Genomic DNA, 115,343 nt, shown 5'->3' with positions numbered 1-115,343 from the left:
GCTGGTCAGAGAAGGACGGCCTGAAAAGCTGGCTTTCCCCGGCTGATTATCAGAATGGCCATACCGTTGACGCAGAGGGGAGAGTGATCGCCGCCTCCCACGGAAAACGCGCCGTTGTGCGCCGTGAGCATGACGGTAGCTGGACAACCCTGATAGATTCATGGCAGGGAAAACGCTTTCACAGCCCGAACGACGTCGCCGTGGCGCCGGATGGCGCAATCTGGTTCACCGATCCTAAATTCGGCATTCTGAGTAAGGAAGAGAGCGACGGAACAGGGAAGCCGGAGATAGAAGGGGAATTTGTCTATCGCTATGATCCGGTAGCGAAAAAGCTGTCTAAGATGAACACGCCTGAACTCTATACCCCTAACGGGCTGGCGTTTTCGCCGGACGGTAAGCTGCTTTACGTGTCGGATGCGCAGCTGGGGCACGATGTTAACAACACGTCGCTGCAACACCGCATTATGGTTTATCCGGTCAACGCGCAGCAGACCGAAGCAGGTCGGGTATTTGCTGAGATCTCACCGGGCGTTCCCGATGGCATAAAGGTCGATACCAAAGGCAATGTCTGGACCAGCAGCGAGGACGGCGTTCAGGTATTCTCACCGGCAGGGAAGCGTCTGGGGAAAATACTTATCCCCGCGAAGGCGACCGCGAATCTGGCGCTGTGCACCGATGCGCAGAACAGGCACTGGATGTACGTGACCGCGACCGACCGGGTGCTGCGTATCCCGGTGCGGGTGAAAGGGGCGGATACGCTACATAAATAGTCCCTCAGTTAAGCCGTCAGGACGGTGCGAAAAAAATGACGCCGTCCTGACCGTGCAGCAGGCAGACGTTTACACGTTGAAGCGCTCCACCATCCCGCGTAGCGCATGCGCCTGTGCAGAAAGAGACTGTGAAGCAGAGGATGACTCCTCCACCAGCGTGGCATTATTCTGCGTCACGCCGTCCATCTGACTGACCGCCAGGCTCACCTGGGAAATGCCCTGTAGCTGTTCTGAAGAGGAAAGGGCTATCTCATCCATCGCGGTGGCCAGCTCGCCGACCCTGGCGACGATGTTCACAATACTTTGCCCGGTACCTTGGGCGAGCGTCGCGCCGTTTTCCACCTGCGCGACGGTTCGTTCAATCAGTTCTTTGATCTCTTTTGCTGCCAACGCACTGCGCTGTGCCAGCGTCCTCACCTCACCGGCGACCACCGCAAATCCTCGCCCCTGTTCGCCTGCGCGTGCCGCTTCGACGGCGGCGTTCAACGCCAGAATATTGGTCTGGAAGGCGATCCCCTCGATAACGCTGATGATATCGCTCACCCTGACGGCGCTCAGAGAGATGTCACTCATGGTTTGAGTCATAAGCCGTACTTCAGCCTCGCCGCCACGCGCCGCCTTAGCGGTCTCACGGGCCGATTGCGCCGTTTGCTGGGCCCCGGCGGCGTTGCTTTTCACGGTGGCCGTTAGCTGTTCCATACTGGCTGCGGTTTCCTGTAACGCCGCCGCCTGCTGCTCGGTTCGTGACGACAGCTCCGTATTCCCAGAGGCGATTTCGTCGGAGGCTAGCGCAACGGAAGCCGAGGCTTCCTTAACCTGAGACACCAGACTGCGCAGGCGCTCTTGCATCACGTCCAGCGAGGCAAGCAGGCTGCTGCCGTCATGACGGCGTAATACGATCGATGTGGTGAGATCGCCACTGGCAATAGCGGCAGCCAGCTGCTGCGCCTGTCGTGGCTCGCCGCCTAACTGGCGCGTCAACACCCGCACAGTGAACAGACAGATACACACCGCTGTCACCACGGAGAGTAAAATCAGTGCGCTAAGGAGTAATAAAATGTGCTGAGCGGCATCGCTGTCTGCCTGCGCTTTGTCTTCAGCCGCTTTGGTTTGCAGGCTTGTCAGGCTGTTCAGGCTGGCGACCAAAATCTGTTGAGGGGGTCTGACCACCTGGGTCAGATAGTCAGCGAACCCTTCTAGCTGATGCTGTTGCCCCATGCGGGCGGCATTTTCCAGCGCCGACAGGGCGGCCTTTTCGTTATCGCTCACCCGACCCAGTAATTCCAGTTCTTCTGGCGAGGTATGCGCCCGGATCATAGCGGCAAGCGCGTCGCGCTTTTGCAGGTAAACCGACTTCTGCTGCTGAAAACGCTGCCCTTCTGACGCTATCGCCTGGGGATCGGAGAAAAGCGCCATATTTCTGACTTCGACCAGCATGTTTCGCAAGGCGGTGCCCATTTCATTTGCCAGCACCATTTTTTTCATTTGATGATTGACCACCTCATCCATGCCGTGACGGGCCTTATTCAGGCCGTTCCAGGCGATGGCAGAACAGAGCACAAAGATGAAAATTAGCAGGGCATAGCCTGCTATCAGACGGGTCGATATTTTCATTCGTTTATCCAGATCTTCTGTGTGAAAAAAAGACTATCGGCACTTTATGACCAGGAAACAGGGGGGAAGAGAAAGTTATTTCAGACGACAGGGCGGCAAGCGGTCTTTCAAACAGGGTGCCGTGGTTGACGATTGCCATGGCAACCATTTTTCGCCATAACCCGGTGGTCGACTTCTGTCCGTGCCACTCATGCACTAAGCTTTAGGTTTACTGACCTGCAAGTGAGCCTGCCTTATGCCGTATCGCCGTTTTGAAAGGATCATCGATATCTTCAAGGATGCCCCGGCCGACACGCCGCCTGACCGCATCTGGGCGTTTTATCTGTTCTATCTGCGCCAGGTATGGCCGAGCTTCGCGCTGCTGCTGGCGATCGGACTTATTGCCTCATTAATCGAAGTGGCGCTGTTCCGCTACCTTAGCCGGATTATTGACCTGGTGAATGTCGGTCCTGCCGTGACCTTTTTTAGCGATCACGGCGGTGAACTGCTGTGGATGGCGGCGGTGGCGCTGCTGCTGCGGCCGCTGTTTATCGGCCTGCACGATCTGCTGGTTCACCAGACGATTAACCCCGGTATGACCAGCATGATCCGCTGGCAACATCATAATTACGTGCTGCGTCAGAGCCAGAACTTCTTCCAGAACGACTTTGCCGGGCGTATCGCCCAGCGCATTATGCAAACCGGCAACGCGCTGCGCGACTCGGCGGTGCAGGCGGTGGATGCCCTGTGGCACGTGCTGATCTACGCCATCACCACCCTGGTGCTGTTCGCCGAGGCCGACTGGCGCCTGACCATCCCGCTGATTATCTGGATCGTTGGCTATATTCTCTGTCTGCGCTACTTTGTGCCGCGCGTCAAAGCGCGTTCGGTGGCCTCTTCCGATTCCCGCTCGCGCCTGATGGGCTTCATTGTTGACGGCTACACCAATATCGCCACCCTGAAGCTGTTCGCCCACAGCGACCTGGAGCGCCAGAACGCGCGTGAGGCGATTGGCGATCAGACGATCAAAACGCGCAACCAGGGACGGATGGTCACCGGCATGGACGTGGTGGTCACCACGCTGAACGGCCTGCTGATTGTCAGTACGACCGGGCTGGCGCTGTGGCTGTGGACACAGTCGCTGCTGAGCGTGGGGGCCATTGCGCTGGCCACTGGGCTGGTGATCCGCATCGTCAATATGTCCGGCTGGATTATGTGGGTGGTGAACGGCATTTTCGAGAATATCGGCATGGTGCAGGACGGCCTGAAAACCATTGCCCAACCGGTTAACGTCAGTGATAAAGATCAGGCCCCGGCGCTGCGGGTGGAGAAGGGCGAGATCCATTTTGACGCCGTTGACTTCAACTACGGCGGCGAGCGTACGGTGATCGACAACCTACAGCTGACCATCCGGCCCGGCGAAAAAATTGGGCTGATTGGCCCTTCCGGCGCCGGGAAATCGACGCTGGTTAATCTGCTGCTGCGGCTTTATGACCTGAACGGCGGGCGTATTACCATCGACGGGCAGAACATTGCCGACGTCAGCCAGGAGAGCCTGCGTGCGCAGATTGGCATGATCACTCAGGATACCTCGCTGTTGCACCGCTCAATTCGTGACAACCTGCTGTATGGCCGCCCGAACGCCAGCGAAGACGAGTTACAGCAGGCGATCCACCGGGCGAAAGCGGATGAGTTTATTCCGCTGCTGTCCGACCCGCAGGGGCGTACCGGGCTGGACGCCCATGTGGGTGAGCGCGGGGTGAAGCTCTCCGGCGGGCAGCGCCAGCGTATCGCCATTGCGCGCGTGCTGCTGAAAGATGCCCCGATTCTGATCATGGATGAGGCCACGTCGGCGCTGGATTCTGAAGTGGAGGCGGCGATCCAGGAGAGCCTGGAAAACCTGATGGGCGACAAAACGGTGATCGCCATTGCCCACCGCCTCTCCACTATCGCCCGCATGGACAGGCTGGTGGTGCTGGAGCAGGGCCGGATTGCCGAAATCGGCACCCACAGTGAACTGCTGGCGCACGGCGGGCTGTATGCGCGCCTGTGGCGGCACCAAACCGGGGGATTTGTCGGCGAGGCGTTATGACCCGGCCCGGCTGGCTGGGCATGGCTTGATTTTATGGTGTTGAGAGACGATAGGGCAGCGCTTCACGCGCCTCAACGGCCCAGGCACGGATGCCGTCGCGCTCCTGGTGCAGAAAGCGGGCGACCGCGTCGTGCAGGCCCGGATGGCGCAGCAGATGCCAGGATTCGGTCAGAACCGGCTCGAAGCCACGGATCAGCTTATGTTCACCCTGTGCTCCGGCATCGAAACGCGCCAGTCCGTGCGCTATGGCATATTCCATACCCTGGTAAAAACAGGTCTCAAAATGCAGGCGGTTGTACTCTTCCAGGCATCCCCAGTAGCGGCCATAGAAGGTCTCGCCGTCTACCAGGCTGAAAGCCATCGCCAGCGTATGGCCCTGTCGGCTGGCGATAACCACGCGGATGGCGGCGGGCATCCGCTCTGCCAGTAAACTGAAGAACAGCCGGGTGAGATAGGGCTGGCGGCCGCGCACACGGTAGGTATTGGCGTAGCAGGTATAGATAAAGTCCCACTGCGCTTCGCTCAGTTCCGCGCCCTGATACCAGATAAACTCCACGCCCTGGCCCGCTACCAGCTGGCGCTCTTTGCGTAGCTGCTTGCGCTTGCGCGAGGTGAGGGTATCAAGAAAGTCCTGAAAGTCGCGGTAGCCGGGGTTGTGCCAGTGGTACTGGCAGCCAAGACGCAGCAGCCAGCGTTGATCCTGCTGCAACAGCGGGTGCATGCGCCGATCGCTGAAGTTTATATGCGCACTGTGCAGCTGCCCTGCATCCAGAAAGCCGGGCAGCGCCCGCAACAGCCGTGCGGCGGCGGCATCATCGCCCAGCAGCCGTGCGCCGCTCACCGGACTGAAAGGAACCGCCGACAGCCATTTCGGATAATAAGGCAGTCCGGCGCGCTGGCAGGCTTCCGCCCAGCCCTGATCGAACACGTACTCGCCCATCGAATGGCTTTTCGCGTAGCCGGGCAGCGCCGCGCGCGGAGCGCCATCTTCAATCCACAGCAGGTGCTGCGGCAGCCAGCCGCTGGCGCGGCTCACCGAGCCGCTCTCCTCCAGCGCATTAAGAAAAGCATGACGCAGGAAGGGCTGCTCGTTGGGGGTCAGAGCATCCCACTGGCTGGCCGGAATATCGGCCAACCGGGTCAGGAGAGTCAGGGACATCGGTGTGCTCCGCATCGATTACAGTGAAACGCTACGTTGAACGTTTTTAGCCCGGCGATCAATCGGTTCTGCACCGCACGTGGGTAAAGAGACCTCATTCTCATTCTCATTATCATTTGGCTTTGCTATTCTTTGCCCCTTCAGGCGCGTGGTACGACGTGCGGGGTTTCCAGGTTTATAAGGCGGAATGATGGCAGATGTTCAGGAGTATCGCTTATTCAACGTAGTGCTGGCGCGTAAGCAGGTACTTTCTCCTTCGATGCTGTGCTGTGTGTTCAGCGGTGATGACGTGCGCCAGATGAAGATGGAGGCACCAGACCAGCGTATCAAGCTGCTGTTCCCATCGCGCAACGGCACGCCTTCGGCGCTGTGTGGCATAAAATCCTGGTGGGAAACCGTCTGTGCCATGCCGACAGAACTCCGCCCGATTGCGCGAACCTACACCCTGCGCCACGTCAATGCGCAGGCCGGCGAGTTTGAAGTGGAGTTCGTCATGCACGGAACGGATGGGCCGGCGTCTGCGTGGGCGCTGGCGGCGCAGCCGGGCGATCCTTTACAGATTATCGCGCCAAACGGTGCCTGTACCACCGACAGCGGCGGCTACGAGTGGAACCCGCACCGCGACGTTGAGCGGGCGCTGGTGGTGGCTGATGAAACCGCATTTCCGGCGGCAAAGGCCATCCTCGAACAGCTGGCGCAATGGCGCAATCCGCCGCCGCTGCAAATGTTTCTTGAGCTGCCGAAACGCGCTGACTGTATCGATCTGAGTCAATATCGCTTTGCCGATATTCACTGGCTGCCGCGCGACGAGAGCGGCGCGGCGCACGGTGAAGCGATGCTGAATGCGGTCAGGCAGCATGTGGTACTGCCAGCGGCGGCGATGGAGCGTCAGGAGCTGTCAGAGGGCGATGAGGGCGACCTGCTGTGGGATCGTGCTGCCGGGGCCGATACCTGTTTTCACGGCTGGGTGGCCGCCGAGTCCAGCGCGGTGAAACAGGTACGGCGCTATCTGATTGGCGAGCGCGGCCTGTCTTCTGAATGTATTAGCTTTATGGCTTACTGGAGCCGCGGCCCCCGGCGCAAATGCTAACTAAGGTTCCATCAATAGCGGGCAGGCGTTTTTCAACGTGTTGTAGAACCAGGTTTTGGCGGTGATATCGCCAATTTCAGGGTGGCCGTAGAGATAAACCTCAAGATTGGGCAGTTCGAAGGGCAGTTCGACGATGCGGCCATTGCCGCGCGCGGCGTAGACCTTCGCCGCGCTGAAAGGCAGCAACACCAGCAGTTCGCTGCTGGCTATCAGTTCGCCCAGCGCCGCAAAGTGCGGCACTTCCAGGGCAATACGGCGTTCGAAGCCGTACTCTTTAATCCGCTCTTCCACCATATAATGCCCGCTGCTGGCAGACACCATAATGTGCTGCTCATTCAGCCAGGCGGGCAGCGTCAGGGTGTCGCCAATACGCGGATGCTGGTTGTTCAGCAGGCAGACGTAGCGCTCATCCATAATGCGATCGCGCTGTGCCAGCGAAATGCGCTCGTTGCGGCTACATAGCGCGGCATCGATATGGCCTGTCAGCAGCCATTCATCCATTTTGTGCATTTCTACCGGGATCACTTCCAGACGCACGTTGGGGGCTACGGTGCGCAGGTGCTTCACCAGCCGGGGCAACAGCAAAAGCTCGCCGAGATCGGAAAGGGCGAGGCGAAATCTGTGAAAGGATGTTTCCGGGGAAAAGCTACGCGTGTCCGCGACCGCTTTTTCAATCCCGCTAATTGATTTCTTAAAGACTTCATACAGCTGGTTGGCGGTCGGAGTGGGCAGCATCCCTTTACGACTGCGTTTAAACAGTTCGTTATCTGTCTCAACCCGCAGCCGGGCTAAGGCGTAGCTGGCGGAAGGCTGGGTGATAAACAGTCGTGCGGCGGCCCCGCTGACGCTGCGGGTTTCGTAAATCGCGATAAACACCCGTACCAGATTGAGATCCATCATTACTGACATATAGTTCCAGTCTATTAGAGGAGATTAATATTATCTATTTGAACTATTTTAAACACTCTAATAACATCCATTCCACGTTTTATTGATATCTTATGGCTTTCTTTTAACTCAAAACTTAATTCAATAAAATCAACATAATAAAGCACATTTTTACATTTAAATCAGGGAAAGGATGGGGAATACCCATATCGCGGAGCAGTAAAATGAAAAACGAAATTGTTGATGTCATCGTCGACTGGATCGAATGCCATATCGAAGAAGGGCTGAATATTGAAGCGGTTGCGGCAAAATCGGGCTATTCGAAATGGCATTTGCAGCGTGCTTTTAAGGCGCAAAAGGGGATCACGCTGGCGACCTTTATTCGTGGACGCCGTCTTGAGCAGGCCGCGCAAAGCCTGGTGAATTCAACCAAAAGTATTATGGCTATCTCAACCGAGCTCGGCTTCTCTTCCCAGCAGTGTTTCCAGCGCGTCTTCAAAAAACACTTCCACATTACGCCGCGCGATTACCGCATCCGGCATCGCCAATATCACTGAGTTGAATGGCAAAAACAGTGCCAGACGGGGGAAAGCCACATCAGGTACGTTTATTCCCCAACCAGTGTTATCACTCTGTCTGCCGAGGCTATTGTCGTTTCACGGTGAGCGATGATAATCCGCGTAATGCTGAGGCTTTTGATGGCCTGATTCACTGCATCCTCACTTTCCTTGTCCAGCGCGCTGGTTGCCTCATCCAGAAACAGGATCCCAGGTTTTTTGTAAAGTGCCCGTGCAATGAACAGGCGTTGCTTCTGGCCGCCGGATAAGCCTTCCCCCAGTTCACCGATAAACGTTTCATATCCCATTGGCATGTGCATGATGACCTCATGCAGGTAGCTGATCCTGGCACACTCCTGCATCCACTCTTCATCCATCTCATCCGTAAAACCGCATATATTATCCCGCACAGAACCGGAGAATAGCCTGTCGTCCTGCATCACACAGGCGATCATCTTGTGATAGTTATTGATACCCAATTGCTGAATATCAGTACCGTTTACCTTGATTTCGCCGCCATCTGGCGTAAATAACCCACACAATACCTTCATTAGTGTGGTTTTCCCCACCCCGGACGGCCCGACGATAGCCACGTTTTCACCCGGTGCAATGGCGGTGTTCAGATCGCTGAAAACGGCGGGCGACTGGCTGTCATAACGGAACATCAGCGCGCGCGTAGTCAGCGAAGCCGGCTTCAGTTCGGCCTTGTAGGGAAGGTCGGGTTTGCGCATCTCCGGCGGATGCAGGGCGATATCGGCAATACGTTCGTTGTGCAGGCTCATCATGCGCAACCGCAGCAAAAACTCTGTCAGTGAACCGATCCGGTCAGAGAACTGCCCACGGAAAGCGCCAAATGCGACGAACATACCCATAGTCATCTGATTGTCGATCACCAGGCTGATGCCGAGCCACAGGATCACCACCTGATCACAGGCTGCGAAAAAAGTGTTGATACCACCAAACAGCATATCCATTTTGTTGACCCGGATATCGGTATTAACACTGTCGATTTCAAGATTAAGCCAGTGCGTACTTCGGCGTTCCGCCATGCCCTGCATCTTGATCGTGGCGATGCCGTACAGTGTTTCCATAAAATACGAACTGGCCCGGGCACTCCTCACCAGCGACTCCTCGGACAGTTGCCGATAATAACTGTAGGTCAGCAGGCGCAACAGCACGTACAGGGCGGTAAAGGCGACCACTATTCCGCTCAGCCAGCCTCCATAGAGAACCATCATTACCAGCACGCCGATAACCATGATGCTGTCCATGATGGCGCCGACGATGCTGTTGGTGAACGTACTGCGAAGCGCATCCAACGAACCGAAGCGCGACTGGATGTCACCCAGCTTTCGCCGTTCAAAATAGGCCAGCGGCAGACGTAGCAGGTGGTTAAACAGTCCCGACTGCCACTGAACTTTGATCAATGTCGACATCACCAGAGAAGACCAGGCGCGCACCATGCTGACAGCCACCCGCAGCAGGATGAACATCATTAATCCGGCACAGATCAGGGTCAGCAGGCCGCGATCGCCGGAAGGCAGCGCATGATCCATCACCAGTTGTGTGCCGATCGGCATCACCAGATTAATGGCTTCGATCACCAGTGACAGACAAAATATTTTGCCGAGCACACCTTTCAGGCCGTGCACACTGCCAATCAGCGTACGCAGGCTTAAGCGGCTACGCAGGGTGTCGGCGGTGAAATCGCTGCCTGGCCATGACTCGAGCGCCACGCCAGTAAAGCTTTGCGACAGTTCGGCTTGACTCACAATCCGACGCCCGCGAGCCGGGTCGTGCAGTACCACCCCGTTGCGCCTGATGCTTACCAGCACCACAAAATGGTTGAAGTTCCAGTGCAGTATGCAGGGAAGTTTAAGTGCGCCGAGATCGCCGAGATCCAGTGACAGCGGGCGCGTGACCAGACCCATCCGATCGGCGATACCGATTAGGCCGGACAGCGTAGTGCCACGCGTCGACAGACAAAACTGTCGACGTAATGCGATCAGATCGACGTTTTTGCCAAAGTGTCCGCAGATCATCGCGAGGCAGGCCAGTCCGCACTCCGAAGATTCGGTTTGATGGATCAACGGGACGCGGCGACGTAAGCGCATGTCCAGTTGGTCAATCAATGTTTTTAAGCGGAGCTTACTCATTCACCAGCCCCTGCGCGCTGTGTTTCATATCGTAGAACGGCGACAACATCCATTGATAGATTTTCCTTTTTTCAAGAAACAGGGTGCTATGCGCCTTCATGCCATTTTCCAGGCTCAGGTGCTTACCGCCGTACGCAACGCTCTGCTTTTCCGGCCTGACGATCACCTTGTAGTAGGGGATGGCAGCCGTCGGTGCGTCCCTGGGCGCGCCCTGCCAGGTCATCATCTCCTGCGGTGAGGCTGGCGTTTTTGATATGACGGATACGGTACCGGCGAACTGGCCGAATTTCTCTGCCGGGAAAGCTTCATAGCGAATATTGACCCGATCGCCCGCGTTGATGTAGGGGATGGCGTCATTAGGTACCCAGAGGATCAGGGAGTAATGGTCCACGTTGTGCGGGGTGAGCTGCAGCAGGCTGTCGCCCGCATTGACCATTTGCCCGACCGTGACGCTGAGTGAATCGATGCGGCCATCGGTCAGCACACGCACGATGATCGCGCCGTCTGCATCGATGTTAAGCAGCTCTTTCTGTCGTTCGTAACGCTGCAGCTCCATCTGGTAAATTTGATTGTCATAGTCGGCTGCCTTGATGTGGATCTGGCTTTCCAGCGCGGTGATCTGTCGTGCATTTTGCTCGTTTTGTCCGGACAGACCCAGTAGGCTATTTTGCTGCTGGTAATACAGCGCCACCTGATTGGTCAGCTGATCCTTATTGATAAGTCCTTTCGCCTGATATTGTCGATAGTTCTCCATATTCTCCATATTCTCCTTTATGATGCGGACCCCCTCCTGGGCACGGTGGATAATGTCGTTAGAATGCTGAAATGCTCGGGTGTACTGCACCTTCTGCTTTTCCAGCATCTCGAGGGTGTCTTTCTTGCTGCTTTCCAGTCGGCTGATCATCTGAGTGATACGCGCCAGCTGGTTATTAATATCCCTGTACTGGTTGTCACTGACCACGCCGCTGCGGGTGCTTTTACTGACGTCGATTTGGTAGACAGGGGAGCCAGCTCTGATGAGCTCCCCTTCATTGACGAATTGTTTGACCACAACCCCACGGACAGCAGAATAGACGTTAGCTGCACGGGGGTAGGTGGATATCTCACCTGTAACATTCACCCGCCTGTTATAGCTGCCGACGATAACAAAGGTCAGGAAAGCAATAATGAAGAAGAGAGACAATCCCGCCATAATCCAGAAAGGAATACCGGGGAGAAGGAGCGCCCTACCGCGCCATTTCATTTTCTGGTTATCAAGCGCTTCCTGGCGAAACAACGTATATTCTCCTGAAGGATTTATTTTACTGGCACATAAAAATGTGACTTTTAAATCTACTTTATCAAATTCATTTTTTTCATCCGGATTAACAAATTAACTACTATTTTAAAAAGAAATCACAATGCAAGGAATGATGAAAATCGATAGGAAAACGCCAGTGAATGGTCTTTTCTCCATGTGTCTTTATGGGAAGCAGGGGTATGGTTATAAGAAAGCCAAATAATAGAGAGGTCTTTTTTAACAGAACGCCGTCCACCATCAGTCATTTCTATATAAAGTGATTAAGTTTACGCGTGATAGTATTCTGTTACGATATCAAAATATATTATTTAGTCATGGAGATAGCTTTAACAGAAGTGTTAGCTTCACACGTCCTTGTCAGATTAAGAACGCTGACTACGTATTGGTCAAGCCATCTCATCAGCCAGGATTTCTCTCCGAATCATGAATTACGCTGACATTCAACCAACAGCTCTGGTCAGAGCGAGATCCTCAACCACCAGATAATCTATAGTATTTTATAAAGCCTGCTAGAAACAAACTTGATAACCACGCTCAATGTGGCAAACGCGCGGGGGCAGTGGTGCTGGCATGGAACCGATAGCGACACCTAAGCCCCCAAGAAGAGCGCCAGCTACCACTCCGTAAGGGCCGCCAGGAATACCAGCAATGGCCCCTATAATCGCCATTTCACCAGCAGCATTTGCTACCGTCGCTGGCGCGCCACCATCACCACCTGAGACGACACTTATCTCTCCAAAATTCAATATTTCCATTTTTATCTCCGGTCAATTATTCACTATGGGTGAAGTTATCGAGTACCTTTGAGAGAACCATTTTGACCAAACTGCGAAAGCCAAAAAAGCTCACCAAAATAAGGATAATGTCGGGAAAGTTTTCATTCTCAATCAAACGAATGCTTGATGTATAAGCCAGGAGCATTGTTAGTGCTAAGCTGATTAGGTTAAAAGCCGCTGATTTCATGTGTTCGCCAGTCAATGAATATCCAGTGCAGAATAAAATAGAATAGAGAAGAGTGAAACGTAGGTAAAGCATTCGGTGAGGCATATTTTAAATATTGAGAGATTACTCACATGTTTTGTGTATTCACTCTCACATGATGATATTTGTTCTGCTTTGAGATCCACTCGTTTTATATTATAGGTTAGAGTATAAAATTCGGATTCACCCTCCCTTTTAATTGAACGTTTTTAATTGAATACAGTGAATATATGGAATGTTTTTTCTTCGGGTAAGCGTGCTAATCCTGGCGGATAAATAAATATGAACGCTGTTTTTTCTAAAAAAACCAGACACTATGCCTCTGACCAGATTCAGCTCTGTTTAACTTATTGGCAAAAGCCGCTGCCTGAGGATCCTCTTAGGTAACAAATGCGGATAAGACGCTATCGTCTGCGGTATCACCACCTGAAATTACGTAATTCCGACGACTAACGAAGAGCCGATTGAAAAAGTTCATCGACCTCCGGGTATACTGTGCGCTCTGTTGAATTGTAAAGTGGATGGTATGGAACGTTTTGTTGAAAACCTTATTTATGCCTCGCGCTGGGTATTAAGTTTTTCAGGAGGTGTTTCATCTGCTGCCGCATGTGCTGAGCATGGCGGAAAACGATATGGTGCTGCTGTCGATGATCGATCTGACGCCAGTCGTTGACCTGCTGGTGATGGTGATGCTTTCTGGCTATGAGAACTTTGTTTCAAAGCTGGATCTCGCCGAGCATAAAGAGAAACGTAACTGGCTGGGCAAGATGGATTCCGGCTCGTTGAAGAATAAAGTTGCGGCGTCGATCGTTGCCATCTCTTCCATTCACCTGCTGCGGGTGTTTATGGACGTGCGCAATATTGCCGATGGCTAGCGGAATATGGAATACCTGATAGCGGCCACTATGATGTGGCTGAATACATGCAGGGAGAACAGGGAAAGCATGAAACTGATATTTTTTTCTTACGAAAACACGGAACCTGAGAGCTTTTCACGCATCATCAGCCCGGCAAACGCACGCAGTGAACTTGACCGCAGCTATCTGTTCGGTGGTGCTGCACAGATGTCGATTTGCAGCCGCTATAACATCATGCGCAAAAGGCAGTCGGGTAGGGATATTCCGGGTTTTGCAGAGGAACCCGGCGTCAAGAGGCACGTCTTCGATGAAATCAATCACGGCAGCCTGCTGGCGATTGATGAAGTTTTCGCCGTTTGGTCGCCGCTGAAGCACCCGTTTTACATTGATGAAAAGGGAAAGTTACAACGTTATCCAGGAAGCTATCTTCCTGCGATGTACCCGGTATCGCGTATCATCGGACGCTACGAAGAAATGGTCAGCCGTTACGCCAGACGCCCCAGACCAACCCCGCTTCCCTCTCGGCAGAATTTAGCGAAGGAATCTCCATTACGGCAGGCGATAGCCACGGTAGCAGCCACCGTGGTGGCGACAGTGGACAGCATGCGCCCGATGACCAAGGCGGAGCGGTGGCAGGAGCGGAAATACCTGATCGATCGGGGAAGCCGCAGCCTTTATCCGGATGCGATGATCGCCGCACGGAGACTGGCAGAGAACAATATTGCCGTTGAAAAAGCGAAGCTGGCCCAGAATATCTACGGTGTTAAGGATAATCCCATAAACGCCCTGAAATCGATGCCGAACGTTCCTGAGGGCTGGACTGATATCAGCAATGATAACAATGCCTTATCATTGATCGGATTAACCCCTAAGATGCTTTACGACCGGTCAGAAAACCCGGACTTTTTTGCGCGGATCTATTCTCCGGATAAATCGATATTTGGCTCAGAGATGAACCCTACGCTGGTATTCAGGGGGTCGAGAGCTCCGGAGCTCTCGGCTGGCGTTGGATATGTCGCAAAGAAAGTGCTATTTGAAGGGGATTACTCTGGAATTAAAAATATCAATGACTGGGCTAATAATATTAACCAGGGGGCGGATTTGATTCCGATTATTATAGGAAGGCTGTAAAAATAGGGATGAAATTATCTAAGTCACCAAATGGAATAGATATATCAGGTCACTCGCTTGGTGGCGGTATGGCTTCTGCTGCTTCTATTGCCAGTGGAAAACCGGCATGGACATTTAATGCCGCAGGGGTGAATGCAGGCACGGTGGAGAAATACGGTGGCACCCTTGTTGGCGGTGCCAGAAACATACAGGCTTATCGGGTAGAGGGCGAGCTGCTGACGAAATTGCAGGAAATCAATTTGTTAGAAGATTACAAGAGTGTCAATGGTAACCTCCATTTACTGTCTGCAAAAGAGGGGTTGTCGTCAGTCATCCCGGATGCCGTGGGGATAAAACACACTCTGCCGGGAGGAAAGGGGTCATTGCTCGACAGGCACGGGATTGATCAGGCGATTGATTGTATTGAAGGTCAGAAAGACGAGGATATTGCCATAATCAGGGGCCGCATATGAAAAAAATATTAATCGTCATCACGATATTACTTTCAGCACTGATGGTACAGGGGTGTAAAAAAGGTATGGATCTGAAAGCGCAGGATTATTTCGAAGGAAAGCAGTTGGCTCTGGCAAAGGGAATTGAAAAAGGAGACCGTGATGAAATAAGAAAAATTTTGCCTGAAATGAGCGCAGAAGAGCTAAACCAGCCGGGGAAAGCATCGATGACCCTGCTGTTCTGGGCAATAAGCAGCTCACTGTACGATCAGGCCACGCCGGAGAGACTGCAGATAATAACCGAACTGGTTAAAGCAGGCGCAGATCCCTTACAGCCACAGCCCAATATGCCCGGCAGTCCGGCAGAGTCCATGATGCAGGCGGATAAAGGGATTTGGATAAAAGCGCTTCTTGATGGAGGGTTATCGCCAAATGCCAGGGATAAAGTTCACAACCAACCCATTATATTTGAAAGCATTTGGGCTAAGAACACTCAAACCTTAAATGAAATGATAAATCACGGTGCCGATATCAATATAAGAAACTCGTTGGGGGACACGTTACTTATAGATGCGCTAGATTCTGCTTCCTATGCACACGTTATTCTGTTGTTAGATAAAAATGCGAGGAGTGACATAAAGGGAAATTCAGGATGGACTATGGCTCATCAGCTGCAACGTTTAATTAAAATGAATGGTGAGGGAAGCGAGGAAAGGAGAGTACTTGAAGAAATAAAAGGGAAGCTAATTGCTAATGGAGGGGAATGGCCTCCTGCTCCTGTGCGAAAAGAGTAGATGTAGACATTTGTACAGGCAACGAATGCCGCTATATATCCTATGAAACAGAGACTTAGTTACCATCGTTTCATTGGTTTTTGGGGCCAGTCTGGCTACCCTGTCGGCGCTGCAAAAGCAGGGCCAGCCGCTTCAGAACTGACGGCTGGCGATAAGTCATTTTATTATTGGGTTCGACGATCGTCAGCGCGTCCAATCGCACCATCAAGACGAGACTGCTGATGTCATCATCGTGTAAAAATCATCCGATCCCACGCTTTAACCTTCGTCAGATTGAAAAAGTTCACCGACCTTCGGGTATACTGTGCGCTCTGTTGAATTGTGAAGTGGATGGTATGGAACGTTTTGTTGAAAACCTGATTTATGCCTCGCGCTGGCTGCTGGCCCCGATCTATCTTGGCCTGTCGCTGGGACTGCTGGCGCTGGGCATTAAGTTTTTTCAGGAGGTGTTTCATCTGCTGCCGCATGTGCTGAGCATGGCGGAAAACGATATGGTACTGGTGCTGCTGTCGATGATCGATCTGACGCTGGTCGGTGGCCTGCTGGTGATGGTGATGCTTTCTGGCTATGAGAACTTTGTTTCCAAGCTGGATCTCGCCGAGCATAAAGAGAAACTTAACTGGCTGGGCAAGATGGATTCCGGCTCGTTAAAGAATAAAGTTGCGGCGTCGATCGTTGCCATCTCCTCCATTCACCTGCTGCGGGTGTTTATGGACGCGCGCAACATTGCCGATAACAAACTGCTGTGGTACGTGATTATTCACCTGACGTTTGTGCTGTCGGCATTTGTGATGGGCTATCTGGACCGCATGTCACGCAAAGATAAGCTGTAACCGCACGCGGCCTGGTGCTGCCAGGCCGTTGTGACACTCTGGCTGTGCGGGTGATTTATTCGTTTTGAACCGCATGTGATGCCTGCTGCGTTTTTCTTCGCGCCGATATTCCCCCTGGCCCACGTTTTCCCAATCCACGAAGCGATGAAGGCGTCAATAATCTTCCCTCAGGTGATGAAATAAGTGTGACGGAAGTGGCATTTTTAGGCGCGTATGCTTACTATCTCGCCACTGGGCCAGGCTTCTTTTATTGCTCAGCACTCCCTTACTGCTCCCTGCTGAGATACTGGACATGTACCGTGATTAGTCGCCGTCGGTTATTATTGGGAACCGGGGCGTTTATATTTGCCATGAATACCGACAACCTGTACGCACGTCAGGACTTTTTCCCGCTGTGGCCGGATAAGCCGCCGGAAGGCGGCGGGCCAAAGGGCGCGCTGCGTATTTCTGCCAACGGCTCCTGGTCCAATATCGTGACGCCTTGCATTCAGCGTTTTGTTCCGGAAAAACCAAACGGTAAAGCGGTGCTGATTGCTGCCGGTGGGGGATATCGCTGGATCGGTATGGGGCGTGAAGGGTGGCCTGTGGCGCGCTGGCTTAACGACAAAGGCTTCACCGCCTATGTGCTTAGCTATCGTCTGCCCGGCGAAAATTGGCAGGATGGCAATCATGTGTCTTTGCAGGATGCGCAGCGCGCAATCCGCCTGGTGCTTTCCATGGAGCAAAACGTCCATCTGCTCGGCTTTTCGGCCGGTGGTCATCTGCTGGGCATGGCCGCCGCACGGCCCGATTTTGCCTCATATCCGCCCCAGGATGCTATCGATCGGCTGGTGCCGAAAGCCAACAGCGTGGGGCTGATCTACCCGGTGATCACGCTTGAACCCCCCTACACCCATACCAATACCCATTTATCGCTGGTGGGCCATCACCCGGCCCCGGCAGACGAGGCGTACTGGTCGGTGCAAAACTATATCACCCGTACCTTCCCTCCGCTGTTTATTGCTCAGGCGGAGGATGACCCCACCTCTAACCCGCAAAACAGCGTCATCATGCACGATACCTGCCGCCGCCACGGGGTGCCGGTACAAATGATCCGTATTTCGCAGGGCGGTCACGGATTCGGCCTGGGTAAGGTGGGATCGCCAGCCGCTATCTGGGATGAAGCCTACGCGGTGTGGCTGGCGGCACGTCACTGATCTGCCGCCGTGCGCATCAGCATGGCCTGGTGCTATCTCTGTTCCCCCGCGAGATCCTCCAGTACCCGGCTCAAGTGCTGGATCACCACCTGGGCGGCGCGTGACAGCTGGCGTTTGGGTGCCACGCACAGCGCAAGCGTGAGTGGGCGTACCGCCTGCCCATGCAGCGGCACAAACGCCAGCGTACCGCTCGCCACCTCCTGCCTGACATCCAGCAGGCTCAGAACCGACAGACCGGCTCCGGCGCAGACCAGCGATTTGATTAAACGAATATCGTTACAGCTGATGGTGGCCTGCGGCGTCATCCCGTGCCGTCCGTACAGCATCGCGGTGCGCTCATGCACCATGAGCGGTGCCGTAGGCATGATATGGCGGCTTTCGCTGATTTGGCCGAAGGAGAGCGAAGGCTGCTGCGCCAGCGGATGGTCGGCAGGCATCACCACGCCGATCGGCAGTTCGCAAAATGCCCGCACCTCCAGCCCGCCGTGCGCTATCGGATCCAGCAGCAGGCCGAAATCGATCTCGGCGCTGGCCACCCTGCCAACGATAGTCTGGCTGTTGTGCACCGCCAGATCGAAGGTCAGCCACGGATAAAGTTCGGCAATGTCGGCCAGTGCATTCACCACCACGCCTTCATTTAGCGCGGCAATCAGCGCCAGGCTGACGTGCCCGCGCTTCAGCCCCTGTAGTTCATCAAAGCGCTGCCGGGTGCGGCAGAATTCGCGCTCCCAGCGCCGAATATCATCATACAGCAGCTCTCCGGCCGTGGTCAGCTTAAGCCCGGCGGGCAGTCGTTCAAACAGCCGGGTGCCCATCATCTCCTCCGCCAGCAGAATTTGTCGGTTGATCGCCGAGGCGGAAACATGCAGCTGCTCCGCCGCCTTACGCAGGCTGCCGCTGGTGGCCACGGCGGCGAAGTAGTGGGAAAAACGTGAAAAAGGATCCACGGGCAGCTCCTGTACGAATTTTTGCAGAGGATGAGTGAATTATCTCTGATGGACTGCAACACCTTCGAGTATCCACAATGTCCGTAACGATAACAACCGTCCGTTAACCCAGGTGACTACCATGACAGCCAAAATAACGCCGCCGCCGCACTGCACTTTTGAACCGGATGACTGGGAACGCCTGGCGCGTCACTGGCATCCGGTGGCGCTGGCCGCTGATATCGGCCAGGCCCCGATAAAGGCGGTTTTGCTGGATGAACAGCTGGTGATTTACCGTGTTAATGGCGAGGTGGTGGTGGCGCGCGACGTTTGTCCGCACCGCGGCGTGCCTCTGACGCTGGGCTTCCATGATCAGGCGGGGATTATCTGCCCCTATCACGGTTTGCGCTTTGGATAAGGTGGCCGCTGTAATCGCATCCCGTCCAGCCCCGACCAGCCCATCCCGGCGAAGCTGCATCTGCTGACTTATCCTACCGAGGAGCGCTATGGGCTGATCTGGACCTGTCTGGCACCGGACGAAGGGGCCGAGCCAACGCTGCCGGTGATGCCGCACTGGGAAGATGCCGGTTTCCAGCAGATTGTCTGCCCGCATTTTGACGTGGCCGGGTTTGCCGGCCGTCAGGTGGAGGGCTTTCTTGATGTGGCGCATTTTGCGTGGATCCATACGGAAACCTTTGCTGACCCGGAAAATCAGGCGGTTCCGCCGTATAACCCGGTAGAAACGTCCTACGGTTTTAGCGTCGATTACTGGAGTTCCGTCAGTAACTACTCTGCCGACTCCGATCGTCAGGCGCCGGAGGGGTTCCAGTGGCTGCGCCATTTTGAGATGCACCTGCCGTTTACCGCGACCCTGACTATTCACTTTCCGCAGCAGGAGAAGCTGGTGATTATGAATGCGGCTTCTCCGGTTTCAGCGCGTAAAACCCGGCTTTTTGCGCCGATTGCCCGCAATTTTGACCTGCATATCCCGGTCGCGGAGGTCCATGCCTTCAATCATCGGGTATTTGAAGAAGACAGGCTGATGGTGGAAACCCAACGCCCGGAGCGGCTGCCGCTCGATTTAACGCTGGAAGCCCATATTCCTGCTGACCGCAGCTCTATAGCCTATCGTCGTGGCCTGAAAAAACAGGGCTTTGGCGACTTTTTCCTCGTGTAGGGGGCATTATGCAGACCATTGAGGTGGTGGTAGATGCGCTGGCACGCCAGGGCAACAACAATCTGTCGCTAACGCTGGTGAGCGCGGACGGCAGTACGCTGCCCGCCTGGCAGGCCGGGGCGCATATCGATCTGCACCTTGCCGCCGGGCTGATCCGTCAGTATTCGCTGACCGGAGATCCGCAGCAGCGCGACAGCTGGCTGCTGTGCGTCAAGCGTGAAGAGGCCTCGCGCGGAGGATCGCGCCTGGTGCACGAGAAGCTGCGGCCCGGTCAGCGGCTGACGGCCTCTTTGCCGCGCTCGCTGTTTGCGCTGCGGCCCGCCCGGCACACGGTGTTGATCGCTGGCGGAATTGGCATTACCCCGCTGCTGGCGATGGCCGAACAGCTGGACGCCAGCGGACAGAGTTTTGAGCTGCACTACTATGTCCGGCAGCGGGGTGATATCGCCTTTCGCCACCGTTGGCAGCAGGGTTTTCGCCACGGCAGCGTGAAGCTGTGGTGCGGCTGTGAAGGGCACAGCCCGCGCCGCGCATTGCCGCCGGCGTTACAGCATCCCGATGGCCAGCGCCTGTATCTGTGCGGCCCGCAGGGGCTGATGGCCCACGTTCAGCAGCAGGCGCTGCACCACGGCTGGTCGCCGGAGCAGGTTCACAGCGAAGCCTTTGCCGCCGTCACCGCGTTGGACGGCCAGGATGCAGGGGAAGGCTTTACGCTTATCTTGCAGGCCAGCGGGCGGTCGTTCTACGTACCGCCGGAGAAGACGATCGCCGTGGTGCTGCTGGAGAATGACATTGCCATCCCCCTTTCCTGCGAAATGGGCATTTGCGGTGCCTGCCTGACGCCGGTGGTCTCCGGGCTTGCCGATCACCGGGATACCGTGCAATCGGTAGCGGAAAAAACCTGCACCTCCCAGCAAATCGCCCTGTGCTGTTCGCGCAGCCGCACGTCGCAATTGGTGATTGATTTGTAACGAACACAAGACTTGCCGTATGCCTGAACCTGACGGCGCAAAAGCGCCTGAGTCCCGGATGTAGCCTACAGAATCCCCATTGAGAAGCTAACAGCGTCACCCCGCGGGTCTTGTCGTTAATAGATGGACAGTCTTGCCACGGCGCGCCCGCGCGATCACCGCCCCGGCGGTCAACTGCAATAACGCGGTAACCGTGCCAGGTGCGCTATTTCTTGCCACTAAGTGCCGACTCATGTGATGAATTAAGTCGCAGATTGGCGCTTTGTCGTGTCAAATACCTTGATTAGGTTTAAACTCTACGCATTGCCTGGTTGAGGACGACCTCAACGTTTTCAGATATATGACGGGACGACCCGCTTTCTAAACTTATGGAGTTAATGATGGCGTGGTTAATCCTTTTCATTGCCGGTATTTTTGAAATCGTCTGGTCATTCGCCATGAAAGAATCACATGGTTTCTCAAAATTGGCGCCTTCGTTGGTCACCATTGTTGGCATGCTGGTCAGTTTCGGCTGTCTGGCATGGGCAATGCGCGTACTGCCGTTGGGCACCGCCTACACTGTCTGGACCGGTATCGGCGCCGTTGGGGCCTTTCTGATGGGAATTTTTTTCCTTGGCGAGCCGGCCAGCGCCATGCGAATCATCGCCGCGACGCTGATCGTTTCGGGCCTTATCCTGATGAAAGTTTCTTCGTAGGTCATTGACCACCGCAACCGGACAGTACAAATTTGACGTCAAAATGCGTGCCGTGTCGTTTCGAGGCGGTATATTTAATATGTGCGTCACCATATCGCGCATTGTTATTAACATAACTCGTTCGTTTTATATGATGGCAATGCGTCTGGATACCAACGCGATATTTTTGACGGGCTATTTGACTTAAGTAATTGCAATATTAAAGCTAACAATTGAAAGGAATAATAAGGCCAGATGCCAACATTATCTTATCGAGTCATGACTAAAACTGACCGTTACGAAATTCTCGCTTTACTACGAGAAGCGATGAAAAAAAGTGGTAGCGTTGAGCTGGAGCTTCAGGAGAGGACGCTAAGCTGCCAGTTCCTGCATATTGATTTACAGAGTTTTAGCATTGCCTTCATGGAGGAGCTGTGCGACGTTGCGACTCCTCTGGAATTTGTGATTAAAGGCAGTAATGAAAGAATCGGCTTTACCACCTCCAGGCTGGCTGAACAAAACGTTCCTGGGGGGCTGGCATTTCAGTTTCCAGCAGAAATCACTCTTGCCCAGCGTCGTAGTGAGATCAGGATCACCATCGCTGAACACCACAATTTCTTTTGTGAAGGGCGGTTCCGCGATGGTTTTAGCCATAAACTGCGGGTTAAAGACCTGTCACGCAACGGTATCGGGCTGATTTACGACAGGCCACTGCCCGAACTCACTCGTCCAGGCATGCTGCTTAAAAATATGTTGCTGATGTTGGGCGATCTTGACTCATTCACGGTGGATTTAACCGTGCTGAGCATTAAGGAAATTACGTCACTGGACGAAATGAACAAAGAGTGTACGCATCACATTTTTTCCTGTCAGTTCCACAAGCCGTCTCCTGATTTTTCGCGAAAAATGGAGGAAACGGTAATGGGTATTGTTCTGGAAGATAAGCGGATGAAGCGTCTGCGCTAATGTTTTATCAGTCAGCATTCGGAGGTGACGTCAGCGGCAGAGGTTGTTTGATATTTAATCAAAATCAGCAAAATCTAGCCTGGCCGCAGGTTTTTTTTATTTTTTTTCCCTAACAAACAAAATTTTTTTGCTGTTTTTATGTAAAGATTTCGATAAGAATCTTCTTAAGATCAATAAATTGTATTGTTTGATTGTTTTTCTCTATTAATAAATGCACCTGGCGCAATTTTACTCATCAATCAGTGAGTGACTCCAGGATATATTCCTGACGGGTAGTTATTTCTCGACAGCCTTCTGCGGTATCTGGTTACAAAACAGAATGAAAAGGGATGGCCGGGTCGGGACACTTACATTCGCTTAAATATTGATGCATTTGTCATTCACGGAGAAGAAAATGAAAAAAATCTTGTTAACTTTTGCTGCCGCAGCACTGACTCTGATGGCCGCTAATGCGCAGGCCGCCAACGGCACGGTTAAATTTACTGGCTCTATCGTTAAATCTGCCTGTGATGTTACGTCGGGCGATGCCAGCAAAGAAGTATTTATCGGTAAATACCCAACCAGCGCATTTAAAAAAGTGGGTGATGTCACCGCTTCTAAAGCTTTCACCATTAACCTGGCCAACTGTGAAACCGGTAATTACACGCTGCGTTTTGATGGCCCTACCGTTTCTGGTAACCCGAACTTACTGGCAGTCAACGGCGCCGCCGGTGTGGGTATCGAAATTCTGGATAACAACGAAAAAACGCTCCCTATCAACCAGAGCTCCGATGCCAACTCACCGTGGGTCGCTATTGCCAGCACCGATAGCCAGAGCGCTAACGGCAGCGCCGCGTTTAACCTGAAAGCGCGTTACAAGTCCTATAACACCGCAGTGACTGCTGGTGATGCTAATGCCAGCTCAAGCTTCACCATCGAGTACAAATAAACGGTAATTTTTGTGCCTGCCATGGATGGCACACTTTAAAAGGGTAGATAAATGATTAAGTTATTCGCTGCCACACTGTGTTTTTTCTCCCTGAGTGCTGCCGCCGGCATTCAGGTCGACCAAACCCGTGTCATTTATAATGGCAATGCGAAGTCGGCGTCACTGGATATTCATAACGATCAGCCTGATACCTATATGGTGCAAACCTGGCTGGATGAGGGTGATAAAAGTAAAATCCCGCAGAATATTCCTATGCAGGTGATCCCGCCGATACTTAAGCTGGCCGGCAAAAAAGAGGCCGTTCTGCGCTTTGTCTACTCTGGTAATGGACTACCACAGGATCGCGAATCCCTTTTCTGGATCAATATACAAGAGATCCCGCCAGCGCCTAAGAATGAGAACGTATTGCAGATAGCGGTACGTACCCGCATCAAACTGTTCTACCGCCCAACGGGGCTGAACACCACCTTGCCGCAGCAGATTGCCGCGCTGAAATGGCAGCGTCAGGGGAATCAGCTGATCGTTGAAAATAATGGGCCGCTGAATATTACGCTGGGTGTGATCAGCCTGGCAGGGGGCGCCGGTAACAAACGGGAGATCAATGCCGATATGATAAAAGCATTCGATCGCATCAGCATCCCGCTTCCTGCCGGGGCAGAAAATGCTAAACGGCTGAGCTTTACCTATATCAACGATTTTGGCGGGAATACCCGGGTAGAAGATATCAGTCTGTAATGTGACGGTTTGAACAGCGCTATGGATGATGTTGGACAGAGATATGTTATGTGGTTCGCAGTGAAAAATGATGTAGCCGCAGGCAGAAGAAGCATGAGATCGCGCCTGCTTCAGGCGTCTGTCTCAATGTTGTTGCTACTCGGTATTTCATCGGCTTCGGCGGAAGAAACCTTCAACACGTCTTTTATTCACGGCGATCCCTCCGCCGTCAGTACGCTGGCTAATGGCGATGATATTCTTCCCGGTAGTTACCCCTTTGATATTTATCTCAACGGGCAACGGGTTGATCATAAAGCCGTCGACTTTCGTAAAATCTCGCCGGAAAAACCGATACAGGTCTGTATCAGCGCCCGTGACTATCTCGCGTATGGTGTCCAGCTCGATGAGAGCGAAGGAACAGCATCAGACTGTTACGATCTTGCCCGTCATCTTGATGGCGCTAAGCTGTCCTATGATGCCAGCGTGCAGAAAGTGGATATCCTGGTGCCGCAAATTTATCTGGTGCCGGTGGCTCAGGGCTCGCTTTCACCGCGTTTATACGACCACGGGATCAATGCCGGGTTTATTAACTATAATTTCAGTGGCTCCAATAACCGTTCGCGCACGTCAGGCCTCAACAGCAATAGTAATTATTATTTTTTGTCGACTAACAGCGGCTTAAATCTGGGTCAGTGGCGGTTACGTAACAATGCCAACTGGCAGCAGCAGTCCGGCAAAAGCCGCTGGCGACCTATCGCCAGCTGGGCAGAAACGGACATTATTCCATGGCGTTCGCGTTTCCAGCTGGGCCAGCGCAGCACCAGTAACGCCGTGTTTGATAGCTTCCAGTTTCGCGGCGTGCAGCTTTCGAGCGTCACCGACCTGCTGCCTGACAGCCTGCGAGGCTACGCCCCGGTGATACGCGGCATCGCCCGCACCAGCGCCCGTATCGAAGTCCGTCAAAACGGTTACACGGTGTACAGCACCAACGTGGCCCCAGGACCTTTTGTCCTCAACGATATTTACCCTACGACGTCAAGCGGCGACCTGCAGGTGACGGTTTTTGAAGCCGACGGCGCGAAACAGAACTTCAGCGTGCCCTTTTCCTCCGTCACACACATGCTGCGTGAGGGCATCTGGGACTATGCGTTGACGGCGGGTAAATATCAGGACGGAACGACGAACTACCAGCCGCGTTTTATTCAGGGCACGCTTTCACGAGGGCTGAGCCATGACTTGACGCCCTATGGTGGCCTGCTGGTCGCCGAGCACTACCGTTCTGGCGTGCTGGGCGTGGGGAAAAGTTTAGGTGTGCTAGGCGCGGCCTCTTTTGATACCGCCTGGTCGGACACCGAATTATTCAATGGCGATCGCCAGCAGGGAGCCAGCTTCCGTTTCCTCTATTCAAAGTCGTTGAATGCGCTCGGTACGCAATTACAGGTTGCCGGCTATCGCTATTCAACGTCAGGTTATTACGATTTTAGTGACATGGTCAGTGAACGATCGAGCTATGAAAATGGCCGCTATCGCAATGAATACAGTGATAATACGCAGCCGGCTCAAGGGGTGCCCGGATGGGCGGAAGATCGTCGCAAGGTTTATTACACCGATCGCTATAACAATAAGCGGCAGCGACTTGAGCTGACGCTCAACCAGCATATCGGCCCCGTTTCGTTGTACTCCAGCGTGACCAATCAGACCTATTGGGGCAGCGGCAATCGCGACCAAACTTTCCAGGTGGGGATGAACAGCGTGGTTAAAGAGATAAGTTATGGCCTCTTTTTACAGGATACGCGCAGTAACTATGGTCAAAAAGACCGCAATATCACCTTTACGCTATCCATGCCCTTTACGGTGTTCAGCGACAGACAGATCACGGCAAATATGAACCTGTCACACAGCAAACAAAGTGGCGACAGCTATAACACCGGCGTGAGCGGCACGCTGCTTGACGACAACCGTCTGAATTATTATCTGCAAACCGGCCATTCGCGCAGCGGCGGGCAGACCAGCACGGGCGATGTGGGGTACATGGGCAGCATGGGAAATGCCGAGGTGGGCTATACCCAGAGTGAAACTTACCAGCAGGGCACGCTGAATCTGTCGGGAGGGGCGTTAGCCCACGGCGGCGGCATCACTCTGTCCCAGCCTTTGCAAAATACGATTGTCCTGGTCGAAGCGAAAAATGCCCGTGGCGTGCGTCTGGAAAACCAGCCGGGCGTGGCTATCGATCGTGCCGGCTATGCGGTAATGACTTCTGCCATGGCCTACCGCCACAACCGGGTTGCGCTGCGCACCGAGGACATTGGTGCCGGGCTGGATGTGCCGCTGGCAGCGAAAGACGTGGTGCCGACCTATGGTGCGATCAGCAAAGTCGCTTTCGAAACGCGCAGCGGGCAAAGTTTACTCATTCATCTGCAGGGAACGGAAGAGCGCTCGCCGGCGATTGGTGCGGCGGTCTTCAACGTGACCGGCAGCAATGTCGGCACCGTCGGCACCAACGGAAGTACTTTTGTTTCCGGCGTTAACAGCGATGAACGTCTTCAGATTAAATGGGGCGAAAGCGCCGCAGAAACCTGCTGGGTAACGTTACCGGCCATCGAGATCCGCCAGACGGTGGGCTATCAGGAACTTAATCTTCCCTGCAGGACTCAATAAAAAGGATGCTCTCTATGGTTGCGCAGTTTATTCGCGGTTTGACCTACTCCGGCTTCGCATTGATGATGGCGGTATTTAGCCTGTTTTCCCCCCATGCTCTGGCCCTTTCCTGCACGGAGGCATCAACCGGATCGCTTGCTCAGACCATCGCACTGGATCAGGCGATCAGCGTTTCAACGGCAAATTTAACGCCGGGAACGGTCCTGTGGCGCTCACCAACCTACACCTCAACTTTCAAGTGCCGGGATAGCGAAAATTATCCACAGGGTGAGAACGCCTATCTCTATTGGGACCCGTCCAGCCAGATGCAGGCCATTCACCCGTCAATAGAAGTGGGCGTCACCTGGCGAAGCATTGATATTAAACCCACTTCCGGCAGCAGGTCTGACGTAGGTCGGGGAACCGAATGTCGTCGGGCGTGGGGATTTTGGGGCTGGGGATGTCGAGCGCCGGCGCAGTCATTAACCGTGAACGTCACCTATTCTGTTTACATTAAAGCGACCGGCAGCCCTCCCCCGGCTAACGGCCGCATCAACAATACTGGCCAATACGCTATTTTTCAGGTTGACGGTTTCTATGGTCTGAACAGTACGCCCAACAGTAATTTTCGTGCTTACGTTACCGGGCTGGGAAACATTCGTTTTATTTCCTGCACGCCGCAGGTCAGCGTCGTGGCGAATAATGGCAATACGGTGAATTTCGGCACCATTCCGGCACGCCGGGCGGTGGCGGGCACCGTTGAAAAGCAGATGCCTTTCTCGGTGGCGGCCAACTTGACCAATGCCGGGCAGGATTGTCAGGGGCAGGTGCTGGTTGCCAGCTTCAGCACCACGTCGCCAGTGAGCGGCACGGATATTATTTTGCCCAGTACCAACAGCGGCTTTGGTATCTCGATCTCGACGGCCAGCGCTCCGGGTAATTTCATTCCTTTCAATACCAGCGTGCCGTTAGGCTCAGTGAATGGCAGCGTGGTGCAGAATGATTTCATTGCCAGCCTGCGCTGGCTGAGTGATTCCCCTCAAACGGGAACATTCAACGCCTCGGCGAATGTCGATGTCACCTTTAAATAAGGCAATGACATTTTATGAGCAGAGATCCCATCGTCTGGCGATCCTGCCGACGGGCGAAAATAGTGCGCTAAAAGGAGGTTTCGATAATGCAAATATCACCGTCTGCCGTGCCGCCCGTCACTCGATATGTGTTTCATCCCATGTACAATGGCGCTGGCAGAACGATCGCCTTTGAGTGTCTGACGCGCTTTCCCCATCTGGCCAATCAAGGCAGTGACTGTGTTGAACATTTCTTTTTACATGCCAGTGCGCAACAGCGCCGTGCGATTTTTCTCTCCCAGCTTGCCTTTATCGAAGTTCACCAGACATGGTTCCGGCAGCGTGGTGTCATCGTCACATTAAACGTTGATGACGACACGCTGAGCCTGTTGGCGCAGAGCGAAATGATTCGCCGGGTAAAAAAGATGGGCTTCATTCATTTTGAAGTGCACGAGAATGCTTCCCGCCTGTTCTGGCAGCAGCAGCTGCACAGTCTGCTCACTCGCCATTATTCTCTCTGGCTGGATGATTTTGGTAACGGAATCGCCCGCATGCAGATGTTGCCCGGCTGTGCATTTCGCTTTATTAAGATAGATAAACAGGTTTTCTGGAATTACTGGCGGCATCCAACGGGAAAGCGCCAGCTGGCTTCTTTGCTGACCGAACTGCAACGTGGCAATTTCTGTGTGGTGATTGAAGGCATTGAGACCGGCGCGCAACGCCAGTGGCTGGGTAATATGCCGTTTTACGCCCTACAGGGGAAACTGTGGTCTGAAATGAGTATGGAAGAGTTAAAAGAAACGCCCTCGATGCTCTATACCGACCCTCACTAGTTTGCCCCTGTCATTTATCGTCGCATGGATCGCTGGCGACTCCCCAGATTGTTTCCTAAGTTATAGATCACAGCGGTAACCATTATCCTATCTCAAATAAGTATATGATCACTCCGTAAACCTACTCTAGCCTATCAATCCATGCTAATTAATAGATTTAAACAGCAGACATAAACCTATTTATATGCATTACGCGTCCGCTTTCTGTGTATGCTTAATAAGGCAAGCGTGATGCAGCCGTTGTGCTTCAGGCGCGCAGGACCTCCGAAGTCTCGGGGGATTTTCGTGAACTGTCTGGCTGGTGTGAAAGCTGTGTGGATAACCGGAACGAAGAGCGGATGATGAAACGGTCAGTTCGTTCCCGGTGGCATTGGTGGGCAGAGATAGGGTGGGGGTAGGCTTATGTATGGGAACAGTTATTTGAACTGGCGCAAAGGCATTCTGTTATCAGGAATGATGATGGCAGTTATGCAGGGCGACGCATTAGCCAGCGAGCAGCGGGCGGTGGTTGCCAGCGGTCAGGTTCACTTCAGCGGTCAAATTTACGAGCCTGCCTGCCAGATCCAGGTTGAAACGAGCAACGTTTCCAGCGACTGCTTTAATCAGGGGAAAATGGCACGCCAGCCTATCGATGTTTCAACCAGCGATGTACAGACATTCAATCAGAACCGCACCCGATCGCAATTGAACTGGCTTGACAGCGCACAACGTCAGGGCCTGCTGACCATCAGCTACCGGTAATTTCCCGCTATTTTTCTGACGAGATACGCGCCGCTTTACCCTGGTTTACGGGTTGCGAGCGCCCTGGCCATGCAGCCGCGAGGTATGGAAATATGGAAGTGGGCTGGAGAGCCAACCCACCGTGCAACGTTAAGCGCGAGACTATCGCATGGTGACAAACTCTTCCGACCCGGTTGGGTGGATCGCTACCGTGTTATCGAAATCTTTTTTCGTTGCGCCCATCTTCAGCGCTACCGCAAAGCCCTGCAGCATCTCGTCCATCCCGTAACCAATGCCGTGAATGCCGACGATCTTCTCATCATTACCCATGCACACCAGTTTCATCCGGCACGGCTGGCGATGTTGCGTGACGGCGGTGTACATCGCGGTGAACGATGATTGATACACTTTCACCTGGTCGTCGCCGAACTTCTCACGCGCTTCCGGCTCGCTCAGGCCCACGGTGCCGATTGGCGGATGGCTGAATACCACGGTCGGTACATTGCTGAAGTCCAGATGCTCGTCCGGCTTGTTGTTAAACAGGCGCTCGGAGAGGCGGCGTCCGGCAGCTACTGCCACCGGGGTCAGCTCTACCGCTCCGGTGTTATCGCCGACCGCATAGATGCCCTTCACGTTGGTATTCTGGAACTTATCAACGCTGATGTAACCCTTTTCGTTCAGCTGCACGCCGGTCACGTCCAGATTCAGGTTATCGGTCATCGGTTCACGACCAATCGCCCAGACCAGACAGTCCACGGTCTGCTCTTTTCCATTCTCCAACTTCAGGGTCAGGCTGCCGTCGGCATTTTTCACTACCGCTTCGGGCGTTGATTCGGTATGCAGCGTTGGGCCCTCGCTGTTCATCACTTCGACCAGCGTGTCGACAATCAGCGGATCGAAACTGCGCAGCGGCGCGTGTTTACGCACGTACAGATGAGTTTCGGAACCCAGCGCGTTCAGCACCCCCGCGATCTCAACGGCGATATAGCCTGCACCCACTACGGCAGTCCGTTTTGGCAGCGCTGCCAGCTCGAAGAAACCATCGGAGTTAATACCGTGCTCGGCCCCTGGGATGGCAGGCAGGCTTGGGCGGCCGCCGGTGGCGATCAGAATATGATCGGCGGTAATTTTCTCGCCGTTCACCTCAACGGTATGCGCATCGACAAAGCGCGCAAAGCCTTTGATCACGTCGACCTTATTTTTGCCCAGCACGTTGTCGTACGAGGTATGGATGCGGTCGATATAGGCGCTACGATTTTTTACCAGCACGTCCCAGTTAAACTGATTGACGGTGGTATCAAAGCCGTAGTCCGGGCCGTAGTTATGGATAGCCTCGGCGATCTGCGCCGCATGCCACATCACCTTCTTCGGTACACAGCCCACGTTAACGCAGGTGCCGCCGAGATCCTTCGCTTCGATCAGTGCACATTTCTGTCCGTACATGGCCGCACGGTTAATGGAGGCGATACCGCCGCTGCCGCCGCCGATGGCAAGATAGTCATAGTGTTTGGTCATCGCGTGTTCCAGTTCCATAAGTGAGTAAATTCAGCTACCCGAGAGTGTAACGCCTGTTGGGTAAAACCCGCAAAGTTTGCGTCTATGATTGTGATAGGAGCGAGGCGCAGAGCGAGCGCTGTGCCAGACTCGCAGCCATACAGCCCCCGCCCTTTACTGACGACGTTAACAGGCTTTAAGCCAGAAAACGTCGAAAATGGTATAGGATAATCAACCTGCCTGGCATACTGGCAAGTAAGATTATACTTAACGGTCGGTGACTCGATAGACGTAGCCCCGGCCGGTTAACATTTGCATAGCGTTTAAAAGCGGCTTTGGTGACCCAGTGTCAGGCCGCTTTCTACAGGACAAAAAATGGATCACAGCGTACACAACAAACTGATTTCTTTTATCTGGAACATCGCCGACGACTGCCTGCGTGATGTGTATGTTCGGGGTAAATACCGTGACGTTATTCTGCCAATGGTGGTACTGCGCCGCCTTGATACCCTGTTAGAGCCGGGCAAAGAAGCCGTACTGGCCGAAGTCAGGTTCCAGAAAGAAGAATTACAGGCAACCGAACTGGATGATGCGCCGCTCATGGCGGCCAGTGGCTATGTGTTTTACAACACCTCAAAGTGGACGTTAAATTCGCTGTTTAAGACGGCGACCAACAGTCAGCAGATCCTGTTGGCGAACTTTGAAGAGTACCTGCTGGGCTTCAGCGACAACGTCAAAGAGATCGTGGCCTGCTTTAACCTGCAGGCACAAATCCGCCATATGGCGGCGAAGCAGGTGCTGCTGGATGTAGTGGAAAAGTTTGTCTCGCCTTATATCAACCTGACGCATAAAGCCGTAGACGATCCTGATGGCTACAGCATGCCAGCCCTGTCAAATTTGGGCATGGGCTACGTCTTTGAAGAGTTGATTCGTAAATTTAACGAAGAAAACAATGAAGAGGCCGGCGAGCACTTCACGCCAAGGGAAGTGATTGACCTGATGACGCACCTGGTATTCGACCCGGTAAAAGACAAATTGCCGCTGACAATGACGGTATACGATCCCGCCTGCGGTAGCGGCGGCATGCTGACCGAATCGCAGAACTTTATCGAAGCAAAATACCCCAGCAGCAATCGTGATATTTACCTGTACGGCAAAGAGATCAACGACGAAACCTATGCTATCTGTAAGTCAGATATGATGATCAAGGGCAACAATCCCGAGAACATCAGGGTGGGTTCGACGCTATCGACCGATGAGTTTGCCGCGCAGCGTTTTGACTTTATGCTGTCCAACCCGCCCTATGGCAAGAGCTGGGCCACTGAGCAGAAGTACATCAAAGATGGCGGCGATGTGATTGACCCACGCTTTAAGGTCAAACTGCGGGATTACTTCGGCAAAGAAGAGACGGTCGACGCCACGCCGCGCTCCAGTGACGGACAGCTGCTGTTCCTGATGGAAATGGTCAGCAAAATGAAAGACCCGGCGATCGGCTCGCTGGGCAGCCGCATTGCCTCGGTGCACAACGGCTCTTCTCTTTTCACCGGTGATGCCGGCGGTGGTGAAAGCAATATCCGCCGCTACCTGATCGAAAACGATATGCTGGATGCTATCGTGCAGCTGCCCAATAACCTGTTCTATAACACCGGTATCACCACCTATATTTGGCTGCTGAATAATAACAAATCACAGGATCGCCAGGGCAAGGTGCAGCTGATTGATGCCAGCCTGCTGTATCGCAAACTGCGCAAGAACCTCGGCAATAAAAACTGCGAGTTTGCCCCCGAACATATTGCCGAGATCGCGCAAACGTATCTTGCCTGTACCGGGGCGGAAAGAGCACTGGACGCTAACCACGATGCCGTGGGTATCGCCAGCAAGGTGTTCAGTAACGACGACTTTGGCTATTACAAGGTCACCATCGAGCGCCCCGACCGGCGCAAGGCCCGCTTTAGCCGTGAGGCCATCCGGCCGCTGCGCTTTGATAAACAGCTTGCCGAGGTAATGGCCTGGCTGTACGCCGAACACGGCGACAAGGTCTACGAAAAGGGCTTTTTAGCCTCGGTCGAAAAAGACACGCAGGGCTGGTGCGCAGAGCGCGATATCAGTCTGAATACCAAGGCCAGAAGCAAGCTGCTCGATGTGAAAAACTGGCTGTCGCTGCAAACGGTTTATCACTGCGCTGAACGGCTGATGGCCACTATCGGCGGCGAAGAATTTGACGATTTCAACCGGTTCAAAGCACAGGTTGAACAGGTGCTGAAAGCGGAAAAAATAAAGCTGTCGGCGGCGGAAAAGAACGCGATTTTAAACGCGGTAAGCTGGTATGACGAATCGGCGGCTAAAGTTATCAATAAAACGGTGAAGCTGAACGGCGATAAGCTACAGGACCTGTTAGAACGCCTTGAATGTGAAGCCGCAGACCTGCCCGATTTTGGTTTCTACCCCAGCGGCAAGAAAGACGAATATATCACTTACGACAGCAGTGCAGATCTGCGTGATACGGAATCAATACCCCTTAAGCAAAGTATTTATCAGTATTTCCTCGACGAAGTGAAGCCGCATGTGGCAGAGGCCTGGATTAATCTTGACTCGGTAAAAATAGGCTATGAGATCAGCTTTAATAAATATTTCTATCGCCATAAGCCGCTGCGTTCTTTAGAGGAGGTGGCGCAGGACATTATCAAACTGGAGCAGCAGTCTGAAGGGCTAATTGCGCAGATTCTGGGCATTTCAGTTGATAAGATTCAGGGATAAGGGGGCGATAATGGTGAATATGGCTGAGTTGCCTAAGTATGAGGCTTATAAAGAGTCTTGCTTAAATTGGATCGACACTATTCCATATGATTGGGAGTTAAAACGCTTTAAGTATATCCTTGATGAAATTAATCTCCGCTCTAAAACGGGTAAGGAAACTCTACTTTCCTTAAGCAAATACAATGGAGTTTTGCCAAAAGACTCCCTGGAAGAACGTTCTGGTTGCGCAGAAACGCTTGTTGGTTATAAGCGTGTAGGAATAAAAGATCTAGTGATCAACAAAATGCAAGCAGTTAATGGATTGCTTGCAGTGTCAAGAATCGAAGGAATAACCAGCCCTGACTATTCAGTCTATAGATCTAAGAATAACCTTATATTGAATATAGACTTTCTTGGCTATTTACTATTGCAGCCTGAATATATTGGAGAGTTTAAAAAAAGAGTTACAGGCGTGATGGAAGGGTTTATCCGTTTGTATACTGAGGACCTTTACTCCATTCATGCAATTTTGCCTGATGTTAAAACGCAATTCATAATAGTCAAATACCTTGATAAGAAATCTGCCCAGATTGATGAAGCAATAAAAATCAAACAGCAGCAAATTACGCTTTTAAAAGAGCGTAAGCAAATCATTATTCAAAAGGCGGTAACGCAGGGGCTTGATCCGAATGTACAAATGAAAGATTCCGGAGTTGACTGGATTGGAAAAATCCCAGTGCATTGGGAGATCCGTCGCAGCAAATTCTTGTTTACTCAACGTAAAGAGAAAGCCTTGAATGACGATGTTCAACTATCGGCAACCCAGGCCTATGGGGTTATACCACAAGAGAAATATGAAGCATTAACAGGTAAACGCGTTGTAAAAATACAATTTCACTTAGATAAACGGAAGCATGTTGAAAAGGATGATTTTGTTATCAGTATGAGAAGCTTTCAAGGAGGTCTTGAAAGAGCCTGGTCTTGTGGCTGCATCCGTTCTTCTTATGTGGTTCTGAAAGCATTGCAGAATATTGATCCTTTATTTTATGGCTACTTATTGAAATTACCTTCCTACATTGCAGCGTTACAGCAAACGGCAAGTTTTATCAGAGATGGCCAGGATTTGAACTTTGATAACTTTTCAAGAGTTGATCTTTTTATACCGCCACTCGAAGAACAGACTGCAATCGCTAATTATGTTGAGTCATTTTTGACATCTTCAGATGAAGCTATGAATTTGATTGAACAACAAATCGAAAAACTCAAAGAATACAAAACCACGCTAATCAACAGCGCGGTCACCGGGAAAATAAAAATTACCCCTGAAATGGTGGAATAAATCAACCACGCCGGTGGCAAAAAGCAGTCATATTCTGGATAAGGACGAATAACATTATGGTCAGTCAGACTAACGAGCAGGCGCTGGAATCAGCCATTGAAAAGAGTCTGGTGGGGGTCAGTGCTGAAGAGCGAAAGGCGGGGCTGGCAGCACAGCACGCCGCAGCAGGGTATCTGGCGGGGTCGGCAGTCGATTTCAATAAGCAGTATGCTCTTGACGAGCGCCTGTTCTGGCAGTATCTCAACCGGACCCATGCGCCGGAACTGGCCAAACTGCAAAAAAACCACCCGGCTGACTGGCAGCGCAAGCTGCTTGAGCGTTATGACCGACTGATTAAAAAACACGGCATATTGCACCTGCTGAAAAAAGGGTTAAGCGTTGATGACGCGCATTTTAACCTGATGTTTCCCGCTCCGCTGGCCAGCAGCAGTGAAAAGATAAAGCAAAATTTTGCAGAAAATATATTTAGCTGCACCAGACAGGTGCGCTATTCACTGGGCAATCCGCTGCAAGAAATTGATATGGTGCTGTTTATCAACGGCATTCCCTTCGCCACGCTGGAACTTAAAAATGCCTGGACCGGGCAGACCGCGCGTTATCACGGCCAAAAACAGTACTGCGAAGACCGGGACAGCACCCAGCCGTTACTGACTTTTGGCCGCTGCCTGGTGCATATGGCGGTGGATACCGATGAAGTCTATATGACGACCAAACTGGCGGGTAAAAGCACCTTCTTCCTGCCGTTCAATAAAGGCCACCATCATGGCCAGGGCAACCCACCCAATCCCAACGGGCACAGAACGGCTTATCTGTGGCAGGCGATTTTTACCCGCGACAGCGTGGCCAATATCATCCAGCATTTTGTGCGTCTGGATGGCAGCAGCAAAGATGCCTTAGCAAAACGCACGCTGTTTTTCCCGCGTTATCATCAGCTTGATGTGGTTCGGCAGCTGGTCGCCCATGCGGCGACTTATGGGGTTGGTCAAACCTATTTGATCCAACACTCGGCCGGGTCAGGCAAGTCCAATTCAATTACCTGGGCGGCCTATCAGTTAATTGAAACCTACCCCTTTTCTGCTGCCGCCGCTGCTGGCAAAAGTTTAGAACAACCGCTATTTGATTCCGTTATCGTGGTGACCGACAGACGCCTGTTGGATAAACAGCTGCGTGACAACATCAAAGAATTTTCCGAGGTCAAAAATATCATCGCCCCGGCGTATAAATCCTCGGAGCTTAAGCAGGCGCTGGAAAGTGGTAAAAAGATCATTATCACCACCATCCAGAAATTTCCCTTTATTATTGACGGCATAGCCGATCTCAGCGACAAGCGTTTTGCGGTGATCATTGACGAAGCGCACAGCTCCCAATCCGGCTCTGCCCATGACAATATGAACCGTGCTATGGGTAAAGCGCAGGTGGAAGAGGCCGAAGACGCCCAGGATAAAATCCTACAGGCCATGAACACGCGTAAAATGCGCGGCAATGCCACCTATCTGGCCTTCACCGCCACGCCGAAAAACAGCACCCTGGAAAAATTTGGCCAATGCCAGCAGGACGGTTCGTTCAAACCTTTTCATCTCTATTCGATGAAGCAGGCCATTGAAGAAGGTTTTATTCTCGATGTGCTGGCCAACTACACGACTTTCAGAAGCTATTACGAGATCGAAAAGTCCATCGCCGATAATCCCGAGTTTGATAGTCAGAAAGCGCAAAAGAAATTGCGCGCTTACGTTGAGCGTAGTCAGCAGACCATCGATACCAAAGCCGAGATCATGCTTGAACACTTTGTTCCGCATATTGTGAATGCGAAGAAGCTGAAGGGGAAAGCGAAGGGCATGGTGATCACGCAGAATATCGAGGTAGCCATTCGTTACTACAAGGCCATTCAGCGTATTCTGCAACAGCAGGGCAATCCATTTAAGGTGCTTATTGCCTTCTCCGGCAGTAAAGAGGTCGATGGTATTGAATATACCGAAGCGGATATCAATGGCTTCGCGGAAAATGATACCAAAGAGGCCTTTGATAGCGATGAGTTTCGCCTGCTGGTAGTGGCCAATAAATACCTGACCGGCTTTGACCAGCCTAAATTATGTGCCATGTACGTCGACAAGAAGTTAACCGGCGTGCTGTGCGTACAGGCGCTCTCGCGTTTAAACCGAAGTGCGCCCAGGTTGGGTAAAAAAACCGAAGACCTGTTTGTGCTGGATTTCTTCAACTCTGTCGAAGATGTCCAGACGGCATTTAACCCCTTCTATACCGCCACGTCGCTGTCCCAGGCGACCGATGTCAACGTGCTTCATGAACTGAAGGATGAGATGGATGAGGTGGGCGTGTATGAGTGGTACGAAGTCGAAGATTTTGTTGTGCGCTATTTCAATAATGAAGATGCGCAAACGTTAAGCCCCATTATAGACAGGGCGACGGCACGCTTTGAAAGCGAACTGGAACTGGAGCCAGAGCAAAAAATAGATTTTAAAATTAAGGCCAAGCAATTTGTTAAGATTTACGGCCAGATGGCATCGATCATGCCTTATGAGATTGTGGCATGGGAAAAATTGTTCTGGTTTCTGAAGTTCCTGATCCCTAAGCTGATCGTAGAAGATCCGGACGCAGATGCGTTCGACAAATTACTGGAGTCGGTAGATTTAAGCTCTTATGGCTTACAGCGGGTCAGGCTGGGTCATGGTATCAGGCTGGATGCCGCTGAAACGGAAGTTGATCCTCAGAACCCGAATCCCAGAGGTGCGTACGGTACAGAAAGAGAGGCCGATCCGCTGGATGATATTATTCGCAACTTCAATGAACGCTGGTTCCAGGGGTGGAGCGCCACGCCAGAGGAGCAGAAAGTTAAGTTTGTGAATATGGTCAATAGCGTGCGCAGCCATCCGGACTTTGCAGCCAAGTATCAAAATAACCCGGACCCGCACAACCGGCAGCTGGCATTTGACAAAATGCTGAGGGAAATTATGCTACTGCGCCGGAAAGATGAGCTTGAACTCTATAAGCTTTACGCCAATGACCCGGCATTTAAAGCCTCATTGACCCAAAGCATGCAGCATATGCTCGACCAGGGCGGCGGAATGGGTGCGCAACCCCCGGCACAATAATCAACGGAGCCTGCTGATTATGCATTTGCAGTTTTTAGGAACCGGGGCCGGTACGCCAAGCCGCGAGCGTAACGTTACCAGCATCGCGCTGGACCTGCACGGCGTGCGCAATGCGACCTGGCTGTTTGACTGTGGCGAAGGCACCCAGCATCAGATCCTGCGCACCCCGATCAAACCCGGCAGGATCGAAAAGATCTTTATCACTCATCTGCACGGCGATCATCTCTTTGGTCTGCCGGGGCTGCTGACCAGCCGTTCAATGAATGGCTGTGTGGAACCCATGACGCTATACGGGCCAGCCGGGATAAAAACCTTCGTTGAAACCAGCCTTAGCCTTAGCGGCTCCTGGCTGACTTTCCCGCTGGAGATTATCGAAATCAGCGCGGGAGAAGTATTCCAGGACGCGCATTTTCGCGTTACCGCCTACCCGCTGACCCATCCGGTAGAGTGCTACGGCTACCGCATTGACGAGCTCGATAAGCCCGGCGCGCTTGATGCACAAAAGCTGGCGGCACACGGCGTTCCGGCGGGGCCTCATTTCTACCAGCTCAAGCAGGGGCGCAGCGTGACGCTGGATGACGGGCGTGTTATCAACGGCTGGGATTACGTCGGCAGCAAGATCAAAGGGCGCAGTCTGGCGATTTTTGGTGATACCTCACCGACGGCGGCGGCGTCTGAGCTGGCGGCCGGGGTGGATATCATGGTGCATGAGGCGACGCTGGAAGTGGCGATGGAGGAGAAAGCCAACGGGCGCGGCCACTCTTCAACGGTACAGGCGGCACGGGTCGCGCAGCAGAGTGGGGCGAAAAAATTGATTATTACGCATCTCAGTTCACGCTATCTGCATCATGACTGCGAGCGGCTGCTGGCGGAGTGCCGGGCGGTATTCCCGCATACCGAGATGGCGCACGACTTTGCGCTGTTTCCCTGTTAAAACGCGTGCTGTGTACTCCGTGAAGGGGCATTTCGTCTGCCGGAGCAGGGGCGGGAAGGCGATCCTGCTCCGGCAAAGCGCGGTTATTCCGGCACAATCCAGCTGACTTTGGTGTGGCCGGTTCCCGCTGGGACCAGCACCTTATGCAGCCACGGCAGCACGTTTTTCATCTGCTGCTCCAGCTTCCACGGCGGGTTAATCACGATCATGCCGGAGGCCGTCATGCCACGCTGATCGCTGTCCGGGCGTACCGCCAGCTCAATCTGCAAAATACGGCGGATGCCGGTGGCTTCCAGTTCGTTGCACATGCGCTTGATTTGCTGGCGTAACACCACCGGATACCACAACGCAAACACCCCGGTGCCAAAGCGCTTGTAACCTTCCTGAATGCTTTTAACCACATCCTGATAGTCGCTTTTCATCTCATAGGGCGGATCGATCAGGATCAGACCTCGGCGTGACGGCGGCGGCAGTTTAGATTTCAGCTGCTGATAGCCGTCGGTACGTTCAGTGCGTGCGCGGTCGTCTTTCAGAAATTCATTGCGCAGCAGCGGGAAGTCGCTGGAGTGCAGTTCGGTCAGCTGCAACCTGTCGCATTCGCGCAGCAGGAAGCGGGCAATCAACGGTGACCCAGGGTAATAGCGCAGCTTGCCGCCGGGGTTAAGATTTTTGACCACGCCGATATAGGCCGCCAGCTCTTCCGGTATATTATCCTGCTGCCAGATGCGGGCGATGCCTTCCAGATACTCTCCGGTGCGCTCCGCATGTTCACCGCTAAGCTGGTAGCGTCCGGCCCCCGCGTGAGTATCGAGATAGAGATAAGGCTTATCTTTCTCATTCAGCGAACTGATAATCAGGCTTTGTACGGTATGTTTAAGAACGTCGGCGTGGTTGCCAGCATGAAAACTGTGGCGGTAACTGAGCATTTTTTATCCTGTTGATTTTATAAGGTTTTAATTGATAGTGAATCAATTTTCACAATTATTACCCCACGGATTACCCACAGAACGGCGCACAGCAGCGGATGCAGGAAAAAGCATGAGAACCTCTTAAGGCGAGGGATTATATCAGGGATCGGCCCCGTATGGGCTGCCGTTCTTCGGCTTTTGCCGGGCAATCGGCGCTCAGTGAATCAAACCCCGGCCGTGCTTTATCGATAACAGGATGAACATTCTCTTAACGGTAAAAATCGCATAGTACTGACGCAAATATTTATGCCATCTCGCTACTCACGAAAAGTGAATGTCACGATGAAAGTGAAATGCTTAAACTCGACAGATAAAAAGCTGTCGTTCAGCGTGATATCAATCATAAATAAGGTTTTCATTAATTGTCATAAATAGACATCAACTCTTAAATGATATTGAAAATAAAAAACTTTCGGTGAGGTGAAAGAGAGAAAAAAAGTTATTGGATTAAATTAGTCTGCCAGTGACATTAGCGAAAAAATCAGGAAAGATAGAGCACAGGCCGCTATGCGTTTTATTAAAAATTGATGCAGAGAACGATGTCTATTGTGGTATGGCTGAAGGTTATCCCATGGGTAACCTGGGGTGACGAGTAATGACTTCACGCCATCAGGCGGCGACGGTTCCGCTTTCTATCACTAATTGATCAAGTAAGAGTGAGATCTCATATTACGAAAGTTTGTAAGACATGTGTTTTTATATCCGCTATTTTGAGTTTTTGTTGTCGGTGGTTATCTGGAAAGAAAGGCGTGGTGAAATTCTGGGGAAAATAGATTTTTTCCCAGAGATTTTTTATTCTGTATGAACATCCAGCAGTCGTCATGTCGAATGAGTGCCCTCTTTATACAGGGTGATAATATTGAAAAAGGAGTTTTATTATGGTTTGGAACGTTGTCACCAGTCAGTTTATTAATACATATCGTAATCCCTCCCTACAGGGAAACGTCAGAAGGGTGCTGCATCACTTTATGAGCGTTGAGAATACCCCACAGGGGAAAAACTGTGCTACTGCGCATAAAGCGAGTATAGCGCATGAGGTTCTCACCCCGTCCATGCTGCTGGATATCAGGCGAAACTTGAAGCCAACCGCCCGCTCTGTTCAAAGCACGAGTGTGACCTATAATTTTACACAGGCAAAAACGTCAGAGAGGAGTCGTTGCAGCTCGAATCAAGGCCAACTAAAGCAGTCGAAAAAGCCCCAGAGCTTGCCAGTGCCAGTTATCAAGGAAGCGGAAAGCGCCAAACTGGGTAAGCGCGACATCGACGGTTCTCCCACTTTGTATAGAGACCGGCGGTACGAACCGCTGAAATCTCCCTCATTGGTAATGACGGTCATGAATATGCTGAAGGGAATAGAGTCAGGTAAGTCGCAGAGCTTGCCGATAACTCAGAACGGCATCGACCCATCATGATCAATTTGAGGCTGCGGTTGTGACGTTTTCGGGCAGCCTTTCGGCTGCCCTTCATCTCGAACGATGAACTCAATCCGGTAAGACATTAGCTTGCCGTTCGTTGTGGTACAGATATGTTGCTCTCGGGCGGTACAAAGATAAGAATGCCCCTTAGCCCGGCTGCTGTAACACCGGGTAGGTGAAGAACAGCAGGTGCAGCATATTAAAGGAAAAGTGCATCAGAGTGGCTACCCAGAGGCGGCCGCTCCACATCCAGGCCAGGCCGTAGATCAGCCCGGCAAGCGTAGCAAACAGTACCAGCAACGGTCCGCCAGAGAAATGCGCGCAGCCGAATAGCAGTGCGGCAATTAACAGGGCTGGCTTATCGCCGAGCAGCTTGCTCAGCCGTTGTTGAAGGTAGCCACGGAACAGCGCTTCTTCCGCCATCGAGACAAAAAACAGATTGGCCAGCATAAACGCGCCCAGCCACTCCGGCAGATGCGGCTCTACCTTCAGCCCCCCGGCAAGGGTGGCTGCCAGCAGCAGCAGCGGCATGGACATCAGCAGAACCAGCCACCACACCGGGTTAGACGGTGCTTTAGCCGGGCGCTGTAACAGGCCGGGCAGACAGGCCAGCAGTAGAAACGGGATCAGGGCTTTATCGAGATTATAATAGAAGGTAAACGGCGCGCTCTGCGGCCCGACCTGCACGCCGGAAACGATCGGCAGATTATGGAAGCCAGGGATAAGATGCAGCATCAGGGCGACGGCGCTGGCGACCAGAATAAATTCCCCGACCAGAGAAACGGGCCCAGACTTTTTCTGCCAACGGCAATAGATGGCGACAATGCCGATTAACGCCAGTGCGACGATGCCGGGTGCTGACAATGTCTGGTGACTGATAGCCAGCCCCAGCGCGACGAACAGCAGCACCATTGCGCCGCGCAGATAGAGCGGCAGTAGCAGCAGTGAGGCTGCCAAAACATACCACATAGAGACACTCCCTGTTTTTAATGAGATCGTGGGGATTTTAGGACGTGGCAGTATGCAATGCCCCTTTAGCCGTGGCAAATCGTAAATTGCCTAAAGCGCATTAGAACAAAAGCGGCCGAACGAGCTTGCGCACCGCAGCATTGATTTTCACTCCACTTACCCCCATGTTAGATGGATTGCCCATACAATGATTACAGGACTGCGCTATGACCAATCCGTTACTCTCCTCTTTTACGCTTCCCCCTTTCTCTGCGATAAAACCTGAACATGTGGTGCCAGCCGTGACGGAGGCGCTGGATACATGTCGCGCAGCGGTAGAGCAGGTCGTGGCCCTGGGGGCTCCCTACAGCTGGGATAACCTGGTGCAGCCGTTAGCGGAAGTGGATGACCATCTCAGCCGCCTGTTCTCACCGGTCAGCCATCTTAACTCGGTAAAAAACAGCCCGGAACTGCGTCAGGCTTACGAGCAGACCCTGCCGCTGCTGTCAGAGTACAGCACCTGGGTGGGCCAGCATGAGGGGCTGTACCAGGCGTATCGCGATCTGAAAGAGGGTGAGAACTATGCGCCTCTGGACGTTGCGCAGAAAAAAGCGGTGGATAACGCCCTGCGTGACTTTGAGCTGTCCGGCATCGGGCTATCGAAAGAGAAACAGCAGCGCTATGGCGAAATCGCCGCGCGCCTGTCGGAGCTTGGCTCAACCTACAGCAACAACGTGCTCGATGCCACGATGGGCTGGAGCAAACTGATTACGGATGAAAGTGAGCTTGCCGGTATGCCGGAAAGCGCGCTGGCGGCGGCGAAGGCCCAGGCGGAAGCCAAAGAGCAGGATGGCTGGTTGCTGACGCTGGATATTCCAAGCTATCTGCCGGTGATGACCTACTGCGATAATCAGGCGCTGCGCGAAGAGCTGTATCGCGCCTATTCGACCCGCGCCTCCGATCAGGGGCCAAATGCCGGTCAGTGGGATAACAGCGCGGTGATGGCAGAAGAGCTGGCGTTGCGTCATGAGCTTGCCCAGCTGCTGGGCTTTGCCTCCTATGCCGACAAATCGCTGGCGACTAAAATGGCGGAAAACCCGGCCCAGGTGACCGATTTCCTTAGCGACCTGGCGAAGCGCGCCCGCCCACAGGCGGAGCAGGAGCTGGCCGAGCTGCGTGCCTTTGCCAAAAAAGAGCACGGCGTGGACGATCTGCAACCCTGGGATCTGACCTATTTCGGTGAAAAGCAGAAGCAGCATCTGTACGCCATCAGCGATGAACAGCTGCGTCCGTATTTCCCAGAGCAGCGTGCGCTTGGTGGCCTGTTTGAAGTGGTAAAACGCATTTATGGCATTACCGCTAAAGAGCGCCATGATGTTGATGTTTACCATGCGGACGTGCGTTTCTTCGACCTGTTCGACGAAAGCGGCGAGCTGCGCGGCAGTTTCTACCTTGACCTGTATGCGCGCGAGCACAAGCGTGGCGGTGCCTGGATGGATGATTGCGTGGGCCAAATGCGCAAAGCTGACGGCAGCCTGCAAAAACCGGTAGCCTACCTGACCTGCAACTTTAACCGCCCGGTCAGCGGCAAGCCTGCGCTGTTCACCCATAATGAAGTGACTACCCTGTTCCATGAGTTCGGCCACGGCCTGCACCACATGCTGACGCGCATTGAAGCCCCCGGCGTGTCCGGCATTAACGGCGTGCCCTGGGATGCGGTCGAGCTGCCAAGCCAGTTTATGGAAAACTGGTGCTGGCAGCCGGAGGCGCTGGCGTTTATCTCCGGTCATTATGAAACGGGCGAACCGCTGCCGCAGGCGCTGCTGGAAAAAATGCTGGCGGCGAAGAACTATCAGGCGGCGCTGTTTATTCTGCGTCAGCTGGAGTTCGGTCTGTTTGACTTCCGCCTGCACGCCGAGTTTGACCCGGCTAAAGGTGCGCAGATCCTTGATATGCTGAAAGAGATTAAGAAACAGGTTGCCGTGATGCCTGGGCCAGAATGGGGCCGTTTCCCCCACGCCTTTAGCCACATCTTTGCCGGAGGCTACGCGGCGGGTTACTACAGCTATCTGTGGGCCGACGTGCTGGCGGCAGACGCCTGGTCGCGTTTTGAAGAGGAGGGGATCTTCAACCGTGAAACCGGGCAGTCCTTCCTGGATAACATCCTGACGCGCGGCGGCTCTGAAGAGCCGATGGCGCTGTTCCGCCGCTTCCGTGGTCGCGAACCCAAGCTGGATGCGATGCTGGTACATTACGGTATTAAAGAACAGGGCAGCGAAGGGTAAGCCATCAGTGAACATCTGTTTATTAGATGAATCAGGCGCCGGAGACGGCGCCTTATCTGTTTTAGCCGCCCGGTGGCAGCTGGAACATGATGACAGCGCGCCGATGGCGTTGGTTCTGACGCCGCAGCATCTCGAACTGCGCAAGCGCGATGAGCCAAAACTCGGCGGCATATTCGTTGATTTTGTCAGCGGGGCGATGGCGCACCGACGTAAATTTGGCGGTGGCCGGGGTGAGGCGGTGGCAAAAGCCGTTGGCATCAAAAGTGGCTACCTGCCGGATGTGGTCGATGCCACGGCAGGGTTGGGGCGCGATGCCTTTGTTTTGGCTGCGCTCGGCTGCCGGGTGCGTATGTTGGAACGTAACCCGGTGGTGGCAGCGCTGCTCGATGATGGCTTACGCCGTGGCTATGCCGATGTCGAGATCGGCCCCTGGCTACGCGAAAATCTGACGCTGCTGCATGCTTCCAGCCTGTCTGCGCTCACCGATATCACTCCACAGCCGGACGTGGTGTATCTTGATCCGATGTATCCGCATAAGCAAAAAAGTGCGTTGGTGAAAAAAGAGATGCGCGTATTCCAGTCACTGGTCGGCGCTGATGAAGATGCCGACGGGCTGCTACAGCCAGCGCGCACCTTGGCGAAGAAGCGCGTAGTGGTAAAGCGTCCAGACTACGCGCCGCCGTTAGCGGGCCTCACTACGCCAAATGCGGTGAATACCAAAAGCCATCGCTTTGATATTTATGCCCCGCTTACCCGGTGAGGCCGGCCCGCCACGCCTGGGTTAGTCGTCTTCGTCGTCATCGTCATTCAATGGAACGATCAGCATATCAATATGGATAGTGTTGATCAGCTGGCGCGCGGAGGACATCAGCTTGCTCCAGAAATCCTGATGATGGCCGCAAACCACTAAATCAACCTGATACTGCTTGATCGCATCGACCAGCACCTGACCCAGATCGCCGCTGCCGCTTAAGGTTTCCGCAATGGGATAGCCGGCGTTGGTTGACAGCTCGGTCAGGGCGCTGTGCGTCTCTTGAGAAAGCCGCTTCTGCATATCGCCGAGGTTAACGTCAATCAGCCCGGTATAGAGATCTGAATAGTTAACGTCAACGTGGATCAGTGAGACTTTGGCGTTGTAGGGGCGCGCCATTGATACGGCTTTGTCGACCAGCAGCTTACTTTCAGGCGAAAGGTCGACGGCAATCAGAATGTGTTTATAGGACATAATCTTTACTCCTGTGCGCGTGAGTGCTGACTGGCAGTATAGCGAAAATGTTGCCGATTGTTGTGGCTTACCTCAGCCTTTATTCAAGGGATGACATCCTCCTGCAACTATTTGATTGCAGATAGCGACACCGCGCTGGAAAAAAAATAAACAGATCTCCTACACTGATGATTGACGGCGGCAATCGCCTTTATTCCGTCAACCGGTTTGCAACAATATTCTCGTTAGTAAGGGTAGGCGATATCATCGTCAGGTGCTGCGCGCACCGGGGCGATGAATGGACGGGAGGGAGATGATGATCAGCACCGTTTCGCTATTCTGGGCTCTTTGTGTCGTCTGTGTCATCAATATGGCACGCTATTACTCTTCGCTGCGTGCGCTGTTGGTGGTGCTTCGCGGCTGCGATCCGCTGCTGTATCAGTATGTGGATGGCGGCGGATTCTTTACTTCTCATGGACAACCGAGTAAGCAGGTGCGGCTGATAGGCTATATCTGGGCGCAGCGCTATCTTGACCATCACGATGATGAATTTATCCGGCGCTGTCAGCGGGTGCGCGGGCAATTTATCCTAACCAGCGCGCTGTGTGGGCTGGTGGCGATCGGTCTGATTGGGCTGGCCATCTGGCACTAACATCGGGGAAAAAAAATGCCAGTCACGTGGGTGACTGGCATCAGATTAGCGTTCCATTTTCAGCATCAGATCAGTTTCAGCGCCAGCCAGTACAAGGAACCAGAAAGCACAATCGAGATCGGCAGGGTGAAGACCCAGGCCAGCAGGATGTTCTTAATGGTACGCCCCTGTACGCCGCCGCCGTCGACCAGCATGGTGCCCGCCACTGAGGAGGAGAGAATGTGGGTCGTCGATACCGGCATCCCGGTATAGCTGGCTACGCCAATCGAAACCGCCGCCGTCATCTGCGCAGACATTCCCTGAGCGTAAGTCATTCCCTTCTTGCCAATTTTCTCACCGATGGTGGTCGCAACGCGACGCCAGCCAACCATTGTACCCAGCGACAGCGCTAAGGCTACGGCAACAATAATCCATACCGGGGCATACTCCACGGTATTCAGCAGATCGCCCTTCAGTTTGGTCAGGAAACGTTTGTCTTCCGACGGGGTGTCCGGTAGCCTGGCGGCTTTTTCTGCGGTATCCGAGATGCACATCAGCAGGCGGCGCAGCTGGCTGCGCTGCTCCACGTTCAGCGCATCATAGCTGGGGAGGTTGTTAAGCAGCCCCTGTGCCAGATGGATAGCAGGCAGCGCGCGTGCCGCATCACAGTGGAATTCATGCGGCCCGGAAGGAACCTGTTCCGGCGTTGGCAAAGCCGGCGGCGACATTTCGATAACCTGCTTCAGAGAGGAGGCATGCTGCTGATAATACTGTTCCAGGTGGTTCACCGCATCGCGGGTACGGGTAATGTCATAACCACTGGCGTTCATATTGACCACGAAACCGGCGGGTGCCACGCCAATCAGCACCAGCATGATCAGGCCGATACCTTTCTGACCGTCGTTTGCACCGTGCGAATAGCTGACGCCAATCGCCGAGACAATCAGTGCGATACGGGTCCAGAACGGCGGCTTTTTCTTGCCGTCGAGCTTTTCACGCTCTGCCGGCGTCATATGAATACGACGACGTTTTTTATTCCCGCTCCAGTAGCGACGCAGAATAAACACCAGGCCGCCAGCCACCACCAGGCCAATAATCGGTGAAACGATCAGCGACGTAAAGATACCGATCATTTTGGGGATGTTCAGCGCATCCACCACCGAGGTGCCGGTCAGCAGCGCGTTGGTGAGGCCGATACCGATGATGGCACCAATCAGGGTATGGGAACTGGAGGCCGGTAGGCCAAAATACCAGGTACCAAGATTCCAGATGATGGCGGCAAGCAGCATGGAAAAGACCATAGCCAGCCCGTGCGCCGACCCGACGTTGAGCAGCAGGTCGGTGGGTAGCAGATGGACGATAGCGTAAGCCACGCTCAGGCCGCCCAGCAGTACACCAAAGAAATTGAAAATCCCCGCCATGACGACCGCTAACTGCGAGCGCATTGCACGGGTATAGATCACGGTAGCTACCGCGTTGGCCGTATCGTGGAAACCATTGATGGCCTCATAAAATAAGACAAACAACAGAGCAAGTATCAATAACAGGCCGGTATTTAAGTCGAGACCAGCAAACAGATGTAGCATAAGCGTTAAGCCATTTTGGAGGACATGAACGCGGCGCATTATCAGCGACAAACCGCGCGCGGGGAAAGGGAAATATAGACTTTTTTTGACATTAATGCGTCAGTAAAGTGACGATTTCTGATGAAATCATTTTCAAATCATAAAGTTAAAAAAAGTTTTGTCGCTGTTTTGGCGTGAAGCTGGTATCCCTGCCTTCAACTCACTACAATCAGCGTTTTTACGGCCTGGCGCGGAGTGTGTGGTGGAAAAGTTTGACGTTATCGTAATTGGAGCCGGTGCGGCTGGCCTGTTCTGCGCGGCCCAGGCTGGGCAAAAAGGGCGGCGTGTGCTGCTGATCGATAACGGCAAAAAAGCCGGACGCAAAATTCTGATGTCAGGCGGCGGGCGCTGTAATTTCACTAACCTCTACGCCGAACCGTCAGCCTATTTGTCGCATAACCCGCATTTCTGCAAATCTGCGCTGGCGCGCTACACCCAGTGGGACTTTATTGACCTGATAAATCGCCATGCCATAGCCTGGCATGAGAAGACCCTTGGGCAGTTATTTTGCGATGATTCGGCGCAGCAGGTGGTCGATATGCTGCTGAAAGAGTGTGAGGCCGGACAGGTCACGCTGCGTCTGCGCAGCGAGGTGCTGGCCATCACGCGCGATGCCGACGGCTACACGCTGGAGCTGAATGGTGCGCTGGCGTGGGCTGAAAAACTGGTGATTGCCAGCGGGGGCCTGTCGATGCCAGGCCTGGGCGCATCGCCGTTCGGCTACAGGGTTGCCGAACAGTTTGGTTTAAAGGTGTTTCCCACCCGCGCCGGGCTGGTGCCGTTCACCCTGCATAAACCTTTGCTGGAACAGCTGCAGGTCCTGTCCGGCGTGTCGGTGCCATCGACCCTCACCGCCGAAGACGGCACGGTCTTTAAAGAAGCGCTGCTGTTTACCCATCGCGGCCTGTCGGGCCCGGCAGTATTGCAGCTGTCCAGCTACTGGCAGCCGGGAGAGTTTATTACGGTAAACCTGTCGCCCGTGCAGGATATTGACGCATTTCTGAACGACGAGCGCCGCGCTCACCCTAACCAAAGCCTGAAAAACACCCTTGCTAAGCTGCTGCCCAAGCGTCTGGTTGAGTGCCTGCAGCTGCTGGGTATGATACCGGAATGTACCCTGAAACAGCTGAACAGCCGCCAGCAGCTTGAACTGGCCAGCGCCCTGCACCAGTGGCGCGTGCAGCCAAACGGCACCGAAGGCTATCGTACCGCCGAGGTGACGCTGGGCGGCGTCGATACCCGCCAGCTGTCGTCTAAAACGATGGAAGCGCGCGACGTGCCCGGACTGTACTTCATTGGTGAAGTGGTGGATGTCAGCGGTTGGCTGGGGGGCTATAACTTCCAGTGGGCGTGGAGCTCTGCCTGGGCTTGCGCGCAGGCGCTGTAGGCAATGCCAGGCGGAGGCGCGATCCCGGACGACCCTCTGCGGTCAATACGATCGCGCCTGCCCGGCCACGGGTAAGTAGCGGAAATCGCGCCACTCGCCCCGTCATTTCTTACGCCCAGACCCGCCGCAGCTATCATGCCGCGCTGCGTGCCTGGCGCTTCATTGACAGCATATAACCCGCCGCGCAGCAGATAACGATAAACCACGGGATCAGCCCGACCAGTTTTGAATCACTGCCGCTAAGCAGCTGCAAATTATGAACCACCAGAACCACGGTGACCGACATCGCGGATAAGGCGATCAGCGGAGCCCAGAATATCTGCCAGGCGCTGTAGCCATGCGTTTTTTTGCGGCGGAAAAACAGGATGACGGCCATGGATACGCCGACCTGTAGCACCAGAATCGACAGCGTCGCAATGGCCGAACCGAAGGCAAAAATCTGCGCCATCGGGTCGATGCCGACGCTGCCCATTCCCGCCAGCAGCAGCAGCAGGATAACGCTATGGACGTGGCTGGCGTTATGCGGCGTGCCGTTAGTCGGATGGGTGCTGCACAGCTCTTTCCAGATCAGGCCATCACGGCTGATGCTGAAGATATAGCGTGAGATATTGTTGTGGAAAGCCAGTGACGCGGCGAACAGGCTGGTGATCAGCAGTACCGACATGGTATCGACCGCCCACTGGCCAACATACTGACGGGTGATATCAAAGATAAAATTGCCGGGATCCTGGCGCGCAATCTGTACCAGCCGATCGAAATCGTAGGCCTGCACCAGCGACCAGCTGGTAAAGCAGAAGAAGGCGGTAATAATCAGCAGGGCGCAGACGGTCGCACGCGGTACGGTTTTATACGGGTCGCGGCACTCTTCAGCGTAAATCGCCGTTGACTCAAAACCGATAAACGAGGCGATAGCGAAGACAAAAGCGATGCCGAGATTGCCGTGCATAAACACCGAAGGCTCAAACGAACTGAGGTTCAGCGGCCCGTCCTTTTTCACCAGCAGCATGACGTCAGTCAGTAACACGATCGCCACTTCCGCCAGCATCAGCACGCCCAGCAGTTTGCCGCCAACCTCCACCCGCTTAATGCCCAGCACCCAGGCAATCACTACAAACAGCATACTGAGCATCCACCACGGAACATGCGCGCCGAGGTGCTGCTGTAAAAAGATCTGGGTAAAGAAGCCGAGCATTGCCACCACGGCGGTCTGTATCGAAAAATAGGCAATCAGCGCGACGATGGATGCCGAAGCCCCGCAGTTTTCTCCCAGTCCTTTTGAGATATAGGTATAGAAAGCGCCAGAGTCGCTGACGTGGCGACTCATTGCGATATATCCCACCGAAAAAATCATCAGAATGACACAGGCCATAATGTAGATGACGGGAATGCCGCCGCCGTTGCCGGTGAAAATGGCTATCGGCAGTCCGCCTACCACCCCGGTCAGGGGAGATGCGGCTGCCACAACAAAGAACACCAGAGAAAATAAGCCCAGAGTATTTTTTCTTAAACCGGTTGGGTTGCTCATTACCAGCACCTTAGTTGACTGTGTAAGGGGCTCTGAAAGGGGTCTTCCGAGCCACGGGACTGACTGGCATCTTTTATCAGTATCGGCGGGCACGGATAGAAAAAATCGGACAGGGCGACAGTGCAACGGATGCACTTTTTCAGTGCTGATGCTCGCCAGCGGGCGCCATTAGTGACAGCGAATACGGTCATCCCAGGCGGCCATCAGGGTACGGCGCTGATAGTCCAGCGGCGTGATGCTGACCAGCTTTTTGAACTCGCGCAGGAAATGAGACTGGTCGCTGAAGCCAAGATCCAGCGCGAGGTCCGAGCAGGACAGATTGCCGGGCAGGTGGAGGTTATTCAGCGCTGCCTGGCAGCGCATCATGCGTCCGAAGGTCTTGGGCGACATGCCGGTATCCTGGCGAAACTGTCGCTGGATGGTGCGACAGGTATAGCCGCTTAATGCCGCCAGCTGTTCAACCCGAATATTCCCCTTATGCTGCATGATGGTGCGGATCGCCGAGCGGGTGACCGCCGAAGATTTACGCGCCAGTCTGGGGGTAAACCAGGTGTTAAACAGCGCGATCTGCTGTGAAAATAGCGGAGTATGCAGGATTTGCTCACAGGCATAGCGCGCGTCCGGCACCGCGTCAAAAAAATCAAATTCGTCATCGGTCAGTTCACATGCCGCCATATCAAGAAAATCCGGCATTACGCCGGGCGCAAACCGTACGCCGAAATAACGATGGTTGCAGTACAGCTCTGCGCTACGCGCCTCCAGCGTGGTGCCACACACTCTCGCCACGGGCCGCACGGCATCACAGTCAAAAATAATATCCACGCAGCCGTCGGGCACTGCCAGCGTCATGCCGGCTGACGCCGCCACGTCGAAACTGTAGAAGTGGGAAATGGCCGGGTGGCTGCCGGGTATCAAGGAATAATGCTGTGCCGCACTGAGTACAAACCAGGGCTGTTCGGGATGAATATCTGCACGATGAAGCGGAAGCATAGCCTGTGACATAGACGAGTCCTGGAGGTGAGATGACTCACTGATGATGCAATCCGGGTGCCATTTTTCACTCGCTGACCGCGCGCGTGTCGCAAATCTTCAATACAGCCCGCCTTTACGGGCGTTATTTTCAATCCGTACCGTAGCGTTCAATAAAATGTAACTCATTCATTTAACGGGGTAATCGGCATGTCGGACTCAACCAAAATTGATTTTATATATCTTTCAGAACAGGACATGATCCGCGCCGGGGTAACGGATATGCCAGCCTGTGTGGATACGATGGAAGAGATGTTTGGCCTGCTCTGGCAGGGGGACTATCGGATGGCGGGTTCTAACAATGATTCGCACGGCGCGATGGTGACGTTCCCGGAGAACTCCCCATTTCCAGCCATGCCGAAGCCAACGGCCGACCGCCGCTTAATGGCGATGCCGGCCTATCTCGGCGGCAGCTTCTGTACCGCCGGGGTGAAATGGTACGGCTCCAATATTGCTAACCGGGAGAGGGGGCTACCGCGCTCGATCCTGATGTTTACCCTGAACGATGTGGAAACCGGCGCACCGCTGGCACATATGTCAGCCAACCTGCTGTCGGCGTACCGTACCGGCGCGATCCCTGGCGTAGGCGCGCGTCACCTGGCCCGTAAAGACGCGAAGGTGGTTGGCCTGCTGGGGCCGGGCGTGATGGGGAAAACCGTGATTGCCGCCTTTATTGCCGTTTGTCCTGAGATCGACACCATCAAGGTTAAAGGGCGTGGGAAGCAGAGTCTGGACTCCTTTATCTCTTGGGTAACGGCCACTTATCCACAAATCACCTCGGTCGAGATTGTCGACAGTATCGAAGAGGTCGTGCGTGGCTCCGATATCGTCACCTACTGCAATTCGGGTGAAGTAGGCGACCCGGCGACCTATCCGCTGGTGAAACGGGAATGGGTTAAGCCCGGCGCATTCCTGGCCATGCCGGCGTCATGCAACATTGACGAGGGCATGGAGCAGGCTGATGTGCGCAAGGTGCTCGACAATACGGGACTTTATCACGCCTGGTTTGAGGAGGTGCCAAAGCCTGCTCACCACACTATCCCGGTGATCGGCGTGCGCTTTATGGACATGGTGGCGGAAGGGAAGATGACGCCTGAGCAGCTGGAAGACATTGGCAAGATTATCGCCGGCGAGGCGCCTGGCCGTCTGAACGATGAAGAGATCATCATCATGTCGGTTGGCGGTATGCCGGTTGAGGACGTGGCCTGGGGCACCGTGGTCTATCGCAACGCGCTGGAAAAAGGCATCGGCGTGAAGCTGAATCTCTGGGAATCTCCCGTCTTAAGCTAACTTATCAGGAAAACAAAATGACCCACATTATCAAACTTAAAACGGGCTCCGTCCTGGAAGAACAGGCGAGCTACTCGCGTATCGTGGCGGTGGATAACTGGATTTATGTCTCTAACACCGCCGGACGTCATCCCCAAACCAAAATCATCCCGGAGGATGTGAGCGAGCAGACCCATCAGGTTTTTGCCAATATCGAGCAGGCGCTGGCCGCCGTTGATGCTTCGCTTGCCGACGTTGTGATGTCACGCGTGTTTATCCAGGATCCACGCGACGTGTCAACGGTAATGGCGATTATTGGCGAGAAGTTTCGCGGCGTGGACCCGGCAACCACCGTTACCTGCCCGCCGCTGGGCTCTACCGTCTATAAGGTCGAGCTGGAGGTGACGGCCTGGCGCGGGGCGGCAACGGCAGACGTGCAAAAATTGACGCTCGCTCTTTAACACGGACTAAGAAGGTCACTATGGCTCCTGCAATCACTCCGGTTCAGACCGCGTCGACCTTGCCGCCTGCCACCACCGTTGTGGTGATTGGTGGCGGGATCGTCGGACTCACGGCCGCATTGACGCTGGCTGAACGTAATATTCCCGTGGTGCTGCTGGAAAAAGGGCGGCTTGCGGGGGAGCAGTCTTCGCGCAACCTCGGCTGGGTGCGCAAAACCAGTCGGGTCGCCGAAGATATTCCGCTGGCGCAGGCTTCCGACCGCCTGTGGGCCGAAATGCCGCAGCGCACCGGTTATGATGTCGGCTATCGTCAGTCGGGCATTATGTTTATCGCCCGCACCCGGGCGCAGATGGCGATGCACGAAGGCTGGCTGCAATCCGTGGCGCATCTCGATCTGGATTCGCACCTGCTGAGCGCCAGCCAGATTGCCCAGCGGGTGCCCGGCGGACGCGGCGCATGGGCGGGCGGCATCTTTACGCCCTCTGATGGTCGCGCGGAACCCACGTTGGCCTCCAGCGCGATTGCCAAAGCGGCTATCGCAAAGGGCGTGACGATAGTAGAGAACTGCGCGGTACGTTCGCTGGTGACCGCCGGCGGCAAGGTGAGCGGCGTCGTGACAGAAAAAGGCGAAATTCGCTGTGAGCAGGTGCTGCTGGCCGGAGGAGTATGGTCACGGCGTTTCCTCGGCAATCTTGGCATTTCGCTTCCCACGCTGCCACTGATCTGCTCGGTGCTGCGCACTACGCCGATGGAGGGACCCACGGAGATCGCGGTAGGCGCTCCGGACTTCTCATTCCGTAAGCACCGTGACGGTGGCTTTATTATCACCCAGCGCGGCGCGTTGGATGCTTCTTTGACCCTGGACCATCTGCTGCTCGGAATGCGCTATATGGCGCAGCTGCGCGCCCAGCGACATTTTTTACGCCTCTCGCTTGGCAAAAATTTTCTCCAGGATTTGGCATTACCGCGCCGTTGGGCCGCCACTCAACGCTCGCCGTTTGAACGCGTTCGCACGATGGACCCACCGGCCAATTTAGCCCTGAACGCCGAAGCCATGGCGAATCTGATGAGCGCCTGGCCCGCCTTTGAAAAAGCTGAGATAGCCGATGCCTGGGCCGGAGTGATTGACGTCACGCCGGACTCCAATCCGGTGATCGGCCCGGTGGCGCGGATCCCGGGCCTGACGCTGGCAACCGGTTTTTCAGGGCATGGATTCGGTACTTCTCCGGCTGCCGGACAGCTGGCGGCGGATATCGTGTCCGCCTATACCCCAATAATCGATCCTAAACCTTATTGCTTTACGCGATTTTAACCGCCGCCTGTTTGACGTTAATTGCCAGCCAGAGTCGCCATGCGGCTACCTGGCTGATATCCTCGCCCGCACCCTATTTTTAGCCGTATCTTCCCCCGCGTGATAGTTATTTTATCAGCCTGTCATCTCCTGCTGTTCTGACTGACCTGCCTGTTATCTGGCGCAGCTGTGCTTATCCTGCATGCAAGACAGAGAGAATAAAACAAAGGAAATGGAGGTCTTAAAATTTCTTTTTAATTATTTTAATGATATTAAAACCTATTTATTTCTCTTTAATAATTTAAGAAAGTTATTGAGATACAGCCAGTTACATTCAACCATCTTATTATTTTGTTATTTTTTTTGTGAGTAGTTGTCTGCCCTTCAGTCTCAAATTAACATGGCATGACTTTTCAGGTTAATCAATATCTTGTTTCTTTTAAGAATAGCAGAAGGCTTTCTCATGCACGTTATTAGTGACTGTCGTTATTTTGAATTTGCAGTAAATTCGGTTTTTATCAATGAAAATAGGATAAGTCACGAACACGAAAAGCTGGTTATTGTCGATATGCGCTACCTGTCATTTCCTGAAGAAGCCTTTAAAAAATTCATGAATGTCTCGAATGTATTTATCGCTCACCATTTTGTCCTGGTCGGTAATAAATCATTATTTCCGCCGGATTTTTATGATAGTCATTTTTTTATTGATTCAAGCATGAGTATGACCGATTTTGTCGATCGGTTACTGAGGTTATCGCGAGAAAAAATTAGCGTAGATCAATACTGCGCCAGGCTGACAGGGCTGATCCACCATAAGGATGCCTCCCAGGGTATTTTATTAACGAATATGGAAAGAAAAATCAGAACGCTGGTATTTAAGAATTTACCCGTCGCGAATATGGCCTCACGGCTTATGCTGAGCCATAAGACGGTATACTCCCATCTGAACAACATGAAAACCAAATACCGGGCGCGCTCGTTAAGTTTCCTCTATCTCAAAATCCAAAATGGTGAGCTGCCTGACGGTGACGCAGCAAGGGCGCATTAACCTGTGGCAAGAAGGCGACCCGATGGCAGGTCGCCTGGTATTCTGAATCGATCGTGTTTTACCCGTCTTTCTGGCTCACGCCGTGCGGCGTGACAACATCAGAAATCCGCTTTCAGTACTACACGGAAGTTGGCTTTACCGGCGCGCACATGCTCCAGCGCCTCGTTGATTTGCGACATCGGGAAGAATTCAACCTGTGGCGCGATATCATGGCGTGATGCCAGCTTAAGCAGCGAGCGCAGCTGGCCAGGAGAGCCGGTGGATGAGCCGGTCAACGCTTTATCACCTGAGATCAAATCAAACGCACCCACCTGGAATGGCTTCATCACTGCGCCAACGGTATGGAATTTGCCCTGCGGTGCCAGCGCGTCAAAGTACGGCTTCCAGTCAAGGTCGACGGCAACGGTACTGACGATCAGATCAAAGCGCCCAGCCTGCGCCTTAAGGGCTTCCGGGTCACGACTGTTGACCACCTCGTCGGCACCCATATTCAGGATGGACTGCTTTTTATGCGGGGTGGAGCTGAACGCGACCACCTCCGCCCCCATGGCATGCAGGATCTTGATAGCGATATGTCCCAGGCCGCCAATGCCGATCACGCCAACGCGGCTGGTGGCGGTGATGTTGCTCATCAGCAGCGGTTTAAATACCGTAATGCCGCCGCACAGCAGCGGGCCCGCGGTCGCGGCATCCAGACTTTCCGGCAGAGGGATAACCCATTGCCAGTCGGCACGCATTTTGTTGGCAAAGCCACCGTTGTTGAGCACGGTGGGTATGCTGCCCTGCTGGCAGTTGACCTGTTCACCGTTGATACAGGCATCGCAATGCTGGCAGCTTTTCGCCGTCCAGCCGACGCCAACGCGCTGTCCCAGCGACAGCCCCTTATCTTTGGCCGCCTCTCCGAGTGCCGATACGCGCCCAACCACCTCATGACCGGCGATGGTCGGATAGCGGGAAATCCCCCATTCATTGTCGATCATCGACAGATCGGAGTGGCAAACGCCGCAGTACTCGACTTCGACTTCAACTTCTTCTGCAGATAGCGCTTCGGCTTCAAACTCATAAAGCTCCAGCGCCTGCCCGGCTTTCATTGCCGCATAGCTTTTAATTTTCATCGATATCTCATTATCCGGTTAAGTTCAGCCACTGATTGTAGCTGCTCAAATGCGGAACCGGAAATCTCGCCACACAAACGGTTAAGCCTGTGTCTGCTGGGGATATGCTAAATAACGGCTGGAAAATGAGTGGTTTGAATCACGGGCTACAGATTTTTCTCACAGATAAATATCGGGACCGTATGCGAGTAAATCAACCAGCTGTGGTTGCCATACGGTTTGATCTCCAGCGTATGGGGCGTGCCCTCATCAATAAAAAAGGTCGGAAGCCAGGCTCTTTCTGTATCAGCAGGTAAAGTCATTTGTGGTGAGTTGATAATATGCGCAGACTTTAGCCGATACAGGTCTCCATCCTTATCGTAGGTAAAACTGACCGTTTTACTTAAATATCCCGCAATATCATCGCCTCTGTACAGTACTCCTGAGAGAGACACGGTTCCGTCCCCGGCATTTAACTGTTGTGCTACCACCATATTCAGCCTGTCGGTGCCTCTTTTGATGGAAACCTCGCCGCGGCAGTTTATCGTCTGCTCGCTGTTTTTCCGATAAGTGACGATAACGGCCGTGGCAATAATGACGACGATCAGCAGTGGGAATATTATCAACTTATTCATCAATCATATTTCCTATGTAATAGTCAGAGTGGCACCAGGCGTTCTCTTTCTCCAACAGTGAATTCTGACACATAAATACTGAAGCTCTGTCTGCATTTTTATAGGTTGTGATATAAAAATATCGATGCGTCTGACAGGAGATATTTAGCACGGAGACAAACTTATGTATCTCCTCGGAACTTAATCGGCTATCGCGATTGACAAAAATAGAGCAACGATCGCTGTGCATAAAGGGCACGAACAGACTGTTATTTTGCAAGGTTTCTGCCTTATTAAGGTACAACGGTGCCAAAATAAGTAAAAAGATCAGCATAAGGCCGATGCCATATGCGGCCATTCTTTTAATTTTTTTCTCGATACTTGCCGTCGTTTTAGTGTCACTACGTCGCGTCGTTGGTTTCTCACTGACCTCGGAGGTTGGGGGCAAAAAGACCTCTTTTTCGGCCCGGTCAACGCCACCAGCGGTCGTGAGATCAGGCAGCGTCTCCGTATCAGGCGTATAGGTTTCCCGTACGATTTCCGTTAGCGGGGAGAGGAGGAATCCCCTGCGTGGCATAGTGCGGATGATCCCTTCATTCAGGCCACTTTTATTGAGTGCGCGTCGCAGGTTGGATATGTTTTGGTAAAGGGATGTCGACGTTGGTTCCATGCCGAATCTACGCCACGCAAAGTCATACAGCTGTTCGTGAGTGACCAGTTCGCCGATATTGTGAATAGACCCGGGTTTCCTAGACGGTTCCGTGCCTCATGAACCAGGCACTTTCATAAACTGCAGGGGGTTGATCTTCACAGGCGCTATGCCGACGTTTAGCATTATAAAACATCTCTACATAATCGAAGATATCAGCCTTTGCTTCTTCTCTATTTTTATAGATCCGTTTCTTTATGCGTTCTCGTTTTAGCAACTGGAAAAAGCTTTCTGCCACCGCGTTATCATGGCAATTACCACGACGACTCATGCTGCTTTTTAAATTGTGAGCTGTCATAAAGTGCTGACATCTTTCGCTCGTATATTGAGACCCCTGATCCGAATGGATTAGTACTTCTGCCGCTGGTTTGCGTCGCCACACCGCCATCAACAAGGCGTCCATCACCAACTCTGCTGTCATTCGTCCCCCCATACTCCAGCCGATAACCCGGCGCGAGAAGAGGTCGAGAACAACGGCCAGATACAACCAACCCTCATGCGTTCTTATATAGGTCATGTCACTCACCCAATGAGTATTTGGGGTAGGAACAATGAACTGGCGTTCAAGGTAATTAGGGCTGGCAACTGAAGGCTTTCCGCCGCCGCAATAGCGTCGTTTCCGGTATCCGGTTTGAGAAGCCAACTCTGCAAGCCTCATTAGGCGCGCGATCCTGTTACGCCCGGCTCGTTCACCCAAGTCTTTCATATCGAGCCAGATTTTTCGATAACCATAAACCGTACCACTTTCAAGCCACAGTTGCTTAATGAGACCTGTTTGGCGATCATCTTGCCTGGCACGCAAAGATTGAGGTCGCTTTAGCCACTGGTAATAACCGCTGTAATGGAGGCCAAGAACCAGACACAACCGGCGTACAGCATAAAAGGACGACATTTTTTTAATGAAGGCGTACTTCAGCCTGACGTTCTTGCAAAGTACGCGGCGGCCTTTTTTAAAATATCTCGCTCCTCAGTCACCCGCTTAAGTTCTTGCCTGAGGCGCTTTACTTCGTGCTGAAGGGCATCGTCCTGCTTTCGCTGTGGTTCAGGTTTTTGGTAACGCTTAATCCACGCGTAAAGGCTGTTGGTAGAAACACCGAGTCGTGCCGCAACCTCAGAAACAGGGTATCCCTGCTCGTTAATCTGTTTTACGGCTTCAATTTTGAATTCTTCAGTGAAATTTTTGGCTGACATAAACACTCCTTCATTGAGCCTCCATTATGAGGCAAAAAAGTGTCTACGAAATCCGGGTCTATTCATTGATGATTAATAACTCGAGGCATAATGCAGCTGAGGCACTGACTGGAACAGTAGAATTTTTCCCGGAAATGCTTTTTTTTTCGGGTTCAAAAGTGATTATCTTGTTGATCGTAAATTTTCTACTCAAACCAGCTCCCCTAAATCATCATGCTATATAATTAGTTGTTTAAATATCAGGGTTTTATTATTTATTCCTGCAATTATAGCACAGTTAAATAGCGGGAGACTGAGTGGTTTCAGAAGCCGATTTATTCCAGCCTAACTCATATTTTGGCAACACATTATCAGTAAATTACTTTGACATAAGGTAAATTTTCAGGGTTGTTATCTTTCAGGCATATAGGGAGATGGCAGGTACGTTCCTTCCGCTTCATTTTGCCGATTTCCGTTATGCTCTAAATAATACGCTCTCATCGTGATAACTCAATGCTGCTATTTAAACCAGGATCCAATCGTTGATATGTTTTATCGGCTTGCCGTGTCAGAGCCGAAATAACATCTTTTTATTGCGGTTCTATCCTGACGGTCATTATCCCCTGGCTCTCACCGGGTTGCGGGTTTTTTCCCGCGCCGGGAACCACCATAATATGGGTGCTCTCACCAGCCTGTGGCGCTGAAAATGAAGCGGTTCCCTGGCTTAAATCTATCGGCACCGCGCTGTTTTCGCGGAAAAGGCAAAAGCGTAATGAGTCATTTCCCGTCCCCACGCAGCCGTTCGATACCTTATTTGTCGTTATGGTTATTTTTTCGTTGAGGTTATTACCCGAACAGTGCCATTGCACCGGAAGCTTTACTTTTTTTTCCATTAATAATCCCCCTGGGGATTTCACCAGGTCACCGTACTTTATATCACCCAAATCGACCAGGGTGTCGACGGAAACGGTACACTGTGCTCTAAAGGGGATCGTGCCTTTTATCTCCATATCCCAATGATTTTCGCCGATCGAGATGGCGCGTTGGATCCAGATTTCCTCATTATGGAAACAGGTATTTTCAATGATTAACCCGCTTGAGTTGATGCTATTTATTCTGACCGCATCAACATCTGTCCATACATTTCCCTCGACCGAAATATGATCGCTACTGACGAAAAAATTAGCCGGGAAAGCTATCGTTCTGCTGCCAAGCCACCCACCGCCTTTACGCTTGTACTCTACGTCAAGATAGGCAGTGCCGTTCCACTGAATACAATCCCTGTTGAGGTGATACGTATCTGCCCCCCAGGCCACCCAAACGTTACCCTTGCCGATTGAAGCTGAGGATTGTCTCGGAGCCTGCAGGTTTAATGTTGCCCTCCCGGTGCCTGGGGCGCCGGTGAGCGATGCCGGCCAGGTAATATGACCCCCGTAATCGGCGCATAAACCCCCGGCAGACACCATACAAAGAAGAGCATAAACAACACTGCGGACTATTTTATTTTTCATGGAACACCTGTTTATCTGTCTCTATTTGCACAATTACTGATATTCAAACTCAAGATTCACTACGCTGATAAAGCTGCCGGGCGCAACGCTGTCTCTCGTGGAGACATAGCTGGCGGAGAACACCAGGGTATTATTCTGACCCGCGCTCAGCGGAACGCTGTCGGAGACAGAACCATCGGGATAAAACCGGCGGATGCCATCAGCGGTGTAAAAATAAAGGCCTACGCCCGAAGCGGCATGGTCGCCATCGGCGCTATTTTTAAACGCGCTGTAGTCATCTGAATCAGATATGCCTTTGGCCGTTACCTTCACCTGTGTTGCCCCCGGATCGCAGTCTTTAAGATGTATTGCGACCTTTTTATCACCCACTCTCGTCCCTCTGGCAGCGGCAAAATCACCTACCGAAACGACGGGTAAGAATACCGTGGGCGCGCGATCTTCAAGGCTACAGGTATTCGTTTTCACGGTAGCTTTCAGGGTAACGGTTGCTGTATCACTGGCGGCCCCGGCGTCGATAGCCGTAGACAACAGCACCCCCGCCAACGAAATACATACTGCACGCGGTAGTAATGTCATTTTTCCCCCTGGCCACAGTGAGCGTTGAATGAAATGATGCCGCTCTTTGCCGGTTCTCTGACCGTTTGCCAGTCAAAGTCACACCGCTGGTTGCTCTCGTTACCCCAGCGCGCCTGGCCCTTGCCGCTCACCGCCATGCCAGAGAGATACACCTGCCCGTCATCGCCGACAATGCCGCTACTCTCTCCTGCGGTCACCACGCTGCCGAACGGCAGGAATTTATTGTTATGACTTAGGGTAATTAACATGCTTTTTCCCGTCCGGCCTTTAAACACCGCCTTGACTACGGCACCCTTAGTCGGCACCACGCGCATGACCGGGTTATCGATATCGGTTCCGTAATCCAGGTTTTTTGCATCCAGCGCCACGCGGTTTTCGCGATAGACCGATGCGAAAGGCTTAATGGCGTATCCCCGCCAGTCAGTCGAAATACCCGTTTCATTTTCCAGGGCGGTATATTTTATGCCCGGTGCGGCAACCAGGATATTGGTATCCCCTAACGTCTGGCCAAATGTCACCCCCTCACCGTGGAAAATTATTCCCCCCGCAAGACCGTAGCTTATCTGACGGTAATCCTTACCGTAGCTGTATCCGGCGTTGCTGCTGCCGTATCGGCCCTTATACGTTTCGCTAAGGCTACCTGAATTTCCATTGCGGCCACTGTAGCCTTGAGTCATATTCCAGCTAAGTTTGTTCTCATCAAGGATCCTCCCGCTCAGGCTTGACTGATGAGACATATTTCCATTGTTATCACGGTTAATACTGTAATTTGCCCAGGTTTGAGAGTTGGACATAAACGGCAGCGTATTCAACGGGAAGGACAGGTTAAAGTAAGCTGAGCGATCGGGGCGCTGCGACGCGTTGGCAAAGTTATAATTGAACGTCAGGCTGTAGCTGGCGCTGCCCCATGAAGAGTTCAGCCCCGTTTGCAATGACTTTCTGGCGTAACGACTATTGCGGTAGGTTTCTTTCGTTCCTGACAGAAATATCGTTCCCAGAGAACCCACTTGTTGAGACATATTTAGCTGTATTTTACTTTTTTTATGCTGCCGCAGATCAAAATAGTTTCCGCAAGGTTTTGTGGCCAGAGGATCACCTTCATCCTGCCATTCTGCCCGGTGACAGGATTGATTGCGCCAGCCGGACATCTCCTGACTGGCGGCTTCTTCCAGAGTGTAAAAACCCGCCGTGGAATAGCGGTAACCTGCAAGTTGGAAAGCCGTTCCGGTTGAATTCAAAGAATGAGCATACAAAAGACGCATAGAACGGCCCTGATATTTATCGCCGCTGGTTAGCGTGCTATTAGCCTGGGTGATATCCATTGAGAAGGCCCCCATCCTGCCCAGATTCAGACCTGCTCCTCCGAGAAGAGCGGTGTAGCGACGCGCAAGCTGCGTGCCGGTGTAGGCGGTAATATTATGCGTATAACCCCGCAGCAGGGTTCCCTGCAAAAACTGTGGATGCTCATAACCCCGGCGAGTGTTTTGATATCTTCCCGCGGTCAGTGAGTACTTGGTTTGACCTTCGCGTTGCAACAGGGGCACCGATGAGAAAGGAACCACAAAAGACGTTGTGCTGCCGTCCGCTTCGGTAATCAAAACATCAAGATCGCCACTTGAATTGACCGCATACAGATCGTTAATCGTAAACGCGCCGGGCGGAACGTAAGTCTGATATACGTCATAGCCGTTTTGGCGGACGATAACCTGAGCATTGGTCCGTGCATTGCCTCTGATCGTGGGGGCAAAACCACGCAGGCTGTCAGGATACATATTTTCATCGGTGGCAATCTGCACGCCTCTGAAACTCACCGTGTCAAACATATCTCCCCCTGTCGTCAGGTCTCCCAGCTGCACATGACTTTTCAACGGGATCACCGAACGTTCAGCCCAGGTTTGCTGACGCTGCCATTGGCTGTAACTGATGCCACGGCTGTGATACTCGTTCCAGCTGCGGTTGTCGCGTAAGCGCCATGCGCCTATATTTATTCCCGCGTTCAGATTTAAATAATGGCTGCGGCCCGTGCTGCCACGGCTCCGTTTCTGATTTCCACTCAAGTTGTAATCCAGCAGCAGCGCGTTTATCCCTTCATCCCATCTCTCGGGAGAGATATAGCCTTGCGCTTTGTGCTGCATATAGGCTTGAGGAATGCTGATATCAAAACGCATTTTTTGAAAATCAAATGAGGTGGATGCGTTTTTGATAAATTGGCCAGGAGAAAGACATGCCTCATCTGTTATTGCGTTAAGCGCGGCTAAAGCGTCAACGTTAACCCCCGCATCCGCTAAATCTGAGCGCGTCAGACAGGCCTGCAGGCCCGTATTATCTTTGACGTCTTTCGGTTGATGCTGTCCCACTTCCTGGTTGTCATACGCTGAGAAGACCAGCTCTTTTTCAGTCCAATAACGGTTGTTGACAAAAATTGAAACGCGATAAGTCCCTGGGATCTGCTGACCATTTTTAGTGAAACGGCTGAGATCTGCGACCATATCCAGATCGTTACCGATCAGCTCTGGGGCGAAATAAACATCAGCATTAACCCGCACAGAAAAAGAGCAGAGTATGAACAGAGTCAGAAAAAAAAAGCGCGAAACCAGCGTTCCTCTGACCAATGGCTTTAATAAATTTATTGTAGGCACGGGTTTTATAATCCCTGAACATAATAAAGATTTAGCCACAGGGTGCGCTTGATAAATTAACGCGTAAGGGAGGCACATATATTCGCTTGGGCGTTATCGGCCCAATAACGCTTACACCCTGCGGGTTTAACCTTAATCAAATTGGCAATCACATTATTATTACCGTAGCTGGGCCTTCATTTCTGGCGTGACTGCGCCAAAGTCATTAATCGTTCTGAACTTAACTTCATTATTGCTCAGTTTTTTTAAGGCGATATTTTCACTGGCGTAAGGCGCAATCATCCTGTCATCGAGTTTCTGGCCGCCAACGGTTATCTGCGCCAGCGTCAGGTAATAAGGTGTTGGATTTTCGATGGTTATCCCACTGCCCGTGCGCTGAAAGCGCATTTTTTCCGGGGCTTGGGCGGGAAGGAACGCCAGGCCTGATGGGCGATAGAACAGCTTAACGCGCGTTATTGCTGCCAGCATCAATACGTTTTGGCCAGAAATCTTCGACTTATCAACCGATGGGATGGACTTAACGTTGAAATAGTAAAGCGTTTCTTGCTCTTTATTTCGAGCAGCCCCGTTATAGATCAGGCGCAGAGTATTCTCGTTATTCGGGCCGCTAACGTAGAGTGGCGGAGCAACCACAAAATCATGGTTTTTTTCACCATTTGCATTTTCAACCCAAGACTGGACGAGAAAGCTGGATTTATCAGAGGTATTACGCAGCGACAGGGTGACCTGCTTACTTTGTTCAGGATAAATCACGCGCGTACCGGCAAGCGTTATTCCCCCCGCCAATGATGAATGCGACATGAATAAGACGAAAAATGTGATACCCCAGCAAAAAATATTTCGCATTGAAATAAAATACATATCCTAACCTTTTAAAATTTTTATGTATAAAGAGGTGCATGCCTGACCGGCATGCACAGCAGAACGTGACGTCAGAGGGTGCCCGTTGAGATTACTCGTAGTTAACGCTGAAATTGACTACGGCATTGGCGGAGCCGGCTACCACTGCATCACCCGTTGCGACGTAAGTCGCCGCAAATGGGATAAGATTGCTCCCGACATGCAGATTGTTGGAACTCGTCGCGGTCGTACCATTGATTTTCACCGGTACGTTATTTTGGCTGATTTGAATACCCACGTTTTTCGCCACGGACTCCCCGCTACCGTTTGCGTTCAACGATAGTGTGGAATCATCCCCCGCTGGCACACCATTAAAGACAATTGAGGCCTTGGTATAATTTGCCGTTTCCGTCGGGTTTGCGCCGGGAGGGGTCAGATCGCAGCCTGTCAGCTTGATATTAAAACCGACGGGTGATCCTGTGCTCCCTTTTTTCCCGAGTGAGTTCACGGCAATCTGCCCCAGGTTGACCATCTGTGAGTCGGTATCGTTATCGACCACACAAGGTGCAGAGACCACCGAACCGGTAAACTGGATCTTTCCACCGTCCACGGTCACTTTTTTGGGGGCAGCCGGATCTGCCTTCGCGTAAAAGGGTAAGGCACTCATAGTCAGTAATGAAACTAATGAAGCCAGCATGAAATGACTTTTCCCCATGATATTTCCTTTATTTTTACGTAGTGTTTTCCAAACAAATCAGCCAGTATTAGCTGATTACCAAATTTACCGTAGCGAATAAGCTGCGATAAAAACTATATTTTAAGTAGTTATACGGACCCGCTTGCCAGTGGAATGCAGCATGGTGAGTAGCGAATGTGATGTTGCATTTATATTTCAACCACACCGTTCTACATGGTAAACGTCATTTTAAATTTACAATCATAACGGGCGGTTTGACTTAGCGTGCGTCAACGGGAAGCGATATCCGTTGTCTGTTGTTCCGTTTTAACGATTTTTATTTTCATGTGAATATCCTTTCTGGACGTTTTTTTCCACTATGAGGACATTTCAAAAGCACTGTCGTTTAAAATTGGAAGGGGATTCTAGAGCGGATTGATCAATCGGGGAACTTCAAATTTTTAAGTTTATCTCTTTTATTGAAAAAGACATTTAATATGATTTATATCAATGATTTGTGTGATTATGCTTGCGCAATTTGTGAGATTGTATAGAGAAAAAAAGAGAAAATAAAAGCATCGGGAGATGGGGGGGGATCCCTGTATATCTATTTAGAGATTTTTCTTGGTAACGGCAGGGCGGTTTGAGAGGTAAACGGCTTAGTCATATCAAGCATCAGGACTTTATATATAACTGTCCATACGACAAAAAAACTATTAACCAGCGTTATTATCGTATCCGTTGATGGAGGCAGGCAGTGAGGCTCACGCCATGCGGAATGCAGGTCGCTATGGTTAATAACGAAAAAAATCTGCCGTATCAAGCATAGCAGGAATGGCCGTATGATATTCACATCGCCGCCGGCGGCTGTGTTATTTGCGAAACTTAATCACCCTAATTTATTGCAGGGAGTGCAGACGCTGACAATGCGTGGGGTGGGAATAAACAGGGGCACGTTGTGCCGTGCCCCTTCAGAGAGGTTATTCGTTAATACGCGGATGCTGATTAATAAGATGGGAGCGCTTCGCTTCCAGCTCGGTAATCTGATCGTTTATATCTTCGATTTTCTGTTCGATATTATCGTGATGTTCTTGCAGGATCTCTTTAGCTTCCGCCATATCTGAAGCCGCAGGCGTTGCACCGCGCAGCGGTAGATTAGCGGTTTCCTTCATCATGATCCCGGTCACCAGGCCAATCACTGCCACCACCATCAGGTAGTAAGCCGGCATATACAGGTTGCTGGTCGCTTCTACCAGCCAGGCAGCGGCGGTCGGCGTCAGGCCGGCAATCAGTACGGAGATGTTAAAGGCACTGGCCAGCGCGCTGTAGCGGATGTGGGTTGGGAACATGGCTGGCAGGCTTGATGCCATCACCCCGGTGAAGCTGTTGAGGATCACCGCCAGTATCAGCAGGCCGGCGAAAATCAGCCCCATTACGCCGCTGTTGATCAGCATAAAGCACGGAATTGACAGCGTCAGTAGCGCGATGCTGCCGATAATGACAAACGGGCGACGCCCGAATTTATCGCTCATCAGGCCCATCACCGGCTGTACAAACAGCATCCCCAGCATGATGGCGATGATGATCATCACACCATGATCTTCTGAGTAATGCAGGTTATGCGACAGGTAGCTCGGCATGTAGGTCAGCAGCATGTAGTAGGTCACGTTGGTGGCAATCACCAGACCGACACAGGCTAACAGGCTTTTCCAGTGTTTTGTCGCGATCTCTTTAAAGGAAACCTTCGGGCCATCGGCCAGTCCTTCGCGATCGCCCTGCTCCAGCTTGTCAACATGCTGCTGGAACGCCGGGGTTTCTTCCAGCGCGTGGCGCAGGTAAAGCCCGATGATACCCAGCGGTAGCGCGACGAAGAACGGAATACGCCAGCCCCAGTCGAGGAAGCTCGCCTCTCCGATAACGGCTGAAATCAGTACCACCAGTCCGGCACCCAATACGAAACCGGCGATAGAACCGAAGTCCAGCCAGCTGCCCATAAAGCCGCGCTTGCGGTCAGGCGAGTATTCGGCAACAAAAATAGAGGCCCCGGTATATTCTCCGCCAACCGAGAAGCCCTGCGCCATTTTACACAGCAGCAGTAGGATCGGTGCCCAGATACCGATCGAGTTATAAGACGGAATTAAACCAATACAGAAGGTACTGACCGACATGATAATAATGGTCATCGACAGTATTTTCTGACGGCCGTATTTATCCCCTAACGATCCGAAGAACAGACCTCCTAATGGGCGGATCAGGAAGGGAACGGAGAAGGTTGCCAGTGCGGCAATCATCTGTGTCCCTGGATCGGCTCCCGGAAAGAAAACTTGCCCCAGTGCATAGGCAACAAAACCATAAACGCCGAAGTCGAACCACTCCATAGCGTTGCCCAATGAGGCAGCTGTAATCGCCTTGCGTAATCTGGCATCGTCAATAATCGTGACGTCCTTTAACCCGATAGGCTTAACACGCTTCCTACGTAGTTTCATATGAAATACCCTGTAATTATCTGTTTTCCTGTTTAAAAACCCGTCATATTTTTCAGGCGCCGTGTTTAAAGCCTGAACATGTAGGGGAATAAAACTAACGACAAAATGCACCATCGTCAGGCACTGGCGACGTGCCAATGCGGTACGGCAGCGCACTCTGCCAGGTATCAGTATATCGTTTCTTCGCGTACTGACATAATTTCGCTAAGAAATCTCTGATGGCAGGTCAGAGAGGAGAGGTATCAGGAGGGGGGTTTTGTTCTATCCACACCATCAGCGCAGCGCTGGACAGAGGACGCGCGTAGTAGAAGCCCTGTATAAACACCACACCATGATTTTTAAGGTATTCCATCTGTAGCGGGGTCTCTATGCCTTCCGCTACTACCTGGAGTGCCAGCCTGTGTGCCAGCTGAATAATGGTATCCAGGATCGGTGTTTCCCCATCAGCGGATTCAATGGCGTTAACAAAACTTTTGTCTATCTTCAGATAGTCCAGCGGGAAGGTTTGCAGATAGGTCAGTGAACAGTGGCCGGTACCGAAATCATCAATCGCGACGCGAATGCCTTCACTGCGTAGCTCAGCCAGCCTATGTGCGACCAGATCGCCTTCGCTAATCAGGCTGCGCTCCGTCAGTTCCAGCGTAATGGTCGGCAAAAGATGGGCAATGTTCTGTGAGAACCCGCGAATGTCTTTAACAAAATCTTCGTGCTGAAGATGGTCCGCCGCCACGTTAATGCCGATATGAAAACCGGCGGGAACCTTCCAGCTGGCGCAATCTTTCGCGATCAGTTGCAGCAGATGCCGCGTCAGCTGGACGATCATGCCTTCTGCTTCGGCTGCGGCAATAAAGATATCGGGGCGTACCCAGCTTCCGTCGGAACGCTGCCAGCGCATTAGCGCCTCGACTCCGGCTAACTGACCGTTTACCAGATTACAGACCGGCTGATAATGTACCGAGAACTCGCCAAATGCCATTCCCCGCCGCAGTTCATCGCGGTATGAGCTGCGGCGGCGCAGCCAGCTGTTGGTCACGGCAACAAACAGCACCGAGAGGATCACCGCCATCGGCATAAAGGTGAGCAGCACCTGGCGCCAGTTTTGCAGCGTTTCGGTACGCGGGGCGGAAATGCTGATGGCGATCGGATAATGGCTGGAACCACTGTTAAATGTGCGCGTTTTCCAGTTCGCCTGCTGAGGGTTTAAGGGGGCGGCGTTGGCAATTTGGTAGCCTCCGCCAAACCGCATGGTGATGTGATAGCCAAGCTTGAGCCCCGTTGCCCGCATAAGGTCGATAAGATACTGACCGTCAACCACGGCATAGCTTCCTGTCTTGCCGGGTGTCTGGCGCATAAATATCACCGCAGGACGATCCTGAACACCAAAGGTACCGGCAAGAGAGAGCGTCCACCACGATTGGCCGGGCGCAGGGAGGGCGTGGCGGATCATACCTGCTACCGGGCCGCGGGTGGCACCAAAGGCCGAGGAGCAATATACCGTGTTGTCCTGGGTCAGACCGACGGAGCGGAAATAGGGATTGAGTGCGCCCAACTTCTGCAATTGAGAGCGGATATCTTTGCACGGCCGGTTGCTGAACGTTTGCAGGCTGTCGGTCATATCCCAGGCGAGATCGCTGATGTGTTCGGCCTGGCTTAACAGCGCGGCGGCGGTCATTTCCTGCTGGCGTGCCCCCGTCTGACGCGCCTCAATAAAGGTAAAAAACAGGCAAAGTAGCAGCGGCAGCAGGCCGGCCACCACCAGCCAGAGCCGCTCATGATTAGGCTTTACAAATGTTTGCAAGCAGTTCCCCTGTGAGCGCGCGGCGGCGCACGAATAGACCCTGGCGGCGGTAAAAAATCGTTATGAAAGCACTGATGATCCCCGCCGCGTGGCGCGGCGGAAACGATTTTGAGCATTATTTAACAGCAGTATAGCGTTACCGCCCGTGACGATCGCAATATATCCGATCTCGTCAAGGTCGCGGCTGAAGCCAATGGGCGATTGCCGCCACCATCATGATGGCTTAGATTGGTGCTTTAACCGTTATGGAAATCCGGCGATGAAAATAAGTGATATCCCTTTCGGCACCACAAACTGGTCTGAACTGGCGGTGACGAAGCATCCCGGCGAAACCGGCATGGCTTTTTGGCGTACCGCGCAGTTTGGAGATGTGCGCGTGAGGAGGGTGGATTACAGCGCCGGCTATCTTGCCGACCACTGGTGTCGTAAAGGACATATCCTGCTGTGCCTCTCCGGTGAACTGCATACGGAACTTGATGATGGACGCCTGTTTACCCTCTCGGCGGGCATGAGCTATCAGGTGGCGGATAATGCCGAAGCGCATCGCTCCTGGACTGAAAGCGGTGCGCAGCTGTTTATCGTTGATTAGCCCGCACGTGAGGTCCGTTTGGGTGGCCGCTTAGCGGGGAAGCCTTTGCTCACGGCCTGGCCGCCTGCGGCCGTTGCCGAGTAAAATGGCCAGTCTGCCGCCGCCCGGCGTGGTTTCCATCAGGATTTTACTTACGCTGGTCAACGGCACCGACAGCAGCATGCCGACCGGGCCAAGCAGCCAACCCCAGAAGATGAGTGACAAAAACACCACCAGGCTCGAAAGCCCGAGTCCGCGCCCTACTATCCGGGGCTCCAGCAGATTACCCAGCAGCATATGAATGCTAACAAACAGTGCGGCTACCAGCCCGGCGTCCAGCGGCGTGTTGAGCAGCAGTGCCTGTAATATCGGCGGAATTCCAGCCAGCACCGGGCCAATATTAGGGATAAAGTTGAGCACAAAGGCCACGATGCCCCACAGCAGGGCAAATTTGATGCCCAGCGCCAGCAGAGCCAGCCAGACCAGTACCCCTGTTATCAGACTGATGAGCGCTTTCAACGCCAGATAGTGCGTCACGCCTTTCAGCGCCTTGTGCAGTCCTGCGATATGAATTTGCGGGTTGATCAGCGCATAGCGCAGCTTGTACGGCAGATGATGCACCTCGATAAGCATAAAAATCACGGTCATGATCACCAGTACCAGCTGCGTCATGACGCCGGAAAACTGTTTCAGCATGGTCGTGGCCACATCCATCATCGCGCCGGGGTCAAGCCGCTGAACCAGAGATGAACTGGAGATATTCAAATGAAAACGGGCGGCGAGATGCTGCAACGTGCCGAGCTTCTGTGCTGATTGCGCCTGTAGCTGTGGATAGACTTCACTGAACTGCTGTAGCGAACCGGCCACCATGATGCCCACCAGCGTCAGTAGCAGCAGCATGACCACCATGACCAGGGCAATCGCCATCCCGCGGCGAACTCCACGGCGGATCAGCACGCTGACCAGTGGATTGATGACGATGGCAAAAAACAGCGCCAGTAAAAAAGGCACCACAATCTCTGCGGACAGCTTAATACCGGCAAGGATCACCACCAGCGTGGCAAGCTTTAGCAAAATATTCTGCCCGACGTTCTCCTGTGGCAATGAGTTCATTGCTCCTCCGTTCTCAACATATGCGCTGCAAGTGTAGCGGCTGTGAAAATCGGCTCGGTGACTTTAGGAATCGTCGCTATGTTGGCAGGTGTGATCGGCAGGGTGAGAATAGATGGGGGGATGGGTAACATCGGCCTTGCGCGCCAGCCGCGGCTTTCGCTGCGTGCTGGCGCCGGGTCTTGATTATGACGCTAAGGGTGAGCCCTGCAACAGCGCGAGGCTCTGGCGGATCTCGCGCTCAATATCTGCCGCCTGCCAGTTTTCCATCGCCGGGGAAAAAGGCTCAAAGGCATAATCGCCGCGATAGCCCATCTTCTCCAGGCGCTGTACCTGCCAGGCGCTGTTCAGCCGGTCTTCCGGGTGCAGCATCAGGCGCTGATCGTCGGTCAGTTCCTTGACCGGGCGCGTATCAACCACCCCTGACAGGTGAACCAGCCCAATCTGGCTAACATCAATTCCCTGGGTAAAATCCTGCTCCGCGCCTTCGTACAGGTGGTGATGAAAGCTATCGAGCAGGATTTTAAAGGGAACTTCCGCCTGGGCGATCAGCCGCTGTGCCAGACCGGCGGAGCGCAGAGAGCTGATCGGAAAGCCCAGCGGCTCCACCAGCCCACGGACCCCGTAGCGCGCAAACAGCGGTGCCAGCGTGCTCAACGCTTTTTGCGTCTCCTCTGCGGAAATTTTTGTGCCGTCATTCAGTGGGCACATCACCAGCGCACCGGCCCCGATGCCCTGTGCCGTCTGCAACAGGTTTTCGGCCCGATCCAGCAGTTCATTATCGATGCGGTTAAAGGGATACAGCGCATTGATAGTGACGATTTCCAGCCCATGTTCCTCTGCCAGTTTACGCACCTGCTGATGGGGCAGGTTATCGGTAACGCTGCTGCTTTTCATATCGTTACGCAGTTCAACCTTATGCAGACCCAGCCTGCTCACCAGCTGGAAAAAAGCGTCGATACTGAGTGCGGGGGCAATCTTACGGTTAATGCAAAAACGGGAGGGATCGATAGCCATAGCAGGGTTCCTGTTCAGTTGGCCGGCAAAGTGAAAAGTGGCACCCGTCACACGCCGATCGGTGCGGATGCCTGCACAGACAGTCGGTTGCTGTTATCTGTGCCATTAAGGAAAACATTTATTTCATTATTAGTGAAATATGAAATTTAATTTTTTAGATATATCTCGCAGATTTTCAGTGTTTGCGTGCGCCTACCCGCTTCATGCCGCATCCGTCAGGGGCGGTTGGCGTGTACCGGGCCAGATGACTGCCCGGCACGCCACGTTCTGAACCTTGCGCAAGGTTGGGATGAAAGAAATGCGATCGATTTCTCTAAAAACAAATTTTCTAAAGTTCGTTATTTGAAAAATTTGTTCCATTATCGTACTGTTTCTCTACGCATCAGGTTTTTGTCCGTCAAGGTAGCGTAAGGCAGTCACGCTGCGTGACCGGCAACGCCTGGCCGACATCACATCAAAGAGGCCAGAACATGACTATCACAGGAAATTTTATTGGCGGTAAAACCTCTCTTAGCGCCAGCAACGAAACCATCCCGATTTACGATCCGGCAAGCGGCAAGCCGGTGCGTGAACTGACGCAAAGCACCAGTGACGAAGTGGCGCACGCCATCAGGGTGGCCCATGAAGCCTTTGATAGCTGGTCGCGTACCTCTCCGCTGCGCCGTGCGCGTATTCTGTTTAACTTTAAAACGCTGATGGAACAGCACCGTGATGAGCTGGCTGAACTGATTGTCAGTGAGCATGGTAAGGTCTGGTCAGATGCGCAGGGTGAACTGACCCGTGGTCTGGAAGTGGTGGAGTTTGCCTGTGGTATTCCACACCTGATGAAAGGTGAAAATTCGGCCGATGTGGGAACGGGCGTCGACAGCTACTCGCTGATGCAGCCGCTGGGCGTGGTGGCGGGTATCACCCCGTTTAACTTCCCGGCGATGGTGCCATTGTGGATGTTTCCTATCGCGCTGGCCTGTGGTAACACCTTCGTGTTGAAACCGCCAGCGCTCGACCCCTCTGCCTCGGTGCGTATGGCGGAACTGTTAAGTGAAGCGGGTCTGCCGGATGGGGTCTTCAATGTGATCCACAGCTCCAATGAAAACGCTGAACAGCTGTATAAAGACGCGCGCGTTCAGGCGGTCAGTTTTGTTGGCTCATCCACCGTGGCTGAACATATCTACAGCACCGCCAGCGCCCACGGCAAACGCGTGCAGGCATTTGGCGCGGCAAAAAATCATGCCATCGTCATGCCGGATGCCGATCTGGATGCCACCGTCAACGCCATTATGGGCGGTGCGTTTGGTTCAGCCGGCGAGCGCTGCATGGCGCTGCCGGTGGTAGTCGCAGTGGGTGATGAGACGGCGAATAACCTGATTGCCGCATTAACTCCGCTGGTGCAGGCTCTGCGGGTGGGGCCGGGCATGCACAAGGGCAACGATGAAAATGAGATGGGGCCGGTCATCTCCGCCGCACATCAGAAGAAAGTCGTGGGCTACATCGACAAAGGCATCAGCGAGGGGGCAAGGCTGGTGGTTGACGGGCGTGAGATCCGCGTTGCAGGCCATCCTGATGGTTACTACGTTGGCGGCACGCTGTTCGACAATGTGACGACGGAGATGACGATCTGGCGTGAGGAGATCTTCGGGCCGGTATTGAGCATCGTGCGTGCGCCTGACTATCAAAGCGCGCTGGCGCTGGTAAACAGCCACGAGTTTGGTAATGGCAGCGCCATTTTTACCAGTAATGGCCACACCGGGCGTGATTTTGTGCGTGAGGTGCAGGCGGGAATGGTCGGGGTTAACGTTCCGGTTCCGGTGCCGATGGCTTTCCACAGCTTCGGCGGCTGGAAACGTTCGGTCTTTGGCGCGCTAAACGTACATGGCCCGGACGGCGTGCGTTTCTACACCAGGATGAAGACGGCCACGGTGCGCTGGCCGAGCGGTCAGAAAACCGTTTCTGAGTTCAGCATGCCGACGCTGGGCTGATCGCGGCGTTTATACTGCCGTTTCTGGTGAACTAAGGAGCTGATTTCTATGTCATTGCTGCACAAAGTTACCCCGCCGGATGCACAGGGGCGCATCCAGTATATTACCCCGGAGAGCGCCGGCTGGCGCTATGTCGGTTTTTCAGCGTACCGGTTGAAAAAAGGACAGTTGCTGACGCTGGAAAGCGGTGATAAAGAGCTGTGCCTGGTACTGGTCGCGGGCCTGGCCTCGGTGAAAACTCGCCAGGCCGAATTTCCGAATATCGGTAAACGCCTGTCCCCGTTCGAGCGTACGCCGCCTTACTCGGTTTATGTTCCGCCCGATGAACGGGTAGACGTGCTGGCGGAGTCCGATCTTGAGCTGGCGGTGTGCAGTGCGCCCGGCATTTCCGGCACACTCCCGGTACGCCTTATTGCACCGCAGGATGTCGGCGTTGAGCAGCGCGGGAAGGGGAACAATCAGCGGCGGGTACACAATATTTTGCCTGACGACAGGCCGGCGGACAGCCTGCTGGTGGTGGAAGTGTATACCGATGAAGGCAACACCAGCTCTTACCCAAGCCATAAGCACGACCGCGAAGATTCAGACCAGGAAACCTATCTGGAAGAGACCTATTACCACCGCTTCAACCCGGAACGCGGTTTCGCCATGCAGCGCGTTTACACTGACGACCGTTCGCTGGATGAGTGCATGGCGGCTTATAACCGCGATGTGGTGACGGTCCCGCGCGGCTATCATCCGGTAGCGACCATTGCCGGGTATGATAACTATTATCTCAACGTGATGGCCGGGCCGGTGCGCCTGTGGAAATTCAGCTGGGAAGAAGATCACGCCTGGATAAATAGCGCGGACTATCCGCGTAAAGGGTCATCCAGCGGGTAAAAGGGATGAAAACGGCGTGACGGGGCGGGTGGCCGGACGGGCTCACCCGTTTTTTTATGCCTCTGGCTCCCGGCGTGCATTGTTCAGCGCCAGCGATACGGCCAGCGTCTGTGCCAGGCACAGGGAGGCGACCTGGGAACGGAAACCGTCGACCTGCGCTTCACGCACCACAAAACAGACATCGCTGAAGGCGGCCAGCGGGCTGACCTGGCTGTCGGTAATCGCTATCTGCTGCGCACCGCGCTTTGCCCCCAGTTCCACCAGCTCGACCGCTTCGCGCGCATAAGGCGAGTAGCTGATGGCGATCACCACGTCTTTCGGGTTCACCATACTCAGCTGCTCGGCGAACATGCCGCCCAGCCCGTCGATCAGGAACGCACGCCGTTCAAGATGACGCAGGGCGTACGTCAGGTAGGACGCCACGCTAAACGAGCGGCGCAGACCGATAACGTAGATATTGTCTGCCTCATCAAGCAGCTTCACCGCTTTTTCCAGCTGTTCCGGATTGACCTGCATCGCCAGCTGTTGCAGCGCCTGAGCATTCACCATGCTAAACACGTTGAGGATTTCCGCCGGGCTTTCCGGGGCGGCAGGCGCTTCATCCGTTGCGGTCTGGCGGAACAGGCGTGCACGTTCGGTATAGCTGACGGTCTCTTCCATCAGGTGCTGACGAAACACCTGCTTCATTTCATTGAAGCCGCTAAAGCCAAAGGCGTTGGAAAAGCGGATCAGGGTGGAAGGCGGCACGTCTGCCTGCTGGGCAATGGAGGCGACGGTATCGAAAGCAATATTGTTGCTGTTATCCAGAATATAGCGTGCCACCTGCTTCAGGCGCTTACTCAGGGTATCGTAGCGATGACGGATATCGTCCTGTAACAGAGAAAGCTGGGTAGGATTATTGGCCATTAAGCGACTCGCTAAAAGAAAAGAAGATGTGCTGTAGGCCATTCTATCAGATGAACGATAAATTTCACTTGGTGAAGAAACCAGCAGCTTTTATTTCATCCGGTATGGGAAACAGTTCACAAAATCGTCGAGCGTGGCGCAAAATCATTCAGCAAGGGCGACTCCGCGCGTGAGCCGCCCGCTTTTGCTGTCTGACATGTCGGGGCGCGGGAGACATTATGGTGCCGGGCGTGCCTCACGCCAGTAGCCGATAAGCGTCAAATAGTTATTTTTCACTTTCGCAATCAGCGTGGCGTCATCCAGTTCGTTCTGTAGCCACAGGCGCGAAGGCTGGGAAAAGATAGTGCGACCGACCGCAAAGCCTTTGACCCAGGGCGATCGGGCAGCAGCGGCAAACCCGTTTTTCAATTCGGCTTCCGGGGCATCCAGGCCCAGAAGCAGTATGCCCCGACAGTGTGGATCCTGTTCTTCAATCAGCTCGCCAATAGCTTGCCAGCTGGCAGGTGACAATGGCGGCAGTTTCCACCAGTCAGGCTTAATGCCCAGATGGTAAAAGTGATTCAGGATCTGCACATAGTGTTTCTCATCCTTATCCGGGTTGCTTTCCGGCAGGATCACTTCCAACAGCAGCTCGTGTCCGGATTTATTACAGCTCTGCCACACGTCCAGCAGCAGCTCATCCTGGCGTTGGCGCATGTCCGCACCGTCTTGTGGATGGTAAAAAGTCAGGCATTTGACAACGTGCTCCTGCGGCCAGTCGACCAGTTGGGAGCCGATATTGCCATGCTCCAGGCGCAGCGGACGCGAGCCGGGAAGTTCAATCGGGCGAGCAATCCACCAGCCCGTGCCGGTGACCTCATTCAGGGCGGGCAGGCCATAAGTGGTATCGGCCAGAATGCCGCAGCGGCCGTTATCAAGGCCCGCTTCTTTTGCTGCCTCACGCGCAGCCCGCAACAGCAGACTTTTCAGTTCGGGAATGCGCGTATCATCCGCGCCCGCCTCCGTGGCCATATCGACCAGCTGCTTACGATGGTCGAAGGCGAAGATGTTGAGCTCGTGCCAATGCTGCTTACGGGTGGTAACGCGATGCAGATGGTTCAGGCGACCGTCGAGATCCGGGCGTTTCACCGCCTGTTGACGATCCAGGAAGTCGTCAAGCTCCTCTTTGGTCGGCATCGCCGGGGCACAGCCGTGACGCGATACCACCAGCGCCCCGCAGGCGTTGGCGTAACGGCAGGCCTGTTCCCAGCTTTCATCGTTAAGCCAGCCGCGCAGCAGGCCCGACATAAAGGCATCGCCCGCGCCCAGCACGTTCAGTACGTCAACACGCACGCCAGGTTGCAGTGTTGTTTGCTGCCAGCTATCCGGGATTTCGCCTTCAAACACCACGCAGCCCAGCGGCCCACGTTTGCATACCAGGGTGGCTTTCGTCGCCCGGCGGACGTTTTTCAGGGCGGTCAGGCTGTCCGTGCTGCCGCCGGCAATATGAAACTCTTCTTCTGTCCCTACCACCAGGTCGAAGTAGTGCAGCACGTCCTGCAATTGTTTTGTGACGTGAGCCGATTCCACAAAGCGGGTTTCACCATCGCCCAAAGAGGTTAGCCCCCACAGCACCGGACGGTAATCGATATCCAGCGCGCTGCGCAGGCCGTGGCGGCGTGCTATTTCCAGCGCTTTCAGCACGGCGGCACGGGTATCCGCATGCGACAGGTGAGTCCCCGTCACGGCAAGGGCGCGTGCAGAAGCGATATATTCTTCCCGAATATCGTCCGGCACCAGGCCCATATCGGCGCAGTTATCGCGGTAGAACACCAGCGGAAAGGTCTCCCGATCTTTTATTCCGAGGATCACCAGTCCGGTCAGGCGTTTTTTATCGGTAATCAGGCTCTGGGTATCGCAGCCGGCGCGCTGTAGCTCCTCGCGCAGGAAGCGACCCATATGCTCATCACCGACCCGAGCCAGCATCGCCGATTTCAGCCCCTGGATCGCCGTACCGTAGGCAACATTGCCGGAAGATCCACCCAGATACTTAGCGAAGGTGGTTTCATCTTCAAGGCGAGCGCCGATTTGCTGACCATAAAGGTCGACGGCGATACGCCCGATACAAATCACATCAAGTGGCTTCTGTTGTGTACCCATATCTGTTGTTTCCTCTGTTCTGCCCCCGGCATCCAGGCGGCTGCGGCGATATAAAGCACTATAGGAAATAAAAATTCCAAATTCAATTCGAAATGAAATTATTACCCCGAAAACGTGAGGGGGTTAAAACTCTGTGATACCAGACGAGATTTCACGCCGTCAGTCAGTTATTTCAGGTGAGTTCAGCGGCGTGCGCGGCGCGCTTTTCTGATGAATACCAGGCCGGTAAACATTCTGAAAAAAAACGATTTTTTCCGTTAATGATACCAGGGAAGATGATGGTTTCGTTTGGCACCTGTCTGACGCGTTATTTCTCCCGGTTACAGCGCATAATTTGATCTCTCTCGCATAATGAAATGTTTCTTCTGTAATGGTGTTTAGTGAAAAAAATATTTGTTTATAATTGTCTCACGTTTCACTTACCGCTGTTGCCGCCTGCCTCCGGTGTGGGCCTGGCGACAGAGAAAAGGAACAGCATATGGGCAAGATCAGATTAACCACGGCACAGGCACTGGTCAGATTCCTCGACAACCAGTACCTGTCGGTGGACGGCGTGGAAAGTAAGTTTGTTAAGGGCATATTCGCTATTTTCGGCCACGGAAACGTGCTGGGTTTAGGCCAGGCGCTGGAGCAGGACAGTGGCGACCTGGTGGTGTATCAGGGGCGTAATGAGCAGGGCATGGCGCATGCGGCGACAGGTTTTGCTAAGCAAAAGCTTCGCCGCGAGATTATAGCCTGTAGCTCGTCCGTCGGGCCGGGAGCGGCAAATATGCTCACTGCCGCCGCCACCGCCAGCGCTAACCGCATTCCCCTGCTGCTGCTGCCGGGGGATGTGTTCGCCAGCCGTCAGCCCGATCCGGTGCTGCAACAGATTGAACAGAGTCACGATTTAAGCATTAGCACCAACGATGCTTTTCGCGCCGTCAGCAAATATTGGGACCGCGTCAGCCGACCGGAGCAGCTGATGACGGCCTGTATTCATGCCATGCGCGTGTTGACCGATCCGGCGGAAACCGGCGCGGTGACCCTTTCTTTGCCGCAGGATGTGCAGGGCGAAGCGTATGACTACCCTGACTATTTCTTTCAGAAGCGCGTGCATCGCCTGGATCGCCGTCTGCCGACCGAAGGGCAGCTGCATGACGCGCTGGCGCTGATTACCGCGAAGAAAAAACCATTGATTATCTGTGGCGGAGGGGTGAAGTACTCCGGCGCGGGCGATGCTCTGCGCGCTTTTGCCGAACGCTACCAGATCCCGTTTGCCGAAACCCAGGCCGGTAAAGGCACGATCCTGTCTGACCATCCGTTAAACGTCGGCGGGGTGGGGGAAACCGGCTGTCTGGCGGCAAACCTGCTGGCGAAAGAGGCCGATCTGGTGATAGGCGTCGGCACGCGCTATAGCGACTTTACGACCGCATCAAAATGGATATTCCAGCATCCGGACGTCAGCTACCTCAATATCAACGTCAGCAACTTTGATGCCTGTAAACTGGATGGCGTACAGGTGGTGGCGGATGCGCGGGAAGCCCTGACTGCCATCGACAGTCGCCTGGCGGCCATCGGCTTCCGACATGCCTGGGGCGAAAAAGTGCTTCAGGCCAGGAGCCGGCTGCTGAAAGAGACCCAGCGCGTTTACTCGGCGGTTTACAGCGGCGACGATTTTATTCCGGAAATCGACGACGATATTGACCGTACCGCGCTATACGCCGAATTTAATCGCCTGACCGGCTCCTTTCTGACGCAGAGCAGCGTAGTGGGCACACTCAATGAATACCTGCCGAAGGATGCAGTGATTGTTGCCGCTGCGGGCAGTCTGCCGGGCGATCTGCAACGCATGTGGCGGACTAAAGATGACAACAGCTATCACGTCGAATACGGCTATTCCTGCATGGGCTATGAGGTCAATGCCGCGCTGGGCGTTAAGCTGGCGGAGCCGCAGCGTGAGGTTTACGCCCTGGTGGGGGATGGCTCTTTTATGATGCTGCACTCCGAGCTGGTGACCTCGATTCAGGAGGGCGCGAAAATCAACGTGATCCTGCTGGACAACATGGCCAACGGCTGTATCAACAACCTGCAAATGGAACACGGCATGGACAGTTTCACTACCGAGTTCCGTTTCCGCGATGCTGAAGGCGGCAGGCTGGACGGGGGACTGATCCCGGTTGACTTCGCGGCCATTGCGGCCGGTTACGGCTGTAAAACCTGGCGCGTGACCACGCTTGAACAGCTGCATGCGGCGCTGATTGCGGCGCAGAAAGAAACGGTATCGACGCTGATTGACATTAAGGTCCTGCCAAAAACCATGATCCACAAGTACTTAAGCTGGTGGCGCGTGGGCGGAGCCCAGGTCTCTACCTCGCCGCGCATCGACGCGGTAGCACAGATGCTGAATGAACATATCGACCAGGCGCGTGAATATTAACCGTTGATGCGCTTTATGTTTCAGATTGAGCGGGCGCTAACCTTATCACCCGACTTGGGTCGGTTAGCCTGATTTCTCCTACATAGTAAGGAAAGGCCATGACATTAAGACTGGGTGTAATCGGAACGGGCGCTATCGGGCAGGAACATATCCGCCGCTGTAGCAAAGTGTTGCAGGGAGCGCAGGTGGTTGCCGTCTCTGATATCAATGTGGAAGGGGCTAAAGCGGCGCTGGCCCGTATCGGTATTGACGCGCAGGTATTTACCGACGGTTACCAGGTGGTGAAATCACCGGATGTGGATGCGTTGCTGGTGACCTCCTGGGACCCGACCCACGAAGAGTTCACCCTGGCAGCCATCGCGGCGGGCAAGCCGGTATTCTGCGAAAAACCGCTGGCAATGAGTGCCGAAGGCTGCCGCCGTATCGTTGATGCTGAAATCAAGTTTGGCCAACGTCTGGTGCAGGTGGGCTTTATGCGCCCTTACGACAGCGGCTATCGGGCGCTGAAAAACGTCATTACCCAGGGAGAGATTGGTGAACCGCTGATGTTGCACTGCGCGCACCGTAATCCCACCGTCCCGGAGAGTTACACCACCGATATGGCCATCACCAACACCCTGATCCACGAGCTGGACGTGCTGCGCTGGCTGACCGAAGACGAATACAAATCGGTGCAGGTGGTGTTCCCGCGCTCCACCAGTAAAACGCACGGCAGGCTGCGTGACCCGCAGGTGGTGCTGTTCGAAACCCGCAAAGGTATTCGCATTGACGTGGAGATCTTTGTTAACTGCGCCTACGGCTATGATATCCAGTGTGAAGTGGTCGGCGAAAACGGCATCGCCAGGCTGCCGGAGCCGTCTGCGGTACAAATGCGTAAGGATGCCAGGCTGTCGACGGCGATCCTTACCGACTGGAAAGATCGCTTTATCGCGGCCTATGACGTTGAACTACAGGCATTTATCAATGACGCCAGCGCCGGAAAACTGAACGGGCCATCCGCCTGGGACGGTTATGCCGCCTCGGTAGCGGCGGACGCCTGCCTGAAAGCGCAGAACAGCGGCGGCGTAGAGCCGATTGAATTACCGCAGCGCCCGGCGTTTTATCGCTAAACCCGCTGTGTTTCTCTGCCTGCCGGCGGGGTAACGATGAAACACCGTACTGATTTATGACGGAGATTCTGATGAAAATCGCCTTTGACGTTGATGTCATTAAAGAGTTGGGCATCACTAAAATGGTCCACCAGGTGGCGGACTGGGGCTATCAATATATTGAGCAGTCGCCCCACCCGCAGATCAACCCGTTCTATAAACACCCTAAAGCCAGCCGTGAAATTATCACTGAGTATAAGAACGCGCTGCGCGCAACCGGGCTGGAAATCTCTTCCTATATTGTGGTTTACCGTTGGTCTGGTCCGGACGAAGCGCGCCGTCAGGCCGCCGTGCGTAACTGGAAACGGATGATAGAGATTGCGGTGGAAACCGGGGTGCAGGTGATCAACACCGAACTTTCCGGTAACCCTAATGAGCCTGAAATCTGTGAGGAGATGTTCTATCGCTCAATGGAGGAGCTGCTGCCCATCGTCGAGCGTGAAGGGATACGCATTGAAATCCAGTCCCACCCGTGGGACTTCTGTGAAGAGAATAATGAAACCGCCGATCTGGTGAAATCGTTTCGCAGTGATAACGTCAAATATCTTTACAGCGTGCCGCACACCTTTTTCTACGACAAAGGAAAAGGGGACGTGAGGAGCATGCTGGAGTACGCCGGGGCAGATCTGTCGCATGTGCTGATCGCGGACACCATGAACCACACCAAACACTGCCGCTACATCGTGAATCCGCCGGGCGTTGACGCCGTTGTTCATCAGCATGTTGGGGTGGGCGAAGGGGAAGTGGACTTTTCCACGCTGTTCCAGACGCTGCGCGAGATGGATTTTGCCAACCGCACTTATCCGGTCGGAGGCGAGTCGATTATCGCCTCTTCACTGTTCGGTTATCCGGAAAAAATGAAATATCAGGCGGTGGAAACGCGCGAGCTGATCGAGCGCGAGCTGCTGCGCAAATAACCGCGCGGCAGCCCGTGCCGCACGCTGAATCCTGGGGAACACGTATGGACAAAAATAAGGTCAAACTGGCGATTGCGCCGATCGGCTGGACTAACGATGATATGCCGGAGTTAGGCAAAGAGAACAGCTTCCAGCAAATTGTCAGTGAGATGGCGCTGGCGGGCTTTACCGGCAGTGAGGTAGGCAGTAAATATCCGCGTGACCCGGCGGTGTTGAAGCCGATGCTGGATATCCGTGGGCTTGAGATCGTTAATGCCTGGTTCAGCACCTTTTTTGCCAACGGCGACAGGGAAAAAACCCTCGATGAGTTTATCAATCATCGCGATTTCCTGCATGCGATGGGCGCGAAAGTCATCGGCTGTTCTGAGCAGAGTCTGAGCATTCAGGGCACGGCAAAAGCGGTACTGGAAGAAAAACCGCACTTTAGCGATGAACAGTGGCGGCTGACGGTGGAAGGCTACAACCAGCTGGCAAAACTGGCGGCCGAAAAGGGGATGACCGTTGGCCTGCATCACCATATGGGCACCGCGATCCAAACCTGCGCGGAGGTGGATCGCTTTATGGCGCAGACCCATGATGACGTGTACCTGCTCTTTGATACCGGCCACGCCTACTACTCGGAAGGTTCGCAGCAAGCCATGCTGGCCATGCTGGAAAAACACCTGGCGCGTATTAATCATGTGCATCTGAAGGACGTGCGCGACGAGGTGGTAGCAGAGGTGAAGGCACAGCGGCTGTCATTCCTGGAGGGCGTAAAACGAGGCACATTCACCGTGCCGGGTGACGGCGTGATTGATTTCGATCCGGTATTTAAAATCTTGGACGATTCCGGCTATAGGGGCTGGATGGTGGTGGAAGCGGAACAGGACCCGGCGCGGGCGAACCCGTTTGAATATGCGTTAAAAGCGCGCCGGTACATTCGCCAACACGCCGGTTTGTAATCACATGCAGAAAGCCGCCTTCACCGTTCGTGAAGGCGGCTTTTATACGCTTTCAGGCTATTTCAGCGTAATGGATTGAATAATACTTTCTGCTTCAGTCTGCGCCTGCTGCTGGTTATCGGCGGGCAGGGTGATTTGCAGGGTCATCAGCTTGCCGTCGATTTTGCCCAAGACCACGGAAGACCACGAGGACTGATTGTTGGCAGAGATCACGCTGTCCAACTGCTGTAACTGATGATCCTTCACGCTGATACTCTTGTTGGCCACCACCTGAAGCTGCGGATCGCGGCTGCGCTGCTGCGCTTCCAGGCGTCCCGCCAGGGTATCCAGACCTTCACTGCTGCTGTCGCCCTCAATAACAATAATCGCCTTCTGGCCAGAATTATCGGCATAAACGTGCATGTTATTGGCCTGGGTTCCGAGCTTACCGCTCTTATCACTCATCCCCGGCGGTAACGCAAAGCTCAGTTTGCCCTCCATCAGCGTGACGTTCTGCGCTGACTGGCTGCTGCTGGCGTCCTGGCCGTCAGCGGCTTTATCATTTTTGCCATCGCAGGCTGCGAGGCCCGTGACCAGCACTGCAATTCCGGCATATTTCAGTAAGTTACGCATCAGAGTCCCTTTTTAAATTGATCGCATGTCGCTAAGCATGGATACAAACGTATTCAGCGCATAAAAGCAATCCGCTGGTCGTGACAATATCACGACCTGAAGCCATCGGCTTGGTGCTTCAGGTCGGCAAGATATCAGACTAGCCGAAATTCACCTGGGGGCGATTAGATTTCTCTGTTAATTGCTTCAGCGTTGCATTCAGCAGCAGGCCGTAAGCCGGCAGGAAGAACAGCATACAGATGAGGACCTTAAAGCTGTAATCCACCAGCGCAATCTCAACCCAGTGCGTTGCCATAAACGGATCGGTGCTTTTATAGAAGGCGATAAAGAAGAAGGCCAGCGTATCGCTGATATTGCCGAGGAACATCGCCGCAGCGGGCGCTATCCACCATGCCGCTTTCTGGCGCAGGCGGTTAAAGACCTGGATATCCAGCACCTGACCGAGCGCATAGGCCATAAAGCTGGCGCAGGCGATACGCGCCACGAACAGGTTCATCTGTCCAAGTGTTGCAAAGCCCTGCCATTCACCCTGATAAAACAGCGCTGAAACCACGTAGGAGACAAACAGTGCCGGCACCATGACCGCCAGAATAATACGCCGCGCCAGCGGTGCGCCGAAAATACGCACCGTCAGGTCGGTCGCCAGAAAGATAAACGGAAAGCTGAAAGCACCCCAGGTGGTATGCAGACCAAAAATAGTGATCGGCAGCTGCACCAGGTAGTTACTGGAGAGGATGATCAGCAGATGAAACAGAGATAGCCAGACCAGCGCGTGCAGGCGCTGACGAGAACTGAATGCGAGCATATTGAGCCTTTTTATATGTTGTGGGGTGAGGGAACCCAGTCTTGTCCTTCATCTTTCACGCTGTGGCGTGTGAAATAGAGAGGATATGTACGATTTTGCGGCATATTACCGTTTTGGCCTGCCAATGCAACGGTTGATTTAAGCGCAAACGTTATCGTGGGGCGGAATGGTTGCACCTGCTTTGACCCAGGGTAAAATAGCGCAAATTTTGCTTTTTCCTGATTGAGATAACTATGAGCGACCCCTTCGCCAATCCTGACCAAACCCTTGATACCCAGGGGCTGCGCTGCCCGGAGCCGGTGATGATGGTGCGTAAAACCGTGCGCCATATGCAGGACGGCGAAACCCTGCTGATCATCGCCGATGACCCGGCCACCACCCGTGACATTCCCGGTTTTTGCCGTTTTATGGAACATACGCTGGTGGCACAGGCCGTCGACGCGCTGCCCTATCAATATCTGCTGAAAAAAGGCCTCTAGCCCGGCGCTGCGTTTCGCTCGTTATCTCTTAGCGAGCAGGCGCAGGGCGTTAGCCGTGACTAACGCCGTAGCGCCTGAGTCGGCCAGCACCGCCAGCCACAACCCAGTGATCCCCAGCAGCGTGGTGATCAGGAACAGGGCTTTCAGCCCGAGCGCCAGCGCAATGTTCTGACGAATATTGGCGTGGGCAGCCCGCGACAGGCGGATCATCGTTGCCAGCCCGGCGAGGCGGTTATGCGGCAGTGCCGCATCGGCGGTTTCCAGCGCCACATCGCTGCCGCTGCCCATCGCTATACCGACGGTGGCGGCTTTCATCGCTGGCGCATCGTTGATGCCGTCGCCCACCATCGCCACCGCCTGCTGCTGTTGCAGCGCTCTGATGGCGTTGACCTTATCTTCCGGCAACAGGCCTGCGCGGTAATCAATGCCCAGCCCGGCGGCGATCGCTGCCGCAGCACGCGGGTTGTCCCCGGTCAGCATCACGGCCTGAATATTCAGCGCCTGCAATTCTGCCAGCGCACCACGGGCATCGGCGCGCAGCGTGTCGCGCAGGGCGAAGGTTGCCAGCATTTGCCGTTCATCGTGCAGTATCACCACCGTATTGCCGCCATCTTCCAGTGCTTCAATCGCTTTACGCTGCGGGGCCAGTAATTCTTCAGACACTCTGTGCGGTGAACTTATAAATAGTAAGCGACCACTTACCTTTGCCTGTATGCCGCTGCCCGCCAGCGCACGCTGGTCGCTGGCCGCAGGGATCGCCAGCTGACGCGCATCGGCCGCCGCGACGATAGCCCGTGCTAAAGGGTGCGACGAACCTTGCTCAACGGCGGCAGCAACAGCCAGCAGAGAATTTTCATCGCTGCCGTCCAGCGCAGTAATGGCGATAAGCCGGGGTTTTCCCTCCGTCAGGGTGCCGGTTTTGTCGAAAGCCATCGTACGCACTTTGCCAAGACTTTCCAGCGCCGCGCCGCCCTTGATCAGCGCGCCACGACGCGCGGCGGCGGCCAGCGCCGAGGTTACCGCCGCCGGCGTGGAGATCACCAGCGCACACGGGCAGCCAATCAGCAGCAGCGTCAGCCCCTTGTAGATCCACGGTTGCCATTCCGCCGCCATCAGCAGCGGAGGTAGCAGCGCCACGACCAGCGCCAGCAACATAACGATCGGGGTATAAATACGGCTAAAGCGATTGAGAAAACGCTCGATTGGCGCGCGCCGCTCCCCGGCTTCTTCAATCAGATGCAGGATGCGGTCAATCGCGCTGTGGCCCGGCTCTGACATCACCTCCAGCTGTACCAGACGGTCAACGCTCATGCTGCCGGCGGCGATAGCGTCATTCCGTTGGCGATCGACCGGCACCGATTCCCCGGTCAGAGCGCTTTCATCAAAGCTGGCAAACGGCGTCAGCAGCTTCGCGTCGGCAGGCAAACGGCCTCCGGCGGCTACCTCAATCACGTCACCCGGCCGCAGGTCGCTTACCGCAACGTTTTCACGCTGGCCGGAGCGAACTCGCAGCGCCTGGTCAGGTTTCAGGGCCATCAGCGCGGTCACCCCCTTGCGCGCGCGGCCGGCGGCAAATGACTCCAGCCTTTCGCCGAGCGTAAACAGCAGCAGCACCATCGCCGCTTCTGCGGTCGCGCCGATAAACAGCGCGCCAACGGCAGCAACGCTCATCAGCGTTTCAATGCTGAACGGTGAGCCGCCGCGTATCAGGCGCAGAGCACGATGCGCCACCGGCCAGACGCCAACCAGCGTGGTAAGGGTAAAAGCCACATTTCCCGCGCCGGGATGGAGAGTCCCGAGCAGCCAGCTGGCCGCCATCAGCAGTGCCAGCAACACCGCGCTGCGGTTTTCCCGCCAGAAGCCGGCTTCAGCGGCGGCTGCTGCCGCATGACTGCGCCGGAGGCGGAAGCCAACGCGTGCGACGGCCCGTTCGACCTCGCTGCGCACATCGGCGCTGGCATCGACCAGCAGTTTTTCGCTGACAAAAACCACGCGAGCTGCGCGAACGTTGGCAAGATTTTTGACGGCGGTTTCAACTTTTTGCGCGCAGCTCGGGCAGTCCATGCCCTGTACCTGCCAGCTAAAGCGGGCGGTTTGCGCCAGCCTGTCGCCCTCTTCATCGGGGGGATCCGCCGGACTACAGGCGGTATCGCCACAGCAGGGCGCGTCTGCACCGACGGCGGTAACTTTTTTGATAACGGGGCGCGAGCGGGTCGCGCATCCATGCTGTTTGCGGGCGTGGTGGTGACCACAACCACAAGAAGAGTGCTGCTGCATAACGCCTCCTGGCCGATAGCGGCGGGCACCAATACCCGCCGATAGCCATCTTACACTCTGGATTCAACTCCAGAGTCAAGCGTATTGAGTCATTGCAGCCACAGAGAGCGAACGATCATAAAGTGACCGGCGAAGTAGCAGGCGGCGATCATCGCGCTGTCAGCGCTGAAACGGCGGCGGAAATGACTGATGAGCCAGACAATATTGCCCAGCAGCAGCAGGCCGGCCCCGGCCATTAAGGTAAAGCTGTAGTCGCTCGGGCGGAAGAAATACTGCTCGGTGCTGAGCCAGACCATCAGCAGCGCCATACCGATCAAGGTACAAATCGGCCAGCGCAGCTCTTCCAGCCGGGTCCAGACGGTAGCCAGTACCAGCGCGCCGATAACCAGCAGCGTGAGCGGTATTGGCCAGTACAGGGCAATCGTCATTTGGCTGGCGAAACAGAGCGTGTAAAGCAGGTGCGACAGGAAGAATGCCCCGATGGCATACAGCATGCGTTTGTTGGGCAGCAACGTCAGCGCATCACCTGCCAGCGTGGCGATCAGTCCGGCCAGGATCAGGTAATCGGTCGTTTTTAACACCGGCGCTTGCCAGGCCCAGGCCAGCATCAATAGCAGGGTAACCGGTTTAAATACCCAGCGTTGCCACTGCGGGCCGCGATAGGAAGCGTCCACATACAGCCAGCCGGAAAAGAGAACGGCAAGAAAAGACCAGATCATATGTTGTCCTTGTAGATGAAGAACCCGACAAAATCATTCCCAGTGTAGGTTAATGACCAACGATGTGACAATGAGATGGCTCTGCTTGTATGCTGATAAGCGCGCTCTGCAACCCAACAATTTTTATATTCAGTAGGATGAATGTCATGAAGCCGCCCATTTTCCTGTTGCTCGTATTGGTCATTATCGCCATTTTAGCGACCCGTCAGTTTATCAAACAGCGCCGTGAGGTGGCGGTTAACGACGCCACGCCGCTGCGCAGCCTGAGGGTAGAAGTCAAGAGCAAACGGGAATATCCGGCCGCCAATCGTCGTTCACGCCAGCGTGAGCATCTTCCTGTTGAAGAGATGCGTTATGAGGCCTGGTTTCATCCGTTGAACGAGGCCGGTGACTTTAAGCTGGAACTGAAGGCCGGGGATTACCATCAAATGGATAAGGGCACGCTGGGCGAGCTGCGGTTTAAAGGAACGCGCTTTGTGAGTTTTAAGCCGGACGCAGAAGTCCGGCGAAACTGATTAGCGTTTGGGAAAGTTCTTTTTCTGCCAGGCGAGCAGCTCAAACACGCCAAAGAAAAAGATTTTGGCCTGCGTCAGGCCGCTGAGTTTAGCCGACCCCTGTGGCTGAGTGGTGCGCATCAGCACCAGCTGCAGGCCGTGCATGATCGTCATAAAGAACAGCGCGACGTTAACAAAATACGTTAGCGGCTTCGGGAAGGGGTGTATCACGTTAAGCAACAAAAAAGCCCAGACGAATACCATCAACAGACGGCCTGCATTAATTAACATCTGCGTTATCCTCGTTTTCCGTGTGACGAATATACAGGCGGTAAGCCACCTGACCGGCGATCTTTTCACGATGCAGCTGCCAGTTTACCGGCACCGGCGGCAGGCCGTTTTCGACTTCGCTTTCGACATAGATCAGGGATCCGTCGGCTAACCAGTCGTTGTTCTCCAGCAGCGTAAGCGTTTGTTCAAGCAGCCCTTTGCGAAACGGTGGATCAACAAATACCAGATGGTGAGGCTCACCCTTTTGGGCCAGGAACTGCAACGTATTGCGATGAATAACGCGTGCGTTTTTCGCCCCGAGGGCCGCAAGGTTTTTTTCCAGCTGCTGCGCCACCGGTCGCTCCAGCTCCAGCAGCGTGGCGCTGGCGGCATGGCGCGACAGCGCTTCCAGGCCTAACGCGCCGCTGCCGGCAAAACAGTCAAGGCAGTTTGCCTGCTGGATATCCGCAGCCAGCCAGTTAAAAAGCGTTTCACGTACCCGATCGGTCGTGGGGCGCAGGCCCGCGCTATCGGGAACCGTTAACTTGCGGCCACGCCACTGACCACCAATAATGCGTATTTGCCCGGCTGCGCCGCTGCGGGGTTTTTTATTCATCTTGCTGAACTCTTAATAATTTGTTGCATAGTTTAACGGGCTAACCGCGTTGAGGAAACGTAAAAGGGTGCTGTAATGCGCTTTGCAGAAAGTGGTAGACTACGAAACTAATCGTTAAATCGCTGTACCCGCCATATTTCAAGCTGCAGAGGCGTTGGCCGTTGGTGTTGATACACATGGTCAACCGGGGTTAACTCATCAGGAACCCCGCGTTTACCGCTATCCTGCACCTCGAATTATTCAGGGCATAGCTTATTTTTTCTGACAGAACGGTTTTCCCGCGAGGAGTGTGGTTGCACCATGGCAAAGAATAAAAAACGTGGCTTTTTTTCCTGGCTTGGCCTGGGGCGTGACGAAAAGACGCAGCAGGAAGAGGTAGAGGTAAAAGAAACGTTAGAACAGCAGCCTTCTGCCGACACGCCAAATGCTGATAATGCGCATGAGGCTGAACGGCCGGTAGACGAGGCCGCAGCGCCAGCCGGTTCCATGCCGGTGACTGAACCTGTGGTGCTGCCAGCGACCGAGGTCGAGGGATCTCCCACGGCGCAGAGCGAAGCAGAAGTAATTGATGAGGCGCAGCTGGAAGCATTAGCGCTGGCTACCGAACCGGTTGATAAGGCGCTGGCGGAAGAAGTCGCGCAAGAGCCGATTGTTGTTGAACCCGAAGCCGTAAGCGACATTCTCGTGCCAGAGCCAGAGCCAGAGCCAGAGCCAGAGCCAGAGCCAGAGCCAGAGCCAGAGCCAGAGCCAGAGCCAGAGCCAGAGCCAGAGCCAGAGCCAGAGCCAGAGCCAGAGCCAGAGCCAGAGCCAGAGCCAGAGCCAGAGCCAGAGCCAGAGCCGGCCACGGAGCAAGAGCGCCCGAGCAAAGAAGGTTTCTTTGCTCGTTTGAAACGCAGCCTGGTCAAAACCCGCACTAACCTCGGTTCCGGGTTTATCAGCCTGTTCCGCGGCAAAAAAATCGACGACGATCTGTTTGAAGAACTGGAAGAACAGCTGCTGATTGCTGATGTTGGGGTGGACACCACTCGCCGTATCATCGGCAACCTGACGACTCAGGCTAGCCGAAAGCAGCTGCGCGATGCTGAAGCGCTTTATGGTCTGCTGAAAACCGACATGGCCGAGATCCTGGCAAAAGTTGAATCGCCGTTAGATGTCAGCGGTAAAACGCCGTTTGTTATTCTGATGGTCGGCGTAAATGGCGTAGGGAAAACCACGACCATCGGTAAGCTGGCGCGTCAGTTCCAGGCCGAAGGCAAATCGGTGATGCTGGCTGCCGGGGATACCTTCCGCGCTGCTGCCGTTGAGCAGCTTCAGGTGTGGGGGGAGCGTAACAATATTCCGGTGGTGGCGCAGCATACCGGTGCCGATTCCGCATCGGTGATTTTTGATGCCATCCAGGCGGCAAAAGCGCGGCATGTTGATGTACTGATCGCCGATACGGCCGGGCGTCTACAGAATAAGTCGCACCTGATGGAAGAGCTGAAAAAAATTACCCGCGTGATGAAGAAGCTGGACGACAGCGCGCCTCATGAGGTGATGCTGACGATTGATGCCAGCACCGGACAGAATGCGATCAGCCAGACTAAACTGTTCCATGAGGCCGTTGGCCTGACCGGGATCACCCTGACCAAGCTGGACGGTACGGCAAAAGGCGGCGTGATCTTCTCGGTAGCGGATCAGTTCACTATTCCTATTCGCTACATTGGCGTTGGCGAAGGCATTGAAGATTTACGCTCGTTTAAGGCTGACGATTTTATAGAGGCACTTTTTGCCCGAGAGGACTAATTAGGATGATTCGCTTTGAAGAAGTCAGTAAGGCTTATCTCGGCGGTCGGCAAGCGTTGCAGGGGGTGGATTTCCATCTGCGTCCAGGCGAAATGGCGTTTCTGACCGGACACTCCGGGGCAGGGAAAAGCACCTTGCTGAAGCTGATCTGTGGCATTGAACGCCCAAGTGCCGGACATATCTGGTTTGGTGGTCATGATATCAGCCGTCTCAAAAGCCGGGAAGTCCCGTTCCTGCGCCGGCAGATTGGCATGATCTTTCAGGATCACCATCTGCTGATGGATCGCTCGGTGTATGACAACGTGGCCATTCCGCTGATTATCGCCGGGGCCAGCGGTGAAGATATCCGCCGCCGCGTTTCTGCGGCGCTGGACAAAGTTGGCCTGCTCGATAAAGCAAAAAGTTTCCCCATTCAGCTTTCTGGCGGTGAGCAGCAGCGCGTTGGCATTGCCCGTGCGGTGGTGAACAAGCCCGCGGTACTGTTGGCGGACGAACCCACGGGTAACCTCGACGAGGCGCTGTCTGAGGACATATTGCGCCTGTTCGAGGAGTTTAACCGCGTTGGCGTCACGGTGCTGATGGCCAGCCATGATATGGGGCTTATTGCCAGCCGCAACTATCGGCAGATGACCCTAAATAAGGGTCGTTTGCACGGAGGTCATCGTGGTGAATAAACGCAATCCTCGCGCTTCAGCGCCAAAAACGGCGAAGCACAAGCAGCCATCAAAAAGCAAAGCGCTTAAGGGCGGCTGGCAGGAACAGTGGCGCTACGCGATGCACGGTTCGCTGTCAGATCTGTGGCGTCAGCCGCTGGCAACGCTGCTCACGGTGATGGTCATTGCCATCTCTCTGACGCTGCCGAGCGTCTGTTTTATGGTGTGGAAGAACGTCAGTCAGGCGGCAGACCAGTGGTATCCCGCACCGCAGCTCACCGTCTACCTGAGTAAAACGCTGGATGACGACGCGGCCGAAAACGTGGTGGCGCAGCTTAAAAAAGAGGATGGGGTCGATAAGGTCAACTACCTGTCGCGTGAAGAGGCGATGGGTGAGTTCCGCAACTGGTCTGGCTTCGGCGGAGCCATGGACATGCTGGAGCAGAACCCGTTGCCGGCCGTGGCGATTATCACGCCGAAGCTAAACTTCCAGAATTCGTCGACGATGGATAACCTGCGTGACCGCGTGTCGAAGGTGCAGGGCATTGATGAAGTGAAGATGGATGACAGCTGGTTTGCCCGGCTGGCGGCGCTCACCGGACTGGTGGGCCAGGTGGCGGCAATGATTGGCATCCTGATGATTGTTGCGGTGTTCCTGGTGATTGGTAACAGCGTGCGCCTGAGCATTTTTGCCCGCCGCGACACCATTAACGTGCAAAAGCTGATCGGTGCAACCGACGGTTTTATCCTGCGCCCGTTTTTATACGGCGGGGCACTGCTCGGTTTTAGCGGGGCATTGCTGTCACTGGTGCTGTCAGGAGCGCTGTTATTCAGGCTGGAGTCGGTGGTAACACAGGTGGCGTCGGTGTTTGGCACTTCTTTTGTGCTACACGGGCTGGCGTGGGATGAAAGCCTGCTGCTGCTGCTGATTTCCGCCATGATTGGCTGGGTTGCAGCCTGGCTGGCGACGGTACAACATTTACGCCGATTTACGCCGCAGTAATCCCTTCACATGTTTTTTGCTATAATCTTCCTCTGCTGCGCGAAGCTGCGGCGCAGAGGAAGGTCAGCCACCGTGGCCTCCCCCGCCGTGCTGCCTATGGGCACGCGTCACGAAAACGGTTTATAAAATATCCACCGATGAAATTGAACTTGTGGATAACTTTAGCGTCTACTGATTAGAAAATGATGAAGTCGTTAGCACAGATTGTGTTTAATTTTACCGTCTGTTCACGTAGTCTTGTGGACGGTTCATGGATTGACGCCGCAATCATGTATAACAAAGAGAGGGTTTGAATGACCAAAGAAATGCAAACTTTAGCTATTGCTCCTTTAGGCAACCTGGATTCTTACATCCGGGCGGCCAATGCCCGGCCTATGCTGACGGCAGAAGAGGAAAAAGCGTTGGCTGAACGGCTGCATTACCAGGGCGATCTGGAAGCAGCTAAAACGCTGATCCTGTCTCACCTGCGCTTTGTCGTTCATGTCGCTCGTAACTACTCCGGTTACGGACTGCCGCAGGCAGATCTGATCCAGGAAGGTAACATCGGCCTGATGAAAGCCGTACGCCGTTTTAACCCGGAAGTGGGCGTGCGACTGGTCTCCTTTGCCGTGCACTGGATCAAAGCCGAGATCCACGAGTACGTGCTGCGCAACTGGCGTATCGTGAAGGTCGCAACCACAAAAGCACAGCGCAAGCTGTTCTTTAACCTGCGTAAAGCCAAGCAGCGTTTAGGCTGGTTTAACCAGGATGAGGTAGAAATGGTGGCGCGTGAGCTGGGCGTCAGCAGTAAAGACGTGCGTGAAATGGAATCGCGCATGGCCGCACAGGATATGACTTTTGACCCCGCGCCGGATGACGAAGGCGAAGGCCGTTCGATGGCGCCAATGCTTTACCTACAGGATAAATCCTCCGACTTTGCTAACGGCATTGAGGAAGATAACTGGGAAGATCACGCCGCTGACAAGCTGAACGATGCAATGCAGGGGCTGGATGAACGCAGCCAGCACATCATTCGCGCTCGCTGGCTGGACGATGACAACAAAACCACGCTTCAAGAGTTGGCCGATCGCTATGGCGTTTCCGCTGAACGTGTACGCCAGCTGGAAAAGAACGCGATGAAAAAACTGCGCGTGGCTATCGAAGCGTAACGCTGCCGTCTGAGCATAAAAACCGCCAGCAAGGGCGGATAATAAGATGCGCACCCACACCCTGTGAGCGATAAGCTGACAGGGTGTTTGTATTTTCAGGGCTTATTGAGCGCGGCATAACTGCCCACGGTGACGCCAGCAGTGTTCAGGCAAGCCAGCATTAATCAGCATCCGTGTTGTAAAATGACCGGGCTATAGTTTTCTCATGCTGCCCGGGGCAGGCATCATGGCATCCTTTTTTCCTTTCATATTTTAGCAGCCAAAACCCACTCATCCGCCCGGCGAACAAATCCGGCGCTTTGCATAAAGGCGCTAATCACCGCAGGGGATGATGACCCAGCAGCGGCAACCGACCAGTGCTCAACCTGTGGATTCTGTGCCTGAATATCTTCCAGCAGGTACAGGCCAACGCCGCGTCTGCGGGTCACCTCGCGCACTTCCAGCTGCGATATTCGTGCCCGTGTATTTGATATCAGCACGATGGCTGCTCCAAGCAGGCGATCGTTAAAACGTGCGGCATACAGCTGATGATGCTCATCCAGCCGGGCAGTCAGCGCATCAATATCGCTTTGCGGCCAGATTTTGCGTATATCGCTACGATCCTGTTCAGATAACTGTTGCAGGCGGATGATAGTCAGTTTCATTGAATAGCCCGATGCTGAGAAAGGCATATTGTAACGAAGTTGACCAGGCTTAAGCGTTTTTGTTTTCTGGACGAAAACGAGGCGATATGCGGAAGGTAATCAGCTTTACCGAGTAAATCTATATTGGTTGCTATTTGTCCAGCATAATACGCTATTTAACCGGCTAAAATACCATCTATTGTGCCAGTGCATTATCCTGACAACTCCGCTCTCTACTGAATATGAAGGTTGATTTACAGCAGAAAATTCCTGTTTAATGACCTGATATTAAACATATATTGACAATAAATGCTGTGAATCGTGCTAAATGACTAAAACATAAAGCGTTATCGCAGATGTAACGGCAAATAATAAATAAACCGCAAGATCCCGCGCCGCAGCAAGGCGGCATGACGTTGATTGAGGAACGCCATGTCCAGAGTGACACAGGATGTCAACGCCGCTGCGGTTTCAGGATCTGAAGGCGCAAACACAACAGGTGGGGAAGTGAAAATGAAAATCTCTAAAGGTCGTGCGTTACTGGCCAGCTGTATGGCGCTGGTCATCAGCCAGGCGGCGCTGGCAAAAGACATCAAAGTGGCGATTGTTGGCGCTATGTCCGGCCCGGTGGCGCAATACGGTGATATGGAGTTCACCGGTGCCAAACAGGCGATTGCGGATATTAATGCCAAAGGCGGCGTGAACGGCAATAAGCTGGTTGGCGTGGAATACGACGATGCCTGCGATCCAAAACAGGCGGTAGCGGTCGCCAACAAGGTGATCAATGACGGTATCCGTTACGTGATCGGCCATCTGTGTTCCTCTTCTACTCAGCCGGCGTCAGACATCTATGAAGATGAAGGCGTGCTGATGATTACGCCAGCCGCGACCGCGCCGGATCTCACGACCCGTGGCTATAAACTGATTATGCGCACCACCGGTCTGGATTCTGACCAGGGCCCAACCGCGGCCAAATATATTCTTAGCGAAGTTAAGCCGCAGCGTATTGCCGTGGTTCATGACAAGCAGCAGTACGGTGAAGGCCTGGCGCGTTCGGTGCAGGACAGCCTGAAGAAGTCAGGCGGCAACGTGGTGCTGTTTGAAGGTGTCACCGCCGGTGATAAAGACTTCTCAACGCTGGTGGCACGTCTGAAGAAAGAGAACGTCGATTTTGTTTACTTTGGCGGTTACTACCCGGAAATGGGGCAGATCCTGCGTCAGGCGCGGGCTGCCGGTCTGAAAACCCAGTTTATGGGCCCGGAAGGCGTGGGTAACTCCTCTCTGTCCAATATTGCGGGAGCGGCTTCGGAAGGCATGCTGGTGACGCTGCCAAAACGCTATGATCAGGTTCCGGCTAACCAGGCCATCGTCGATGCGCTGAAGGCGAAGAAGCAGAACCCAACCGGCCCGTTTGTCTGGACGACCTACGCAGCGTTGCAGTCCCTGACGGCTGGAATGGAGCGCAGTAAAAGCGAAGAGCCAGCAGATATCGCGAAGAACCTGAAGGAAGGCGCAACGGTGCCGACCGTCATGGGCGACCTGAGCTGGAACGAGAAGGGCGATCTGAAAGGCTTCGAGTTTGGCGTCTTCAAATGGCACGCGGACGGCTCTTCAGACGCCGTTAAGTAAGCCGGGTTATTCTGGCAATAACGCCCGGCGAACCGTGCCGGGCGTTTTTGTTACCCCCGATCGGGGACAGGTAAGGGTTGATAGTATGTCCGAGCAGTTTCTCTACTTTCTGCAGCAAATGTTCAACGGCGTCACGTTGGGCAGCACCTATGCGCTGATCGCCATTGGATACACGATGGTGTACGGCATCATCGGCATGATCAATTTCGCCCACGGCGAAGTGTATATGATCGGCAGCTACGTTTCGTTTATCGTCATCGCCGCGCTGATGATGATGGGCATCGATACCAGCTGGCTGCTGATCAGCTGCGGCTTCGTCGTCGCGGTGGTGATTGCGTCCTGCTACGGCTGGAGCATTGAGCGCGTGGCGTACAGGCCGGTACGATCCTCCAAGCGTCTGATCGCCCTGATCTCGGCGATCGGCATGTCGATCTTCCTGCAAAATTACGTCAGCCTGACGCAGGGCTCGCGCGACCTGGCGTTGCCGAGCCTGGTGACCGGGCAGTGGACGCTGGGCGTCAGTAACGGCTTCGCCGCGACTATCTCCACCATGCAGATGGTGATTTGGGGCGTCACCTTCCTTGCCATGCTGGCTTTAACGCTGTTTATCCGCTATTCACGGATGGGTCGCGCCTGTCGCGCCTGCGCTGAGGACCTGAAAATGGCCAGCCTGCTGGGGATCAACACCGACCGCGTGATCTCACTGACCTTTGTTATCGGCGCGGCGATGGCGGCGGTGGCTGGCGTGCTGCTGGGCCAGTTCTACGGGGTGATCAACCCGTATATCGGTTTTTTGGCCGGGATGAAGGCCTTTACCGCCGCGGTACTTGGCGGCATCGGCAGTATTCCCGGCGCGATGCTGGGCGGGCTGATCCTCGGTATTGCGGAAGCGCTCACCTCCGCCTATCTCAGTACCGAATACAAAGACGTGGTGTCATTTGCGCTGCTGATTGTGGTGCTGCTGGTGATGCCAACCGGTATCCTCGGGCGTCCGGAGGTTGAGAAAGTATGAAGAAGCTCAATCTGCTTAATGCCGTCGCATCAGCACTGATGCTGCTGGTGCTGGCAGCGTTCTTTATGGGGCTGCGCCTCAACCTCGACGGCACGCATTTGGTGGTGAATAACGCCGGAGAGGTACGCTGGAACTGGATCGCCGTGGGCTGCGGCGTGGTGTTCCTGTTCCAGCTGCTGCGCCCGCTTTTGCATAGCGGTCTGAAAAAAGTGTCCGGCCCGGCGCTGATGCTGCCGGGTATTGATGGTTCAACGGTTAAGCAGAAGCTGCTGCTGCTGGCGCTGATCGTTGCCGCCGCGCTGTGGCCGTTTCTGGTCTCACGCGGCACGGTGGACATTGCCACCCTGACGCTGATTTACGTCATGCTGGGGCTGGGACTGAATGTGGTGGTCGGCCTCTCCGGGCTGCTGGTGCTCGGCTACGGCGGCTTCTATGCCATCGGCGCTTACACCTTCGCGCTGTTAAATCACTACTACGGCCTGGGGTTCTGGCAGTGCCTGCCGCTGGCGGGGCTGGTCGCGGCGGCCTTTGGCCTGCTGCTCGGCTTCCCGGTGCTGCGTCTGCGCGGTGACTACCTGGCGATTGTGACGCTTGGCTTCGGTGAAATTGTGCGCATTTTGCTGCTCAACAATACCGAAATAACCGGTGGGCCAAACGGCATCAGCCAGATCCCCAAACCGACCTTCTTTGGGCTGGAATTCAACCGCAGCGTGCGCGACGGCGGCTGGGATACCTTCCATCACTTCTTTGGCCTGCAGTACGATCCGGGCGACAGGATTATCTTCCTGTATCTGGTGGCGCTGCTGCTGGTGGTCATCACCCTGTTTGTGATCAACCGACTGCTGCGTATGCCGCTGGGCCGCGCCTGGGAAGCGCTGCGCGAGGATGAGATCGCCTGCCGCTCGCTGGGCCTTAGCCCAACGCGGATTAAACTGACCGCCTTCACCATCAGCGCCGCCTTTGCCGGTTTCGCCGGTAGCCTGTTTGCCGCGCGCCAGGGCTTTGTCAGTCCCGAGTCCTTCACCTTTGCCGAATCGGCTTTCGTGCTGGCGATCGTGGTGCTGGGCGGGATGGGGTCGCAGTTTGCCGTGATCCTCGCCGCCGTGCTGCTGGTGGTATCACGCGAGCTGATGCGTGATCTTAATGAATACAGCATGCTGGTACTCGGCGGCCTGATGGTACTGATGATGATCTGGCGTCCGCAGGGGCTGCTGCCGATGAAACGTCCGCACCTCAAGTTGAAGCAGGCGCAGCAGGGAGAACAGCCATGAGCCAGCCTTTGTTAGCCGTTGAGGGCCTGAAGATGCGCTTTGGCGGTCTGCTGGCGGTAAATAACGTCGAACTGGCGCTGTATCCGCAGGAGATCGTTTCGCTGATTGGCCCGAACGGTGCCGGAAAAACCACGGTGTTTAACTGCCTGACCGGGTTCTATCGCCCAACGGGCGGCTCGATCAGGCTGGGTGACCAGCAGCTGGCGGGCCTGCCGGGGCAGAAGATTGCCCGCATGGGTATCGTGCGGACCTTCCAGCATGTACGCCTGTTTCGTGAAATGACGGTGATTGAAAACCTGCTGGTGGCCCAGCATCAGCATCTGAAAAGCGGCGTGTTTTCCGGCCTGCTGAAAACCCCGGGCTTCCGCCATGCGGAAAACGATGCGCTGGATCGCGCGGCCAGCTGGCTGGAGCGCGTTGGGCTGCTGGGGCTGGCTAACCGCCAGGCCGGTAACCTCGCCTACGGGCAGCAGCGCCGTCTGGAGATCGCCCGTTGCATGGTGACCCGCCCACAAATCCTGATGCTGGATGAACCGGCGGCGGGGCTCAACCCGAAAGAGACCCACGAGCTGGACGAGCTGATCGCCGAGCTGCGCCAGCAACACAAGGTATCGATACTGTTGATTGAACACGATATGAAACTGGTCATGGGCATTTCCGATCGCATCTATGTGGTGAATCAGGGCACGCCGCTGGCCAACGGTACGCCGGAAGAGATCCGCCAGAACCCGGATGTGATCCGCGCTTATCTTGGGGAGGCATAACGTGAGCGACGCAATGTTATCGCTGAATAACGTCAGCACGCACTATGGCAAAATCCAGGCGCTGCATAACGTCAACCTGCATATCAATCAGGGCGAAATCGTCACCCTGATTGGCGCTAACGGGGCGGGTAAAACCACCATTCTTGGCACCCTGTGCGGTGAGCCGCGCGCCTCGCAGGGGTCGATTACCTTTGATGGTAAGGACATTACCGACTGGCAGACGGCGCGCATTATGCGCGAGGCGATTGCCATTGTGCCGGAGGGCCGCCGCGTCTTTGCGCGTATGACGGTGGAAGAGAACCTGGCGATGGGCGGTTTTTTTGCCGAACGCCAGCAGTACCAGCAGCGCATCCGGCGCGTCTATGAGCTGTTTCCCCGTCTGTACGAGCGGCGGGTACAGCGCGCTGGCACCATGTCCGGCGGCGAGCAGCAGATGCTGGCAATCGGCCGGGCGCTGATGAGTCAGCCGCGCCTGCTGCTGCTGGATGAACCCTCGCTCGGGCTGGCACCGATTATCATCCAGCAGATTTTCGACACCATCGAACAGCTGCGTCAGGAAGGCATGACCATTTTCCTGGTGGAGCAGAATGCTAACCAGGCGCTGAAGCTGGCCGACCGGGGCTATGTGCTGGAAAACGGCCACGTGGTGCTGGAAGACAGCGGCGCGGCGCTGTTAGCCAATGAGGCGGTGCGAAACGCCTATCTGGGGGGGTGATCGGGCGGGGTTTGCGCTCGCGATCTCGCTAAGGGAAGGGGGTGGGTAATCTGGCCCCCTGACTTCATACCGTGGCTCCGATCAAACAGAGGCTGAAGTCACCGCCGCCGCACGCTCTACGCAAAAAAACGGGAAATGCCGTATTTTTGCCAGATCCCATCATTAGTAGAAATCCGCCCCTGTTACGTATTCGCTCATCAGATAATGAGAGAGCAGGCACCATGATGCGCATGAACCGATGAATTTTTTTAAAAGATGGCTGGGTTGGCAGCTACGATACCTTGCCAGCGCTATCATTTGTGCTCTGCTTATTATTGGTTTCGCTGCATCAGGCGGCATGTTCTGGCCTAACTATGCATGGGGCGCGACGGTACTCTTTACGGTGCTAATAATATGGGTTGTTTCTCGCTGGAAGTAGCCGGTTTACCGAAAAAATATGTCGCGAGGGAGAATATTACAGTAAGAAATCAGGGCAAGGGAGACCGTATTGCCATTACGCTAATATGTAACGTCATTACTGATTAAATTCAGAAGGCTGTGCAGAATATATTAAAATGCCCGTTTCTGCTGGGAATAAAAAAAGCCGTCCCGAAGGACGGCTACAAACATAGAGTTTATTTACCTGGTGGTAACCGTCACAGTGATGTGATTGCCTGTGAAGATGTTCATCGAAGGTGTTTCGCCACCACTAACGTTAGCCAGGACGAAGATCAAAGTTATATAGACAAATTTCTTCATTTTTCAGCTCCTGTCAGGGAGCTACGGGGAATTAAGTCAGGATAGGAGCTTTCTTTTACTCACCGGCTAGTGCGCTTTGTCAAGTTACCAGCCTTTCGTAGCAGGGTTGAAGTTGGCACCCCTGAATCCCATCCCAGACTTCCAGATCTGCGGGAATACCATCGAACCTGTATTTAAAATAATTTACTGCTTCCATTAAATTACAGGAAAAAGCTGTATTCATTCACTATTTTCAGCCTGCTACAGGCCGTTCGGCAATTGACGACGTTATTATATCCACCCTGGTGAAGCTCAACAATAGTCGATACAGCGGATGTAAAGTGAAACACTATACATCCGCTGTATAAGGGGCTAAAATACTCGAGTCAAGTTACCAGTCTATATGGTACGCGGCTGAGGTGACCCGATCTCATACCGCACAAAAGAACCGCCTTCCAGGGCGGTTTTTTTGTGCCTGCAACGCGTTGCTTTCAGCGCATCTCACCCCCCCGCTTTTAGAACAGGGCTGCGAGCTGTGTAAAAGAAAGGCGAACGTTGCGCTATGAAGCGCTAACCATCGGGTGAAAAATCGAGTTCGGTCAGTGTTGATCGTCACTCCCCGGTCATAAAAGCGTTATTTTTCTGTCATTTTTCCATGTCATGTTACCTGCAAATTACAGCAATGCGCGTCTTCGCGCCTTATAACACCGGGTACAGGAAACCGACATGTCATCATTCTCATTCCGTCACAACGCACTTAGCGTGATACTTGGACTGGCTTTCAGCACCAGCGCGCTGGCTGCCACCGATATCCCCTTCTGGCACTCAATGGAGGGTGAACTGGGGGTAGAGGTTAACGCGCTGGCGACCCGCTTCAATGAAACGCACCCTGATTACCGCATCGTTCCTACCTATAAAGGCAATTACGAGCAGAGCCTGGCCGCCGGCATTGCGGCGGTGCGTACGGGAAAAGCTCCGGCTATCCTGCAAGTCTATGAGGTTGGCACGGCAACCATGATGGCATCGAAAGCTATCGTGCCGGTGTACGAAGTGTTCAAAAACGCCGGCATCCCCCTAGATACCAAACAGTTTGTACCGGCGGTGGCGGGTTATTACAGCGACGCCAGCGGGCAGCTGATCTCACAGCCGTTTAACAGCTCCACCCCGGTGCTGTACTACAACAAAGACGCGTTTAAAAAAGCCGGCCTGGATCCGGAACAGCCGCCTAAAACCTGGCAGCAGCTGGAGAAAGACACCGCCGCGCTGCGTAAAGCCGGTATGTCCTGCGGCTACGCCAGCGGCTGGCAGGGCTGGATCCAGATTGAGAACTTCAGCGCCTGGCATGGTCAGCCGGTAGCGACGAAAAATAACGGTTTCGACGGCAGCGATGCGCGGCTGGAATTCAACAAGCCGCTCCAGGTCAGCCATATCGCGCTGCTTGAAGCGATGAATAAGAAGGGCGATTTTACCTATTTCGGACGCAAAGATGAGCCCACCGCCAAGTTTTATAACGGCGACTGTGGCATCACCACCGCATCTTCCGGCTCGCTGGCGGATATCCGCAAATATGCCAAATTCAACTTCGGCGTTGGCATGATGCCTTACGATGACAGCGCGGCAAACGCGCCGCAGAATGCCATCATCGGCGGGGCCAGCCTGTGGGCGATGAAGGGCAAAGATGCCGCAACCTATAAAGGCGTTGCCGAATTTATGCAGTTCCTTGCGCAGCCTGAGATTGCCGCCGAATGGCACCAGAAAACCGGCTATCTGCCGATCACCACCGCCGCTTATGATCTGACCAAACGCCAGGGGTTTTATCAGCAGCATCCGGGCGCGGATATCGCCACCCGCCAGATGCTGAACAAAGATCCGCTGCCTTATACCAAAGGGATGCGTCTGGGCAATATGCCGCAGATCCGCACCATCGTGGATGAAGAGCTGGAAGGGGTGTGGACAGGAAAACAGGCTCCGCAGGCGGCGCTGGATAACGCCGTCAGGCGCGGTAATGAGCTGCTGGCACGCTTTGAGCAGCAGAGCAAATAACCACTCGTCGCGCTTCACCTATCCGTCCGCCAGTGGCGATCCTCTTCGAGGTCGCCACTGCGACTTTGATACGAGAGTACTTTGATGTCCCAACCCCGTCCCGTTTTCCGTAGCGGCGTGCTGCCTTATCTGCTGGTGCTGCCGCAGCTGCTGATCACCGCCATCTTCTTTATCTGGCCCGCTGGCGAAGCCCTGTGGTATTCGCTGCAAAGCATCGATCCGTTCGGCATCTCCAGCACGTTCGTCGGTCTGGATAACTTCACACGGCTGTTCGCCGACGACTACTACCTCGACTCGTTCTGGACCACGCTGAAATTCAGCGCGCTGGTCACGCTGTGCGGCATGAGCTTCTCACTGCTGCTGGCGGCGCTGGTCGACTACGTTGTGCGCCTGAAAAAAACCTATCAGACGCTGCTGCTGCTGCCCTATGCGGTGGCACCGGTGGTGGCCGCGGTCTTGTGGATGTTTCTGTTTAACCCCGGACTGGGCCTGTTCAGCCATTTGCTGAACGGCATCGGCTACCGCTGGAACTATGCGCAAAACAGCGGACAGGCGATGTTTCTGATCGTGCTGGCCTCCATCTGGCAGCAAATGAGCTATAACTTCCTGTTTTTCTTTGCCGCTCTCCAGTCGATCCCCAAATCCCTGACGGAAGCGGCAGCGATTGACGGAGCCGGCCCGGTGCGCCGCTTCTTCAGCCTGTCGCTGCCGCTCATTACCCCGGTCAGTTTCTTTCTGCTGGTGGTTAACCTGGTGTACGCCTTCTTCGACACCTTCCCGGTGATTGATGCCATTACCGGCGGCGGCCCGGTACAGGCGACCACCACGCTAATTTATAAAATCTATCGTGAGGGCTTTGCCGGACTCGATCTGTCGTCATCGGCGGCGCAGTCGGTGGTGCTGATGCTGCTGGTTATCGGGCTTACGGTTGTTCAGTTCCGCTTTGTTGAGCGTAAGGTGCGTTACCAATGATTGAAAATCGACGCGGGCTGGATATCTTCAGTCATGCCCTGCTGGTGCTGGCCATTCTGGCCATTCTGTTTCCGCTCTACGTGGCGTTTGTTGCCGCCACGTTGGATAACCAGGCGGTTTACCAGGTGCCGATGACGCTGATCCCCGGCGCGCATTTATGGGAAAACGTCAGCCGTATCTGGCAGCACGGCGTTAACGGCAGCGGCCCGGCATTTAGCGTGCTGATGCTCAACAGCCTGGTGATGGCGTTCTGCATTACGCTGGGGAAAATCAGCGTTTCCATCCTGTCGGCGTTCGCGCTGGTATGGTTCCGTTTTCCGCTGCGCAATCTGTTTTTCTGGATGATCTTTATCACTCTGATGCTGCCGGTGGAGGTACGCATTTTTCCAACGGTGCAGGTGATTGCCGACCTGAACATGCTCGACAGCTACAGCGGATTAACCCTGCCGCTGATGGCCTCAGCCACCGCCACCTTCCTGTTCCGTCAATTCTTTATGTCGCTGCCGGATGAGCTGATGGAGGCCGCACGGATCGACGGGGCCGGCCCGCTACGTTTCTTCCGCGACGTGGTGTTGCCGCTGTCGAAAACCAACCTGGCGGCGCTGTTCGTGATCACCTTTATCTACGGCTGGAACCAGTACCTGTGGCCGTTACTCATTGTTAACGATGCCTCCCTCGGTACGGCGGTGGCGGGGATCAAAAGCATGATCTCCAGCAGCGGTTCGCCCACCCAGTGGAACGAAGTGATGGCGGCGATGCTGTTAACGCTGATCCCGCCGGTAGTGATTGTTTTTGTCATGCAGCGCGCCTTTGTGCGCGGTCTGGTTGAGAGTGAGAAATAAAATGGCAGGTCTGAGGCTTCAGGCAGTAACCAAATCCTGGGACGGTAGAACCCAGGTCATCCAGCCGCTGGACGTGACGATCCACGACGGCGAGTTTATGGTGATAGTCGGCCCGTCCGGCTGCGGTAAATCAACCCTGCTGCGCATGGTTGCCGGGCTTGAGCGGGTGAGCAGCGGTGATATCTGGATCGACACGCGGCGCGTGACGGAAGAAGAGCCAAAGGATCGCGGTATCGCGATGGTGTTTCAGAACTATGCGCTTTACCCGCATATGAGCGTGGAGGAAAACATGGCCTGGGGCCTGAAAATCCGCGGCATGGGTAAAGAGCAGATCCGCCAGCGCGTGCTGGAAGCCGCCCGCAGCCTGGAGCTGGAGGCGCTGTTGCAGCGCCGCCCGCGTGAACTCTCCGGCGGCCAGCGGCAGCGCGTGGCGATGGGGCGTGCCATCGTGCGCGAACCGGCGGTGTTCCTGTTTGATGAACCGTTGTCCAACCTCGATGCGCGTCTGCGCGTGCAGATGCGTCTGGAGCTACAGCAGCTGCACCGTCGCCTGAACACCACCAGCCTGTATGTCACGCACGACCAGGTCGAGGCGATGACGCTGGCGCAGCGGGTGATGGTGATGAATAAGGGCGTGCTGGAGCAGCTCGGCACCCCGATCGACATCTATGAGCGCCCGGCCACGCGCTTTGTCGCCAGCTTTATCGGTGCGCCGGCCATGAACCTGCTGGACGGCCAGGTTAGCCGCGACGGTTCAGGCTTTACCCTTAGCGACAGCACGGCGCTGTCGCTGGATGACGCTAAGGCACACTGGGCCGATCGCCGGTTGACGTTAGGGATCCGCCCGGAGCATATTGAACTATCCTCAAAGCAGGACGGCGGCATTCCGCTGGTGGTGGATACGCTGGAAATGCTGGGGGCGGATAATCTCGTCCACGGCCGACTGGGTGGCAACAGGCTGGTGGTTCGCCTGCCGCACTCGCTGCGTCCGCCGATGGGCAGCACCCTGTGGCTGCATCTGCCGCCGCGATCGCTGCACTTTTTTGATGAAAACCAACAACGGATAGAATAATGACTGTGAGCTGGCCGTACCCACCGATTGTTGCCCATCGCGGCGGCGGCAAACTGGCACCTGAAAATACCCTGGCCGCCATCGATGTTGGTGCGCAGCTGGGGCACAGGATGATTGAGTTTGATGCCAAGCTGTCGCAGGACGGTGAAATCTTCCTGCTGCACGATGATACTTTGGATCGTACCAGCAACGGCTGGGGCATCGCGGGGCAACTGCCGTGGGACAAGCTGATACAGCTGGATGCCGGCAGCTGGTTTGGCAGTGCTTTCAGCGACGAGCGCCTGCCGCTGCTGGCCGAGGTGGCGGCCCGCTGTCGTCAGCATCGGCTGATGGCCAATATCGAAATCAAACCCACCAGCGGCCTGGACAGCGAAACCGGGCGTGCGGTGGCGGTAGCCGCACGGGTGATGTGGCAGGGGCAGGTGGCTCCGCTGCTGTCATCCTTCTCTTTTCAGGCGCTGGAAGCTGCACGCGAGGCGGCCCCCGAACTGCCGCGTGGACTGCTGCTGGATCAATGGGAAGCGCATTGGCAGGAGATGACCACGGCGTTAGAGTGTACTTCGATCCATCTTAATCACCGGCTGCTGGACGCAGAGCGCGTTTCCCTGTTGAAGGGGGCGGGCTTGCGCATCCTGGTCTACACGGTGAACAGTCCCGCGCGCGCGCGCGAGCTGCTGCACTGGGGCGTTGACGCGATCTGCACCGATCGTATTGATGTGATAGGGCCGGACTTCCATTAAGTCAGCGGGCGGATCGAACTGCCGATCCGCCGCCGCCGTGAATTAATATGCGGGCGCTTTCGGTTGCTGATTAGGCTGCGAGTTCAGCGTGCGCTGTGTGGCGCTGTCGCGCTGTTCCTGAATCTTACGTTGCAGGTCCTGCTGCTGGCGCTGCTGATCCTGTTGCAGCTTCAGCTTCTCTCGCGATTGCTGATCCTGCATCTGTTGCTGTAGCCGCTGCGTGCTGGGGTTGTACCCCCGCTGCTGCGGATTATTGGCGTTATTCAACATGTTGGCCATCCCGCTTAGTGGCAGTATGGCGGCAAAAACGACGAGCCATTGCGTTTTCATTTTAACTCCTCCGCGTTACTCATTCAGTTTAATGCACCCTGTTACTTCCTGGCTCCAGGAGCGCTCCCAATTCACGTTATTGTTCGCTTTTTATCCTTTTTTATGCTTATTTATCAATGGCAAGCACAATGTAAATAAATATAAAGGATACAAAATGACGATACAAAGTTCATTAAAGCGCCTTTCAGGGGGGCTGTTAATCAGTCTGTTGGTAAGCCAGGGGGCGCTGGCTACGACTGCGGCAGCGCCTGCTGCCGCGCCGGTTTCCTATGGCGTCGGCACGGACACCTTCCATCCCGTCAGGGCGCAGCACGGCATGGTGGCTTCCGTCGATGCTACCGCCACCGCCGTTGGCGTGAAAATTCTTCAGCAGGGTGGGAACGCGGTTGATGCCGCCGTGGCCGTTGGCTATGCGCTGGCCGTGACGCATCCGCAGGCGGGTAATCTTGGTGGCGGCGGCTTTATGCTGCTGCGCACCGCCTCCGGCCATACCACGTCAATCGACTTCCGTGAGATGGCCCCGGTGCGCGCCAGCCGTAATATGTTCCTGGATGCGGCGGGTAACGCGGACAGCAAAAAATCACTGACGTCACCGCTGGCCTCCGGCGTGCCCGGTACGGTGGCCGGGTTTGCCCTGGCGAATAAAGAATACGGCACGCTGCCGCTCAGTCAGCTGATCAAACCGGCGCTGGATCTGGCGCGTAACGGGATTGTGGTCAATGATTCACTGGCCGACGATCTCACTGTTTATGGTAAAGAGGTGCTGTCAGGCCATGCTAACAGTAGGGCTATCTTCTTTAAGGCCGACGGCACGCCGTATCGCCAGGGTGAAAAGCTGGTGCAGCGCAACCTGGCCCACAGCCTGGAACTGATTTCCCGCCAGGGGCCGGACGCTTTCTACAAGGGCAAAATTGCCGATGAGATCGCCGGTGAAATGGAACAGCACGGCGGGCTGATCGCTAAATCTGACCTGGCGAACTATCGGGCGATAGAGCGTAAGCCGGTCGGCGGCACCTATCGCGGTTATCAGGTGTTCTCTATGCCGCCGCCGTCCTCTGGCGGTGTACACATTGTGCAGATCCTCAATATTCTGGAAAACTTTGACCTGGCCAAAATGGGCTTTGGCAGCGCGGATGCGATGCAGGTGATGGCGGAGGCGGAAAAATACGCCTATGCCGACCGCTCGCAATATCTCGGTGACCCCGATTTCGTCAAGGTGCCGCTACAGGCGCTGACCAGCAAAGCCTATGCTAAATCGCTGGCGCAGCAAATCGACGTGGCCAAAGCGCGCCCTTCCTCTGAGATCAAACCGGGTAAACTGGCACCGTATGAAAGCGATCAGACCACGCATTTCTCAGTGGTGGATAAAGACGGCAACGCGGTGGCGGTGACCTATACGCTGAACACCAATTTCGGTAGCGGCATCGTCGCCGGTAACAGCGGTATTTTGCTGAACAACGAAATGGATGATTTCTCGGCCAAGCCGGGAACGCCGAACGTCTATGGCTTGGTGGGTGGGGAAGCCAATGCGGTGCAGCCGTATAAACGCCCGCTCTCCTCGATGTCGCCGACCATTGTGGTCAAAGACGGCAAGACCTGGCTGGTGACCGGCAGCCCTGGCGGGAGCCGTATTATTACCACCGTGTTGCAGCTGGTGGTTAACAGCATCGATTTTGGTATGAACGTTGCCGAAGCCACCAACGCGCCGCGTTTCCACCACCAGTGGCTGCCGGATCAGCTGCGGGTAGAAAAGGGCTTCAGCCCGGATACGTTAAAACTGCTGACGGAAAAGGGGCAAAATGTGAAGGTGATGTCGACGATGGGCAGCAGCCAGAGCATCATGCTGGCGCCGAACGGTATGCGTTACGGCGCGTCCGATCCGCGCAGCATTGATGATTTAACCGCAGGATATTGAATCGTCTTATCGGTGAGCTTTGGCGGGGAAGAATCAATGCTCAATAGCTTGAGGGAACATATCACCGCCTGACTCCTTGTATTGCGTTGTGCGATATATTGTCGCACAACGCACGGGAGCTATTCGCAGCATATACGCTGCAATGGCATGTATTAAAGCCACCCCTGGAGATAACATCATGGCCATTAGCATTCGTTTAGACGATGATTTCGTTGAGAATGTAAGGATTCATGCTGATGCTGAAAGCCGCAGTGTTCCCAGGCAGATTGAGCACTGGGCAAAAATTGGCAGGATTGCGGAAGAGAATCCCGATCTGCCATACAGTTTTATCCGCGAAACCCTGCTGGCTCAAAGTGAAGTCGGCAAAAATAAGGTCACGCGTTATGTTCGAAGGACCACTGGCAAGTGATATCAATGTTTACCAGGGCCGCCGTTTCGAAAAGGCGCTCGATAAACTCCCTGATTCATCGGTTCTTTCCAGTATAAAGGACTGGCTCCTGGACATATGGAACGCGAACTGAAGCTGACACCCCGTAATCCTGAATCGTAGCACGCAACTTAGTTTCGGCTCGTTTATGTGGGAATCTCCGTCCATCAGTTGGGGATCAGTCAAACATCTCAGCGTCAAAACAGTCGATTTTATGATCGTCACTCAACCGGCCGTTTGAGTGACAGCCCTTTCAATACTGGTCGCGGGGAAATCCAGGGTTACGGCAAATAACCCCAAAGCCGTTTAAATGACCCAGAAGGTAATGGCTATCACTACGGCCGCGAAGACAGCTGTCGAACTCCATGCAAAAGATGGCCAGAACGTTACCGCGAGCATCCCGAATCCGATAATGAGCAGTACTGGGATCAGGGTGCTGGCAAAGTATCGCAGTTGGCTGCGCAACCATTTTTTAAAGAAATCACTCATTTGATAATTCTCACAATGGCGTCAGCAATGTCGTTGTCTGATGTGGGGAGGGAAAACAGGTGATCGTTTCTTCTGATGACTGGCTCAATAATGAAATAGAGCATTTCCAGTTTTTCAGAGTATAGCGCGTAGTAATAGGTTTGATTCCGCTGTTTAAGTCTGTTTGCAGCCTCAGCGGCCTCCTGGACGTACCCGTAGTAGCTGACGATGGTTACTGCTGCAGCGCTTACTTTTGCCAGCTTTGTATTTATTCCTACCTTTGTTCCGAAGCTGTAGCTGGCAGCCAGTACGACCGAATACGCCAGCGCCTGGTTTGTCATCGAGCCTGACGCAATTCTGGCACCTTTACCAATCAGCAGCGTTTTAATGCGGCTTATGCGATCTGCCGTCAGTCCGTGCAATAGCAGATCCACGTATATCCTTAACATTCTGGTGACTACGTTTCCCTGTTTTATCAGCTGCACGAGTGCTTCCAGAAAACGTACGTCTTCGTTTTTCTGCCCGGTGCATACATCCTGATAATTGTCGGTAAAACAGGATGTGTAGTAAGCCAGGCGCGTGGCACCAAGCTGTATGCGTTTGGCCTGGTCTAACATTGCGTCTTTCACGCCGCCCATAGCCTTCTCAAGACGCACTGCTAACAGACTGTCAGCCTGCATTCCGGTAATAAGGTCTGAATTGCTGATCATGTGGTTATAAGTCTCCTTTGAAAATATCGACACCGTTTTCTAAGTTCCGGATAGCTTCTAAGGTTTTCTGGTTAGGCTGAAGCAAATCCTTTGGCAGCTCCGCATTTACAGCTAAACGATTCACGACCATACGAATAACGGTCGATAAATCCAGGCCAGGCGCTTTCGCATTGACCATCGCGGCAGCTTTTAAAGCTGGCGATACCCTCGCGCTCACCGCAGTATCAATCATAAACACTGCTCTCATTTTTTTTCTTATTTTCGCTAATTTATAGCTACAAATACAGTCCGTAAGGTGTCTTATGCGCCTGGCGCATGGAGGCGACAGCCGTATAAACGCCCGCTCTCCTCGATGTCGCCGACCATTGTGGTCAAAGACGGCAAGACCTGGCTGGTGACCGGCAGCCCGGGCGGGAGCCGTATTATCACCACCGTGTTGCAGCTGGTGGTTAACAGCATCGATTTTGGGATGAACGTTGCCGAAGCCACCAACGCGCCGCGTTTCCACCACCAGTGGCTGCCGGATCAGCTGCGGGTAGAAAAGGGCTTCAGCCCGGATACGTTAAAACTGCTGACGGAAAAGGGGCAAAATGTGAAGGTGATGTCGACGATGGGCAGCAGCCAGAGCATCATGCTGGCGCCGAACGGTATGCGTTACGGTGCGTCCGATCCGCGCAGCATTGATGATTTAACCGCAGGATATTAAATCGACAGGTCTTTTATCGATTAGCGGTGGCGGGGAGGTTCAGTGCCTCCCCGTAACACCGTTATGGGCGGAGACGCGCCATATATAGCGCATCGACCTGCTCGCCGTTACGCAGCGCAAAACGCCGGGCGCGGCCTTCGGTTTCAAAACCGAAATGCTCATACAGCCCGACTGCCGCCTGATTATCGGCAAATACCGTCAGTTCAACGCGCTCAACCCCCAGCCAGTTATCACACAGGTCGAGAATGGCGCACATCATGGCTTTTGCCACGCCTTTGCGGCGGTGATGAGTATCGACGCCAAGACCGAAGCTGGCAGTATGGCGGCGGCGTGCGGGGCCGTTGATGTATAACGTTATCTGTCCAACGATGCGATCTTCAATGCAGGCGACCAGCATATGTGTACCTTCAGGTATTTTGCTAATGCGTTCCTGCCATTTCTGTAGTGAGGGATGCGGCAGCTGTAGCGTATCGGCCATAGTATCTGGCTGGCTATACAGCTGGAGCAGGGCTCCGGCATCTTCGTCGACCACATGTCGAATCACTATTTCGCCCATCTCGCTCCTCCTCGTTTATTGAAATCCTCTTTAAAATCAGGGTTTTTCCACATCAAGGCAAGAAAAAATTAATCACAAAACGGCTTTACAAATACGAATGATAATGATTATTATTGCTATGCGTTTTCAGCAGGATGCACGGTTCCAGCTGAAAAAGCACGACATTGCTCACATTGCTTCCAATATTTTTAGCCAGCACGGGTGCTGGCTTTTTTTTGTCTGTTATCCACCCCTCGTGATGCTCATTCCACGGATATTATGCCGCCCGCTACGTCGAATAATTTGAACAGAGAAGACAATTTTCTCCGCTATCATCCGGCTCGCTCCGGGTTCAGACTGGGTGAAAACCTTGAGGAGAGCGGAATATGATTTACCTACGTAAAGCACAAGATCGCGGTCATGCTAATCATGGCTGGCTGGACAGCTATCACACCTTCTCTTTCGCGGATTACTACGATGCCAACTTTATGGGCTTTTCGGCGCTGCGGGTGATCAATGAAGATGTGATCGACGGCGGACAGGGGTTTGGCACTCATCCCCATAAGGATATGGAAATTCTCACCTATGTGCTGTCCGGCACCGTTGAGCATCAGGACAGTATGGGTAATAAAGAGCAGATCCCGGCAGGCGAGTTTCAGATTATGAGCGCCGGCACCGGCGTGCGTCACTCGGAGTACAACGCCAGCAAAACCGTGCCGCTGCATCTGTATCAGATTTGGATTATCCCAGAACGTAACGGGATTGAACCGCGTTACGCGCAGCGCCGTTTTGATGAAGTTCAGGGCCGCCAGCTGGTGCTCTCGCCGGATGCGCGTGAGGGATCGCTGAAAGTGTACCAGGATATGACGCTGTCGCGCTGGGCATTGCAGGCGGGCGAGCAGGGCGGTATTGAGGTGGCTGACGGTCGCCGCATTTGGATCCAGGTGGTGAAAGGTGAAGTGACCGTTAACGGTCAACAGGCGGCCACCAGTGATGCCCTGGCGATTTGGGATGAGCACTCCCTTGCACTGACCGCCGATGCCGCTGCGGAGATCCTGGTGTTCGATCTGCCTGCGGTATAAAGACCCTTTTCCCGTCCGGGTGCGCTGAGTCGCACCCTTTTTTGTGGGTGGCGGAGCCAAATCTGTGAGGCAGATTCATCGGTAAGCTTCGGGTTAACGTCAATTGCCTGCTTTTTGTTACACTCCGCACAACACGTTCCCGCCAGCTGAAGAAAATGAAGAAAAAAAGACCAGGATTACAGGATGTTGCCGATCGCATCGGCATTACAAAAATGACCGTTAGCCGTTATCTGCGTCATCCTGATCAGGTCTCTGCCGCATTGCAGAGCAGGATCGCCGCCGCGCTGGATGAACTTGGCTATATACCCAATCGCGCCCCGGATATGCTGTCCAATGCCACCAGTCGGGCGATTGGCGTGCTGCTGCCCTCTCTGACCAACCAGGTCTTTGCCGACGTGCTGCGCGGTATTGAAACCGTGACCGACAGAGCAGGTTACCAGACGATGTTGGGCCACTTCGGCTACAGCGCCGAGAAAGAAGAGCTGCAGCTACGTTCTCTGCTGGCGTGGAATATTGACGGGCTGATCCTCACCGAACGCACCCACACCGCTGCCAGCCTGCGCATGATTGAAACCGCCGGCATTCCGGTGGTGGAGACAATGGACTGTACCTCGCCCTGTCTTGATATGGCGGTGGGGATCGATAACGTCGAGGCGGCGCGGCAGATGACCCAGGCTATCCTGAAAAAAGGCTACCGGCACACGGTGTACCTTGGTGCTCGCCTCGACGAGCGCACCTTGCAGAAAGAGCAGGGCTATCGCCTGGCTATGCTGGAAGCGGGGCTGGAGCCAAAGAGCGTCATGATGGAAGCGGCGTCCTCTTTTTCCGCCGGAGCCATGCTGCTATGCGAGGCGCAGAAGCGCTATCCGCAAACCGACAGCCTGTTCTGTACCAACGACGATCTGGCCGTGGGGGCAATGTTTGAGTGCCAGCGCCAGGGGCTGCGCGTGCCGCAGCAGATGGCCATCGCCGGATTCCACGGCCACGATATCGCACGGGTAGTGGCACCCCGGCTGGCCACGGTGCAAACGCCGCGTGAACGTATTGGTCACCAGGCGGCGGAGCTGCTGCTTGCGCGCATCCGTGGGGAACGTGTGACTCAGCAACCTGTGGATGTCGGATTTACCATTTTTCCGGGTGAAAGTATCTGAAAAAAAGGGGCTTTGGCCTCTTCGCTACGGCCGCGCTGAACCGGCAACCATTGCCTGCTGACTGGCGCAGGGGCGTGGTGAAATCACCACGCTGCGCGGCCGTATTACCTCTTTGTGCCACTTCCCGTCTGATTCTGTTCGTTTTTTGATGCTCCTCACATTTACCAGTTTTTTCCGATAAGGCGGTTGCCATCACCTATCCGGGCACTAACAATGTTACCGATAACAATGCAGCTGGTATGGCTGTCCATTTCTGCCGGAGCAACAAAATAATGAATACATCTTCTCCGTCCAATCATGTGTTTGTGCTGATGGGCGTATCCGGTAGCGGCAAGTCCGCCGTTGCCAATGCGGTGGCTTATCAGCTGAAGGCGGCGTTCCTTGACGGTGACTTCCTGCATCCACGCGTTAATATCGAAAAAATGTCCGCCGGTCATCCGCTCAATGACGACGACCGTCGTCCGTGGCTACAGGCAATCAA

At 54.1% G+C, this 115,343-nt stretch carries 98 protein-coding genes and 4 pseudogenes (2 of these 102 cut by a window edge); 61 read left to right on the top strand and 41 right to left on the bottom strand.

The window, feature by feature from the left end; all coding sequences use genetic code 11:
* Positions 1–770 carry the 3' portion of an SMP-30/gluconolactonase/LRE family protein gene (locus tag ETA_RS17970; RefSeq protein ID WP_012443027.1) on the top strand. 247 nt of this gene lie to the left of the window's left edge, so only the last 770 of its 1,017 coding nucleotides appear in the window; the start codon falls outside the window, past its left edge; the stop codon is at positions 768–770.
* Between the two features lie 69 nt (positions 771–839).
* On the opposite strand, the gene ETA_RS17965 is transcribed toward ETA_RS17970, so the two are convergent.
* Entirely contained in the window at positions 840–2,384 is a 1,545-nt protein-coding gene (locus tag ETA_RS17965) for a methyl-accepting chemotaxis protein (protein ID WP_012443026.1), read from the bottom strand.
* 235 nt (positions 2,385–2,619) lie between these two features.
* On the opposite strand from ETA_RS17965, the gene ETA_RS17960 reads away from it, so the two are divergent.
* Positions 2,620–4,455: an ABC transporter ATP-binding protein gene (locus ETA_RS17960; RefSeq protein ID WP_012443024.1), complete on the top strand. Its 1,836-nt coding sequence runs from the start codon at positions 2,620–2,622 to the stop codon at positions 4,453–4,455.
* Positions 4,456–4,486: 31 nt separating this feature from the next.
* On the opposite strand, the gene ETA_RS17955 is transcribed toward ETA_RS17960, so the two are convergent.
* Positions 4,487–5,614, bottom strand: coding sequence for a GNAT family N-acetyltransferase (locus tag ETA_RS17955; protein WP_012443023.1), 1,128 nt, complete (start codon positions 5,612–5,614; stop codon positions 4,487–4,489).
* Between the two features lie 187 nt (positions 5,615–5,801).
* Here ETA_RS17955 and ETA_RS17950 point away from each other — a divergent pair, with 187 nt between their 5' ends.
* A complete protein-coding gene (locus tag ETA_RS17950) occupies positions 5,802–6,704 on the top strand; it encodes a siderophore-interacting protein (RefSeq protein ID WP_012443022.1) in 903 nt (300 codons plus the stop codon).
* On the opposite strand, the gene ETA_RS17945 is transcribed toward ETA_RS17950, so the two are convergent.
* Positions 6,705–7,613 carry a LysR family transcriptional regulator gene (locus ETA_RS17945; protein WP_012443021.1) on the bottom strand — a complete coding sequence of 303 codons (909 nt, stop codon included), beginning with the start codon at positions 7,611–7,613 and terminating at the stop codon, positions 6,705–6,707.
* A gap of 203 nt (positions 7,614–7,816) precedes the next feature.
* Here ETA_RS17945 and ETA_RS17940 point away from each other — a divergent pair, with 203 nt between their 5' ends.
* The gene (locus ETA_RS17940; RefSeq protein WP_012443020.1) at positions 7,817–8,149 is read left to right on the top strand and encodes a helix-turn-helix domain-containing protein; all 333 of its coding nucleotides are present in this window, start codon (positions 7,817–7,819) and stop codon (positions 8,147–8,149) included.
* 50 nt (positions 8,150–8,199) lie between these two features.
* Here ETA_RS17940 and ETA_RS17935 read toward each other — a convergent pair whose 3' ends face one another.
* The 3 genes from ETA_RS17935 to ETA_RS17925 all read right to left on the bottom strand — a co-directional run bounded on the left by ETA_RS17935 (position 8,200) and on the right by ETA_RS17925 (position 12,360).
* The gene (locus ETA_RS17935) at positions 8,200–10,305 is read right to left on the bottom strand and encodes a peptidase domain-containing ABC transporter (protein WP_012443019.1); all 2,106 of its coding nucleotides are present in this window, start codon (positions 10,303–10,305) and stop codon (positions 8,200–8,202) included.
* Positions 10,298–11,581, bottom strand: a complete 1,284-nt coding sequence (locus ETA_RS17930; RefSeq protein ID WP_012443018.1) for an HlyD family secretion protein — start codon at positions 11,579–11,581, stop codon at positions 10,298–10,300. The genes ETA_RS17935 and ETA_RS17930 overlap by 8 nt, the downstream gene beginning before the upstream one ends.
* Before the next feature lie 533 nt (positions 11,582–12,114).
* Positions 12,115–12,360 (bottom strand): hypothetical protein, encoded by a 246-nt coding sequence (locus ETA_RS17925; RefSeq protein ID WP_068794413.1) that lies wholly within the window; start codon positions 12,358–12,360, stop codon positions 12,115–12,117.
* Positions 12,361–13,112: 752 nt separating this feature from the next.
* Between ETA_RS17925 and ETA_RS17915 the strand changes: the two are divergent.
* The 5 genes and pseudogenes from ETA_RS17915 to ETA_RS17895 all read left to right on the top strand — a co-directional run.
* A pseudogene (locus ETA_RS17915) lies at positions 13,113–13,455 on the top strand (YqhA family protein); the annotation flags it as partial.
* A 75-nt stretch (positions 13,456–13,530) separates the two neighbouring features.
* Positions 13,531–15,026: pseudogene (locus tag ETA_RS17910) on the top strand (phospholipase).
* Positions 15,023–15,799, top strand: coding sequence for an ankyrin repeat domain-containing protein (locus ETA_RS17905; protein WP_012443015.1), 777 nt, complete (start codon positions 15,023–15,025; stop codon positions 15,797–15,799). The pseudogene ETA_RS17910 and the gene ETA_RS17905 overlap by 4 nt, the downstream one beginning before the upstream one ends.
* A gap of 335 nt (positions 15,800–16,134) precedes the next feature.
* Positions 16,135–16,632: a TIGR00645 family protein gene (locus ETA_RS17900; protein WP_042959209.1), complete on the top strand. Its 498-nt coding sequence runs from the start codon at positions 16,135–16,137 to the stop codon at positions 16,630–16,632.
* A 299-nt stretch (positions 16,633–16,931) separates the two neighbouring features.
* The gene (locus ETA_RS17895; protein ID WP_231853291.1) at positions 16,932–17,828 is read left to right on the top strand and encodes an alpha/beta hydrolase; all 897 of its coding nucleotides are present in this window, start codon (positions 16,932–16,934) and stop codon (positions 17,826–17,828) included.
* A gap of 32 nt (positions 17,829–17,860) precedes the next feature.
* Here ETA_RS17895 and ETA_RS17890 read toward each other — a convergent pair whose 3' ends face one another.
* Positions 17,861–18,775: a LysR family transcriptional regulator gene (locus tag ETA_RS17890; RefSeq protein WP_012443012.1), complete on the bottom strand. Its 915-nt coding sequence runs from the start codon at positions 18,773–18,775 to the stop codon at positions 17,861–17,863.
* 121 nt (positions 18,776–18,896) lie between these two features.
* On the opposite strand from ETA_RS17890, the pseudogene hpxD reads away from it, so the two are divergent.
* The 10 genes and pseudogenes from hpxD to ETA_RS17840 all read left to right on the top strand — a co-directional run bounded on the left by hpxD (position 18,897) and on the right by ETA_RS17840 (position 29,465).
* Positions 18,897–19,931: pseudogene (gene hpxD / locus ETA_RS17885) on the top strand (molybdenum cofactor-independent xanthine hydroxylase subunit HpxD).
* Positions 19,932–19,939: 8 nt separating this feature from the next.
* Positions 19,940–20,902, top strand: a complete 963-nt coding sequence (locus ETA_RS17880) for a PDR/VanB family oxidoreductase (RefSeq protein WP_012443009.1) — start codon at positions 19,940–19,942, stop codon at positions 20,900–20,902.
* 380 nt (positions 20,903–21,282) lie between these two features.
* Positions 21,283–21,597, top strand: a complete 315-nt coding sequence (gene sugE, locus ETA_RS17875) for a quaternary ammonium compound efflux SMR transporter SugE (protein WP_042959208.1) — start codon at positions 21,283–21,285, stop codon at positions 21,595–21,597.
* A 234-nt stretch (positions 21,598–21,831) separates the two neighbouring features.
* The gene (locus tag ETA_RS17870; protein WP_012443006.1) at positions 21,832–22,542 is read left to right on the top strand and encodes a PilZ domain-containing protein; all 711 of its coding nucleotides are present in this window, start codon (positions 21,832–21,834) and stop codon (positions 22,540–22,542) included.
* A gap of 394 nt (positions 22,543–22,936) precedes the next feature.
* Positions 22,937–23,470 (top strand): fimbrial protein, encoded by a 534-nt coding sequence (locus tag ETA_RS17865; RefSeq protein WP_012443005.1) that lies wholly within the window; start codon positions 22,937–22,939, stop codon positions 23,468–23,470.
* Positions 23,471–23,521: 51 nt separating this feature from the next.
* A complete protein-coding gene (locus ETA_RS17860) occupies positions 23,522–24,205 on the top strand; it encodes a fimbrial biogenesis chaperone (protein ID WP_012443004.1) in 684 nt (227 codons plus the stop codon).
* A 93-nt stretch (positions 24,206–24,298) separates the two neighbouring features.
* Positions 24,299–26,842, top strand: coding sequence for a fimbria/pilus outer membrane usher protein (locus tag ETA_RS17855; protein ID WP_049778771.1), 2,544 nt, complete (start codon positions 24,299–24,301; stop codon positions 26,840–26,842).
* A gap of 5 nt (positions 26,843–26,847) precedes the next feature.
* Entirely contained in the window at positions 26,848–27,912 is a 1,065-nt protein-coding gene (locus ETA_RS17850; protein ID WP_012443002.1) for a fimbrial protein, read from the top strand.
* Positions 27,913–27,998: 86 nt separating this feature from the next.
* On the top strand, positions 27,999–28,724 hold the full coding sequence (locus tag ETA_RS17845; RefSeq protein ID WP_012443001.1) for an EAL domain-containing protein: 726 nt from the start codon (positions 27,999–28,001) through the stop codon (positions 28,722–28,724).
* A 459-nt stretch (positions 28,725–29,183) separates the two neighbouring features.
* Positions 29,184–29,465, top strand: coding sequence for a type 1 fimbrial protein (locus ETA_RS17840; RefSeq protein ID WP_231853290.1), 282 nt, complete (start codon positions 29,184–29,186; stop codon positions 29,463–29,465).
* 141 nt (positions 29,466–29,606) lie between these two features.
* Here the strand turns inward: ETA_RS17840 and gorA are convergent, their stop codons facing one another.
* The gene (gorA, locus tag ETA_RS17835; RefSeq protein ID WP_012442999.1) at positions 29,607–30,959 is read right to left on the bottom strand and encodes a glutathione-disulfide reductase; all 1,353 of its coding nucleotides are present in this window, start codon (positions 30,957–30,959) and stop codon (positions 29,607–29,609) included.
* A 354-nt stretch (positions 30,960–31,313) separates the two neighbouring features.
* Between gorA and ETA_RS17830 the strand changes: the two genes are divergently transcribed.
* From ETA_RS17830 to rnz, 4 genes are read left to right on the top strand one after another with little or no spacing between them, the layout of a single operon-like run.
* On the top strand, positions 31,314–33,695 hold the full coding sequence (locus ETA_RS17830; RefSeq protein ID WP_012442998.1) for a type I restriction-modification system subunit M: 2,382 nt from the start codon (positions 31,314–31,316) through the stop codon (positions 33,693–33,695).
* A 10-nt stretch (positions 33,696–33,705) separates the two neighbouring features.
* Positions 33,706–35,013, top strand: a complete 1,308-nt coding sequence (locus ETA_RS17825) for a restriction endonuclease subunit S (RefSeq protein ID WP_012442997.1) — start codon at positions 33,706–33,708, stop codon at positions 35,011–35,013.
* Between the two features lie 56 nt (positions 35,014–35,069).
* Entirely contained in the window at positions 35,070–38,120 is a 3,051-nt protein-coding gene (locus ETA_RS17820; RefSeq protein ID WP_012442996.1) for a type I restriction endonuclease subunit R, read from the top strand.
* A gap of 19 nt (positions 38,121–38,139) precedes the next feature.
* A complete protein-coding gene (gene rnz / locus ETA_RS17815; RefSeq protein WP_012442995.1) occupies positions 38,140–39,054 on the top strand; it encodes a ribonuclease Z in 915 nt (304 codons plus the stop codon).
* 83 nt (positions 39,055–39,137) lie between these two features.
* Here rnz and ETA_RS17810 read toward each other — a convergent pair whose 3' ends face one another.
* The gene (locus ETA_RS17810) at positions 39,138–39,980 is read right to left on the bottom strand and encodes a 23S rRNA (adenine(2030)-N(6))-methyltransferase RlmJ (protein ID WP_012442994.1); all 843 of its coding nucleotides are present in this window, start codon (positions 39,978–39,980) and stop codon (positions 39,138–39,140) included.
* 920 nt (positions 39,981–40,900) lie between these two features.
* Between ETA_RS17810 and ETA_RS17805 the strand changes: the two genes are divergently transcribed.
* Positions 40,901–41,434 (top strand): hypothetical protein, encoded by a 534-nt coding sequence (locus ETA_RS17805; protein WP_042959205.1) that lies wholly within the window; start codon positions 40,901–40,903, stop codon positions 41,432–41,434.
* 150 nt (positions 41,435–41,584) lie between these two features.
* On the opposite strand, the gene ETA_RS17800 is transcribed toward ETA_RS17805, so the two are convergent.
* A complete protein-coding gene (locus tag ETA_RS17800; protein WP_012442993.1) occupies positions 41,585–42,406 on the bottom strand; it encodes a CPBP family intramembrane glutamic endopeptidase in 822 nt (273 codons plus the stop codon).
* Positions 42,407–42,612: 206 nt separating this feature from the next.
* Between ETA_RS17800 and prlC the strand changes: the two genes are divergently transcribed.
* Positions 42,613–44,670, top strand: coding sequence for an oligopeptidase A (gene prlC, locus ETA_RS17795; RefSeq protein ID WP_012442992.1), 2,058 nt, complete (start codon positions 42,613–42,615; stop codon positions 44,668–44,670).
* A gap of 7 nt (positions 44,671–44,677) precedes the next feature.
* Positions 44,678–45,430, top strand: a complete 753-nt coding sequence (rsmJ, locus tag ETA_RS17790) for a 16S rRNA (guanine(1516)-N(2))-methyltransferase RsmJ (protein ID WP_012442991.1) — start codon at positions 44,678–44,680, stop codon at positions 45,428–45,430.
* Between the two features lie 21 nt (positions 45,431–45,451).
* Here rsmJ and uspA read toward each other — a convergent pair whose 3' ends face one another.
* Positions 45,452–45,895: a universal stress protein UspA gene (uspA, locus tag ETA_RS17785; RefSeq protein ID WP_012442990.1), complete on the bottom strand. Its 444-nt coding sequence runs from the start codon at positions 45,893–45,895 to the stop codon at positions 45,452–45,454.
* Positions 45,896–46,190: 295 nt separating this feature from the next.
* Here uspA and uspB point away from each other — a divergent pair, with 295 nt between their 5' ends.
* Positions 46,191–46,526, top strand: a complete 336-nt coding sequence (gene uspB, locus ETA_RS17780; protein WP_012442989.1) for a universal stress protein UspB — start codon at positions 46,191–46,193, stop codon at positions 46,524–46,526.
* 65 nt (positions 46,527–46,591) lie between these two features.
* On the opposite strand, the gene pitA is transcribed toward uspB, so the two are convergent.
* Entirely contained in the window at positions 46,592–48,091 is a 1,500-nt protein-coding gene (pitA, locus tag ETA_RS17775) for an inorganic phosphate transporter PitA (RefSeq protein ID WP_012442988.1), read from the bottom strand.
* Between the two features lie 241 nt (positions 48,092–48,332).
* On the opposite strand from pitA, the gene ETA_RS17770 reads away from it, so the two are divergent.
* A complete protein-coding gene (locus ETA_RS17770; protein ID WP_042959203.1) occupies positions 48,333–49,517 on the top strand; it encodes a BaiN/RdsA family NAD(P)/FAD-dependent oxidoreductase in 1,185 nt (394 codons plus the stop codon).
* Positions 49,518–49,650: 133 nt separating this feature from the next.
* Here the strand turns inward: ETA_RS17770 and ETA_RS17765 are convergent, their stop codons facing one another.
* Both ETA_RS17765 and ETA_RS17760 read right to left on the bottom strand, forming a co-directional pair.
* A complete protein-coding gene (locus tag ETA_RS17765; RefSeq protein WP_012442986.1) occupies positions 49,651–51,042 on the bottom strand; it encodes an APC family permease in 1,392 nt (463 codons plus the stop codon).
* A gap of 168 nt (positions 51,043–51,210) precedes the next feature.
* Positions 51,211–52,044: a helix-turn-helix transcriptional regulator gene (locus ETA_RS17760; RefSeq protein ID WP_012442985.1), complete on the bottom strand. Its 834-nt coding sequence runs from the start codon at positions 52,042–52,044 to the stop codon at positions 51,211–51,213.
* A 177-nt stretch (positions 52,045–52,221) separates the two neighbouring features.
* Between ETA_RS17760 and ETA_RS17755 the strand changes: the two genes are divergently transcribed.
* The 4 genes from ETA_RS17755 (at position 52,222) to ETA_RS17740 (ending at position 56,141) form a co-directional block, all read left to right on the top strand.
* Positions 52,222–53,361: a tyramine oxidase subunit B gene (locus ETA_RS17755; RefSeq protein WP_012442984.1), complete on the top strand. Its 1,140-nt coding sequence runs from the start codon at positions 52,222–52,224 to the stop codon at positions 53,359–53,361.
* Positions 53,362–53,378: 17 nt separating this feature from the next.
* Complete coding sequence (locus ETA_RS17750; RefSeq protein WP_012442983.1) at positions 53,379–53,801, top strand: RidA family protein; 423 nt, start codon at positions 53,379–53,381, stop codon at positions 53,799–53,801.
* Positions 53,802–53,821: 20 nt separating this feature from the next.
* Positions 53,822–55,114, top strand: coding sequence for an NAD(P)/FAD-dependent oxidoreductase (locus ETA_RS17745; RefSeq protein WP_012442982.1), 1,293 nt, complete (start codon positions 53,822–53,824; stop codon positions 55,112–55,114).
* 442 nt (positions 55,115–55,556) lie between these two features.
* Complete coding sequence (locus ETA_RS17740; protein WP_042959202.1) at positions 55,557–56,141, top strand: LuxR C-terminal-related transcriptional regulator; 585 nt, start codon at positions 55,557–55,559, stop codon at positions 56,139–56,141.
* 98 nt (positions 56,142–56,239) lie between these two features.
* On the opposite strand, the gene ahr is transcribed toward ETA_RS17740, so the two are convergent.
* The 11 genes from ahr to ETA_RS17680 form a co-directional block, all read right to left on the bottom strand.
* On the bottom strand, positions 56,240–57,256 hold the full coding sequence (gene ahr / locus ETA_RS17735) for an NADPH-dependent aldehyde reductase Ahr (protein WP_012442980.1): 1,017 nt from the start codon (positions 57,254–57,256) through the stop codon (positions 56,240–56,242).
* Positions 57,257–57,402: 146 nt separating this feature from the next.
* A complete protein-coding gene (locus ETA_RS18725; RefSeq protein WP_012442979.1) occupies positions 57,403–57,870 on the bottom strand; it encodes a hypothetical protein in 468 nt (155 codons plus the stop codon).
* Positions 57,863–58,549 carry a winged helix-turn-helix domain-containing protein gene (locus ETA_RS17725; RefSeq protein ID WP_231853345.1) on the bottom strand — a complete coding sequence of 229 codons (687 nt, stop codon included), beginning with the start codon at positions 58,547–58,549 and terminating at the stop codon, positions 57,863–57,865. Before ETA_RS17725 ends, ETA_RS18725 begins: the two co-directional genes overlap by 8 nt.
* Positions 58,550–58,598: 49 nt before the next feature.
* A protein-coding gene (locus ETA_RS17720; RefSeq protein ID WP_157861812.1) for an IS3 family transposase occupies positions 58,599–59,749 on the bottom strand; the annotation gives its coding sequence in 2 pieces (ribosomal slippage) (positions 58,599–59,512 and positions 59,512–59,749; 1,152 coding nt in all).
* Between the two features lie 569 nt (positions 59,750–60,318).
* Complete coding sequence (locus ETA_RS17710) at positions 60,319–61,239, bottom strand: fimbrial protein (RefSeq protein WP_012442977.1); 921 nt, start codon at positions 61,237–61,239, stop codon at positions 60,319–60,321.
* 33 nt (positions 61,240–61,272) lie between these two features.
* The gene (locus tag ETA_RS17705; protein WP_012442976.1) at positions 61,273–61,815 is read right to left on the bottom strand and encodes a fimbrial protein; all 543 of its coding nucleotides are present in this window, start codon (positions 61,813–61,815) and stop codon (positions 61,273–61,275) included.
* A complete protein-coding gene (locus tag ETA_RS17700) occupies positions 61,812–64,532 on the bottom strand; it encodes a fimbria/pilus outer membrane usher protein (protein WP_012442975.1) in 2,721 nt (906 codons plus the stop codon). The genes ETA_RS17705 and ETA_RS17700 overlap by 4 nt, the downstream gene beginning before the upstream one ends.
* A gap of 81 nt (positions 64,533–64,613) precedes the next feature.
* Complete coding sequence (locus ETA_RS17695) at positions 64,614–65,255, bottom strand: fimbria/pilus periplasmic chaperone (protein WP_231853289.1); 642 nt, start codon at positions 65,253–65,255, stop codon at positions 64,614–64,616.
* Between the two features lie 151 nt (positions 65,256–65,406).
* Positions 65,407–66,009 carry a fimbrial protein gene (locus tag ETA_RS17690; RefSeq protein WP_012442973.1) on the bottom strand — a complete coding sequence of 201 codons (603 nt, stop codon included), beginning with the start codon at positions 66,007–66,009 and terminating at the stop codon, positions 65,407–65,409.
* A gap of 941 nt (positions 66,010–66,950) precedes the next feature.
* Positions 66,951–68,456 (bottom strand): glycine betaine/L-proline transporter ProP, encoded by a 1,506-nt coding sequence (proP, locus tag ETA_RS17685; protein WP_012442971.1) that lies wholly within the window; start codon positions 68,454–68,456, stop codon positions 66,951–66,953.
* Positions 68,457–68,682: 226 nt separating this feature from the next.
* Positions 68,683–70,254 carry an EAL domain-containing protein gene (locus ETA_RS17680; RefSeq protein ID WP_012442970.1) on the bottom strand — a complete coding sequence of 524 codons (1,572 nt, stop codon included), beginning with the start codon at positions 70,252–70,254 and terminating at the stop codon, positions 68,683–68,685.
* A 259-nt stretch (positions 70,255–70,513) separates the two neighbouring features.
* On the opposite strand from ETA_RS17680, the gene ETA_RS17675 reads away from it, so the two are divergent.
* Positions 70,514–70,843 (top strand): DHCW motif cupin fold protein, encoded by a 330-nt coding sequence (locus ETA_RS17675; RefSeq protein ID WP_012442969.1) that lies wholly within the window; start codon positions 70,514–70,516, stop codon positions 70,841–70,843.
* Between the two features lie 30 nt (positions 70,844–70,873).
* Here the strand turns inward: ETA_RS17675 and ETA_RS17670 are convergent, their stop codons facing one another.
* A complete protein-coding gene (locus ETA_RS17670) occupies positions 70,874–71,935 on the bottom strand; it encodes an AI-2E family transporter (protein ID WP_012442968.1) in 1,062 nt (353 codons plus the stop codon).
* A gap of 183 nt (positions 71,936–72,118) precedes the next feature.
* Positions 72,119–72,949, bottom strand: coding sequence for a TIM barrel protein (locus ETA_RS17665; protein WP_012442967.1), 831 nt, complete (start codon positions 72,947–72,949; stop codon positions 72,119–72,121).
* A 470-nt stretch (positions 72,950–73,419) separates the two neighbouring features.
* On the opposite strand from ETA_RS17665, the gene ETA_RS17660 reads away from it, so the two are divergent.
* Together ETA_RS17660 and iolB are read left to right on the top strand one after the other, a co-directional pair.
* Positions 73,420–74,925: a CoA-acylating methylmalonate-semialdehyde dehydrogenase gene (locus ETA_RS17660; protein ID WP_012442965.1), complete on the top strand. Its 1,506-nt coding sequence runs from the start codon at positions 73,420–73,422 to the stop codon at positions 74,923–74,925.
* A gap of 48 nt (positions 74,926–74,973) precedes the next feature.
* Positions 74,974–75,807 (top strand): 5-deoxy-glucuronate isomerase, encoded by an 834-nt coding sequence (gene iolB, locus ETA_RS17655; RefSeq protein WP_012442964.1) that lies wholly within the window; start codon positions 74,974–74,976, stop codon positions 75,805–75,807.
* Between the two features lie 54 nt (positions 75,808–75,861).
* Here iolB and ETA_RS17650 read toward each other — a convergent pair whose 3' ends face one another.
* Together ETA_RS17650 and ETA_RS17645 are read right to left on the bottom strand one after the other, a co-directional pair.
* Positions 75,862–76,713 carry a MurR/RpiR family transcriptional regulator gene (locus ETA_RS17650; protein ID WP_012442963.1) on the bottom strand — a complete coding sequence of 284 codons (852 nt, stop codon included), beginning with the start codon at positions 76,711–76,713 and terminating at the stop codon, positions 75,862–75,864.
* Between the two features lie 216 nt (positions 76,714–76,929).
* Positions 76,930–78,852: a bifunctional 5-dehydro-2-deoxygluconokinase/5-dehydro-2-deoxyphosphogluconate aldolase gene (locus ETA_RS17645; protein WP_012442962.1), complete on the bottom strand. Its 1,923-nt coding sequence runs from the start codon at positions 78,850–78,852 to the stop codon at positions 76,930–76,932.
* A gap of 478 nt (positions 78,853–79,330) precedes the next feature.
* On the opposite strand from ETA_RS17645, the gene iolD reads away from it, so the two are divergent.
* From iolD to iolE, 4 genes are all read left to right on the top strand, one after another.
* Complete coding sequence (gene iolD, locus ETA_RS17640; protein ID WP_012442961.1) at positions 79,331–81,271, top strand: 3D-(3,5/4)-trihydroxycyclohexane-1,2-dione acylhydrolase (decyclizing); 1,941 nt, start codon at positions 79,331–79,333, stop codon at positions 81,269–81,271.
* A gap of 98 nt (positions 81,272–81,369) precedes the next feature.
* The gene (locus ETA_RS17635) at positions 81,370–82,380 is read left to right on the top strand and encodes a Gfo/Idh/MocA family protein (protein WP_012442960.1); all 1,011 of its coding nucleotides are present in this window, start codon (positions 81,370–81,372) and stop codon (positions 82,378–82,380) included.
* Between the two features lie 71 nt (positions 82,381–82,451).
* On the top strand, positions 82,452–83,336 hold the full coding sequence (locus tag ETA_RS17630) for a sugar phosphate isomerase/epimerase family protein (protein ID WP_012442959.1): 885 nt from the start codon (positions 82,452–82,454) through the stop codon (positions 83,334–83,336).
* A 44-nt stretch (positions 83,337–83,380) separates the two neighbouring features.
* Positions 83,381–84,277 (top strand): myo-inosose-2 dehydratase, encoded by an 897-nt coding sequence (iolE, locus tag ETA_RS17625; RefSeq protein WP_012442958.1) that lies wholly within the window; start codon positions 83,381–83,383, stop codon positions 84,275–84,277.
* Between the two features lie 57 nt (positions 84,278–84,334).
* Here iolE and ETA_RS17620 read toward each other — a convergent pair whose 3' ends face one another.
* Positions 84,335–84,889, bottom strand: coding sequence for a DcrB family lipoprotein (locus ETA_RS17620; RefSeq protein WP_012442957.1), 555 nt, complete (start codon positions 84,887–84,889; stop codon positions 84,335–84,337).
* Positions 84,890–85,028: 139 nt separating this feature from the next.
* The gene (locus tag ETA_RS17615) at positions 85,029–85,694 is read right to left on the bottom strand and encodes a 7-cyano-7-deazaguanine/7-aminomethyl-7-deazaguanine transporter (protein ID WP_012442956.1); all 666 of its coding nucleotides are present in this window, start codon (positions 85,692–85,694) and stop codon (positions 85,029–85,031) included.
* 233 nt (positions 85,695–85,927) lie between these two features.
* Between ETA_RS17615 and tusA the strand changes: the two genes are divergently transcribed.
* Positions 85,928–86,173 (top strand): sulfurtransferase TusA, encoded by a 246-nt coding sequence (gene tusA, locus ETA_RS17610; RefSeq protein WP_012442955.1) that lies wholly within the window; start codon positions 85,928–85,930, stop codon positions 86,171–86,173.
* A gap of 21 nt (positions 86,174–86,194) precedes the next feature.
* Here the strand turns inward: tusA and ETA_RS17605 are convergent, their stop codons facing one another.
* Both ETA_RS17605 and ETA_RS17600 read right to left on the bottom strand, forming a co-directional pair.
* Positions 86,195–88,450, bottom strand: a complete 2,256-nt coding sequence (locus ETA_RS17605) for a zinc/cadmium/mercury/lead-transporting ATPase (protein WP_012442954.1) — start codon at positions 88,448–88,450, stop codon at positions 86,195–86,197.
* Positions 88,451–88,539: 89 nt separating this feature from the next.
* On the bottom strand, positions 88,540–89,169 hold the full coding sequence (locus ETA_RS17600; protein ID WP_012442953.1) for a lysoplasmalogenase: 630 nt from the start codon (positions 89,167–89,169) through the stop codon (positions 88,540–88,542).
* Between the two features lie 146 nt (positions 89,170–89,315).
* On the opposite strand from ETA_RS17600, the gene ETA_RS17595 reads away from it, so the two are divergent.
* The gene (locus ETA_RS17595; RefSeq protein ID WP_012442952.1) at positions 89,316–89,684 is read left to right on the top strand and encodes a DUF2500 domain-containing protein; all 369 of its coding nucleotides are present in this window, start codon (positions 89,316–89,318) and stop codon (positions 89,682–89,684) included.
* On the opposite strand, the gene ETA_RS17590 is transcribed toward ETA_RS17595, so the two are convergent.
* The gene (locus ETA_RS17590; protein ID WP_012442951.1) at positions 89,685–89,954 is read right to left on the bottom strand and encodes a DUF1145 family protein; all 270 of its coding nucleotides are present in this window, start codon (positions 89,952–89,954) and stop codon (positions 89,685–89,687) included.
* On the bottom strand, positions 89,944–90,549 hold the full coding sequence (gene rsmD, locus ETA_RS17585) for a 16S rRNA (guanine(966)-N(2))-methyltransferase (protein WP_012442950.1): 606 nt from the start codon (positions 90,547–90,549) through the stop codon (positions 89,944–89,946). Before rsmD ends, ETA_RS17590 begins: the two co-directional genes overlap by 11 nt.
* Positions 90,550–90,849: 300 nt before the next feature.
* Here rsmD and ftsY point away from each other — a divergent pair, with 300 nt between their 5' ends.
* From ftsY to rpoH, 4 genes are all read left to right on the top strand, one after another.
* On the top strand, positions 90,850–92,334 hold the full coding sequence (ftsY, locus tag ETA_RS17580; RefSeq protein WP_012442949.1) for a signal recognition particle-docking protein FtsY: 1,485 nt from the start codon (positions 90,850–90,852) through the stop codon (positions 92,332–92,334).
* A gap of 5 nt (positions 92,335–92,339) precedes the next feature.
* Positions 92,340–93,008 carry a cell division ATP-binding protein FtsE gene (ftsE, locus tag ETA_RS17575; RefSeq protein ID WP_012442948.1) on the top strand — a complete coding sequence of 223 codons (669 nt, stop codon included), beginning with the start codon at positions 92,340–92,342 and terminating at the stop codon, positions 93,006–93,008.
* Entirely contained in the window at positions 92,998–93,990 is a 993-nt protein-coding gene (gene ftsX, locus ETA_RS17570) for a permease-like cell division protein FtsX (protein ID WP_042959200.1), read from the top strand. The genes ftsE and ftsX overlap by 11 nt, the downstream gene beginning before the upstream one ends.
* A 293-nt stretch (positions 93,991–94,283) precedes the next feature.
* Positions 94,284–95,138 (top strand): RNA polymerase sigma factor RpoH, encoded by an 855-nt coding sequence (gene rpoH, locus ETA_RS17565; RefSeq protein ID WP_012442946.1) that lies wholly within the window; start codon positions 94,284–94,286, stop codon positions 95,136–95,138.
* A gap of 245 nt (positions 95,139–95,383) precedes the next feature.
* On the opposite strand, the gene panM is transcribed toward rpoH, so the two are convergent.
* Positions 95,384–95,782: an aspartate 1-decarboxylase autocleavage activator PanM gene (gene panM / locus ETA_RS17560; protein ID WP_012442945.1), complete on the bottom strand. Its 399-nt coding sequence runs from the start codon at positions 95,780–95,782 to the stop codon at positions 95,384–95,386.
* A 492-nt stretch (positions 95,783–96,274) separates the two neighbouring features.
* On the opposite strand from panM, the gene ETA_RS17555 reads away from it, so the two are divergent.
* From ETA_RS17555 to ugpQ, 10 genes are all read left to right on the top strand, one after another.
* A complete protein-coding gene (locus ETA_RS17555; RefSeq protein WP_012442944.1) occupies positions 96,275–97,390 on the top strand; it encodes a branched-chain amino acid ABC transporter substrate-binding protein in 1,116 nt (371 codons plus the stop codon).
* A gap of 85 nt (positions 97,391–97,475) precedes the next feature.
* On the top strand, positions 97,476–98,402 hold the full coding sequence (gene livH, locus ETA_RS17550; RefSeq protein WP_012442943.1) for a high-affinity branched-chain amino acid ABC transporter permease LivH: 927 nt from the start codon (positions 97,476–97,478) through the stop codon (positions 98,400–98,402).
* A complete protein-coding gene (locus ETA_RS17545; RefSeq protein ID WP_012442942.1) occupies positions 98,399–99,673 on the top strand; it encodes a high-affinity branched-chain amino acid ABC transporter permease LivM in 1,275 nt (424 codons plus the stop codon). Before livH ends, ETA_RS17545 begins: the two co-directional genes overlap by 4 nt.
* Positions 99,670–100,437, top strand: coding sequence for a high-affinity branched-chain amino acid ABC transporter ATP-binding protein LivG (gene livG, locus ETA_RS17540; RefSeq protein WP_012442941.1), 768 nt, complete (start codon positions 99,670–99,672; stop codon positions 100,435–100,437). Before ETA_RS17545 ends, livG begins: the two co-directional genes overlap by 4 nt.
* 1 nt (position 100,438) lies before the next feature.
* The gene (gene livF / locus ETA_RS17535; protein WP_042959199.1) at positions 100,439–101,152 is read left to right on the top strand and encodes a high-affinity branched-chain amino acid ABC transporter ATP-binding protein LivF; all 714 of its coding nucleotides are present in this window, start codon (positions 100,439–100,441) and stop codon (positions 101,150–101,152) included.
* Between the two features lie 1,443 nt (positions 101,153–102,595).
* Complete coding sequence (ugpB, locus tag ETA_RS17530) at positions 102,596–103,912, top strand: sn-glycerol-3-phosphate ABC transporter substrate-binding protein UgpB (protein ID WP_012442937.1); 1,317 nt, start codon at positions 102,596–102,598, stop codon at positions 103,910–103,912.
* A gap of 84 nt (positions 103,913–103,996) precedes the next feature.
* Positions 103,997–104,884, top strand: a complete 888-nt coding sequence (ugpA, locus tag ETA_RS17525) for a sn-glycerol-3-phosphate ABC transporter permease UgpA (RefSeq protein ID WP_012442936.1) — start codon at positions 103,997–103,999, stop codon at positions 104,882–104,884.
* On the top strand, positions 104,881–105,726 hold the full coding sequence (ugpE, locus tag ETA_RS17520; RefSeq protein ID WP_012442935.1) for a sn-glycerol-3-phosphate ABC transporter permease UgpE: 846 nt from the start codon (positions 104,881–104,883) through the stop codon (positions 105,724–105,726). The genes ugpA and ugpE overlap by 4 nt, the downstream gene beginning before the upstream one ends.
* Position 105,727: 1 nt before the next feature.
* A complete protein-coding gene (locus tag ETA_RS17515; RefSeq protein ID WP_012442934.1) occupies positions 105,728–106,798 on the top strand; it encodes a sn-glycerol-3-phosphate import ATP-binding protein UgpC in 1,071 nt (356 codons plus the stop codon).
* Positions 106,798–107,538, top strand: a complete 741-nt coding sequence (gene ugpQ / locus ETA_RS17510; protein WP_012442933.1) for a glycerophosphodiester phosphodiesterase — start codon at positions 106,798–106,800, stop codon at positions 107,536–107,538. The genes ETA_RS17515 and ugpQ overlap by 1 nt, the downstream gene beginning before the upstream one ends.
* Before the next feature lie 42 nt (positions 107,539–107,580).
* Here the strand turns inward: ugpQ and ETA_RS17505 are convergent, their stop codons facing one another.
* Positions 107,581–107,868 (bottom strand): DUF2756 domain-containing protein, encoded by a 288-nt coding sequence (locus ETA_RS17505; protein ID WP_042959198.1) that lies wholly within the window; start codon positions 107,866–107,868, stop codon positions 107,581–107,583.
* A gap of 154 nt (positions 107,869–108,022) precedes the next feature.
* Between ETA_RS17505 and ggt the strand changes: the two genes are divergently transcribed.
* On the top strand, positions 108,023–109,783 hold the full coding sequence (gene ggt / locus ETA_RS17500; RefSeq protein ID WP_012442931.1) for a gamma-glutamyltransferase: 1,761 nt from the start codon (positions 108,023–108,025) through the stop codon (positions 109,781–109,783).
* 178 nt (positions 109,784–109,961) lie between these two features.
* A complete protein-coding gene (locus tag ETA_RS17495; RefSeq protein WP_042959197.1) occupies positions 109,962–110,192 on the top strand; it encodes a ParD-like family protein in 231 nt (76 codons plus the stop codon).
* Positions 110,193–110,516: 324 nt separating this feature from the next.
* Here ETA_RS17495 and ETA_RS19490 read toward each other — a convergent pair whose 3' ends face one another.
* The 3 genes from ETA_RS19490 to ETA_RS17480 are packed head-to-tail and all read right to left on the bottom strand — an operon-like array spanning position 110,517 to position 111,566.
* Positions 110,517–110,699, bottom strand: coding sequence for a hypothetical protein (locus ETA_RS19490; RefSeq protein ID WP_071819202.1), 183 nt, complete (start codon positions 110,697–110,699; stop codon positions 110,517–110,519).
* The gene (locus ETA_RS17485) at positions 110,696–111,388 is read right to left on the bottom strand and encodes a hypothetical protein (RefSeq protein WP_042959196.1); all 693 of its coding nucleotides are present in this window, start codon (positions 111,386–111,388) and stop codon (positions 110,696–110,698) included. Before ETA_RS17485 ends, ETA_RS19490 begins: the two co-directional genes overlap by 4 nt.
* Before the next feature lie 4 nt (positions 111,389–111,392).
* Positions 111,393–111,566 carry a type II toxin-antitoxin system RelB/DinJ family antitoxin gene (locus ETA_RS17480; protein WP_231853344.1) on the bottom strand — a complete coding sequence of 58 codons (174 nt, stop codon included), beginning with the start codon at positions 111,564–111,566 and terminating at the stop codon, positions 111,393–111,395.
* A 147-nt stretch (positions 111,567–111,713) separates the two neighbouring features.
* On the opposite strand from ETA_RS17480, the pseudogene ETA_RS17475 reads away from it, so the two are divergent.
* Positions 111,714–112,094 (top strand): annotated as a pseudogene (locus ETA_RS17475) (gamma-glutamyltransferase); the annotation flags it as partial.
* A 61-nt stretch (positions 112,095–112,155) separates the two neighbouring features.
* Here the strand turns inward: ETA_RS17475 and ETA_RS17470 are convergent.
* Positions 112,156–112,650: a GNAT family N-acetyltransferase gene (locus ETA_RS17470; protein ID WP_012442929.1), complete on the bottom strand. Its 495-nt coding sequence runs from the start codon at positions 112,648–112,650 to the stop codon at positions 112,156–112,158.
* 365 nt (positions 112,651–113,015) lie between these two features.
* Here ETA_RS17470 and ETA_RS17465 point away from each other — a divergent pair, with 365 nt between their 5' ends.
* The 3 genes from ETA_RS17465 to gntK all read left to right on the top strand — a co-directional run.
* Complete coding sequence (locus ETA_RS17465; protein ID WP_012442927.1) at positions 113,016–113,711, top strand: pirin family protein; 696 nt, start codon at positions 113,016–113,018, stop codon at positions 113,709–113,711.
* A gap of 155 nt (positions 113,712–113,866) precedes the next feature.
* Entirely contained in the window at positions 113,867–114,862 is a 996-nt protein-coding gene (gntR, locus tag ETA_RS17460) for a gluconate operon transcriptional repressor GntR (RefSeq protein ID WP_012442926.1), read from the top strand.
* Positions 114,863–115,134: 272 nt separating this feature from the next.
* Positions 115,135–115,343: the beginning of a gluconokinase gene (gene gntK, locus ETA_RS17455; protein ID WP_012442925.1), read on the top strand. Its footprint extends 340 nt past the window's final position; the window shows 209 of its 549 coding nt (coding positions 1–209); its start codon is at positions 115,135–115,137; its stop codon lies beyond the right edge, outside the window.

The sequence above is a fragment of the Erwinia tasmaniensis Et1/99 genome (assembly GCF_000026185.1).
GTDB lineage: Bacteria > Pseudomonadota > Gammaproteobacteria > Enterobacterales > Enterobacteriaceae > Erwinia > Erwinia tasmaniensis.
The sequence above is the reverse complement of the archived record's forward strand: the minus strand, read 5'-3'. Positions and strand labels throughout refer to the sequence as shown.

What these genes read in the sequence shown, in the direction of transcription:
- ETA_RS17965 (WP_012443026.1), bottom strand. Translation starts at nt 2,384, where the DNA reads ATGAAAATATCGACCCGTCTGATAGCAGGCTATGCCCTGCTAATTTTC.
- ETA_RS17960 (WP_012443024.1), top strand. Translation starts at nt 2,620, where the DNA reads ATGCCGTATCGCCGTTTTGAAAGGATCATCGATATCTTCAAGGATGCC.
- ETA_RS17955 (WP_012443023.1), bottom strand. Translation starts at nt 5,614, where the DNA reads ATGTCCCTGACTCTCCTGACCCGGTTGGCCGATATTCCGGCCAGCCAG.
- ETA_RS17950 (WP_012443022.1), top strand. Translation starts at nt 5,802, where the DNA reads ATGATGGCAGATGTTCAGGAGTATCGCTTATTCAACGTAGTGCTGGCG.
- ETA_RS17945 (WP_012443021.1), bottom strand. Translation starts at nt 7,613, where the DNA reads ATGTCAGTAATGATGGATCTCAATCTGGTACGGGTGTTTATCGCGATT.
- ETA_RS17940 (WP_012443020.1), top strand. Translation starts at nt 7,817, where the DNA reads ATGAAAAACGAAATTGTTGATGTCATCGTCGACTGGATCGAATGCCAT.
- ETA_RS17935 (WP_012443019.1), bottom strand. Translation starts at nt 10,305, where the DNA reads ATGAGTAAGCTCCGCTTAAAAACATTGATTGACCAACTGGACATGCGC.
- ETA_RS17925 (WP_068794413.1), bottom strand. Translation starts at nt 12,360, where the DNA reads ATGGAAATATTGAATTTTGGAGAGATAAGTGTCGTCTCAGGTGGTGAT.
- ETA_RS17905 (WP_012443015.1), top strand. Translation starts at nt 15,023, where the DNA reads ATGAAAAAAATATTAATCGTCATCACGATATTACTTTCAGCACTGATG.
- ETA_RS17900 (WP_042959209.1), top strand. Translation starts at nt 16,135, where the DNA reads ATGGAACGTTTTGTTGAAAACCTGATTTATGCCTCGCGCTGGCTGCTG.
- ETA_RS17880 (WP_012443009.1), top strand. Translation starts at nt 19,940, where the DNA reads ATGCAGACCATTGAGGTGGTGGTAGATGCGCTGGCACGCCAGGGCAAC.
- sugE (WP_042959208.1), top strand. Translation starts at nt 21,283, where the DNA reads ATGGCGTGGTTAATCCTTTTCATTGCCGGTATTTTTGAAATCGTCTGG.
- ETA_RS17870 (WP_012443006.1), top strand. Translation starts at nt 21,832, where the DNA reads ATGCCAACATTATCTTATCGAGTCATGACTAAAACTGACCGTTACGAA.
- ETA_RS17865 (WP_012443005.1), top strand. Translation starts at nt 22,937, where the DNA reads ATGAAAAAAATCTTGTTAACTTTTGCTGCCGCAGCACTGACTCTGATG.
- ETA_RS17860 (WP_012443004.1), top strand. Translation starts at nt 23,522, where the DNA reads ATGATTAAGTTATTCGCTGCCACACTGTGTTTTTTCTCCCTGAGTGCT.
- ETA_RS17855 (WP_049778771.1), top strand. Translation starts at nt 24,299, where the DNA reads ATGAGATCGCGCCTGCTTCAGGCGTCTGTCTCAATGTTGTTGCTACTC.
- ETA_RS17850 (WP_012443002.1), top strand. Translation starts at nt 26,848, where the DNA reads ATGCTCTCTATGGTTGCGCAGTTTATTCGCGGTTTGACCTACTCCGGC.
- ETA_RS17845 (WP_012443001.1), top strand. Translation starts at nt 27,999, where the DNA reads ATGCAAATATCACCGTCTGCCGTGCCGCCCGTCACTCGATATGTGTTT.
- ETA_RS17840 (WP_231853290.1), top strand. Translation starts at nt 29,184, where the DNA reads ATGGCAGTTATGCAGGGCGACGCATTAGCCAGCGAGCAGCGGGCGGTG.
- gorA (WP_012442999.1), bottom strand. Translation starts at nt 30,959, where the DNA reads ATGACCAAACACTATGACTATCTTGCCATCGGCGGCGGCAGCGGCGGT.
- ETA_RS17830 (WP_012442998.1), top strand. Translation starts at nt 31,314, where the DNA reads ATGGATCACAGCGTACACAACAAACTGATTTCTTTTATCTGGAACATC.
- ETA_RS17825 (WP_012442997.1), top strand. Translation starts at nt 33,706, where the DNA reads ATGGTGAATATGGCTGAGTTGCCTAAGTATGAGGCTTATAAAGAGTCT.
- ETA_RS17820 (WP_012442996.1), top strand. Translation starts at nt 35,070, where the DNA reads ATGGTCAGTCAGACTAACGAGCAGGCGCTGGAATCAGCCATTGAAAAG.
- rnz (WP_012442995.1), top strand. Translation starts at nt 38,140, where the DNA reads ATGCATTTGCAGTTTTTAGGAACCGGGGCCGGTACGCCAAGCCGCGAG.
- ETA_RS17810 (WP_012442994.1), bottom strand. Translation starts at nt 39,980, where the DNA reads ATGCTCAGTTACCGCCACAGTTTTCATGCTGGCAACCACGCCGACGTT.
- ETA_RS17805 (WP_042959205.1), top strand. Translation starts at nt 40,901, where the DNA reads ATGGTTTGGAACGTTGTCACCAGTCAGTTTATTAATACATATCGTAAT.
- ETA_RS17800 (WP_012442993.1), bottom strand. Translation starts at nt 42,406, where the DNA reads ATGTGGTATGTTTTGGCAGCCTCACTGCTGCTACTGCCGCTCTATCTG.
- prlC (WP_012442992.1), top strand. Translation starts at nt 42,613, where the DNA reads ATGACCAATCCGTTACTCTCCTCTTTTACGCTTCCCCCTTTCTCTGCG.
- uspA (WP_012442990.1), bottom strand. Translation starts at nt 45,895, where the DNA reads ATGTCCTATAAACACATTCTGATTGCCGTCGACCTTTCGCCTGAAAGT.
- uspB (WP_012442989.1), top strand. Translation starts at nt 46,191, where the DNA reads ATGATCAGCACCGTTTCGCTATTCTGGGCTCTTTGTGTCGTCTGTGTC.
- pitA (WP_012442988.1), bottom strand. Translation starts at nt 48,091, where the DNA reads ATGCTACATCTGTTTGCTGGTCTCGACTTAAATACCGGCCTGTTATTG.
- ETA_RS17765 (WP_012442986.1), bottom strand. Translation starts at nt 51,042, where the DNA reads ATGAGCAACCCAACCGGTTTAAGAAAAAATACTCTGGGCTTATTTTCT.
- ETA_RS17760 (WP_012442985.1), bottom strand. Translation starts at nt 52,044, where the DNA reads ATGTCACAGGCTATGCTTCCGCTTCATCGTGCAGATATTCATCCCGAA.
- ETA_RS17755 (WP_012442984.1), top strand. Translation starts at nt 52,222, where the DNA reads ATGTCGGACTCAACCAAAATTGATTTTATATATCTTTCAGAACAGGAC.
- ETA_RS17750 (WP_012442983.1), top strand. Translation starts at nt 53,379, where the DNA reads ATGACCCACATTATCAAACTTAAAACGGGCTCCGTCCTGGAAGAACAG.
- ETA_RS17745 (WP_012442982.1), top strand. Translation starts at nt 53,822, where the DNA reads ATGGCTCCTGCAATCACTCCGGTTCAGACCGCGTCGACCTTGCCGCCT.
- ETA_RS17740 (WP_042959202.1), top strand. Translation starts at nt 55,557, where the DNA reads ATGCACGTTATTAGTGACTGTCGTTATTTTGAATTTGCAGTAAATTCG.
- ahr (WP_012442980.1), bottom strand. Translation starts at nt 57,256, where the DNA reads ATGAAAATTAAAAGCTATGCGGCAATGAAAGCCGGGCAGGCGCTGGAG.
- ETA_RS18725 (WP_012442979.1), bottom strand. Translation starts at nt 57,870, where the DNA reads ATGAATAAGTTGATAATATTCCCACTGCTGATCGTCGTCATTATTGCC.
- ETA_RS17710 (WP_012442977.1), bottom strand. Translation starts at nt 61,239, where the DNA reads ATGAAAAATAAAATAGTCCGCAGTGTTGTTTATGCTCTTCTTTGTATG.
- ETA_RS17705 (WP_012442976.1), bottom strand. Translation starts at nt 61,815, where the DNA reads ATGACATTACTACCGCGTGCAGTATGTATTTCGTTGGCGGGGGTGCTG.
- ETA_RS17700 (WP_012442975.1), bottom strand. Translation starts at nt 64,532, where the DNA reads ATGTGCCTCCCTTACGCGTTAATTTATCAAGCGCACCCTGTGGCTAAA.
- ETA_RS17695 (WP_231853289.1), bottom strand. Translation starts at nt 65,255, where the DNA reads ATGTCGCATTCATCATTGGCGGGGGGAATAACGCTTGCCGGTACGCGC.
- ETA_RS17690 (WP_012442973.1), bottom strand. Translation starts at nt 66,009, where the DNA reads ATGGGGAAAAGTCATTTCATGCTGGCTTCATTAGTTTCATTACTGACT.
- proP (WP_012442971.1), bottom strand. Translation starts at nt 68,456, where the DNA reads ATGAAACTACGTAGGAAGCGTGTTAAGCCTATCGGGTTAAAGGACGTC.
- ETA_RS17675 (WP_012442969.1), top strand. Translation starts at nt 70,514, where the DNA reads ATGAAAATAAGTGATATCCCTTTCGGCACCACAAACTGGTCTGAACTG.
- ETA_RS17670 (WP_012442968.1), bottom strand. Translation starts at nt 71,935, where the DNA reads ATGAACTCATTGCCACAGGAGAACGTCGGGCAGAATATTTTGCTAAAG.
- ETA_RS17665 (WP_012442967.1), bottom strand. Translation starts at nt 72,949, where the DNA reads ATGGCTATCGATCCCTCCCGTTTTTGCATTAACCGTAAGATTGCCCCC.
- ETA_RS17660 (WP_012442965.1), top strand. Translation starts at nt 73,420, where the DNA reads ATGACTATCACAGGAAATTTTATTGGCGGTAAAACCTCTCTTAGCGCC.
- iolB (WP_012442964.1), top strand. Translation starts at nt 74,974, where the DNA reads ATGTCATTGCTGCACAAAGTTACCCCGCCGGATGCACAGGGGCGCATC.
- ETA_RS17650 (WP_012442963.1), bottom strand. Translation starts at nt 76,713, where the DNA reads ATGGCCAATAATCCTACCCAGCTTTCTCTGTTACAGGACGATATCCGT.
- ETA_RS17645 (WP_012442962.1), bottom strand. Translation starts at nt 78,852, where the DNA reads ATGGGTACACAACAGAAGCCACTTGATGTGATTTGTATCGGGCGTATC.
- iolD (WP_012442961.1), top strand. Translation starts at nt 79,331, where the DNA reads ATGGGCAAGATCAGATTAACCACGGCACAGGCACTGGTCAGATTCCTC.
- ETA_RS17635 (WP_012442960.1), top strand. Translation starts at nt 81,370, where the DNA reads ATGACATTAAGACTGGGTGTAATCGGAACGGGCGCTATCGGGCAGGAA.
- ETA_RS17630 (WP_012442959.1), top strand. Translation starts at nt 82,452, where the DNA reads ATGAAAATCGCCTTTGACGTTGATGTCATTAAAGAGTTGGGCATCACT.
- iolE (WP_012442958.1), top strand. Translation starts at nt 83,381, where the DNA reads ATGGACAAAAATAAGGTCAAACTGGCGATTGCGCCGATCGGCTGGACT.
- ETA_RS17620 (WP_012442957.1), bottom strand. Translation starts at nt 84,889, where the DNA reads ATGCGTAACTTACTGAAATATGCCGGAATTGCAGTGCTGGTCACGGGC.
- ETA_RS17615 (WP_012442956.1), bottom strand. Translation starts at nt 85,694, where the DNA reads ATGCTCGCATTCAGTTCTCGTCAGCGCCTGCACGCGCTGGTCTGGCTA.
- tusA (WP_012442955.1), top strand. Translation starts at nt 85,928, where the DNA reads ATGAGCGACCCCTTCGCCAATCCTGACCAAACCCTTGATACCCAGGGG.
- ETA_RS17605 (WP_012442954.1), bottom strand. Translation starts at nt 88,450, where the DNA reads ATGCAGCAGCACTCTTCTTGTGGTTGTGGTCACCACCACGCCCGCAAA.
- ETA_RS17600 (WP_012442953.1), bottom strand. Translation starts at nt 89,169, where the DNA reads ATGATCTGGTCTTTTCTTGCCGTTCTCTTTTCCGGCTGGCTGTATGTG.
- ETA_RS17595 (WP_012442952.1), top strand. Translation starts at nt 89,316, where the DNA reads ATGAAGCCGCCCATTTTCCTGTTGCTCGTATTGGTCATTATCGCCATT.
- ETA_RS17590 (WP_012442951.1), bottom strand. Translation starts at nt 89,954, where the DNA reads ATGTTAATTAATGCAGGCCGTCTGTTGATGGTATTCGTCTGGGCTTTT.
- rsmD (WP_012442950.1), bottom strand. Translation starts at nt 90,549, where the DNA reads ATGAATAAAAAACCCCGCAGCGGCGCAGCCGGGCAAATACGCATTATT.
- ftsY (WP_012442949.1), top strand. Translation starts at nt 90,850, where the DNA reads ATGGCAAAGAATAAAAAACGTGGCTTTTTTTCCTGGCTTGGCCTGGGG.
- ftsE (WP_012442948.1), top strand. Translation starts at nt 92,340, where the DNA reads ATGATTCGCTTTGAAGAAGTCAGTAAGGCTTATCTCGGCGGTCGGCAA.
- rpoH (WP_012442946.1), top strand. Translation starts at nt 94,284, where the DNA reads ATGACCAAAGAAATGCAAACTTTAGCTATTGCTCCTTTAGGCAACCTG.
- panM (WP_012442945.1), bottom strand. Translation starts at nt 95,782, where the DNA reads ATGAAACTGACTATCATCCGCCTGCAACAGTTATCTGAACAGGATCGT.
- ETA_RS17555 (WP_012442944.1), top strand. Translation starts at nt 96,275, where the DNA reads ATGAAAATCTCTAAAGGTCGTGCGTTACTGGCCAGCTGTATGGCGCTG.
- livH (WP_012442943.1), top strand. Translation starts at nt 97,476, where the DNA reads ATGTCCGAGCAGTTTCTCTACTTTCTGCAGCAAATGTTCAACGGCGTC.
- ETA_RS17545 (WP_012442942.1), top strand. Translation starts at nt 98,399, where the DNA reads ATGAAGAAGCTCAATCTGCTTAATGCCGTCGCATCAGCACTGATGCTG.
- livG (WP_012442941.1), top strand. Translation starts at nt 99,670, where the DNA reads ATGAGCCAGCCTTTGTTAGCCGTTGAGGGCCTGAAGATGCGCTTTGGC.
- ugpB (WP_012442937.1), top strand. Translation starts at nt 102,596, where the DNA reads ATGTCATCATTCTCATTCCGTCACAACGCACTTAGCGTGATACTTGGA.
- ugpA (WP_012442936.1), top strand. Translation starts at nt 103,997, where the DNA reads ATGTCCCAACCCCGTCCCGTTTTCCGTAGCGGCGTGCTGCCTTATCTG.
- ugpE (WP_012442935.1), top strand. Translation starts at nt 104,881, where the DNA reads ATGATTGAAAATCGACGCGGGCTGGATATCTTCAGTCATGCCCTGCTG.
- ETA_RS17515 (WP_012442934.1), top strand. Translation starts at nt 105,728, where the DNA reads ATGGCAGGTCTGAGGCTTCAGGCAGTAACCAAATCCTGGGACGGTAGA.
- ugpQ (WP_012442933.1), top strand. Translation starts at nt 106,798, where the DNA reads ATGACTGTGAGCTGGCCGTACCCACCGATTGTTGCCCATCGCGGCGGC.
- ETA_RS17505 (WP_042959198.1), bottom strand. Translation starts at nt 107,868, where the DNA reads ATGAAAACGCAATGGCTCGTCGTTTTTGCCGCCATACTGCCACTAAGC.
- ggt (WP_012442931.1), top strand. Translation starts at nt 108,023, where the DNA reads ATGACGATACAAAGTTCATTAAAGCGCCTTTCAGGGGGGCTGTTAATC.
- ETA_RS17495 (WP_042959197.1), top strand. Translation starts at nt 109,962, where the DNA reads ATGGCCATTAGCATTCGTTTAGACGATGATTTCGTTGAGAATGTAAGG.
- ETA_RS19490 (WP_071819202.1), bottom strand. Translation starts at nt 110,699, where the DNA reads ATGAGTGATTTCTTTAAAAAATGGTTGCGCAGCCAACTGCGATACTTT.
- ETA_RS17485 (WP_042959196.1), bottom strand. Translation starts at nt 111,388, where the DNA reads ATGATCAGCAATTCAGACCTTATTACCGGAATGCAGGCTGACAGTCTG.
- ETA_RS17480 (WP_231853344.1), bottom strand. Translation starts at nt 111,566, where the DNA reads ATGGTCAATGCGAAAGCGCCTGGCCTGGATTTATCGACCGTTATTCGT.
- ETA_RS17470 (WP_012442929.1), bottom strand. Translation starts at nt 112,650, where the DNA reads ATGGGCGAAATAGTGATTCGACATGTGGTCGACGAAGATGCCGGAGCC.
- ETA_RS17465 (WP_012442927.1), top strand. Translation starts at nt 113,016, where the DNA reads ATGATTTACCTACGTAAAGCACAAGATCGCGGTCATGCTAATCATGGC.
- gntR (WP_012442926.1), top strand. Translation starts at nt 113,867, where the DNA reads ATGAAGAAAAAAAGACCAGGATTACAGGATGTTGCCGATCGCATCGGC.